The organism is Lachnoclostridium sp. An76, from assembly GCF_002161355.1.
Taxonomy (GTDB): domain Bacteria; phylum Bacillota; class Clostridia; order Lachnospirales; family Lachnospiraceae; genus Mediterraneibacter; species Mediterraneibacter caccavium.
This window is the reverse complement of the sequence record NZ_NFHL01000002.1, coordinates 460,141-575,483: the sequence shown is the minus strand read 5'-3', so window position 1 is coordinate 575,483 and position 115,343 is coordinate 460,141. Positions and strand designations below refer to the sequence as shown.

Below are 115,343 nucleotides of genomic sequence, written 5' to 3'. Positions count from 1 at the left end.
CTGCTGATCGATTATAAGGGAGGCGGGATGGCAAACCTGTTTGCGCATCTGCCCCATCTGTTAGGGACGATCACAAACCTGGACAAGTCAGAGAGCATGAGGGCCATGGTTTCCATCAAAGCAGAGCTGGCCCGCAGGCAGCGGATCTTCGGTGAATATGGCGTGAACCATATTAATGATTACCAGAAATTATTCCGTCTGGGGAAAGCGGAAGAACCGCTTCCGCATCTGTTTATCATAAGCGATGAGTTTGCCGAGCTGAAAAAAGAGCAGCCGGAATTTATGGCGGAGCTTGATTCGGCATCCCGCATCGGGAGAAGCCTCGGCGTGCATCTGATCCTGGCGACACAGAAGCCGTCCGGTGTGGTAGACGATCAGATCTGGAGTAATTCCAGATTCCGCCTCTGCCTGAAGGTACAGAGCGCGTCAGACAGCAAGGAGATGCTCCACACAGCGGATGCGGCCAACATTACCCAGACCGGGCGGGGATATCTGCAGGTGGGAAATAATGAAATCTATGAGCTGTTCCAGTCAGCATGGAGCGGCGCCGCTTTCGGCACGAAGGAAGAACAGAAGGAAGAAGATGACAGAGTCTATCTCCTGAACGAGCTGGGGCAGGGAGAGGCGCTGAATAAGGACTTCAGCGGAAATGCGGAGAGCAGGCAGATAAAGAAAACCCAGCTGGATGTGACCGTGGAATATCTGGCGGAACTATATGCGCGGGAGCAGTGTGTGCCGGTGAAGAAAACCTGGCTGCCTTCTCTGCCATACCAGATCGTTTCCCCGCATCTGAAGTCAGTTGGGGACAGCGCGGCATTTGAAAAACTGGACCTGAAGCTTGGAGTAGGATTTATGGACGTTCCGGAGGAACAGGCGCAGAGGGAGTATCTTCTGGATCTGGAGAAAAACGGGCATCTCCTGTACCTTTCTTCCAGCGGCTGCGGCAAAACCATGTTCCTGACCCAGGTCATTTTGGGATTGTCTGCTAAAAATGCAGTGAAGAACCTGAATTTTTATATCCTTGATCTCGGGAACAGCGGAATGATACCTCTGAGGCAGCTCCCTCATGTGGCGGATTATATGAATTTTGACCATGCAGAGAAGATCACAAAATTTCAGAAGCTGATCCTGGATGAGATGCAGGAGAGAAAGAGAAAGCTGGCACGGGCCATGGTGCAGAATTTTTCGGTATACAATGAGACGCAGCCAGACACATTGAAGGCGATCGTGATCGCTGTGGACCAGTATGAAGTGATCAAAGAGCTGGAAGACAGTGTGGAAACCTTTCTCCAGAAAATCTCAAGAGACGGGGCGGGCTTAGGAATCTATCTCCTTGTCACTACTTCCCGGGACAGCGCGATGCGCAATGCGACGAGGAATAACTTTAAGGTGAGGATCGGTGGATTTAATTTTGATGAGAGCGAGCTGTCATCATTCATTGGACGAAGCCAGTACAAACTGCCGGAAGAGCACAAAGGCAGGGCGCTGGTAAAAACAGATGGGATCCATGTGATGCAGCTGTATACTCCTGTAGATTTTGAGTCAGAGAAGGAGTATGATCAGAAGCTGAAAGAGCTGATCTCACGGATCTGTGAGCTTTCTACAGAAGAAAAGGCAAAAGAGATCCCCGTTATGCCGGAAGAACTTACGTTGGATATGCTGAGCTCTTATCCGGGGTACGAGAGTACCAGGACTAAGGTGCCGGTGGGAATTGATACATCCAGTCTGCAGGCTTATTATCTCCCGATGGAAACCTCTCCTGCGTTTGTTATCGGTGGGGTGAAAACCGGGAAAACAAATGTGATCAGGAATATGCTGGAGCTGATTCGCGGAGAAGTCACTTATCTTTTTGACAGTAAGAATCATGACCTTGCCTCTTATCAGTCAAGGGATAAGCTTGTATATGCCGGAGATAAAGCGTCTGCTGCCGAGGCACTTGGAAAGATAAGCGAAGAAGTTTCCAGAAGAAAAGAAGGATATGAGGAGGCAAAATTAGACCAGATGGATCTTACGGCGGCAGAATTTATGAAGTCACTTCCCCCGGTGTATGTGATGATCGATATGCTGCAGGACCTCTACGAAAATATAGGCGAAGACAACAGCCTGATCGATATCCTGGAAGAGGCAGTGCGGTATGGGATCTATATACTGGTGACATCAGAGATGAAAGTCAAGAAGATGACCAGAAGCAAATTTATCGATATGCTGATCGCAAGCAGGGAAGCACTGATCCTTGGGAATATCAGAGAACAGCTTTTATTCAGTTACACGGGGATCCGGGAGGAGAACAGGAAGGTGGAGTTTGGTTATTACCACAATGCAGGCGTAAGCAGAAAAGTAAAGCTGATCATGCATAAGGGAAAGCAAAATTATTGTAGATTGCCTGTTCCTTAAAAGTCAAGAACAGGAAGAGGGGAGAGCGCAGAAACTGAGGATAGTGACATGTTTTCAGGAAAAGTATCATTCAAAGGTTGGGAATCGGACGACTATAATAATGATTCCAGAAAGAAGAATGAAATACAATAAAAATCTGAAAATCTGCAATAGAGATGGGACAGTTTATTGCATATGAAAGAATATATAGCAGATCAAAAAACAGGAAAAGCACTATACAAACGGACTAAGAAACTGTACAAGCGATACAAATATGGAATGCTCGTTATGGCGCTCATCTTGCTCATTATGATCGTATCTAATGTAGACAAATGAGGCTGTTTTAATGCCAGTAAATCAGGGGAACGGATTGTTGGTATTTAAATTTGTGTTTGGATTATAGTTGCGCTGATTATTTTAGGTTCTATAGTTTTTCAGGATAATTTATTTTTAGAATTATCTTGGACTTCAAGATTTTACCTGTTCATCTTAGTGATAGGTGTCACACTTTATGGCGGACAAAATATGAATACTCAAAATGTACAAAATGGAGCCCTAAATGTAGTCGAGATTAACAATGATACTCATGAACGTTAAGGTCGCCCGGATGCAAAGGTATCTCTGTTTGTAGGAATCTTATGTTATTTTAGAGGAGCCGGATTGGCAGTCTAGGCGATTATGACACACGGAATTCAAACGGAGATGTCATCCATATAGGAGACGAAGATTTTACAGTCAGCATCGGATAACGGATCTGAGAATACGATGGGAAAAAGGAGAAAAATGAAGAACTGTCGGAAAAAACATGGTACAATATAAATAATTTACAGAATCATGGAGGAAAAAACTATGAAAACAAGGACAAAAAAACTGGCGGCAATGGGAATGGCAGCAGTGATGGCTGCGGCACTGTTATCAGGGTGCGGCGGGCGGACAAAGGCAACGCCGGAGAATCTGCTCAGAGACATGACAGAGAAGGCGGAGAAAGTGGAGTCGACTGTGATGAATTTAAAATTCAATATCAATCTGAGCGCCGGGGGAGAAGAGCTCGCTGTGACCATGGATATGGATATGGAGGCAACTACGGAACCGGAGGCTTCCCATGGAAAAGGAGAGGTCAGCTTTGATATAGCCGGGAGCAGCATGAGTACAGAAATGGAAATATATTCTGTAAAAGAAGACGATCAGTATGTGACCTATACGATGATGGAAGGCGAGTGGACAAAGGAAGCGGCTGGCGAAGAGGAAACTCTGGGCGATATCGAAGGGATGACCGGGGATATCGAGGACTATGCAGATAAGTTCAAGCTGGAAGAAGACCTGGCAGAGATCAACGGAGAGGATTGTTTTGAACTGACCGGTGAGCTTGACGGGGATATCTTCTCAGAGATGATCCAGTCTGATATGTTGGATTCATTCTCAGGCTACGGGCTCGATGAGGAAACTATATCCGAAATGGTGTTCCCATGTACGATCGATATTTATAAGGATACGATCCTGCCGGCGCGGATCATGTTTGACCTGACAGATACATTTGAGTCTATGATGGAAGATGCCGGTGTTGCAGCATCTGACTGTTATATGGAGATGACGTTCATGGAATACGACAGCGTGGATGACATCGTTGTTCCTGATGAGGCACTCGAAGCAGAAGAGGGCTCCGGCCTTCTGGATGATTTCAGCGATGACGGCGATTCTGTGAAACCGGCGGAACCGGCAGAGCAGAGCGCTGACCTCGGATCCGACTGGGAGAGCTATACCGTGCAGATCAATGACACAGTAGTCACGCTGCCATGTACGTTAGCTGACCTTGAGGCAACGGGGGTAACTCTGGACCGGGAGTATACTCCGGAAGATTACGTGGTAAATGCAGGCGAGTATGAGCTGGCATGGTTTATGGATGCCAACGGCAATGAGCTCATGATAGATATGATCAACAATACAGACGGACCTATTGAACTGAAGGACTGTCTGGTGGGAGGCATTACAGTGTATTCCTATGATGTTGAAGACGGCAGCCTGACAGTGATCTTCCCGGGCGGTATCCAGATCGGGACTGCGCAGGAAGACGTCCTTGCCGCATACGGAGAGCCGGATGACACTTATGAGGATGCAGAGTACGGAAACAGCTATTACTGGTATGCGGAGGACAGCTTCTATAACGGCTGTACGATCGATACGGAAGCTGGCACAGGACTTGTGGAGTCTATGAGCCTTAACTGCATGGAGTAGATCACAGGAGGGAAAAAATGTTTTGCAGATTTTGTGGCAAAGAGATACCGGAAGGGGGAAGGTTCTGCCCGGGCTGCGGGAAAGAAGCTGATACAGCGGCAGAATTCCAGGCACAAACCACCGCGGAAAGAATGCCGGCAGCGGTTCCTGTGGATCCTGCGAAGAATTACCGTATGGCATGGTTTAAGTTTATTATTTATTTCCAGCTGTTTGCAAATGCTGTGGTCATGGTCTTCAATGCCGCGTCAGGCATATTCGGGCTGGCATATGGTGACGATGCAGGACTTATCTACGGGTTCTGCCCGATGCTGAAAGCAGTGGATGTCATATATGGCATCATATGTCTTGCTTTTGCCGTGACAGCGGTGCTGATCCGCCAGAGACTGGCACATTACAGAAAAAATGCTCCTGTGCTGTATCTTGGATATGTTGGCATAGTAATGGCGTCAGGACTGATCTATACTTTTGCCGGGCTGGCAGCTCTCGGGGCAGTCTCTGCGTCTGTAATGGATGCAGGCGCCTCAGGAATAGTGGGGAATGTCCTTGGGACAGTGATCGGAGCGGCTGTATTTTTCCCGCTGAATTACATTTATTTTAACAAAAGGAAAGAACTGTTCATAAATTAAACAGTTTTTTGATGATGAGGTCATCGGACCTGGCCCGCCGGCTGTTGATTTATAACAGCCGGCGCTTTTTATGGATCCGCCGGAGATTTTGTTATCAGAAGCGATCCAGAAGAAATCCAGAAGCGATCCAGAAGTAATGGATGAAATGAATGAAAGATAAGGAGAGGATCCCATGATTGTGAAAAAGTTATTGAATAGTTCGAAGTTATTGAATAGTTCGATAACAGCGTTTGCAGTGTCCGCTGCCGTGATACTTGCGTGCAGCGCCTGCGCGTACATTCCGGCACCAGATCCGGCCGAAGACCCGGATGCCGGAAAAACACTGCCGGAAACAACAGAAGAGATCGTCATACCGGCCTCTATATTCCGGTTTACCAATACGGATATCGAGGACAACATGGATGATTTCAGAGATTACTGTACCGGCGTAAGGCGGGACGGGGACGATCTGATCCTGGAAGTGACTCCGTCTCAGAAAGATGACCTTATAGAGATGTACGCCGGCTCTATTGATGATGTGCTGGAAGATCTGGCGGAAGAAGAGCAGGGATATTATGTGGAGGCAGACAAAGACCACAGCCGGTTCGTATATCATTATGATGAGGATATCGACGGGATCCTGGAGGCAAAGATGCTTTTGGCGATCACAGCCTCAGACGTCCTGACCGGGATCGTGGAAACCGGCGATCCTGACTGGAATGTCCGGGCAAAGATCGTGAACTGCCATACAGGCCTGACTGTCGGCGAAGGGACATTACCGGACGGGAGCATTGCCTTCGGGACGGATGAATGGCAGGCAAGCTATGACGACGGCGCATGGCTCAAAGCCAGGCAGGAAGAGGTTATGGCTATGACAGGTCTTACCGGGCCTTATGAGAGACTGACCGATACCCAGAAAGGTGTTGTTGCCGCTGTCGGGCAGATGTTGGACTGGATCGAAGGGAAATATGAGCAGCAATTCCACTATATATCCTACGCGCCGGGGGACGCCATCGAGCAGGAGCACCTGAAGGTGTATCCCGAGCAGGGCAGTGAAGCGGATGTTGTGACAGTGTACCGCACTTATGAAAATGGCATGTACAGGTATGAAGACGATTACGGGGCGATCCTGATGCGCCCCGCCTATGAAGAGCAGGTCCGCACATTCGCGGAGCAGTATCTTCCTTCCGATGGGATAAAGATCTACACGGAGATAAAGAACAGCGGCAGCGGCGGCACGGCAGAGGGAGAGCCGGCCCTGAACGAGGTTTCCGCCGTAACGTATATTTTTATGGACGACGGCCTGTGTTCAGGACAGTATGAGGCATTTCTGGAGGCAGTGCCGGACTGGCTTACAGAGAACTGTCAGGGCGTGCCGGCAGGGATCTATCTGCGGATGGCAGAGCCCGGAGCATGGCAGCAGATCGACAGATCCGATTATGAAGATAAGCTCAGGGAAGATATCTATACAAGGGAGGCGGAGTGCGCGATCTCCGGGAGCGGGAAAGTGACAGTGTACTGAAATACCGGGAAAAAAGATGTGGTGGCAGATAGCGAAATGTGGTAAAATAGCCCTGTTGAGTATATGTGCCCGTGCTGGATGGTATGTTCATCCTGCATGGCACGCTCATCCTGCATGAAGTATATGATTCTGATTCAAGAAGGAGGATTACATGATCAAATTATATGACAATGGTGTCTATCTCTTAAACGGCACCGAGATTGTGGAAGATACAGGAAACGTACAGGTTCCTCTCTCAAAGGAAGAGGCAGCGCAGAACACGATGGCATACGGCATCTTAAATGCGCACAATACTTCCGGCAACATGGAGAACCTGCAGATCAAGTTCGACAAGCTGACATCCCACGACATCACATTTGTCGGCATCATCCAGACAGCACGTGCTTCAGGGCTTCAGAAATTTCCGATCCCCTATGTGCTGACAAACTGCCACAACAGTCTCTGCGCGGTCGGCGGTACGATCAATGAGGATGACCACATGTTCGGACTGACCTGCGCGAAGAAGTACGGCGGCGTCTATGTACCGCCTCATCAGGCAGTCATCCACCAGTTCGCCCGCGAGATGCTGGCAGGCGGCGGAAAGATGATCCTCGGATCAGACAGCCATACGCGTTACGGCGCGCTCGGGACCATGGCAATGGGCGAGGGCGGACCGGAGCTTGTAAAGCAGCTTCTTAACAAGACATATGACATCAAGATGCCGGGCGTGATCGCCATCTATCTGGACGGCGAGCCGATGAAGGGCGTAGGTCCTCAGGATGTTGCGCTTGCGATCATCGGAGCGGTATTTAAAAATGGCTATGTAAACAATAAAGTGATGGAATTCGTCGGACCGGGCGTGAAGAAGCTGAGCGCTGACTTCCGTATCGGCGTTGACGTTATGACCACAGAGACGACCTGCCTGTCCTCCATCTGGACGACGGACGAGAAGATCGAGGAGTTCTATGAGATCCACGGCAGAAAGGACGACTACAAAGAGCTGAACCCGGGCGCATGTACATACTATGACGGATGCGTATACGTGAACTTAAGCGAGATCAAGCCCATGATCGCAATGCCGTTCCATCCGAGCAATGTGTACACCATCGATGAACTGAACGCGAACCTGAAAGATATTCTCCACGATGTAGAGCAGAAAGCGCTCGTCAGCCTGGACGGCGCGGTAGAGTATTCTCTCCAGGACAAGATCCGCGACGGAAAGCTCTATGTAGAGCAGGGCATCATCGCAGGATGCGCGGGCGGCGGATTTGAAAATATCTGCGCGGCAGCAGACATCATCAAAGGACATAACATCGGCTCCGACGCATTTACATTCAGCGTATATCCGGCAAGTATGCCGATCTATATGGAACTGGTGAAGAACGGCGCGGTGGCTGACCTTATGGAAGCGGGAACTGTCGTGAAGACTGCATTCTGCGGACCGTGCTTCGGCGCGGGCGACACACCGGCGAACAACGCGTTCTCCATCCGCCACACGACGAGAAACTTCCCGAACCGCGAGGGCAGCAAGCTCCAGAGCGGACAGATCTCTTCCGTGGCGCTCATGGACGCGCGTTCTATCGCAGCTACGGCGGCGAACAAAGGTTACCTCACACCGGCGACAGCCATGGATGTGGAATACAAAGGACAGAAATATCACTTTGACAGCAATATTTACGCGAACCGCGTATTTGACAGCCACGGCGTGGCAGACCCGAGTGTGGAGATCCAGTTCGGCCCGAACATCAAAGACTGGCCGGAGATGTCCGCGCTGCCGGAAAACCTGATCGTGAAAGTCGTATCCGAGATCCACGATCCGGTGACGACAACGGACGAGCTCATCCCGTCAGGAGAGACATCCTCCTACCGTTCCAACCCGCTGGGACTTGCAGAGTTCGCACTCTCCAGAAAAGACCCGGCATACGTGGGACGCGCAAAAGAAGTGCAGAAAGCACAGAAAGCCATTGAGGCAGGCACATGTCCGCTGGACGCGTTGGAAGAACTGAAACCGGTCATGGCTGTGATCCAGAAGACCTATCCGGAAGTCGGCAAAGGCAACATCGGAGTGGGCAGCACGATCTTCGCCGTAAAACCAGGCGACGGCTCCGCCCGCGAGCAGGCAGCTTCCTGCCAGAAGGTCCTCGGCGGCTGGGCGAACATCGCTATCGAGTACGCGACAAAGCGCTACCGCTCCAACCTCATCAACTGGGGAATGCTCCCGTTCCTCACAGACGCTGACCACGAGCATCTGCCGTTCAAGAACGGGGACTACATCTTCGTGCCGGATGTGAGAAAGGCAGTTGAAGAAAAAGCAGACGTGATCAAGGCTTACGTAGTCGGGGATGACCTCAAAGAGATCGACCTCAGACTGGGCGACCTGACAGACGCAGAGAGACAGATCATACTGGACGGATGCCTCATCAATTACTACAAATCAACGATGTAAAATCTGTATTTGCGGGGGGAACCCAATGATTGGCTAAACGTCCGAAAACCACTGGCTTGTTGCAGGGCGTTTTCGCGGCGGGCGGGGATATGGCTCTGGTTCCGGTTCCGTAATCCGGGAAAGACGTAAAAGGGAGAAAGCATGGCTAAAAGCAATTGTCCGGCGGAAGATTCGGCTCCGCCTCAGGCATCCGCCGGACAATTAACGCCACGCTTTCTCCCTTTAAGTCTTTCCGGCAGATTACTCCAAGTCACCGTCGCCATATCCCCGTCCGCCGCGAAAGACGCATCAAAGGGGGAACGGTTTTCTGCGCGCATCCGATCGGAAAGCCCCCCACAAATCCAGATTTTCTTCTTCCTTTTATCAGAGTAACGTGCTATAATGGCATAGACTGCGTTAAGAAGTCGTTAAATTTACAAAAAGTAAGAAAGGAATGAAAGAACATCATGGACAACAAGAATGAGTTCAAACCGTATATCCCGGCCGATAAGATCGTTCCGGAGTTTACGGTCACATCCATCGTGATTGGTATCATCCTTGCGGTTGTATTCGGCGCAGCGAATGCATATCTGGGTCTTCTCGTTGGTATGACGATCTCCGCCTCTATCCCGGCGGCCGTTATCTCAATGGGAATCATCCGTGTGATCCTCCGCAGGGATTCCATTCTCGAAAACAACCTGGTGCAGACGATCGGTTCTGCCGGTGAGTCTCTGGCAGCAGGTGCGATCTTTACACTGCCGGCTCTGTTCCTCTGGGCAGAGGAAGGCAAGATCGAGTTCCCGAGCCTTGTGACTCTTTTCCTGATCACACTGTTCGGCGGTCTCCTCGGAGTCTGCTTTATGGTGCCGCTCCGTCAGGCGCTGATCGTTGAGGAGCACGGGACACTTCCGTTCCCGGAAGGAACTGCATGCGCAGAGGTCCTTCTCGCGGGAGAGGAAGGCGGAAGCAAAGCAGGATCTGTATTTACAGGACTTGGCCTTGCAGCAGCGTACAAATTTATTGCAGACGGACTGAAATTATTCCCGAGTGAGATCGGATATGCGTTTAAGAGCTACGCAGGATCCCAGATCGGTATCCAGGTCCTCCCGTCGCTTGCAGGTGTGGGATTCATCTGCGGACCGAAGATCTCCAGCTACATGCTGGCAGGCGGTACCCTGAGCTGGTTCGTGCTCATGCCGGCGATCGCGCTGTTCGGCGGTGACGCGACGATCTATCCTGGGACAGAGTCCATCTCAGCGATGCTTGCAGGAGACGGTCCGTCCGCTCTGTGGAGCAACTATATTAAATACATCGGCGCCGGCGCCGTTGCTGCCGGCGGTATGATCAGCCTGATCAAGACATTCCCGCTGATCATCCGCACATTTAAGCAGGCAATGGCGAGCATGAGCAAGAAGCACGCGCAGAAGAATGCCCTGCGTACACAGCAGGATCTTCCGATGCCGATCCTTCTCGTGATCATCCTGGCGATCGTAATCCTGATCTGGCTGATCCCGACATTCCCGGTGAACCCGGTAGGATCTCTGATCATCGTGATCTTCGGATTCTTCTTTGCATCCGTATCCTCACGTATGGTCGGACTGATCGGATCTTCCAATAACCCGGTATCCGGTATGGCGATCGCAACACTGATCATTGCCACACTGCTCCTGAAACTTACAGGGACAGACGGCACGACAGGCATGGTCGGCGCGATCGCGATCGGCGGCGTGATCTGCGTTATCGCAGCGATCGCAGGCGATACTTCCCAGGACCTGAAGACTGGTTTCATTGTCGGAGCGACTCCGAAGAAACAGCAGATCGGTGAGATGATCGGTGTCGTAGTTTCCGCAGCAGCAGTTGGCTTTGTACTTTATCTCCTGAACGAGGCATGGGGATACGGTACGACAGAGCTTCCGGCAGCACAGGCTACGATGATGAAAATGCTCGTCGAGGGTATCATGAATGCTGAGCTTCCGTGGGCGCTGATCTTCATCGGCGTGTTTATCGCGATCGTTGCCGAGATCCTGAAGGTTCCGGTAATGCCGTTCGCAGTTGGTATGTACCTGCCGTTCAGCTTAAGCGCCGGTATCATGGCAGGCGGTATCGTCCGTTACATTGTTGAGAAGATCAAAGGTACGGACGCAGAGAAGAAAGAGCGCGCAGACCGCGGTGTGCTTTTCACATCAGGTCTGATCGCCGGAGAAGGTATCATGGGTATTGTGCTCGCAGTGCTCGCGGTTGCGAAAGTGGATTCCGTGATCAATCTGAGCGAAAGATTCGGTTTCACTACTCCGCAGGTTGTAAGCCTGATCGTCTTTGTGCTGCTTCTGGTATACCTGTTCAGAAAGTGCATGAAGAAAGCAAAATAATCAAGAGATCATTGAATGGTCACCGGTATGCGGCGCGGCCGCAGCCGGAGAAGGAACAGCCTGCATCTTGCGGGCTGTTTCTTTCTGTGTTATGATGCTTTTTAGCCAGATCATGGCGTCCCGCGGAAGCAGCCTGCGGGAACGGTTTGTTGAAACAGGTTATTTGTACAGTTAGCTATTTGTGCGGTAAATGAGAGGAAACCTCGAACTATGAGCAAGAAAAATTCAAAAAATTATCTGGATTACATTCCGGTAAGAAATCCGGATGTGGAGTATGAGACAGCGGACGACGGCCGGGTGACTGTGTTTGTCGAGTGGAAAGGATTCTACCACCGTATCGCCCAGAAGTTTTTCCACCGTCCCAGGGTCAGCGATATCAAGATGGATGAGCTGGGAAGTTTCGTATGGCTCATCATTGACGATGAGAAAGATGTGCATCAGCTTTCCAAAGAACTTGACGCGAAATTCCCGAAAATGGAAAAGTCTCTGGCAAGGCTGATCAAATTTCTGGAGATCCTTCACGATAATCACCTGATCTACTGGAAGGGGGAGAAGAGAAAATAATGCTTCACTATATTCCGTATATCCTTCTTTTTGCCCTTGCCACAGCGGTCATCTACGGATGGGGATTATGGCGCAGTGTCCGCCAGCAGCAGGATCTCTCCAACATGCTGAGCGCAAAAGGTATCTCAAAGATCAAAAAGGCATTGAAAAAAGGGCCGCTGTCCAGAAAGGACCTGGAGCCTGTGGTGAGCACACTGACAGCGCGCCAGCCGTTCAGCAGCGAGCAGATCGGTGTGACAGATCCCGGGAAATTCCTTGATTCCATCCTGCCGTATATGATCCGGCAGAAAATGATCCGGGAGAGCCGGGAAGGCGGGCAGACGCTTTATGAGCTCAATAAAAGGGGCTGTCGGGAAATAGATAGTCCAAAACAGGGGCAGTTGTGACTCGCATGAGTCACAACTGCCCCTGAAATTTATCCTGTAAAAAGAGAAAAAGATGGCTAACGACAACCATCTTTCTCTCCGTTCCATGTTATAATGGAACTATGCAAAAACAAGATTATTATAACGACTTTTTTGAAATTGGGCAACAGAAAATTAACTTCAGTTTCTTCGAATTGAGTCTACCCGATGACGATCCAGTCTATACCCTGAAAAAAGTGATGGAGGAATTAGATTTTTCAGGCCTGCTGGCCTGTTATCCAAACAAGGGAAGAACCGGGTTTAACCCAATCATGCTGTATGCTGTCGTTACCTACGCAAACATGCGCGGAGTCCGGGCCGTTGACCGGATTGTTGATCTGTGCCAGAGAGACCTTGCTTTTATCTGGCTGACGAAAGGGCAGAAGCCTCAAAGGGATGTTTTTTACGATTTTAAAGGCAAAAAGCTCACAGGGGAAGTCCTGGATGAATTGAATTACCAGTTCATGCGCCGCCTGGAAAAAGAAGGGTTTCTTACACTGAAAGAACTTTATATCGATGGAACGAAACTGGAGGCAAATGCCAACAGATATACCTTTGTCTGGCGGGGCAGCCTGAATTACCATCTTGCAGGCCTGCTGGATACGATTGATGCCCTTTATACAAAGTACAACGCTTTCCTGCTGGACAATGGGTATGGCCCGAAATATGACCTTGGGGATGCACATATGTTTGTGATTGAGGGGATGGACAAAGTCAGGAAGATCATCCAAAAGAACAGGGAGCGGAAACTGACAAAGCATAAGAAGATCCCTAATAATACCATAATCGAGATCGATCATTGTTCCCCGCTTGAAATCCGGAAACTGCAGAAGAACCTGATGCGGATTGCAGAGGGAGAAGGGATTGAGTTTGTTTTCGGGAAGGGAATGCGTAAGCCGGAGATCCAGAAACTTTATGAGGGACTGGAAGAATGCGGAAAGCGCCTGATGGAGTATAAAGAATGCTTTAAGATCATGGGGAAAGACCGCAACAGCTATTCTAAGACAGATCTGGAAGCGACATTCATGCGGATGAAAGAGGACCATATGATGAACGGGCAGTTAAAACCTGCCTATAACGTCCAGATCGCAGTAGAAAATTACTTTATTGTCCACGGATATGTAAGCAATGACCGGACAGACTACAACACGCTGATCCCAGTTCTGGAAAAACACAGGAAAGCGTTTGGGGATAAGCTGGAGGCAGTCACTGCCGACAGCGGCTACTGCAGTGAAAAGAACCTGCTGTATCTGAAAGAGAACAGGATCCGCAGCTTCATCAAGCTGCAGGACCATGAGAAGAGGAAGACACGGGCATACAAAGAAGACATCGGGAAGTATTACAACATGACATACGCCGTTTTTGAGAATGAGCACTATTATATCTGCCATGACGGAAGAGAACTGCACCATATCCGGACAGAAAGCAAAGAACAGGACGGCTACACACAGACAGTAGAGGTATACGGCTGTGCGGACTGCAGTGAATGTGAATATAAATCGAAATGTCTTTATAAATACAATCCCGAAAAGAATCCGGACCAGAACAAGGTCATGAAGATCAATGAACGCTGGGAAGAACTGAGGGAGGAGTCCAACACGAATATCCAGAGTGAAGAAGGGATCCTGAAACGTCAGACACGGTCGATCCAGACAGAGGGTCACTTTGGAGATATCAAAGAGAACGAAAACTTCCGTCGTTTTAACTACCGTTCGAAAGAGAAAGTATATAAAGAGTTCATGCTGTATGCCATAGGGCGGAACATCATGAAATATCATCGGTTTTTACATCAGGAAATCGAAAAATTTGAAGGGAAAAAGGAGCAGGAAGCGGCTTAACCAAAGGAGTGCTCTGAAAAATCCAGCCAAGGGGTTATTGCGCCCTAAAATAGCGCTTGCAAAAAGACGGAGGCAATCTCCGACAGAATTATGGATTAAAAAATGTCCATATTCTTCGGGATTGTCTCCGTCTTGTTTGTCAGGAGTCAAAAATCGGTATTAACCGACAGCCCCTTTTATGTCCTATGAATGATAGTACAGCTCGATCGGGTCGATGGGGTCGAACGGATGCTCTTCCACCATTTTTTTATTTCTCCCCCGCCGTTTTACGAGTTCCCCGCTCTTATTGTATACCCAGAAGGAGTACACGAGGAGCTTGTTGATCTTGCCGATCCGCTCTTTTGTCGTCTTCTCGTAGAGAGTACCGCCTGCCTTGAAGGCGGTCTTTTTGTGGATCAGGGAGATGAGCTCGGTCTCACAAGTGACCGGCTCCGGCAGGATCGTATATCCCCGCCCGACGCATCCGGGCTTGTGGGAATCGCTGCCCCCGGTCATGACCTTCCCGTATTTTTTCGCCAGCTTCTCCGCGCCTGCGTTGGACTGCACGGACTCGCAGCTGTTGAATGCCTCCACAAAATCAAACCGCTTTACGATCTCAGGAGACTGGTAAAATTTCCTCGCATTGGTGAAGCTCATATATTTTTCACCGCACGGATGCGCAGGCCCGAGCACACCGCCGTTGCGGTGCACCAGGTCGATCAGTACGGCGAGCGGCATCCCGCGCATTTCCAGCACCCTCATCTTCACGCCCTCAGGCATGATCACAAGGATATGCCCCGCATCCCTGGTGTCGTATTCGATGCCTTTGAGCACGACAAAATCCGTATGCTTTTTCCCTTTGATGTTTTCTTTCCAATAGCGGTAGCCATTGTACGTATCATGGTCCGTGATGACCATTCCCTGAAACCCATGCTGTTTCAATATCGTGATATATTCGTCCAGGCCCACTTTGCTGTCGATCGAGCCTTCTTTCACATGGCAATGCATATCGATCTTCATATACATGACCTCTTTTCCGGTGTATCCACCTGATAGGATTGTCTGTCGATTCCACCACTATTATACATCATTCCGTCTGCAGATGACAACAGAAGGACACGGACTTTTCACCTTCGCGCTGTGCTTACCGATATATCCTGGAAGCCCCGCGCAGCATCGCATAGAGGCACCCGATCCATGCCGCCGCGTACACGATGGTCGGGAGCTGTGTCTCCGTAAAACAAAAAAGCACCGTCAATACAGCGAGCGCTGTCATTCCCGCCGCTGCTGTAAGTCCCCCGAGTAAAGATTTTCTGATATACATAATAAAACACACCCTTCTCTTGTATGATTTTTTGCTCTGAAAGTATCATACCAGAGTGGGTGTGTCATAAAACGGACTTTACTTTGCCTCTGCTGATTTTTTTATTTAGAGATCGTCCAGTTCCTCATCCGGGTCGTCGATATCCTCTATGTCGTCCAGACTGACCGTTTCCAGACCGCTTCCGTCATCCGTGCCGGGGAGAGCCGTGTTCCCGGCTGCGTCCCCGCTGTTTCCTCCAAGGTCATCCATGACGGCCCTTGCCCGCTCGACCTCGTTTGCAGTGGATGCTTCCTGACGGATCTGCGCCGCGCGCTTCAGGCTTTGTTTTTTGCGCTTCTTTGACAGGAGCAGGAGCTGTACCAGTACCCCCAGAGCTCCGAATACTGCGCACAGTGCGATGCGGATCAGGCTGTCCATGCCGGTGTCAGGCAGGAGATAGCTTACTGCCGGTCCCGCGGTGACTGCGCCCAGGAGAACCGTCGCCAGTATCGTGATGATCTCCAGGAATTTCATGGCAAGGATCGCGGCGATGAGCCCGATCACCTGACAGATGCCTGCGAGGATCCAGTTCTCAGGATTGACCAGATGGAAGCAGAACAGGCTGACAGAGAGGAAGACGGTCACAAAGATGCCGACCCTGTATAAAACGGATCCCAGGACTGCCAGCAGGATCCCCGCGGCGAGCCCGGCGCCCACACAGACGGCTGCACCTGCCCCAGCTGCTTCCCCTGCGGCAAAACCGACAAAAAATCCTGCCCCAAGTCCCAGCACTGCTGCCCAGAACCGTACGATCTTCAGACCGAAGAGACAGAGCAGCAGCCCGGCCGCGGCTGCCGCAGCAAGCCAGATCAGTTCTGTCTGCGTCAGTGCGTGCCCGCTTTCGTCCAGCCTGGACAGAGCCGCACTGATATCAGAGAGGCTGATCCCCTGTAATGTTTCGTAGATTTCATTCATGTTCATGATACTCACCCTTACCTTTTATTTATTTTTTGTACATCTCCCCCGGATCTTTAAGAAGATCCCTGTATTCCTTTACAACCGCTTCCGGTGAAAGGAGCTGCGCATCCAGCCGTTTTCCTGACCATTCTATCAACTTTTCCATCCCTTGGCAAGACGGCGGGATGTGAAAGAAAGGCTGCGGCTGCTTTTTTGGACAATGAAAATGGATGCCAATCAGCTTTCTGATCAACATCCATCTTCATCCTGATATTTCTATCATATTCCTTTTTCCTTTCTCTATCTTTATTGATCGGATAGATTTAACTTATGTTCCCGATGGTCCGTACCTCCTTTACTTAGATTCCTGCTGGACTTTGGTTCCCCGATGATCTTCTCCTGATATAAATTTTACTTCTCTCATAACTTTCTCGTCATTATGATATTTCTTTATATCTTCACCCGTTTCCCAATCACGATATCCGGCAGGTGAATAAAACTTCTGTGAATTTTCTTTCAAATAAAAGTAATTAATTACTTTTTTCTGATTGATTGTTCATTCAGTTTTATTTGTTGACATTATAATAACACTCATATCTGGATGTGTCAATAATAAATTTAGTTATTTTAATAAAAATATTTAAATTATCTGTTAATTTAAGATCCGAATGTTGCCGGTTGACTTCCGGGCGCTCGGATATTAGAATAAAATGTAAATTTTTATTTTCAAACTAATCAGAAGGGAGCCTTTATTAATGGAACAGTTAAGAATACCCGAAGGCTATCATTCTCCCCTTACGATCCGTGAGACGGAGGTTGCCATCAAAGAAGTGAAAGATCATTTTGAGCGGGCGCTTGCCAAAGCGCTTCATCTGACGCGCGTGTCAGCTCCGCTGTTCGTGCGCCCGGAATCCGGGCTGAACGATAACTTAAACGGTGTGGAGCGCCCGGTATCTTTTGGGATCAGGGAGCAGGAAGAAGCGCCGGCTGAGATCGTACATTCTCTTGCAAAATGGAAGAGATACGCCCTGAAAAATTATGGGTTCCATTCCGGAGAAGGGCTCTATACAGATATGAGCGCGATCCGCAGGGATGAGGATACGGACAATATCCATTCGATCTATGTGGACCAGTGGGACTGGGAAAAGGTCATCTCAAAAGAGGAGCGCAATATGGAGACGCTCCAGTATACTGTGCGCAAGGTATACAGCGCGCTGAAAGACACGGAAGATTATATTTCCAGGAGATATAATTATATCGAGCCGCTTCTTCCGGATGATATCTTCTTCATTACTTCCCAGGAGCTGGAAGATCTGTACCCGGGATGCACGCCGAAGGAGAGGGAGAACCGGATCGCGAAAGAGAAGGGCGCTGTCTTTGTATCCCAGATCGGCAAGGTGCTGGCATCCGGTGAGAGGCATGACGGACGCGCGCCGGATTATGACGACTGGGAATTAAACGGTGATATCATCGTCTATTATCCTGTCCTGGATATGGCTCTGGAGCTGTCTTCCATGGGGATCCGCGTGGATGAGGATGCTCTGAGAAGCCAGCTTAAGGCCGCGGGCTGCGAAGAGCGCGCGGAGCTGCCGTTCCAGAAATCCCTGCTGAACGGAGAGCTGCCTTATACAGTCGGCGGCGGGATCGGCCAGTCGCGTATCTGTATGTATTATCTGAGAAAGGCTCATATCGGTGAGGTGCAGTCTTCCCTCTGGCCGGACGAGATCGCTGCCAGGGCAAAGGAAAACGGGATCAACTTATTATAAGAGCCGGCTGCACTGTGTGCAGAGGATGAGATATGTGATGAGAGGAATGATTCCATGAAATATAAAAATGTAGTCTTTGATTTCGGAAATGTGATCGGCAGATTCGACGGAAGATATATGCTGGAGCAGTTCTGCCAGTCTCCAAAGGACTGTGACCTGCTGCTGCCTGTAGTCTATGCCCGTTGGCCGGAGCTCGATAAAGGCACGATCGGGTATGAGGAATATGTGGAGCATACAGTGTCCGCGGTACCTGCGCGCCTGGAAGAAACCGTGAGAAGTTTTTTCCGCGGCTGGCCGGATCTGGTCAGCCCGATCCCGGATACAGCGGAGCTGATCGGGGAACTCTGCGGCAGGAATGTGCCGGTGTACCTGTTGTCAAATGCGCCCACATATTTTGCGGACTGGGCGTCAGGCTGCGAGATGCTCAGAAAATTCAGCGGGACTGTATTTTCAGCCCCGCTGAAGATGGCAAAGCCTGACCCGCAGATCTACCGCTATCTGTTCGAGACGTTTTCCCTGAAACCTGAGGAATGCTTTTTCATCGATGATCTGGAGGAGAATGTCCGGGCGGGCAGGGCGCTCGGGATGGACGGCATTGTATTTAAAGGAAATATCCGGGAAGTAAAAACCGCCCTCGGCATGAAGTGACTGTGACCGGTGTGATACCGGACATCAGCTGTGCATCATACCGCTGGGGCGGTTTTTGCATGTTTTCGTCTGACTTATTCTTTTCCTCCGTTCGTGAATGACAGCGCGGATAAGAGAAGAGCCCCGGCAGCGAGAAAGAAATCTGCCAGGTTGTAAGTGATGGAGGACAGTTTTTTACTGCCTGTTTTAAAACCGATATAGTCTGTGACATGGCCTCTGGCAAAGCGGTCGAAAGTATTGCTCCACGCGCCTGCTGTCATCATGGAGAGAGCCGCTTTTTTCCAGGCGCCTTTTTTGCGGAACAGAGCCAGTGTATAGAGAAGACTGACAAATCCTGCCGCGGCAAGGGAAAAAGCTCTCACGATCTTCGGGCTGCCGGAGAGAAGGTTCAGGCACATGCCTGTATTGGCGACCCGCCGCAGCACGACGGGCCCTGCCAGCTCTTTTTCTTCGTTTTTGTCCAGATTCTGTTCGGTATAAGATTTTAAGATCTGATCTGCCGTGAACAGGACTCCTGTCCCGCACAGGAACCAGCGTTTTTTCATAGGATCACCTGCCTGTATTTTGCTGTCCGGCTTTATTTCTGCCTGGCTTTATTTCTGATTGGCTTTATTCAGCTGCTTCCTCTGTTTTTTCAGCCGTAGTTTCTGCTGTGTCCCCATCTTTTTCTTTTACACTGTCAGCCTGGTCGTCGGTGTCTGTGTCATCCTGGACTTCCTCGGCGTCCGCATCGCAGACCGTTACCTTTTCACCGCAGTAAGGGCAGTAAGACATCTCTTTTGAAACCATCCTGCCGCAGCGTGCACACTCGGAAGTGCCGCGGATCTTCGCAATCTTTTTCTCATAGTCTTCGATCGCAGCTTCTCTGTCCCTGACTGCATCGCAGAGTGCCTTTGCGGATTCTTCGACTTCGCCGCCTTCTTTATACCTGTCGTAGATGGTACGTCCCAGTTCCATGAGATCTACGGCATTTCCCCTGGCAAGCCCGCGGATCTGTCCTTTGATCCGCTGGATCTCGATCGCGTCTCCGGCTTTGCTGGTGACCGTTTCTGCTGTTTCTCCAAGGCGTTTCCCAAGATCTTCAAAAAAATCTCTCATCGTTATCAATCTCCCTTCTTCTTTCGTCCGTCCCGGACCTGTGGAACACCGGGGCTTTCCCGGCGTTTTGACCTATCACCATTATACCCTATTAAGCGGCGACTTCAACATACCGGGCAGGATTTTATACTTTTTTAACCGACAGCGGTCAGGTGAGGACAGTAACACAGCCGGTTTCCGGCGGACTACGCCGGGGGCCGCGCCGCATATTCCGGTGGAGGCACTCATATCATGGTTATAAATCCTTTCCAGGAGTTTCTCTATGCCTGATACAGATACATGCCGGGAACAGATCCTGTCCGAAGATTACAGGGACTTCATCGGGAACCATGTGCGCACCCCTTTTTTCGACAGTATGCTGAGGGAAGAGCGGTGTGAACAGGACGCCGGCTTTGATTACAAGTGTATTTATCTGCCGTCGGATCTGGCGGACCCGATCAGCCTTGCGAGATATTCTTACAATTCCATACCGAAATGCTATGCGCCGCTTGCCATGGAGACGCTGAATCAGGCGGGCATCCTGCCGGTGCAGAATTACCCGACCCTTCAGTTAAAAGGGCAGGGGGTGCTGATCGGGATCATGGACAGCGGGATCGATTATACAAGCGGGGTGTTCCGCCGGATCGACGGTGCCACGAGGATCCTGTCTGTCTGGGATCAGACGGTGCAGACCGGCACGCCGCCGGATGGCTTTGCCTATGGCAGTGAATTTACGGAAGAGAGGATCAATGAAGCATTGCAGTCGGAAAATCCGTTCGAGATCGTCCCGACTGTGGATGAGACCGGGCATGGGACCTACGCGGCAAGTCTCGCGGCCGGATCGGCAGATCCGGGGCAGCAGTTCCTGGGGGCCGCGCCGGAGGCAGGCATCGCTGTGGTAAAGCTGAAGCAGGCGAAACAATATCTCCGGGATTACTACTTCATCCCGGGAGACGCCGTGTGCTATCAGGAGACAGATCTTATGCTCGGCCTGAAATACCTGAATGACGTGGCGGACACGCTGGGGCTTCCCCTGGTCGTGTGCGTCACGGTCGGTTCCAGTATGGGCGGGCACATCGGCACGCTGCCGCTTCCTTTCCTTATCGACGGCTACAGTACAAGGGCAAACCGGATCACCGTGGTCGGCGTGGGGAACGAGGCGGATAAGCGCCATCACTATTACAATGAGATCACAGACGAAGAGGACACGAAGACCGTCGAACTGCGGGTGGGAGAGGGCGTCCCGGGATTTTCTCTGGAGCTTTGGACGGACATTCCCAATATCCTCTCGATCTCGATCATATCGCCCTCCGGTGAAAATACCTCCCGGATCCCGTTCCGCGTGGGGGCCAGCGCTGAGCTGGATTTCCTGTTCGAGCGGACAAAGGTTACCGTAGATTACCGGCTTCTGGTGGAAAAGAGTACGTCAGAGCTGGTCTTTTTCCGCTTCAATGCCCCGGCGCCCGGTATCTGGAAGATCGTGGTGGAGCCGCTGTCTGTAAATGACGGCCAGTTCCATATGTGGCTTCCTCTGACAGAATTTCTGGAGGGCGAAGTCTTTTTCCTGGAGTCAGACCCTTATTATACGCTGACAAATCCGGCGAATACAGACAGCCCGGTCGTTGTGGCGTATTATGAGGGGGTCAGCGGGGCAGTGGCTCAGGCTTCCGGCAGGGGGTATACACGGCTCCAGCGCCGCCGGCCGGACATCGCCGCTCCCGGCGTCAACGTCCCGGGAGCCGTGCCCGGCGGGCGGTTTTCCACGCGCACAGGGTCCTGCGCCGCGGCCGCTGTCACTGCCGGGGCGGTGGCGCTGATGCTGGAGTGGCTCGTGTATATCCAGGAGGTGCCGGGGGTGGATTCCTTTCAGTTAAAGAGCCTGCTCATCATCGGCGCGTCGCGGCCCCGGACGATGGAGTACCCGAACCGGGAGTGGGGATACGGACAGCTAAATCTGTATAATACATTTGAGACGATGCGGCAGCTCTGAGAGGGCTGCCGCAGAGCTTATATACAGTTGACAGGATGCGGGATCTCGGGCAGAATGTGTGTGCGGAGGAGACATCCTGGGCCAGGGGAACAGATTTTGGAAAAAAGCACGATCCGTGCAACAATCTGCCGCCCGGATGACTCTTATAGATAACGAGCCGGAAAGGGAGAACTGTCGGACAGTTTTGTCTGTGGCACATAAAGGAGAGGAGGGGCGCGGATGTACGATTATGAGAACAGCCCGGAACCGGATCTGATCCGGCGGGCGAAGCGGGGAGATATTAAGGCATTTTCCCAATTGTACGCGCGGATCTACAAGGATCTGTACAGATTTGCCCTGTATATGACAAGGCACACGCAGGATGCAGAGGATGCGGTCAGTGAGGCAGTACTGTCTGCCTACGAGAATCTGGCCGGTCTGCGGAAGGAGGACTCGTTCAGGAGCTGGATGTTTACGATCCTGAATAACTGCTGTAAGAAGATGCTGCGCAGAGGGCGGAGGGAAGCGGCCCTGCCGGAAGGCGGCGCTCATGACCGGATCGGGGAGAATGCCCATGAGCCGGATTATGCCCAGTGGCATGACGTGCGCAGAGCGTTCGGCGAGCTGGATGAGGAGGAGAGGATGATCGTGGCGTTTTCCGTGTTCGGGGGATACCGCAGCGAGGAGATCGCTCAGATGCTGGACAGGAATGCAGCGACCGTGAGGTCGCGCAAGAGCCGGGCGCTGGAGAAGATGAGGAGCGCCCTGAGCTGAATCAGGAACATGGACCAGAAAGGGATATAAGGCCGCAGGAGGTGGACAAGTTATGGAAGATAATAAAAGAACAAACACAGGGGGAAATGATCCCATGGAAGACAAACTGCGAGAGCTCACGGAGGATACGCAGGTACCGGCTTCTTTAGAGCCGGAGCAGATAGAAAAGATGCTGCTGAAAAAGAAAAAGGAAAAAACAGTAAAATACCGCAGGAAATATGCGGGGATCGCAGCAGCGGCGTGTCTCTGCCTGGCGGTGGGGGTGACGGCGGCGATCACCGGACAAAGAGGAGACGACAGCAGTTCCGGGGCCGGAGCCGGTGCGGAAATTGCGTCAGAGGCAGGAAATGCCGGAGAGACAGCGGAAGGTGAAACAACAGAGTCAGAAACAAAGATCGCATCCGCCGCGGATTATGACCAGATCTATGATTACATCCAGGCGGAGCTGAAGTATCAGGAAAAGCAGGCGAAAAAGCAGGCCAGGATGTACAGCGACGGGACAGCTTCCGGCGTCGAAGAGATCGCTTCAGCGGACAGCGCGGTGATGGACAGCGGGGCAGCGCAAAATGCGGCGGCGTACAGCGGAGCAGGCGGCGGCAGTACGCCAGGCGGAGGATATTCGGATACCAATGTCAGGGAAGAGAGCGTCGGCGAGGCGGACGTAGTGAAGACGGACGGAAGCTGCCTGTATGTCATGAGCGGGAACCGGGTGGAGATCGTAGATATCGCATCGGAGGAGATGGAAGAGATCGCCGCGGTAACTGTGGACCCTGACAGCTATATCAGGGAACTGTATGTGGAAGGCAGCCGGATGGCAGTATTTTACACGCAGAGCAAATATACGCAGGAGGATGGGATCGAGGTGCGCTCCAGGGAATTTGCATGTACGGATGTATATGATATCAGTGACCCGTCCGCGCCTGTGAAGCTGAATACATTCTCTCAGAGCGGAGCCTATAATACGATGCGGGTGAAGGACGGATACGCTTATGTGATCAGTAGTTTTTACCCGGATACAGCGTCGCCCCGGTCTGATGTGGGCGCTTATGTGCCGTCAGTACAGAGCGGTACTCTGGAAGCAGACCGGATCCTCATGCCGGAGCAGGAGATGGGAAGCGAGTACACAGTGATCACGGCATTTTCCCTCGCGGATCCGCAGGAGCAGACGGACAGTAAGGCAGTGTTCGGCAGCGCCGGGCTGTGCTATGTCAGCGGAGAAAACATTTATGTGACAGAAACTTGTTATGATACGGATGACACGGGCATGTCCAGGACCGCGGTACGGAAGGTAGCCTACCATGACGGGCAGCTGGAGGGGGCGGCCCAGGCAAAGGTGGACGGGATGCTGAACGATTCTTTCAGCATTGACGAATACAACGGGTACCTCAGGCTCGTGACCACGATCACATCGGACAATGGCGTGATGCCCATCAGCGGAGATTCCTCTGCTGCGGAGCCTGACAGCAGCAATGCACTGTATGTGCTGGACGGGGAGCTTCAGATCACCGGTGAGATCCGGGACCTGGCTCCGGGCGAGACAGTGTATTCCGCGCGGTTTATGGGAGATACCGGATACTTTGTCACATTCCGCCAGGTGGATCCGCTGTTCTCCGTGGACCTCTCAGACCCGGCGTCCCCGCAGATCATCGGGGAGCTGAAGATACCGGGATTTTCGGAATACCTTCACCCTTATGGGGAGGGGCTTCTGCTCGGGATCGGGATGGCTGTGGATGAGGAAGGTGTGACCACGGAAGGAGTCAAGTTGTCCATGTTCGATATTTCCGACCCTGGGAATGTCACAGAAGCGTCTGTCTATGTCATGGAAGACATGTACGGAACGGATGCGGCGTATGATTATAAAGCGGTCTTCGCGGACGTGGAGAAAAACCTGTTCGGATTCCGCGCCTACGGCGGAAACGGAGATGTATATGCTGTATTTTCCTATGACGCGTCAGAGGGATTCCGGGAAGTGTTCTCCAGGGAACTGACATATGGCGGCGATGCGCGCGGCCTGTACGCGGGCGAAAGATTTTATCTGGTTGTCGGAAATACAGTGGAATCATATACACTCTCCGGATTTGAAAAGATCGATGATATCGTGCTGGGGAGCATAGAGCCTCTGGCAGCAGATTAGCCGTTCTTTTCAGAACCCGCCCTTTTTCTTTACGATATAGATGGGCCGCCGTTTGCTCTCCATGTATTCTTTTGACATATACTGGCCGAGGATGGAGAGGAAGAGCATCTGCACGCCGTTGAGTGCGAGGATCAGGCAGATGACCAGCGGTATCCCGCTCAGCCCCTGCCCTGATAGCAGGAAGAAGATCCCCGCGGCCAGTGCTGTAAAGAGCAGGAGCATTCCTGCCGCACCGGCCGCCGTTGAGGGCGCGGTGGAGAAGGAGAGGATACCGTCCATGGCGTAACGGAACAGGGAGCGCAGGCTCCACTTTGTCTCCCCTGCGGTACGCTCTACATTGTGGAAGGGGATCCATTTCGTCTCAAAACCGACAAAGGAGAAGATCCCTTTCATGTACCTGTTGTATTCTTTCAGCTCCAGGATGGAGTCGGCCATCGCGCGGCTCATCATGCGGAAATCTCCTTTGCCGTCCCCCATATCCAGACGGCACGCCTTTCCGATGATATGGTAGAAGGAGCGGGACAGGAAGGTGCGCAGAGGACTTTCACCGGAGCGGTCTTCCCGGAGACCGGCGCAGCAGTCATAGTCCTCGGTCTTTAAGACGCGGTACATTTCTTTTAACAGCTCCGGCGGGTGCTGGAGGTCCGCGTCCATGAATACGCAGTAGTCTCCGGAAGCGTTCTGGAGACCTGCGTACATGGCTGCTTCTTTTCCGAAATTGCGGGAAAAGGAAAGGTACCGGCACCTGGGATCCATAGCGGAGAAATGTTCCAGGATCTCAGGGGTATTGTCCCTGCTCCCGTCGTCCACGAAAATGAATTCACAGTCCGCGCCGCGGATATCTTTTACCGCGTCTGCGGCTGCCCGGTAAAATGCAGGCAGAGCTTTTTCTTCGTTATAGCAGGGGACGATGATGCTGATCAGGTCCCTGTCTGGTTTTTTTTCAGTTATGTTTTCTGCGTAATCACTCATGACAGACAGCCTCCTTTTTGAAAATCCCATATTTGCAGAGAATGTAATTCCCCAGAACTGTTATAATGCTGACGGACAGCTTCGCGGGAACTGGCGCGGCGTCCAGTATATCTATAGACAGCCAGAGAAGGGCGTTTTCCGCGAGCAAAGTGAGAAAGCGCGCGCCCACAAAGGATGCCAGTTCTTTCTGCAGTTTCATTTCATATCCCTTCCTTTCGTATGTGCCCTCGGCAGTTTGTTATTTTCGTTATTCCACAGCAGTTTCTTATTCCACAACAGTTTCTTATTCCGCGGCGGCTTCTTATTCGGTAGTCGTTTTACTGTGCCTGCCGCGAGAAATACTGCATATCCGGCCGCGGCTGCCAGGCTGATGAAGATGCCGGCGCTTTTTCCGGGCGGCGAGAATCGGATCTCGATATGATGTTCTCCCTCGGGCAGGAAGGCTCCGGCAAAGGCTTCGTTTACGGTAAGGATCTCCGCTGGACGTCCGTCAATCAGGATCTCCAGGCCGTTCTGCGCAGGGATGGATGTGGCAAGGTATCCATCCTCGTCTGCGGCGGTGCCGGACAAGACGGTGAACGGATGCCCGATGCCTGTGCTGCTGTCAGTGCTGTCATCAGAAAGAGTGACCGGCGTGAAGCTTTTTTCATCCAGCAGGTCCTGGTCATAGAGATGCCACTGGATGTCAGATATTTCATACTTTCCTTTTGAGAGGGTGACGGACAGATCCGCGATCCCTTCTCCGGCATCGGAAGAAAACTGGTAGTGGAAGCAGCGGTTCCCGTTGGGGTATGGGGCAAAAGCGCCGGACAGTTTATTGCGTATCCCGTTGATATCAATGACAATGGGATCCCATGTCTGGTTCTTCACCCGGAAGCTGAGCAGCAGGATCCTGCCGGGCTGCGGGTTGTCGATGTGCAGGTCCAGGGTGCAGGATTTCTCTGCGGAGATATCATAAGTATTTCCGCTTTTGACGGCGGTAAGTCCGTCTGGCAGCGGACCTGCGGTGAGCTCCGGGATATATGGTTCCATGCGGCTCTCAAATGTATCCGCTTCTCCGGGGCAGCCCGCCCAGGAGAAGTCTGACCCGGAGCGGTCTGCCGCAGAGTGGACTGATCCAGAGCGGCCTGCCCCTGGCACATTCGCCTTGGAGAAATCCACCACGGTCTTTCTGGCGAGCATATCCAGCTTTCCCAGGGGGTCTGCCTTTTCAAAAAGGTCCTGCGTGATGATGTCCGATGTGAAATAAGCTCGGGGGAGGACGTTGTCATTTTCCGCCAGGACCGTATCCCCGGACTGCTGTATGACCTTATATCCCGTGGGGACGGCATCTGCCGATGTCTCCAGATAGCGGACGCCGAGCAGGTGCAGCATGAATGGATTGTCAGAGGTCAGGATCGCCACGCGGTTATTGATCCGTACAGGGGTCATCAGCGTATCATAGTACAGGCTGGAATATGCCTGCGAGGTCACTGAAGAATACATCGTACTCCGGGACATTCCCGCCTTTGTGAGCCTGTTTGCATTTATAAGCGGGCTGAGCAGGCTGTCAAAGTGATAGAGCGGATCCATATCAGCTGCCTCTGATTCTTCTGATGTTAACCCAGGGGAAGCGTCTGAGCGTTTGACCCAGTCCTCTGTGCCGGCCGTGGTCAGGTACATCCCGATAGGAGACAGGAGGAGCAGGGGTACAGCGCAAAAGAGTATGACCGGTTTTCCGGCAATATGCCGCCATGCCATGCGGATTTTGCATGTCTTTTCCGCGCATCCTCTCTGGCTGCGGGGCCTGGATATGCAGGCTCTGGATAAAAGTACGATCAGAAAAAGGATCGCAGCTTCGGCCAGGATCCAGGGGAATTGTTTCTGGCTGAACCAGAGCAGCCCCACCGGGAGGATCACTGCAAAAGGATAGAGCGGAAGCGGGCGGGCTTTCTGCAGAGCCGGGAGAGCGGCATCCTTCAGGTATCTGACACAGAGCAGGATGACAAAGGGCAGGAACGGGATCAGGATCTTCGGGCGCGCGTAGAGGGTACCGTTTAGCAGCCACGAAAATACACCGAAGACTCCGAACAGCAGGAAAAGGATGCTGTCTATGCGGAATTTCTTCAGGGAAAGTCCTGCCAGTATGGCATAAAGGCAGAGGAAGGTCACACCCATCCCGTATTCGTTGAACAACAGGTTATTCAGCACCGGGTTAGGAGCGAACAGTTCCAAAAGGGTCAGCAGGGACATCTTACTCCCGCTCCGGCCGTGTTCCAGGAGAACAAGCGCGGTAGGGAGCAGCAGGGCGGCGGACAGCGCGGCGCCGGTCAGTGCACAGGGAATATATTTTTTCAAAAAAGAATCTTTCCAGAACGAGTTCCCTTCCTGGCGGTACCAGTACCAGCCCACAGCGGCAAAGGCAGAGATCGCAAAGTAAAAGCTGCTGAGGCAGAGCAGGCACAGGCAGAGAGGCAGCCACCGTATCTTTTTCTTTCTCACGCACAGGAATGCGCAGAGCAGAAACGGCAGATAATTGACAAACATAACCTGCCGGTGCATGTGGAACATACATCCCGCTGTCATAAAAAGAACGCTCCCTGTAAATGAAAGGAGTGGAGGTATATTTTCACTGCGCAGCCAGACATAGCACAGAAGGACAGAGACCAGGTATACGGCCAGCATGTAACAGGTGAGGATATGGATCGCAGGCACCTGCGGCAGCAGGCAGCTGATCAGGATATCCGGGCGCAGGAAGCCATAGTAGGAAAACTGAAAACCATTGCTGCCCCCGCCGAGCTCGATCCAGGACGGGAGGAGGGTATGCTGTTCCAGGCAGGCATCCCGTATCGTCCCGGCAAGGGCCGCGTGCTGGCTGAGCCAGTCTGTATGGGAGCCGAAGACAGCGCCCTCCGGCACGGTCAGGATGATCAATATAAAAAAGAGAATGATAAGGGATAAAGGGTATATCCATTTCTTCATGAAAATCTGCTCCTTTCGACGGATATTAGGATAGTGCAGATTCCTTAAAAAATACCCGAAGAGAATCTAAAGATTTCTTAAGAGATACCGATGTGCGTGTGATTATGTCAGAATAGTCAGGCAATATAAAAATACTTCCATAAATATAGTGTTTTTCCCATGTGAGCTCTACAATAAAGCGGTTGAGTTATCAGAAAATTCATGTAATTATAAAAAGTAATAAATTTATTTGAAATAAAATTGAAAAATGCGTTGACAAATATGAACTCGAGTGATATTATAAAACCATCCAAAAGAGATACAGAAAATAAAATCTCAAAAGGATATTTATCTAAGAGAACATTGATTGAAATCTCAGTCAGATGTTCGATTAGGTTAAAAATAAAAGCAGCAGGAGGTAAGTCCCATGGACAGTATAGTTTCAGTTGATCATCAATATGTCAGTGGTACGGCAAATGTAAGTTCCTGTGATGTAAGAGACCTTTGCTGGAGAGAAGATCAATAATCCGGAAAAAGTCAGAATGGAAAAACAGATCGGAGAGTTCGTAAATCCGGATGAAAATCTACCAAGATTTGGCATTTGCAGACGTATTGAATATAGATACCACATATAACAGGATTTCGAAAGATGTGTAAAGAAACATTGAGTAGAATATCATTTATATGATAAAGGATTACAGTTATAGAAGTAATAACCCGGCAGGCGGATGGAATATCGGTAAACGGTACTGCACCGCAGGAGGTTATAGGAAGAATAACTCAGAAGACTTTATAAATATAAATTGATACCCGGGGCGTAAGCGGAAGCGATAAGCAGAAGGGATGCTGTTATGAACCTCAGATTGTTATTGAAGGAGGGCGGATTTAGTAAGCAGGTCTTAATAAATCGACCGAAGATCAAATAACAGATGGCAGAGGTCTCACAGGAACGAAATCTACTCAATGCCTCCGATTTAAAATAGAAAAGAAAATGAAAAAATTAAATAAAAATTAAAATGCATCGTCAATGTCAATTGAGGATGCATTTTTTTGACATTGGGGGATGCTTATGATAAACTATTGAAAGAATATCGGCCTGTGACCGGAAGGGCAGGAAGATGATGGCTGACCGATGAAATATATTTTCGACGAGGTGAATGCGGTGGATAAGTATGATTATAAAGTAAAGACCGAAGAGATGCTCGAACTTATGGAGGACGGTGCATACAGGCAGGCGGCGGAGATCGCGGATGAGATCGACTGGAAGAGAGTCCGCAATACCGGAATGCTGGCAGATGTCAGTGAGATTTATGAAAAGAACAAAGAGTATCAGAAGGCTTATGAAGTGCTGAACCTTGCTTACCGCCGTGCGGAGGGGAGCAGGAAGATCATCAGCCGCCTCTGTACCCTGGCGGTCAAGACAGAGAATGTGGACGAAGCTATTGATTATTATGACGACTTTGTTCAGATCGCGCCGAAAGACCCGAATCAGTATATACTGAAATACCAGATCCTCCGCGCGCAGAGAGCTCCTGTCGAGCAGCAGATCGAGGCTCTTGAGGAGTATAAGAAGTCTGAGTATATTGAAGAGTGGGCGTATGAGCTGGCGAAACTGTACCAGGAGGCCGGTATGACGGCAGAGTGCCTGGAGGAGTGCGATGATCTTATCCTCTGGTTCAGTGAAGGGCAGTATGTGTATAAGGCGATGGAACTGAAGATGCAGTACAAGCCGCTGACTCCTTCCCAGCAGGAAAAGTATGACCGGCGGTATGAGAAGCTTTCCGAAGAGACGGAAGAGATGCCGGATATCCTGGCATATGCAGAGGCGAAAGGTGAGGATGAGGCTCCTGATGAGGGGAGCGATATCCCCAATTCTGAAGGAAGTGAGAAGGCCGGAGATATCGGAGAGGAAAGTATTCCCGAGACTGGAGAAGCGATTGAAGAAGAGCCTGCCCGCGGGGAAGATGGAGACAGCAGCGAAAATATTGTTGAGATGGAGCCGAAGAGAAAGAAGATCGGAGATACAATGCCTCTTGGAGAGGCTCTGAAAAAGCTCCTTCACCCGGGAAATGAACCACAGCCTGAAGAGGAAGAAGAACCAGTGCTGGACGATCTGGCTGAAGAGATCGGAGAGATCGAGTCTGTGGCTGATATGGAGATCGTTGCTCAGATCGCGGAAGAAAAGAAAAGAAAAGCTGTCACAGCGGCCAGTGGGATGACTGAGATCCTGCCGGATGAGATCGATGCAGAGGAGACGGAAGAAATCACACTTGAAGATGCGGAAGAACTTCTTCCGGAAGATGCGGCGGAGTTTGAGGATGAAGATGCGGAGATCATAGATGAGGACGCAGAGATCATAGACGAGGACGCAGAGATCATAGACGAGGATGCGGAGATCATCGATGAGGATGCAGAAATCATCGATGAGGACGCAGAGATCATAGATGAGGACTCGGAGCTTATAGACGAGGATGCGGAAATCGCAGAGGATCCCAGAAAGGATGATGACCAGATAACAGGACAGATGAGTCTGGAAGATATCCTTTCCGGCTGGGAGGGAGCGCCGGAGAAGGATCTGGAAGCCGGGGAACTCGATGAAGATACAGTAGAGCTGGAAGAGGCAACAGCTGGAGAGGAAGCGGAAGATCTGGCAGATGAGATCGCCGGAGAGGAAGCGGAAGATCTGACGGATGAGATCGCCGGAGAGGAAGCGGAAGATCTGACGGATGAGATCGCTGAAGAAGATGCAGAAGATCTGGATGTGGAAGAAGTAATGGAAGAAGATCCTGAGATCCAGACACATGCAAAGCAGGCTGTGGCTGATACAGATACTGACAGTTTAGAAGGGGAAGTGACAGGGGATATGGAGACTAAGAAAACAGCAGAGCCGATCCTGCCGCCGGATATCCAGCGGCTGATCGATGAGATCGAAGGCGTGATCCCGCCAGAGGAAGAAAAACCGGAGAAACCGGCAAAGAGGACACTGGAGAGGAAAAAAGAAGAACCGCATGAAAATATGGGGAAAGTTGCAGAGTCTCTCCGCATAGATGATGATTTTGACGGAGAGGACGATTCTGGCATGGACGAACTCCGGGAAGAGGAATTCTTTGATGAGGGAGAAGCGTTCGATGAGGGAGACGAGTACCTTGGCGAGGGAGAAGAATTCGACGAGGAAGACGAGTATCTTGGCGAAGGCGAAGAATTCGACGAAGAAGACGAGTACTTTGGCGAGGGAGAAGAATTCGACGAGGAAGACGAGTACCTTGGCGAAGGCGAAGAATTCGATGACGAAGATGAGTATCTTGGCGAAGGCGAAGAATTCGACGAAGAGGATGAGTACCCTGGCGAAGCGGAAGAAGCCGATGACGAGATACCGGATATCAATGAGGAGTTCCGGGTCGATCCGGCACATGCGGAGCAGGAGGATGACAGGGAAATCCCGGACGATGATGATGACGGTATGGATATCCTCTCAGCTACAACGCCTCTGAGCAGGAAAGAGACTGCAAAGATGATCGCAACAGGAAAGACCGCGCCGCTTCCGCTGGATGAGATCTCGGACGCGCTTTCCATGTCTGATACGGGATTCATCGTGCATGGCCGTTATGACCTGGAGATGCAGAGCGGCATCGGTACCAGGGCGGGACTTACGGAAGAGCAGAAGAAACTGTTTTCCTATTTTGTCCCGGTGCGCGGCATGAGCGAGCAGCTGGTAGATGTGCTGGAACAGGATAAAAACTGTACGAACCGGAATGGCACGTCAAAGTCAGGGAATCTCCTGATCATTGGAAATAAAGGAAACGGAAAGACTGTGCTTGCCGTGGATGTGGTCAAGGCGATCCAGAAGCAGCGGGAGATCAAACAGGGCAAGGTCGCTATCGTTACAGGCGATTCTCTGAATAAAAAGAAGATCAGCGATATCTTTGACAAGCTTTACGGAGGGGCGTTGATCATCGAAAAAGCAGGAAAGATGAATGAAAAGACGGTTGCCCGGCTTAATAAAGCGATGGAGAAAGACACAGGGGAACTGCTGATCGTCCTTGAGGAACAGAGGAAGCCGCTTGACAGGCTCCTGTCTTCGAACCGTGAGTTCAGAAGGAAGTTTACATCCCGTCTGGAGATCCCAATCTTCATTAATGATGAGCTGGTGACATTCGGGCAGACTTATGCACAGGAGAATGGATACCGGATAGATGAGATGGGTATCCTGGCGCTGTACAGTAAGATCGATTCCCTGCAGAGGGAGGATCATGCGGTAACAGTTGCGGAAGTGAAGGAGATCATGGACGAGGCGATCCAGCATTCCCAGAAGGCATCAGCGAAAAAACTGATGAAGAGGGTATTCGGAAAGAATACGGATGAGGCGGACAGGATCATCCTTTCAGAGAAGGATTTTAATATCTGATCTTGGACCTAAAGAGAAAGACAGTGTTTTGTCAGAAAAGATGTAAGACATTCTGACGAAATGCTGTCTATCTTTTTTGTCTATTTTTGCTAATGAGAAGCTTTTCTCTTTCTTTTTTTGTAGTGATAAAGTATAATATGGATAGACAAAAATCGAGCGGTGAGGTGGCTTTCATGAAAAAGGGAAAAAGCACAAAGAAAAAATTACAGCCTTATGAGATCGGTGAACTTGACCAGTATCTTTTCGGTCAGGGAAATCACTATGAGATCTATCAGAAAATGGGTGCACATAAAGTGACTTGCAAAGGGAAAGAAGGGGTCTATTTTGCAGTTTGGGCGCCCCATGCGCGCCGGGTCGCAGTGATCGGTGATTTCAATGACTGGGACTTTGAGGCGGATTACATGGAGAGGCAGGAGCCTCTGGGGATTTACACTCTCTTTGTCCCGGGAGTAAAAGAGGGGGATCTCTATAAGTTCTGCATTGAGACAGAGCAGGGGAAGAGGATCTTTAAGGCGGATCCGTTTGCGAACTATGCAGAGCTGAGACCGGGAACGGCATCGAGAGTGACAGATATCTCTCATCTGAAATGGACGGATGATGCGTGGATGAAGGCGCGTGAGACATGGGACCATAAAGTAAATCCGATGTCCATCTATGAGGTCCATATGGGATCATGGATGCGCCATCCGGGAAGAGAAGATGAAGGATTCTACACGTACAGGGAATTCGCGGAAGCTATCACAAAGTATGTGAAAGATATGGGGTATACTCATGTGGAGCTGATGGGGATGGCTGAGTATCCGTTTGACGGTTCCTGGGGATACCAGGTGACCGGCTATTATGCGCCGACTTCCAGGTACGGCACGCCGGAAGATTTTGCTTATATGATCAATTATCTGCATCGGAATAATATCGGGGTGATCCTTGACTGGGTACCGGCGCATTTCCCGAGAGACGCGCACGGCCTGGCGGATTTCGACGGTACGCCTACATTTGAGTATGCTGACCCGCGGAAGGGCGAACATCCGGACTGGGGGACAAAGATCTTTGACTATGGTAAGGCTGAGGTGAAGAATTTCCTCATAGCCAATGCTCTGTTCTGGATCGAGCATTTCCACGTGGACGGGCTCCGGGTGGATGCGGTGGCATCAATGCTCTATCTGGACTACGGAAAGCAGGATGGGCAGTGGGTCGCAAATAAGTACGGCGGCAATGAAAATCTCGAGGCGATCGAGTTTTTTAAGCATCTGAATTCTGTCGTCCTGGGAAGGAATAAGGGCGCTGTCATGATCGCGGAAGAGTCTACGGCATGGCCGAAGGTGACCGGGGCGCCGGAGGACGGCGGGCTCGGATTCAGCCTGAAATGGAATATGGGCTGGATGCATGACTTCACAGAGTACATGAAGCTGGATCCGTATTTCAGGAAGAACGCCCACAATATGATGACATTTGCCATGTCGTATGCGTACAGCGAGAACTATATCCTTGTATTGTCCCATGACGAAGTGGTGCATCTGAAGTGCTCCATGCTCAATAAAATGCCGGGACTGGGATTTGACAAATATGCGAACCTGAAGGTTGGATATGCTTTTATGACAGGACACCCCGGCAAGAAACTGCTCTTTATGGGGCAGGAATTCGCGCAGCTCAGAGAGTGGAGCGAGGAGAGAGAGCTCGACTGGTTCCTGCTGGCAGAGCCGGAGCATCAGGCGATCCAGAACTGGTACAGAGACCTGCTCCATCTCTATAAAAAGAATAAGGCAATGTACGAGATGGATTCAGATCCGTCGGGATTCCAGTGGATCAATGCGGATGACTGCTTCCGCAGCATTTACAGCTTTATGAGACATTCCAAAGACGGGAAGAAGAACCTGCTCTTTGTGTGCAACTTCACTCCGATGGAGCGCCCGGATTACCGGGTAGGCGTGCCGAGGAGAAAACAGCTGAAACTGATCCTCAACAGTGACGACAAGAAATATGGCGGGAAAGGCGAGGAGAGGCCGCTGATCTACAAACCTGTAAAACAGGAGTGCGACGGACAGAAGTATTCGTTTGCATATCCGCTTCCGGCTTATGGGGTCGCGGTGTTTGAGTGTTGACCGTAAAAAGTGCAAATTAATTTGTACAAGGGGTCAGGCTCCTTTTAAAAGGGGTCTGACCCCTTTTGGGTAAGCTGTATAAAAATATCACAAATTTCAAAAATATAATCGGAAAATTATATGAAAATATACATATTAATGATATAATAAACCCCGTACTGATAAATTTTATATTTTTAGTCCAAAAGGAATGGAGGAGTGATTGGAATGGACAATCAATTGGCACTACTGACACTATTTGGCTCCATCATTGCGCTTTTGTTTGTGGCAAGCAGGGCGCAGAAGGTACTCCGTTTCCCGGAGGGGAACGAGACCATGAAGAAGATTTCCGGATCCATCCACAAGGGGGCGATGGCGTACCTGCGCCGTCAGTATAAGATCCTGATCGGCTTTTTTGCCGTGATGTTTGTAATCCTGTTTGTGATGGCGGCTCTGGACCTTCTTACCTGGTTCGTCCCATTTGCCTTTGTGACGGGCGGATTTTTTTCAGGCCTGTCGGGATTTGTGGGGATGCAGATCGCTACAAGGGCAAATGCGAGGACTGCGGCTGCATGTCAGAAAAGTCTGAACAAGGGCCTGAATGTGGCGTTTTCCGCAGGCTCTGTCATGGGATTTACCGTGGTAGGCCTGGGGCTTCTGGATATCTCGATCTGGTACCTGCTTTTAAGGCTTGTATTTAAGCTTCCGATCGAGGATATCACGAGCACGATGCTGACTTTCGGAATGGGCGCGTCTTCCATGGCGCTGTTCGCCCGTGTGGGAGGCGGTATTTATACGAAAGCAGCGGATGTTGGAGCTGACCTGGTAGGAAAGGTTGAAGCTGGCATTCCGGAAGATGACCCGAGGAATCCTGCCGTTATCGCGGATAATGTGGGCGATAATGTAGGAGATGTGGCAGGAATGGGAGCGGATCTGTACGAATCTTATGTTGGATCGATCCTGTCTGCGTGCGCACTCGGCGTCATTGCTTTTAATAAGATAGAGGCAGTTGACCGTGTGAATGCGGTTGTGATCCCCATGGTCCTGGCGGCAGTAGGAGTGCTGGCATCCATTATCGGATCACTGCTCGTTAAGACGGGCGAGAGCACGGATCAGAGTACACTGCTGAAAGCACTGAGAAGGGGAACAAACACAAGTGCGATCATTATCGCAGTGGTCGCGTTCCCGCTCGTATGGTTTATCCTGGGCAAAGATTTCATCGGATTTTATTTTGCGATCCTGGGCGGTCTGCTGGCAGGTGTGCTGATCGGATTCTTTACGGAATATTTTACGTCAGATACGTACAAGCCGACGCAGAAGCTTGCGAATAAATCCGAGACGGGATCAGCGACGATCATCATCGGCGGACTGAGCCTTGGCATGCTCTCTACGGCAGTGCCGATCATTATCATCGCGATCTGTGTTATGGCGGCATACGCCCTGTCCGGCGGGTTCATCGAGTCAACAAGAGGACTCTACGGGATTGCCCTGGCGGCAGTCGGCATGCTGTCTACTCTCGGTATCACACTGGCGACAGACGCGTACGGACCGATCGCGGATAATGCGGGCGGTATCGCGGAGATGGCCGGTCTGGACGCAGAGGTGAGGAAGCGTACGGATGCCCTGGATTCTCTTGGAAATACAACGGCAGCTACAGGAAAGGGATTTGCCATCGGTTCAGCCGCGCTGACAGCTCTTGCACTGATCGCTTCTTATGTTGAGAAAGTCCAGGAAGTCGGAGGACCGGATATTGTTCTTGATATGAGTGTTATGAACCCGACAGTACTGGTTGGTATCTTTATCGGAGCATGTCTGCCGTTCGTGTTCGCTGCCCTGACAATGGATTCTGTCGGACGCGCCGCGCAGAGTATTGTTGTAGAAGTGCGCCGGCAGTTCAGGGAGATCAGAGGCCTGATGGAAGGGAAAGCTGAGGCGGATTATGAGACCTGTGTGGATATCTGTACGAAGGCATCCCTGCATGAAATGATCCTGCCGACACTGCTCGCGATCATTACTCCAGTCGTGACAGGCCTGATCCTCGGGTACAATGGTGTGATCGGACTTCTCACGGGCTCTACTGCAACAGGATTCCTGATGGCGATCTTCATGGCGAATGCAGGCGGTGCGTGGGATAACGCGAAGAAGTATATCGAGGGCGGCGCCCACGGAGGAAAGGGCAGTGACTGCCATAAGGCGGCTGTCGTGGGCGATACGGTCGGAGATCCGTTCAAGGATACATCAGGACCGTCCATCAACATCCTGATCAAGCTGCTGTCCATGGTTTCCATCGTGTTCGCGGCACTGGTCGTGAATTACCATATTTTCTAAAACGGATAAATAGAGATCATCGGATAAATATCAGTAAAAAAAGAAGCCCTGCGGCGATATGGGACTGTCCATATGAGCCGCAGGGCTTTTCTGTGTACGTGTATCTGATGTATGATGCGTGATGTTCGGTGTCAGCATTTCTCTTCTCCGACCATGAGGCGGATGATCTCGTTGTTCGTCTCCCGCATGCCGTCCTTCCCGAGCAGGCCGATGCCGCGGATAGTGCTCTCGATGTCTTTCATGACGATCCCGTCTCCGCTCTTGAACTCCTGGCCGTTCTGGTACATGTGGAATCCCAGGATGCCGGCGTCTACGGAGAATGCGATCTTAGCTGCGCAGGATGCCTTGGCGCCGTCGCAGACAATGCCGGAAGTGATGGCAAGCGCATTGACCACAGTGTGGATGACCGCCTGGTAATCCCCGCCGCAGAGGTAAGCGATACCCGCGCCTGCGCCTGCTCCGGCGCTGACAGCTCCGCAGTAGGCGGAGAGGGTGCCGATGCCGGTCTTCTCGTGGATGGCCACCAGATTGGAGAGGGCAAGGGCGCGGCAGAGAGTTTCGTGATCGGAGTTCAGCTCCCGGGCATATTCGATCAGCGGTACGGAACAGGTGATCCCCTGGTTGCCGCTGCCGGAATTGATGATGACCGGGAGCTCGCAGCCGTTCATACGGGCGTCGGAGCCTGCCGCTGCCCAGGCTTTTGCGCGGGTGGCAATGTCATTGCCGGAGGAGCGCAGGAGAACTGTGCCGATGTTGGCGCCGTAATCGCCTCGGAGTCCTTCCTCTGCGATGGCGGAATTATATCGGATCTGCCGGTCCAGGATGTCGGAAATGTCAGCGACATCGACCGTGGTGATAAAATCCCAGATGCCTTCCATATTGAGGAGACTGCGGTCCGAGCTGCTGGTGGTTTCAGCTTTGGCTTCCGGCGTATGACCGGCGGACTTTTCGTACAGGACTTTGTTGTCTTTCTCAATCCATACGATGTTAGTGTGTGTATCCAGGATCCGCACCCGGGCGCTGCTGTCTCCTTTATATTCTGTGACAATGATGTCAAATACATGGCCGTTGTCAATGTGTTCCACATCGATCCGGACATTTCCCAGAAATTCCCGGATCTCTTTTATCTTCTCTTCGGGAACCTGGGAGATCACTTCCAGTTCCCTGTCCGGATCCCCGGCGATGATGCCTGCGGCCGCGGCGGCCGGCATACCCTTGAGATGGCCGGTGTTGGGGACGATCACGCTCTTTACATTTTTGATAATGCTGCCGCTCACCTGCAGGAGAACCCGGTTCGGAAGTGCGCCGAGCGTCTGGCGGGCTTTGGCCGCGGCGTACGCAAGGGCGATGGGCTCGGTACAGCCGAAAGCGGGGACCAGTTCTTCTTTCAGGATATTTACGTAAGTCTGGTAGCGGATGTCATTTTTATCCATGTCATTAGTACTCCTTCTAAACTTTTCTGCCAGAAGAGGCTGCTTAAATAGCATATAGTATCAGGGGGAGAAGTGCAACCGGATTCTTGCGGCTGGACTGCTGCTGGATGACAGATAAAATGACAAATAAAATTGTCATTTTTGTTGACGGATATAGTTGTAAATATTACAATAAGTTTGACAATTATATTTGTCAAAAATGAAGAGGGTGAGGAGATGCATTATGGCATTGCTCAATCGTTTGAAAGAATACCGGGCCAGGCTCGGGATCAACCAGACCGAGCTGGGGAAACTGGCCGGCGTGTCCAGGCAGACGATCAGCCTTATCGAGAGGGGAGATTACTCGCCGTCGGTGACGCTGGCGCTGAAACTGGCGATGATCTGTCAGGTGAAGGTGGAGGATATCTTTGAATATGAGGAAGAGAGATCATGAATATGAAGAAGATGAAGAATATGAAGAAGACGGGGATTGGTGTGAAGATCCGGAGAGAGAAGCTGGGATAATGACGCGATGATCTTCAGATTAATGAAGCCGGATGAATTTGAAGTTTGTCAGGCAGAGGAAGGAGAGGAAAGACTGACATGCCGAAGGGAACGAATCAGAAATTTAAGCTGTACCGTCTGGCGCAGATCATGCTGGAGCAGACGGATGATGAACATTATATTACCATGCCGGAGATCAAAGAAGAACTCGCCCGGTATGATATCACGGCGGACCGGAAGAGCATTTACGCGGATCTGAGGGATCTGGAAGTGCTGGGGATCGAAGTCGAGGGAGAGCAGGATGGAAAGGGCTATCACTACCATGTGGTCAGCCGGCCTTTTGAACTGCCGGAGCTGAAACTTCTGGTGGATGCGATCCAGTCTTCGAAATTCATTACCGAGAAAAAGACGAACGCCCTGATCCGGAAGCTGGAAAAGCAGGTCAGCAGGTACGAGGCCATGAAACTGCAGAGACAGGTCTTTGTCTCCGGGCGGATCAAGACGATGAACGAGAGCATTTACTATACGGTGGATGCGATCCACAACGCCATTTCCGAAAACAGGAAGATCTGTTTCCAGTATTTCCAGTGGAATGTAAAGAAAGAAATGGAACTGCGGCGGGACGGCGCCTGGTATCATATCAGTCCGTGGGGACTGTCCTGGGATGATGAGAATTACTATCTGGTAGGATATGATCCCGACGCCGGGGAGATCCGGCATTACCGGGTGGACAAGATGCTCCATATCCGGATGAGCGATGAGCCGAGGGAGGGAAAAGAGTATTTCAGGAAGCTGGATATGGCGGACTATGCAAAGAAGAGCTTCGGCATGTTCGGCGGAAAGGAGCAGACAGTGAAGCTGCTGGTGGACAACAGTCTGGCAGGGGTGATCATCGACCGGTTCGGAAAAGAAGTGATGATGATCCCCGCGGATCAGGAGCATTTCACAGTCAATGTGACTGTCATGGTGAGCAGTGTATTCCTCGGATGGGTATTCTCGCTGGGAGAGCGGGTGAAGATCCTGGGACCGGAGGAAGTCGCGGAGAAGATGCGGAAAGAAGGAGAACGGCTGTTGAGACAGTATCAGCGGCGGCAGCAGCAATGACAGACAGGGATTGCGCGCAGGAGACCGCGCACAGAAAATACAACAGAATAGGGAATGTGGGGATGCCACGGGAGCGAACGTGCTTTCGTGGTATTTTTATTGCCCATCTGGGCGGGTAAGGTAAGGGCAGAAACAAAAAAGATTCGGGATTACCGGGAAGGAGAAGAGGAAAATGGCAAAGACATATTTTACATTAACAGGGACAAGGCTGAGGGGAAAGTTGTACTGGTGACAGAACGGGGCGTGCTGTGCAAGGTGTGCAAGAAAAGCCTTGCAAAACAAAACGGTCAGCCAGCAGACTGAACGGGGATTGAGCTGAACAGGGATTGAGCTGAACAGGGATTGAGCTGAACAGGAATCAGGCTGAACGGGAACCGGGCTGGATTGGTATCGGGCTTGTGGATTGAAGCCCTGCATGCTAACATAGAAGCATAGATGTTTGGAAGGGATGAAAGCCATGAGACTGTTTGTTGCTATCCAGTTATCGGATGAGATGAAAAAGGCGCTGGTCGCCTGTATGCATGATCTGAAGAAGCAGGGTGTGGAAGGAAATTATGTGCCGGCGCAGAACCTGCACCTGACGCTGGCGTTTATCGGGGAATATGAGGATCCGGCGAAGGTGAAGCGGGTCATCGAAAACGTGCCGCTACCGCAGTTCCGGCTAAGCCTGTCGGAGAAAGGGAACTTCGGGAATCTCCTCTGGGCGGGAGTAAAAGGGAACCAGAAGCTGAAGATGTATGTGAAAGATCTGAGGGATGCGCTGAGGGCGGCGGGCATCCCTTTTGATGATGATAAGTTCATTCCGCATATCACGCTGATCCGGAAAGCGGCGGCGAAGAAGGCGTATCAGGTGCGTCTGCCCAAGGCGGAGATGACGGTGAGGAAGGTGTCGCTGATGAGGTCGGAGATGAAGAATGGGAAAACGGTGTATCGGGAGATGTGAGACGAAAGCAGATTATATTAGGAGATAATCGGAGGAGTACAGATGAAAGCATATCAGATCAAGATTATTTTGAAAAACTCAAAACCGCCGGTATGGAGACGGTGCCTGATTCCGGCGGGGATCACATTTTCGCAGCTGGCGCTGATCCTGGAAGATATCGTAGAATCGGAAAGGTGCGACGGGTATGAGTATGAGTTTTACCAGGCGGGGATCCGTGTGCGGGAATGGAAAGAGGGAGAACGTCAGGCAGCGACATATTACTACGATTTTCAGTGTGCTTCCGATACGTTTATCGACAGCCTGGCGGACAAGGAGGCATGGTTTACCTTCCGGCCGGGAGATGGAAGCGAGTACAGAGCCGAGATTGAGAAACGTCTTTCTGAGGCTGTCGGCTATCCAGCTATTATTAAGGAAAAAACAGGCCTGCAGGCATGCGGTTGGAGAGATGCTGATACTGTAAACCGGGAGCTGGAGCAACGGTATCCGATCCAGTACGGCGAGCCGGATTACCGGACTTTTGAAGAGCTGCGGGAGGATGTAGAGCATTCTAACAGGGGACTTACCGGAGCTTGCAGCCCGAGAGATAAGACGGATAGAAATAATCCGTCCGGCAAAACGGTGATGCAGGCGTTTGCAGATATAATTATGCAGCGCTGTACCAATGAGCTGAAAGAGAAATTAATGGAAGAGACAGAGCGCAGAGAGGAAGGAGGCGATGCGGATCTGAATCTTCTGCGGAGCATGCTGGAAGATGCGGCGTGGCAGATGAAACGGGATATCATGGAGGAAATCCTCGGGCGCGATGTGCAGAAAGAGGAGTCCCGGCATCCGGATATCAAAGGATTCCTTCTTGAAGAGACAAAAGATACGCTGCGGGAGATGGCGGAGGACCTGCATCTGACCCGTTATAAATCTCTTGATAAGAACAGTCTGGCAGAGAAGATCAGAGACGAGATACTGAAACCGGAGGTCATGGCAAAGCGGATGCTGCTTCTCAGTGATGCTGAGATCCGGGAGTTTGAAAAGGCGATAACAAAGGAAAACGGTTATTATCCGGACCGGAAGGAAATGGAGAATCTGGAGAAGCTGTATGACCTTACTTATGTGATGCTTTACAGCGATGATTATGCAGAGGTCCCGCGCGAGGCTGCTGAGATATATAAGACGATCAATACGCCGGCATATCAGGAAGAGCGGCGCGGAACATACTGGCTGTATCACTGTCTGATGATGGTGGATCTGCTCTATGCGTGCTGCGGGGCGACAGGGTGATTGTGAAAGAGACACTGAGGGACAAGCTGTATCTGAGCATTGAAGCGTCGCAGGGAGAGAAAAAATTTTATATTCCGGATCCGGATGAGATTGTGGAGTACACAGAAAACGGGTATCCGGTATCTGACCCTTATTACAGCAGGTTGAAAACATTCTTTGTCGAAGAGCTGGATATGGATCTGGATGAAGTGGAAGAATATATGCCGGTAATCTGGAACCGTGTGAGCATGGGGAATCCCCTGGCGGATATCATGGAGATGCTTGACGGACAGGGGATCGTATTTCCATCGGAAAAGGCAATGAGGAAATTCGTTTCACTTATGACGGACATCAATAATCATACAAGGATGCTGTCAAACCGGGGATGGACGCCGAATGAAATGCTCCGCCAGATGCCGACAGCGCCTGGCGGGCGAAAGCCTACAATCGTGCCTATGAGCAGCGAGGCTGCCAGAATGCTCGGTGAGGCGGCGGATGAACTGAAAAAAAGAGGCTTCGGCGTGGATCTCGACAATCATGCGGATGAGATAACGACAATGTCCATGCCGGATGGGATATCAGGTAAGACAGTAGTCGGAAAGAAGAAGGTCTACCCGAATGATCCGTGTCCGTGCGGAAGCGGAAAGAAATATAAAAAGTGCTGCGGGAGAAAAAATTGACCGCGCGGTCTGGTTTTGGCGTGGGTTCATAATCGGACCAATGGTATCGAAATATATAAAAGTAACGGAGCATCGCTGAGCGACAGGTGATCAGATTGAGAGAAGAAATATTTCAGTATGTAAAGAAAAAATATAAAACAGTACCGGACTATCCGTTCCGTACCGCTCCGACATATCCCGTCCTGCGACACGCGGACACCCGGAAATGGTTCGCGCTGATCATGGACGTCCCGCGGGAGAAGCTGGGCTTAAAGGGAACGGAATATGTGGATATCATTAATGTGAAGCTGGGAGATCCGATGCTGGCGGATATGCTTGTCCGGCAGCCGGGATATTTCTACGGTTATCACATCACCCGCAGCAGCTGGATCTCCATCCTGCTGGACGGGACGGTTCCTTTTGCAGAAATCTGCCAGTGGATCGACGAGAGCTATGCAGTGACGGCTTCGAGAAAGAAGAAGCAGAAAATCCGGCCGCCGAAGGAATGGATCGTGCCAGCGAATCCGAAGTATTATGACATCGTGCATGCTTTTGACGATGTTCGGGAAATCGACTGGAAGCAGGGCAGGGGAATCAAAGCCGGAGATACGGTGTTCATCTATGCGGGGGCGCCGGTGTCGGCAATCCTGTATAAATGCAGGGTAACGGAGACAGATATCCCATATGAGTACAGCGACCGGGATCTGACGATCACGGCGGTGATGAAGATCAGGCTGCAGAAGAGATATGAGCCGGATGAGTTTACGTTTGGAAAACTGAAGGAAGAATATGGGATTTATGCGGTCAGAGGGCCGAGAGGGATACCGGAGGAGCTGAGTAAGGCGCTGAGATAACAGGAGGCAGGAAATGAAAGTGCTTGTGATACCGGACATTCATCTGAAACCATGGATGTTCCGGCAGGCGGGAGAAATTATGGAAAAAGGAACCGTGGAACGGGCGGTATGCCTTATGGATATTCCGGATGACTGGAATCAGGAATATAATCTGGAACTGTATAATGAGACATTCGACGCTGCGATCGCATTTGCAAAGAAATATCCGGATACGCTCTGGGTATATGGAAACCATGACCTGTGTTACTTGTGGGATGAGCGGGAGAGCGGGTACAGCCCGGCTGCGGCGTACACAGTTGTGAAGAAGCTTGAAGAGCTGAAATCCGCGCTGCCGGAAGGAAATGAGATTCGATATGTCCAGAAGATAGATAATGTGCTTTTCTGCCACGGAGGGATTACAGATTATTTTGTGAAGAAAGTGGTGCCGGTGTCAAAATATGATGATGTGGATGAAGTGGTGAGGATCATTAATGGGCTGACTCGGGAGTATATGTGGAGTAATGTATCGCCGATCTGGTACAGGCCGCAGTATACGTCGGGGAAGATGTACGGGGAGGATAAGATCCTGCAGGTGGTGGGACATACGCCGGTGGAGGAGATATACAGAGAGGGGAATGTGATATCGTGCGATGTGTTCTCGACGTATAGAGATGGGAGAGCGATTGGGACGGAAGAGTTTGTGGTGGTGGAGACGGAGGAAGCATATTTCTGTTATATTGAAAGCTACAAAAAAATATGCCGGTAATATTGTTTTAAGAAAGTTAGAATCTGTGACTCCGGAAGTGGGGATAGATATTGTAGAAAAATATCAGAGACAAGGTATTGCATATGATACACTCCAATTATTTATGAGAAAGGTTAAAAGCATCTGTAAAATAGATTATTTTTTTGTCCGCATTTGTTCGGATAATGAACCTGGTAAAAAATTGTTTCGTAAGCTGGGAGCAGTAGAGATTGGAAGTGAACCAAGTGAATACCAAGTGTTCTTAAATCATATGAAGGAACGAATGACAGAGGAAGAATATGAAGAAATAAAAAGAAAAAATCCTGATATGGAAAGAATAGCAGGGCAAAGATGGATTGGACATTATAAAATTGAGCTTAAATAGTGTTTTACAAAGAGAGAACAATATTATAGAGCACATCGGAATCTCCTTGATTTTAAAGGGAATTATACCTATGATATAAAATATATGACTTATATCAGGATTAAGAAATATGCCATCCCTGAGAAATTTAAGAAATAGTACCATTTAAGTATAGTAAAAATAGTATGAAATTATAGATTATTTGGAAAACAGAGAAAATCGAAATGAACAAATTTACAGTAATTGAATCCTCCACAATTAAACTCTTATATGGCAATATCATAGAAGCCAAAAGGATTATAGTTCAAGAATATCCTTTCCAAAGAGTTGTACCAAAGGGCAGAAATTACACAGATAAGGAGAAAATGCAGCAGTTTGTGAAAGATGGATTTATTGACCGATACAGCGGAAAAAAGCTGATCAATCCCGGTTTGCTAAAAGTGCTCTCTTACTATATGCCTGAAGAATTTCCTTACCATCCACACTGGAAAATGGATGCGTGTCACAATGCTTACTGGGAGTTTGTGCCAACTGTGGATCACATTGTCCCTGTGACATTAGGCGGTGCAGATGCGGAAGAAAACTGGGCGACTACATCTATGCTCCATAATGCTGTCAAAAGCGGTTGGACATTAGAGCAGCTTAATTGGTCACTCTGTGATCCGGGAGATTTTAAAGAATTTGATGGTCTTACTAAGATGTTCGTGCAGCTGGTCCAAAAGGATGAGGATTTGCTGAAAGACAGCTATATTAAGAGATGGTATAACCTCTCAATTACATACGTACAAGGAGAATAACTACGGTGACTACTTTCCACGACAATCTGCTACGAGAAGGCTTCACAACTGCATACTTAGACAGAACATACCAGTCTAACCTTGCCTACAAGCCCCAGTTTATTTCCAACAATTATAAAGAAGGGCGAAAGGTTCTCTCATCCATTGAGGATGAGCTCTTGTCATGCGATGAATTCTTTATCAGTGTTGCGTTTATTACTATGGGTGGGATTACGCCGCTGCTTCAGACATTGAAAGAGCTGGAAAGGCGTGGCATACCGGGGAAGATTCTTACGACGGATTATCAGAATTTCAGTGAGCCGAGGGCACTGCGGAAACTGGCGGGGCTGAATAATATTACGCTGAAAATGTACCGGACAGATGAGGCGCAGGAAGGTTTCCATACGAAAGGATACATTTTCAAAAATGAAGAGCTCTATCGGATTATTGTCGGCAGTTCGAATCTGACTTTAAGTGCGTTAACAAAGAACCGGGAATGGAATACCAAGGTGGTTTCTACCGATCAGGGAGAGTATGCTGCGGATTTGATGACAGAATTTACAGATCTGTGGAATTCAGAGTATGCAGTTGCATTTGAGGATTTTATTGAAGAATATGCGCTCAACTATCGGATTATCCGGAAGCAGAGAAAGATTGCGAAGGAAGCGCAGATTCCGTCTCTGGAACAGTATAAGTTGCAGCCTAATTCTATGCAGTTAGGCTTTATTTCCAATCTTGAAAAGATCCGGGCCGCAGGCGAAATGAAAGCCTTGCTGATTTCAGCGACCGGAACGGGAAAGACGTATGCCTCTGCATTTGCGCTTCGAGAGGAAGATACAAAGAAAGTGCTGTTTCTGGTACACAGGGAGCAGATTGCGAAACAGGCGATCGCCAGCTATAAGAAGGTATTTGGAAATACCAGGACTTTTGGCCTGCTTTCCGGCAATTCGAAGGATTACGATGTGGATTATCTCTTTTCTACTATGCAGATGATGGCCAAACAGGAGATCCTTACGAGATTTCGGCGGGATGAGTTTGACACGATTATTATTGATGAGGCTCATCGGACCGGGGCTGCGAGCTACCAGAATATTATGCAGTATTTTACACCGAGGTTCTGGCTGGGGATGACGGCTTCACCGGAGCGTACCGATGCATTTGATGTGTACGCGGCTTTTGACCATAATATTGCTTATGAGATCCGTCTTCAGCAGGCATTGGAAGAAAATCTGCTCTGTCCGTTTCACTATTTTGGCATCACAGATTTGCAGATCGGTGGAGAGACAGTGGATGAAGAGACTGGGCTGAAGGATTTTAATAAACTTACCAGTGATGAACGTGTCCGCTATGTGATCGAGCAGATGGAGTATTACGGTTATTGCGGAAAGCGGCCGAAGGGGCTGATCTTCTGTAGTTCCAAGAAAGAAGCTGCTGTGCTGAGCGAGAAGTTTAATGAGCGCGGATACCGGACTATGGCGCTGACAGGGGATGACAGTCAGGAGAAACGTGAGCAGGCAGTGGAGCGCCTTGTGTTGGAGGAAGGTGAGGACAAGCTGGATTATATTTTCACGGTAGATATTTTTAATGAAGGTGTGGATATCCCGGAAGTAAATCAGGTTATCATGCTGCGCCCGACGGAATCACCGATTGTCTTTGTGCAGCAGTTGGGACGCGGGCTGCGAAAGGCGGATGACAAGGAATATGTGGTGATTCTGGATTTCATTGGAAATTATAAGAATAACTTTATGATACCGATCGCGTTGTCCGGGGATCGAAGCTACAACAAAGACAATATTCGGCGCTATGTGCTGGAAGGGGAGCGGATTATCCCGGGTTCTTCCACGATCCATTTTGATGAAATATCGAGAAAACGGATTTTTGCGGCCATTGACAGCGCGAATTTCAGCGACATTAAGCTGATCAAAGAGAATTATAAGAATCTGAAAAATAAACTGGGACGGATTCCGGCGCTGAAGGATTTTGACAATTACGGAGAAATGGACGTTCTGCGGATTTTTGACAACAACAGTTTGGGTTCTTATTATAAATTTCTGGTCAAATACGAGAAGGATTATACGGTCAGACTGTCCGCAGCAGAAGAAAAGGTGATTGAATTCATTTCCAGAAAGCTGGCCAGCGGGAAGCGGATCCATGAGCTTGCTATGCTGAACCGTATGCTGAGTTATCAGCACGGTTTCTTCCAGTTGTGGGAGAAGGATCTGGCGCAAAGTTATGGAATCGAGCTGCAGGACAAAACGATCCGAAATGTTGTCAATGTAATGACAAATGAATTTCCAACCGGATCAGGCAGGAAGACTTATTCGGACTGTGTTTTTATAGAGAAGACAGGGAACGGAGAGTATGAGCTGTCAGAAGAATTTGGGGAAATGTTGAAGAACCCGGAATTTTACAAGATCCTGAAGGAGCTGGTTGAGTTCGGGGTGTCCCGGTATGAGGAAAATTACAGCCGCAGATATCAGGATACGAATTTTGTGCTTTACCAGAAATATACATACGAAGATGTGTGTCGGCTTCTGGAATGGGAGAACAACGAAGTCCCGTTGAACCTGGGCGGATATAAATATGACCGGAAGACGAAGACATTTCCGGTGTTCATCAATTATGACAAGGATGAGGATATTCAGGATACCATTAAATACGAGGATCATTTTGAAAGCCCGAACAGACTGATTGCTATATCGAAGCAGAGCCGGACGAAAGATTCCGAGGATGTGCAGAATTTTCTGCATGCCAGAGAGCGCGGTATTGATGTGGAGCTGTTTGTCCGCAAGAATAAGGATGATAAGATTTCTAAGGAATTTTATTATCTTGGACGGATGACAGCCACTGGAAAAGCAGAGGAATTTATCATGGCGAATACGGACAAGACGGCGGTGGAGATCGAGTGGGATCTGGACACGCCGGTCCGGGAAGATATTTACGAATACATTGTAAACAACTGACGGAGGAATGGTATGAAGACAGTAAGAGTAGTGGCAGCAATCATCATACACGAGGATAAAATATTTGCGACCCAGCGTGGATACGGAGAGTTCAAGGACGGCTGGGAGTTCCCGGGCGGGAAGATTGAGCCCGGTGAGACGCCGCAGGAAGCGCTTGTGCGGGAGATAAAGGAAGAGCTGGATATCGAGATTGAAGTGAAGGATTTCCTGGAGACCGTGGAGTATGATTATCCGGAGTTCCATCTGTCCATGGATTGCTTCTTCTGTACGATCAGATCAGGAGAGCTGGTGCTGAAAGAACATGAGGCAGCGAAATGGCTGACAGCGGAGACGCTGGAGAGTGTGGAGTGGCTGCCGGCGGATAAAGGGCTGATAGAGGGGATAAGGGAATATCTGGTAAATCAGATAAATGCGAGGTGATATGTTATGAACAGATTTTCAGAGAAAGACTGGAAGTTATTCCGCAGTAAGATCTCTGGCTGGCAGGAAGCGTATATGGAAAAACTAAACCAGGAATACATTGAGTTGTTGTCAGGTGGGGGTAATGCGTCGGATCGATTCTGGGCGCTGGAGAAGCGGATACGGGAGGATAAGAAAGACTGCGGCGTACAGTGCCGGATGAGCAGAGCGAATTTGCTTTTCATTCTGGTATCATTGCTGAATGAGGGGGCGATCACATTTGATGATCTGGAAGGATTCAGCGACGATCTGAAAGATACGCTGAGGCATTTAGCAGGAAAATGATGACAACTGTTCCCCACAACTGCCTGTTATGATTGAGTATAGAAAAATACAGGTAAATATTAAGGGAATATCAGAGAAAAGGCCGCAGAAATGCTACCTTTTCTATTTTATAAGCGGTATGATATCAAAGAAAAATCTTATATCGGTACGCCGGTAAAATATTATTTCATGGATCTGGGGCTTCAGAATGCAAGGATTAACTACCGGCAGATGGAAGTGACGCATTCCATGGAAAATGTGATCTACAATGAGATGCGGATGAGAGGTTTCAGTGTAGATGTCGGAAATCTCAATATTGTGGAGAAGGGCAAGGATGGAAAGTATGTAAAAAAACAGCTGGAGATAGATTTTATCTGTAATAAAGGTTCTAAAAAATACTATATTCAGTCCGCCTATCTGCTTGAAACAGAAGAAAAGACCACTCAGGAGATCAGTCCGTTTCTGAAAATCCATGATTCCTTTAAAAAGATCGTGATCACATCGAATACGCCGAAGCCGTTTTATAATGAGGATGGAATATTATTCATGAATGTCTTTGACTTTCTGCTGAAACCGGAATTGCCGGACTTTTGAGAGTGTGATTTATCAGGATGAGTAAAAGCGTCAAAAATATTCAATAAGAAAAAAGAGAAAAATGTTATGAACTATTGGAAAGATTTGTTTCGAGAGCATATCCTCGCCCGGGGGGAAATGTACTATTACGACGGTGCAGTTCAGGATCTTGAGAAAACAGAACACGGCTATCATGCCGTAGTGGAGGGCACGGAGGACTACGAAGTAGATATCGAAATAGAAGACGGGCGGATCTGTGAAATGTACTGCACCTGTCCCTATGCGGACGACGGGAACAACTGCAAACATATGGCGGCTGTGCTCTATGAGATCGAGGAACAGGAAGGCTCAGATAGCCTGGTAGAAGGTTCATCTGGTTCAGAGCAGGCGGAAGAAGATCTGGAGGAAATTATTGAAAAGATTCCGGAAACGGAACTGCGCTCTTTTGTCAAGCAGCTGGCCGGGCGGGACGATGAGATCCGCAATACATTTATGACCAGATACGCGGTGAAGATAGATGAAAAGCAGATGTGCCGGTTAAAGGAGGGCGTCGACCAGATCGTATGGGAGCACGGCGACAGGAGCGGGTTTATCGATTACCGGAATGCGTGGGATTTTACCCGTGAGATGGACAGCTATCTGGAAGACAAAGCGGATACATTGATGGAACGGAACTGCTGGCGGCAGGCGTTTGAACTGACCAATTATGTTTTCAAGACGATTGGGAATGTAGATATCGATGATTCGGACGGTGGCATATCGCAGGTTGCGAATACATGTTATGATAAGTGGAAAGAAATACTGGAGAACTGTACCGAAGAAGTCAGAGATGAAATGTTTACATGGTTTACAAGCCATCTGGCATGCGATTATGTCATAGATTACATGGAAGAATATATGGAAGATTTCCTGGCCCATGAGTTCCGGAGCCGTGAAATGCTGGAGAAAAAGCTGGAGTATCTGGATGAAAGGATCGAAAGGCAGACATCTTCCACGGATTGCGGAAATACGTGGAGCGCCCGTTACGGCTATGAGAATAATATCCTGAAGCGGCTGGAAATTATGGATCAGCTGGGGTATCCGGAGGAAGAGATCAGGGAATACCGAAGGCAGCACTGGAGATTTTCTGCGGTAAGAGGGCTGGAAATTCAGGAGAATATTGAGCACGGTGAACTGGACGAGGCGGTTCGGATCCTGAAGGAGAGTAAAGAGCTGGACAGCGGATATCCGGGGCTGGTCGCACAGTACAGCAGGCAGCTGATTTCCATATATGAAACACAGGCGGATGAAAAGGCTTACAAAGAAGAACTGCAGTACTATGTTCTTGAGTGCCCGCAGCATGATCTGGCACACATCCAGAAGATGAAAGCAGTCTGTACAGAGCAGGAGTGGGAGCAGTACCGGGAACAGATCCTGCAAAGCCGGAACAGCTGCACTATCCTGTATCCTTTCATGGAAGCGGAAGGGATGTATGAACGCATGCTGGAGTGCGTGCAGAAAGAACCGTTTATCTTCAATGTGGACAAATATGAAAACGTGCTGAAAAAGAAATTCCCGGAGCAGATGCGGGACATATACATATCATATGTACATAAACAGGCAGAGAGAACCGGAGACAGAAAACGGTACAGGGAGCTGATACAGTACCTTAAGAAGATCCGGCGGTATCCCGGCGGGAAAGAAAAGGCGGCTGAGATCGCGGAGAACTGGCGGGCGCTGTATTCCCGCAGGAGCGCTATGATGGATGAACTGCAGAAAGCAGGATTTTAAGGAGAGGAAAGGAAAAATAAAATGGCTGAATGGAAGAATGTTACGGATACTTTTTCGGAGGAGCAGAGACATTATAATGGAAAATATCTGGAAATTGATGAAGTGTATAATGATGAAGTTGAGGTCAGTGTGTTTTCGGCTGATGATGAACCGTATGAAATTTATTTCAGTTATGATAAGTACTATGGAATCGTTTATGCTGAAAAAGAGAAGGTCTATGAAATCCGGGACGAGATGAAACAGGAACTACAGGCTGAATACGACAAAAGCAGAAAAGTGTCAAATGAATTTATTCGGAAGTTTTCTAAAAAATATGACGTATGCATGCCGAATGATATTTACTTTAATTTTGATATTATGGATTTCTTCTAAGGGAATACCGTACAGTACAAGGATAAACGGCACAGGGACAGGCGGGAAAGTCTGTACAGTATTGGTGCTGATAGCGTTCCCGCTTTGGGTAAAATAATAAGAAGAATGCGGAGTATGGGACGTGCTGTATGGACAAGGCTTTTTGGATGCGGTGCGCCTATCAAGAGAATAAAATGACTTTATAAAGTGAAAGTGCGTAAATAAAATCAATAATAGCTTTAGAAACAACAGGGAGAGGAATAAGATGGGCGTTATTATTGAGTTCCAAAGTACTATTTCGGTTGAGGAATTTTGTAGACTGCGAGAGGCTGTTGGATTTCAAAAATTAACAATAAAACAGGCGGAAAAAGTTTTGTCAAATACATCTTTTATAGTAAATGCAGTTTGTGAAGGGAAAAGTGTCGGTGTTGTTCGTGTACTGACAGATAAGGTTACGGATGCATATATAACAGACGTGATCATCAGTCCGGATTTTCAAGGGCTAGGATTAGGAAGGAAGATCATGGATAGAGTATTAGAACAGTTGAATGAATATTCGGTAAGCAGTGTAAAACTGGCGTGCAGCCTGTATGCTAATCCGGGAAAAGAATTGTTTTATGAAAAATTTGGTTTTCAAACACTGCCCAATAATAAGTATGGATGTGGAATGCTGCTTGAATTGAAACAACCATGATATAGACGAGGACTTGAAAGGTCACAGCCTTGCAAGTCATATATGTATCATGTGTGTATAAACAAGCGTAGAGAATCGGTGGCAGAAAACGGTACAGTGAACTTAGGCGGAGATACTGGCACTAAAGTAGTGCGAAATGAGCATGACTTTTTTCTCCCCTGCATACATTGTAAAAACGATGTTTGCAGGGGGATTTTTTTGAAAGATTACATTGAGGAAAGAGCCGTGGAGATTGCTGATTATATCATAGAGAATAACGCGACTGTGAGGCAGACGGCGAAGCGGTTCCGGATCAGTAAGAGTACGGTACATAAAGACGTCACGGAACGCCTTCTCCAGATCAATCCGTCTCTTGCTCGCGAGACCCGCAAAGTGCTGGACACGAACAAGTCCGAGCGGCATATCCGGGGCGGGATGGCGACACGGGAAAAGTATCTGCATCAGCATACTTAGATATTGGGCTAAGTGAATATTGTTTAAAATCACTTGATGCAAATTTGTATCAGGTGATTTTTTGGTAAAGAGAAATTTTATTGAATGCAAATTATAGACTGAAATATGAGAAAATCTCTCAAATATTGTTTACAAAAATGAAAAAACGAATATAATAGAAGGTGAGAGAGAATAAAAACTTGTGGTGTTGAAACAAAATGGAGGTAGACACAGATGTTATGCCAGTTTACAGTAAAAAACTTTAAAAGCATTCGTGACGAGATGACATTTGACATGCAGGCAGCCGCCATTTCTGAACATGAGGACAGGATAATCAAAGATAAAGATGGAGAAGTATTTCTTCCAGTATCGGCTGTGTACGGACCGAACGGCGGGGGAAAATCCAATGTGCTGGAGGCGCTGCACAATCTGGTGTTCAAGGTGTTGAGACCATTATATGCGACCAGCGATAATGAAAATGCAGCGATCCGGATCAAGAGAATATTGATCGAGCCGTTTGCATTTTCCGCAGAAACCGCAAATGCACCAACGGAGTTTGAATTATTTTTCAGAACTGAACTGGCAGAATACCGATATAAACTGACTGTCAGGAAAGACCTGATCGAATATGAAAGACTGGACCGGGTAAAGCTGGAAACTGGACGCAGATCAGCGCTCTTTGAAAGAGACGAAAATGAAATTACTCTGAAAGGCGTGTTTTCCAAATTAAAGATCAGTGAAGATTTGTCCGAAACACTCCCGCTGCTTTCCTACTTGGGCATTACTTACGCAAAAAATGAAGTGGTTCAGGATGTATTGAGTTGGTTTGACGATGGAATTGATTTCCTGAATTACGGAAATCCACGTCAGGAACTGCGCATGGCGATTTCAAATTCAGAGCATGTGAAGAAACTGATGCTGGATATGATACAGGAAATGGATCTGGATATTGTAGACTTTCGGGTAGAAGAGAGAGAACATGACCGGATTGAAGTATTCACAAAACATGTTGTTGACGATTACGAGGCGGAGTTGAATCTGTTTGATGAGTCTAGCGGAACAAAGAAGCTGTTCGGCCTTCTTCCGTTTATTGCGAAAAGCCTTTCGGTGGGAACAACACTTGTCATTGATGAGCTAGATGCGAAGATCCATCCGGTTCTTCTGAAATACATCATTATGATGTTTAATGATATGAAGATCAACCAGCATGGCGCACAGCTGATTTTCACATCACATGATCTGTCTACAATGAACAGTGAGGTGTTCCGGAGAGATGAAATCTGGTTTGTGGCAAAAGGAAACAAAGAGAACTCTAAATTGTATTCACTGGTGGAGTTTAAAAATGACAAGGGTGAGTCGGTGCGGAAGGATGCAAAATTTGACAAGCAGTACCTGGAAGGGAAGTATGGGGCGGATCCATACCTCAGGAAGATTATAGATTGGGGGAAGGTCAATGCCTAAAAAAGCCGGGATGGAGGCGTGGAAGAAAAAGCGCCGCAAGGAATATCTGGAAAAGAAACAATTCCGATATTATATATTTTGCGAAGGACAGCAGACAGAACCGTTATATTTTGAAGGATTTAAAAGACATATCGAGGAAAATCCGATTTACCGGGACATGGTTCTGATCGAAATAGAACCTTGTCAGGCGGAAACCATGCGGGTAATCGGCATGGCCGAACGATATGTGAAAAAGAACAAAATTCAAAAGGGGCAGATCTGGTGCGTATATGACAAAGACAGTTTTCCGCCGGAACATTTTAATGGTGTCGAACAGCGGGCAAGGCAGTTGAGTCAGGATAATCCAGATCTGCAGTATCATGCTGCGTGGAGTAGTGAGTGTATCGAATTCTGGTTTTTGCTGCATTTCGCCTATTATACTTCCAATAATCATCGGGCGGAATATATATCATTTCTGAATGATAGGTTCCAGGAACTGGGGATTGGAAAGTATCAGAAGAATATGAAAGATATTTTTGAAATATTGATGGAAAAGGGGGATCCGAAACTGGCGATCCGATATGCGAAACGGATCATAAAAGATGGACAAGGGAAGACGTCGGCAGAGATAGCACCGGGAACGAAGGTGTATGAGTTGGTGGAGGAACTGGCGAAGTATTTGCCGGATATAATGCGGACCAGAATTGTACTGTAGAAAGGAGAATGAATAATAGCGAAAGAAAAGTTTAAATATATTGTGGCAACGGCCCAAAATCCTAAGTGGGGACAACTGATATCACGTCAATCAGAGCTGTATTCATGAGATGATGAAATATCTAGTCTATTTGTATGAGGGTATGTTTATATATTACATTCACTAACGTAGATACAGTTGAATAATAAGAGTAAATGATATTTGTTTAGCAAGATACAAAGGAGATTATATGGAAAATCAAGATATTTTTAATAGTATTCTTAGGGGAAATGCAGTTTTAATTACAGGATCCGGAGCACATTTGAATGTAAAGACACCCCATGGAGAGAGGTTCCCTTCAGGAGTGAATTTGGCTAGTCAATTATATAATCTATGTGGTATTGATCATCCAGAGAATCCATGGGATTTGCAGGATGCAGCAGAAACATACCAAGAAATGTTTTCATCAGCTGATTTAATACAAGAAATTAAAAATCAATTACGCGTAGGAAAAATTGAAAAGGAGCATAAGGGACTTTATTCCTTTAAATGGCAAAGAGTTTATACAACAAATTATGACGAAGTCCCTTTAATTGCTACAAGCAAAATGGATCATGCTTTATCTTTGATACCTATTACTTTAAAGACTCATCGTTCAGAGCACGATTTAGAAAAAAATCTATGTATATACATTAATGGGTATATAGGAAAACTTACTGAACAAAGTCTCAATGATGAGTTTAAACTTACTGGTAGAAGCTATTTGGCAGCAGAAGGTTTGAAGGATAGTGAATGGGGGGCAGTATTTGGTGAGGATCTAGAAACTGCAGATTGTATTGTTGTTGTAGGACTTTCACTAGATTACGACTTAGATATTAAACGATTTATTTTTAATAAAAATGTCATTAATAAAACAGTATTTATAGAGTCGTCCCAAATTACGTTAGATAAAAAAAGAAAACTGGAAAGATTAGGGTGTGTTAAGTCGGTTGGAATGAAGGCGTTTGTTCAGGAATTATCGGAATATGCAAGTAAACATCCCATTCGTATAGATAACGGTCTTCATTATTATAAGGCGTTTGAAGCCTTTAAACCGAAGAATCCGATTAAAAGTGCGACAACTTTTGAAGTACACGATTTGTTTATGATCGGTCAGATTAATGACTCCTTATGGTATAGAAAAGCTGGAAAGTATAATAATTTAATATTCCGAAAAAAAATACATGATGTTATTAAATGCATAAATGATGGAATAAAAGTTATTTATTTACATGCAAATTTGGGAAATGGAAAGACTATTTTTATTGAGTCATTAAAACATCAACTTCAAAATAAAGGGATTAAATTTTTTACGCTTAAAGAAGATTACGAAGGAGTTAAAGGGAAAGATCTTAAAAATATTATTAAAGAAAATGGACGGAAAATAGTAATTATTGAAAATTATTATAATTTTTTATCCGTTTTAGGACAGTTTGCTCTATATAGTTTATCAGATGTTCAATTTGTTTTATCGGCGAGAACAGTGCTTTATGATACACGTATTCTTGAGGTAAATGATATACTTAAAATCGGTGAAGGAGAAAGTGCAATTTTTGATTTGAATAAACTGGATAGAGGAGAAATAGCGCAAATACAAACGATTATAAATGATAATGGATTGTGGGGAGAAAAAAGTAATTTGTCACCGACTATGAAGCGCCGATTATTAACAGGAAAAGGACAAGGAAATTGTGAACTACAGGGAATTATGTTGCTTTTGGTAAATTCTACAGATATGAAAGAAAGGATTAACAATGTCGTAAAAAATATAAAAGAGATGCCGGGTAATTATTTTGATGTTTTAATTCTAGCATTATTAATAAAGACAATGAGTTTAAATATCAGTGCTAATGATATGAGTAAAATTTTAGATGTAAAAATTGCATTGGATACAAATTTTACTGAGGATCCTAATGTGCAAGAGATATTAGAGTTTTCTTCAGGAACGGCGGGATTTAAACTTAGATCTGCAGTAACTGCAAAAGCAATTTTAGAAGAATTAGAATGCAATGAAACCATAATTAAGGTGCTCTCTAAGACAGCGCACTATGCCGATCATTATTCATCTACAGAAAAGTATGAAAATATATTAAAAAATATTATATCATACTCGCATGTGAAGACATTTTTGATAAATTCTGGACAGAAAGAAGCTTTTCTTATCAATTATTATAATGAGTTAAAGGATCTAACGTATTATAAAGAAAATTCATTCTTTTGGTTACAGTTCTCTATTGCATGTACGAATGTAGGAAGATATGAATTGGCACAGACATATTTAGATAATGCATATAGTTGGTTTAGAGAATCGGATAATGTTGTTCCATTTCAGATGGATACACAACAAGCTAAGTTGAATTTACTATTGATTGAAAAGAGAAAAACTTTGGACATAAAAGAAAAATTCTTACAAGCTCATGAACTTTTGATGAAACCAGTTATATCTATTAAAGATAATCCGGTTAAACAAATTATAAGTTTTTGGTCTTATACTAAAAAAATAATAAAAAATCAAATGATAAGTAATGGATATGAAAAAGAGTATAGCCTATGCTGTTCTGAAGCGTATAATAAAGTTCAAGATTATTTGAAGCATTCTAGAGACAAATGTGATAAGGACAACTTGACTAAACTTTCACAATCACTACTAAAATGTTCACTTGAAAATATATATTCAAAACGGAGTAAATAAAAATTATTTTACCTTGACATTGCTAGACGTCACGGAACGCCTTCTCCAGATCAACCCTACCCTTGCCCGCGAGGCCCGCAAAGTCCTCGACACCAACAAATCCGAGCGTCACATCCGGGGCGGGATGGCGACAAGAGAAAAATATCTTCATCAACACGGTTAAAACGTCCTGAACATCCGATACAGAGTGATATATCGGGAATATAAATTTGACGCCTGCCGCCGGAGGAGATGTGCTATACTGGCTATATCCAGGAACTGATCTGGCGGGGAGGCATCAAATGAAGATCGTAATCGTAGAGAGCGAGCAGCAGACAAGAGAGACAATTGAAAAGACTGTGAAGACTGCGCTCCCGGACGCTGTTCTGGCGGGGAATGCAGAGAACGGCAGGGACGGATGCAATCTGATCCGCGCGGAAAAGCCGGACCTTGTTATCATGGATATCCGGCTTCCGGGAATGGGCGGCCTGTCTATGCTGCGGAAGCTCCGTGCAGAGAAAAATAATGCACGTGTGCTCATTGTCACTGCGGATACAGATTTCGGGCACGCCAGACAGGCGATCACCCTGGGTGTGGATGATTATATCCTTAAGCCGTTCGGCACCGCACAGCTGAGGACAGCCATTCTTCGGATCCGGGATAAAGTCAGGGAAGAGCAGGTGATGGGGAAGGCATTTAATCTGCAAAATATTTTTACTGGATGTCTCAACGGACAATTGACCCCAGACCGTCAGTTCCATCAGATGACACAGGAAAAGTTCGGGTTTACATTGGAGGATCCGGGCGCCCTGTTTGTGGTATGGCTTGGATCCGGGTACACGGAACAGAGGGAACAGGTCTGCGGCATGTTGGAGAAAGCAGGCGCGGGACAGGGATTTTCTGTCTGTCCGGTGCCTGTTGACACATGGCATCTGGTGGCGGCAGCGGTGTACCGTACTGACCAGAGTGCGGCGGCTCTGTCTTCTGACAAGGGCTTTGCCGTTTTCAGGGAACAGGTTGTCCCTGTGCTGAGCGGCAGTATCCGGGGCGAGGTCGTATGCCTGTGGGAAGAGACAGAGCATATGTGTGATTTCCCGGAAGCGCTGAGAAATCTCCGGCAGATCCGGGAGTGGAACCTGCTCTTTGACCGGGGCAGCCTGATCCGCCGCAGGGATGTGGAGAAAATGGAGATCGTGCCTCTGAAATATCCGGCTGCGCTGGAGGCGCAGGTCCGACGCGCGGTGCTGGATGAGAACGGCGAGGAGATCAAAAAGTGTTATTACCGGCTGTATGACCTCTTCCGGGCGGAGCCGCACAGTCCGCGGGAGATCAAAGAATGTCTGATACGGTTCGATCTGTCGGTATTGGGTGCGTATAAGACAAGATATGAGGTGAAGTCTGAGCTGAGTGTACAGCACAGCATGCACCTGATCGCAGAAGCCATCAGCTGGAGACAGATCAGGACAGCGATGCAGGCTTTTTTCGATGTGATGGATTTCAATGCCTTTGAGGAGGCTGGGGATGCAGAGCTGAGCGATCTGGTACGCAAGGCGGTGCAGATGGTCAGGAAACATTATGACCAGGGGATCCGTCTGGAGGAGATCGCATCCCGGCTTTTCGTCTCGGAAGAATATCTGAGCGCGCAGTTTAAGAAAGAGACAGGAATGGGATTTGCGGAGACAGTGAGGATGCTCAGGATCGAGCGGATCAAGAGCCTGCTGGCGGGTACCCGGCTGAAGCTGAACCAGATCGCAGAGCTGACAGGATATACGGACCCCAAATATATGAGCAGGGTATTTAAGGAGGAAGTGGGCATGCTCCCCACGGAATTCCGCAAGTCGATCCATTAAAAAAATTCACCTTTTTTAAAAAATTCCCCCTTTTCAGGCAGGGAAATTGTGGTAGTATGAATGGCGGTAACCGGAAAGCCCGGAATTGCCGCTGTTTTATCACAGCATGGCAGCAGAGGGCGTTTATGAAAAAAGAGGTGAGATGAATAATGAACGAAATGAAACTTACGTTCAAAACTCCGGATGAGATCGTTGAGTTTGTAAGGACAGTGTCCAAATATGAATTCGATGTAGACGTCAGGAGAGGCAGAGTCGTAGTTGATGCAAAATCGTTGCTTGGTATTATGCATCTTGGACTCAACAGTGTGCTGGAACTGAAGATGCATACAGGTGACGGAAGAGAGTTGGAGACAGAACTTCTGAAGTATGCGGCATAGGCGATGAGACGGTCCGAGCCGGATAAATGAAAATGATAAAAATGTGAAAAGATCCCGGTATAGATGATATGCCGGGCTTTTTTGCGCGGTGCGCCTGGCAGACAGCTGTCAGCATCAGCAGTGCTGCAGGCTGGAAAAGGAAATGAATGCAGTAAAAATATATAGTAAATATCGGTAAAGTCCGCCATGTAAACAGTAAATATCGTTCCTTGAGTATCCGGACGCCGGGACGTATAATGTGTGCAGGATAAGGAAGAACAAAGAATACAGAAAGAACAATGCAGCAGGCTGAGCAGCGGAACAGGAAGAAGGGGGACCAGTATGGGGAAAAAACAGATCAAAGAAAAAGAAAGGCTTCTTTTTACGAACCGGGCGCTGGCGGCGCTGATCCTGCCGCTGATCGTGGAGCAGTTCCTGGCTGTCCTCGTAGGCATGGCGGACTCGGTGATGGTGGCGAGCGTGGGTGAGGCGGCCGTGTCCGGAGTCTCGCTGGTAGACAATATCATGGTCCTGTTTACCAATCTTTTCGCAGCCCTCGCCACCGGAGGCGCGGTCATAGCCGGACAGTATCTCGGGCAGAAAAACGGAAAACTTGCTTCCCGCGCGGCGACACAGCTGATCTGGTTCACTACGATCCTGGCTGTGGTGATCATGGCAGTCATATACTGCGGGAAATGGTTCGTCCTGCATGTGGTGTTCGGCCAGATCGATGCGGATGTCATGGGACACGCGGATACGTATCTGATGATCGTCACGGCTTCCATCCCGTTTATCGCGCTGTACAATGCGGGCGCGGCCATATTCCGCGCGATGGGGAACTCGAAAGTCTCCATGCAGGTGGCTGTGATCATGAATGTGGTGAATGTTGCGGGAAATGCCATCCTGATCTATGGATTCCGCAGAGGGACAGAAGGCGTGGCCATCCCTACGCTGGTATCCCGCATTACGGCGGCTGTACTGATCATCTTTATGCTCAGCAGGAAAGAAAATGTGATCCATATAGAAAAAACATTCCGTTTCCGGCCGGACTGGACGATGGTGAAACGGATTCTGGGGATCGGGATCCCCAATGGCCTTGAGAATTCCATGTTCCAACTGGGGAAGATCATCGTGCTCAGCCTGGTGTCCACTTTCGGTACATATGCGATCGCGGCGAATGCGGTCTGCAATGCAGTGGCGAATTTCCAGGTGCTTCCGGGCATGGCGATCAACCTGGCGGTCACAGCGGTCATCGCCCGGTGCGTGGGCGCGGGAGATTATGAGCAGGCAGAGTATTTTACTAAAAAACTGATCCGCCTGGTTTACCTGTGCATGTGGGGAGTCAATCTCATCGTACTGTGCGTGATGCCGCTTGTGCTCTGGGCGTACAACCTGTCAGACATTACTGCGCAGACAGCGCGCAGCGTCCTGTATTTCCACAGTGTGAGCGCATGTCTCATATGGCCGGTGTCTTTCACTGTTCCCTCAGCCCTCCGGGCAGCCGGAGACGCGAAGGTGACGATGGTCATATCCCTGGCTTCCATGTGGATCTTCCGTATTATTTTCAGCTATGTGCTCGGCGGCTGGCTCGGACTGGGCGTGCTCGGCGTGTGGATTGCCATGGTCATTGACTGGTGCGTGAGGGCGGTATGCATGACTCTGAGATACAAGGCGGGCAAGTGGAAGCAGATCCACTCCATATAAGATCAGGCAGATCTGGGTGGAGATTGCTCCATCGCGCTCCATACAGGGCGGGAGAAATGCCGCGGAGAAGTGCTGTGCGCAGATGCTGGGAGTAAATGCTGAGAGTAAATGCTGAGAGTAAATGCCGTGGTACAAGAAATGCTTGTAAAACCAAGGACGCTCCACTATAATGGATACAGAAGAACAAGCGGTCCGGCGTTTCAAGAGCAGCAGGGCCGTATTTTACAGGAGGAAGACGTTGAAGAATGAATTAGTGATCGTGCTCGATTTCGGCGGGCAGTATAATCAGCTTGTCGCGAGACGCGTGAGAGAATGTAATGTGTACTGTGAGATTTATTCTTACAAGACAGATATCCAGAAGATCAAAGAGATGAACCCTAAGGGGATCATCCTGACCGGCGGGCCGAACAGCTGCTATCTGCCGGATTCTCCGACCTATACGGATGAGTTGTTCAAACTGGGGATCCCGGTGCTCGGCCTGTGCTACGGCGCCCAGCTCATGATGCATGTGCTCGGCGGCGAAGTGAAAAAGGCGGATGTCCGCGAGTATGGAAAAACGGAAGTCCTGATCGACAAGACTTCCTCAAAAGTATTTACGGATGTGTCTACGCCGACGATCTGCTGGATGAGCCATTTTGACTATATCGCGCAGGTGGCTCCGGGGTTTGAGATTTCCGCCCACACAGCGGACTGCCCGGTGGCGGCAGCGGAGAATGAGGCAGAGAAGCTTTATGCGATCCAGTTCCATCCTGAGGTGCTCCACACTGCAGAAGGCACAAAGATGATCAATAATTTCGTGAAGAATGTGTGCGGCTGCGCGGGAGACTGGCGGATGGATGCATTCGTGGAGAGCTCGATCGCGGCGATCCGTGAGAAAGTGGGAGACGGCAAAGTGCTGCTGGCATTATCCGGCGGCGTGGATTCCTCTGTGGCAGCAGGTCTTCTGTCCCGAGCCATCGGCAAACAGCTTACATGCGTATTTGTAGACCATGGCCTTCTCCGTAAAAATGAGGGAGATGAAGTGGAAGCCGTATTCGGGCCGGACGGAGACTTCGACCTGAACTTTGTCCGCGTGAACGCGCAGGAGAGATATTACAGCAAGCTGGCCGGCGTGACTGAACCGGAGCAGAAGCGCAAGATCATCGGTGAAGAATTCATTCGTGTGTTTGAGGAAGAGGCGAAGAAGATCGGGGCTGTGGACTTCCTTGCACAGGGAACGATCTATCCGGATGTGGTAGAGAGCGGCCTGGGCGGAGAATCCGCAGTGATCAAGTCCCACCACAATGTGGGCGGTCTTCCGGATTATGTTGATTTCAAAGAGATCATAGAGCCACTGCGCGATCTGTTCAAGGACGAAGTGCGCAAGGCCGGTCTGGAACTGGGGATCCCGAAAGAGCTGGTGTTCCGTCAGCCGTTCCCGGGACCGGGACTGGGGATCCGCATTATCGGCGAGGTGACTGCGGAGAAAGTAAAGATCGTGCAGGATGCGGATGCAATATACAGAGAAGAGATCGCAAATGCAGGGCTGGATCAGGATATCAATCAGTATTTCGCAGCGTTGACAAATATGCGTTCCGTCGGAGTCATGGGGGACGAGAGGACTTATGACTATGCAGTGGCGCTCAGGGCGGTGAAAACGGTTGATTTTATGACAGCCGAGGCGGCGGAAATCCCGTATGAAGTGCTCAATAAGGTGATGAGCAGGATCATTAATGAGGTGCGGGGGGTAAACAGGGTATTTTATGATCTGACGAGTAAACCGCCGGGGACGATAGAGTTCGAATAGACACCACATCTCTGGAAAGCCTTATTTTGCAGGCTTTCCAGAGATTTTTCTCTTTTGTTGGCTACAAATTGGCTACACCTGCCATTTGGCTACCATTCGGAACTGTCGTTCCGTTTATCACATTTTCAAGCTGGGCAGCTACTTCTGCCTGTTTATTCGGATACAGATGACTGTAAGTATTTAAGGTCGTCTGTATTTTTTCATGTCCGAGCCGGTCTGCAATCAGGAGAGGCTGGCATCCCATTTCGATCAGAACATATAATTATGCGAGGTCGCCGCTATACAGCCCCGCCACTCACCTCCACATGTTCTGTAGTGTGTCAGTCTTATAGGAAAATAATTATGTATGAAAAAGAAATCGGACAGCTGCTATAAGACCGCGGGAAACATAACATTTTTAACTTTGATCATAAGAAAAGATAAAAAAGTGTAAGAAATAAATAAGGCGGTCAAAAGAGTGTAGAAAAAAGATAAATAATCTGATGGGATGGAAAAACGGATGATGTAAAATAATTCTATACGAATGTACTGGAAGAAGGGAGAGAAAAAAGTGAGGAAAACAAAATGTACAATACTGTCATCATTGCTGATCGGCAGTATGGTCGCGGGCGTATTATCACCGATGGCAACATCGGCAGCAGAAGTGACAAATGTGGCTAAGGGAAAATCCGCTGTGGTTGGATTTGCTGAAGAAGTGTCTGATATTTCACCGGAAAACACTATGTCACCGGCAGCTCTGGCAGTGGACGGACAGCATGGCGATTACAGATATTATGCAGCCTGGAATGATAAATATGAGGGTATTGCAGAAGATGAACGGCCATCGGTTTACTTTGAAGTGGATCTGGGCAAATCTTATGAGCTGTCTTCTGTAAAAATGTGGCGTTACTGGGAAGACGGCAGATCATATCAGAATACAATGATCGTTGCATCCGAAGATGAAACTTTTGATGACAATGATGCTGTAATCTATAGTTCTGTAACAGAGGAAAAATATACATATGGACTTAATACAGACTTAAATAATCCTGATGAAACATATGCAGAAACAGCAGAAGGCAAAGAGTTTAGCGTGAATGACGGGATTTCCGGAAGATATATTCGTGTGTATATGCGTGGAAGTAAAAAAATAAATGGTGACTATCATGCGGGTAATCATTTGGTAGAACTGGAAGTATATGCATCGAAAGGAAGCGGAGAAACTGACCCAGAACAAACAAAAACAGCATTTAAAAATGCAGAAGTTTATCAGAGTTTCCCGACACATTATCAGGACAAACAGAGTAATTATCAGAATGGGACACAGCTGCATATTGCGGGACAGGTTACACATCCTGATATAGTAAAGGTTGACGGTGGATGGAATGGATATGAATACTGGATGGTATACACGCCGAATGTGTCTGTAACTTCACAGTATGAAAATCCGTATATTGCAGCTTCAAATGATGGGGAAAACTGGATTGAGCCGGAAGGAATAAAGAATCCGATTGAACCGGAACCGATTTCCACACGTTTCCATAACTGCGATGTAGATATGGTATATAACAAAAAAATGAATGCTATGATGGCATACTGGAATTGGGCAGATGACAATGGAGACCAGGGTGCAGAAGTTCGAATGAGAGTTTCCTACGACGGGATTCACTGGGGAGTTCCGGTTACTTATGATGAAGAAACAGGCATCTGGGCAAAACCTAAAGATGAATCGGAAAGAACATTGAAAGACGCGACAGTGGATCAAGATGGAATTGATAATTCCTTTATTACGGTCATTGCGTCAAAAGACAGATATGATATGCTGTCCCCTACATTTACATATGATGAAACGAGAGATATTTTTGTGATGTGGGCAAATAACACGGGTGACGTAGGGTATAATAACGGACAGAATAATTTTGTGGAGACAAGATGGTCAGAAGACGGGATCAACTGGTCAAAACCAGAAAGAGTAGAAAATTTTCTTGCTGTGACAACAGAGGGAGAAAAACTTGCACCGTGGCATCAGGATGTCTCATATATACCCGAGTTGAAAGAGTACTGGGCTTTTTCACAGTGCTTTACAGGGGGAAATCCGGACGGATCGATGTTGTATCTGACAACTTCAAAAGACGGCATCCACTGGGAACAGGTCGGAACTGAACCGATTCTTTCTCCGGGAAAAGGGGATGCGTGGGACAGTTTTCAGATTTATCGCTCCACCTTTTTATACGAAGACGGTGTTGTAAAAGTATGGTATAGCGCTTTGCAGGACGGAACTGCGAATAAAGAAGTGATGGATCCGGAGGGGAATCTCACTATTAAAGCCGGCCCGCATGATAACCGGGTTTGGAGGATCGGCTATACGCAAAGCAGCTATCTTGATATTATGAAAATACAGACCGGTGACGAAAATTTTACACAACCGGAAATTGTAACAGGGGAAAAGCTTGTCTTGAAAAGCCCCAGCGAACAAATTGAAGTCGGAGAAAGCATACAGCTTACAGTTGGATTTGAGCCGGAAGATACGTCAGACCAGCTTGTGATTTACAATTCATCCGATGAATCAGTGGCAAAGGTGTCGCCGTTTGGAATTGTGAGTGCGCTGAAACCGGGAACCGCTGAAATCAAAGCAGAAACAAAAGACGGTATCAGTGCCACAATAGAAATTAAGGTAAGTGAGCCAGAGCAGCAGACTGGGTCAGACATTCTTGTATATTTATCGGATATGGAATGGGAAAGCGATTTATGCGGAGAGACAAAACTGGATACTTCAATCGACGACAGGTATGAATTAAAACTGTTAGTAAACGGCCGGGAAAAGACGTTTGCTAAAGGTTTGGGGACACAGGCAGACTCTGAAATTGTTTATGACATTGAGGACAAAGGGGTTAAGAAGTTTCAGGCGTATGCAGGTGTAAACAGAGCCAAACTTAATGATTATAATGCGGATCAGCAGAAAAATGCAGTCGTTGAAGCTTTTGAAGTTGAAGTGGACGGGAAAGTTTTGGAAAAGACCGGCGAAATGAATCCGTCAATGGATGCCTACAGATTTGATGTGGAGATTCCGAAGAATGCCAAAAAACTTACTTTGAGAGTAAAATCCGGAGAAGTAACATATTATGACTGGTCGGACTGGGCAGATGCAAAAGTTGTGATTGATTCAGAAAATCTGGAAAATCTGGCGCTCGGCAAAGAGGTCAGCATAAAAAAAACATCTGATGATTCAGATGAAAATGTAAACAGCGAGAAACCGAAAGAAATGGTAACGGACGGAGTAATCGACAACTCAAGTTATTGTGATTTCGGAATAGATGACGAACGCCGATCTGCATATTTGCAGGTTGATTTGGGAGCAAACAATCTTATTTCAAAGATCAATATGTGGAGATATTGGAAAGACGGAAGAACTTATGACGCCACTGTGATCGCAGTGTCAGATAATAAAAACTTTACGAATCCGACAGTTGTTTATAACTCAGACCGTGATAATGTCCATGGATTTGGCGCAGGGCAGGATGAACTTTATGCGGAGACGGAAGCTGGAAAAGAGTTTAAATTCAGTTCGCCGGTAAAAGCAAGATATATAAGAGTTTACACATATGGAGTGAAAGACGGAGGTACAACAAATCACGTTGTTGAATTGCAGGCGCTTGGGGTAAACTTAAATTCTGATGACGAAGAGCCGGTAGAACCGGGACCGGAGAAACGAATTACAGTTGATAATGAGAATCCTTTGTTGATAATGCCGCTGTATGGCAAATCATATGATGCGAGTACAGACACGGCGGTCCTCGACTGGGGCGACACTTTAGTCGGACGTTGGAATTCCGTGCCTGATGATCTAAAGGATAATGCGGTTATCGAACTGCATCTTGGAGGTAAAATCGGACTAAACGAAGGCGATGGACACACGGCGGCGGCATTTTATGAAAACCAGTTAAAAATTGCTGAAAAAAATAATATACCGATTGTCCTGGTAGTAGCAACGGCAGGACAGCAGCCATATTATACCGGAGTGGCAAATTTGCCGTCGGAATGGATTGACCAGATGTTCAAAGAGTACACATGCCTTAAGGGAATCATGTCTACGGAAAATTATTGGACAGATTATCAGAAAGTTGCCACCATGGGAGAAGAGTATCTCAAAATCGCACATGAGAACGGCGGATATTTTATCTGGAGTGAACACCAGGAAGGCGTTATAGAACAGGTGATTGCAAATCCTAAATTTAACAAGGCGCTGAAGAAATATTCTGACAGCTTTATTTTTACGTGGAAAAATACACCGGCAGGAACAAACTCAAATGCCGGAACTGCAAGTTATATGCAGGGGCTGTGGCTGACCGGAGTAGTTGAACAGTGGGGAGGTCTTGCAGATACATGGAAATGGTATGAAAAGCGTTTTGGGAAATTATTTGGCGGTAATCAGCAATATATGGCCGGTGGCGAAGAGGCAAGACCGGTAGCTACTGAGCCGGAAGCGCTGCTTGGAATTGAAATGATGAGTATTTATACCAACGGCGGATGTGTGTATAATTTTGAGCATCCGGCATATGTATATGGCTCCTATGATCAGGTTTCACCGGCGTATGAAAATGTAATTGCAGAATTTATGCGCTATGCCATTGAGAATCCTGCGCCAAGCAAAGAGGAAATCCTTGCGGATACAGAAGTTGCATTTTATGGGAAACTAAGTGTGCTGAAAGAACAGGGAAATATGCTGCAGCAGGGAATTAACTGGGATGACGCGACTCTTCCGACACAGACCACCGGACGGTACGGACTGATTCCCGCAGTTCCGGAAGCTGTTGATGAGTCAGTAGTGGAAGAAACATTTAAAGGAAAAACAATCCTGAATCAGAATTCTCCGGAATTAGCGAAAGACCGAAAGTCTGAATTCTTTGCCGATGAATATGAGGAAATGTATGAAGGAGACGGATTCGCACAGTTAGTCAATGATGTATGGTATTTATATAACAGCAATGTGAACATTAACGAAGATCAAAATGTGAAAATCCAAGTGGATAAAAATACCTCAATGAATGTGACCATGACACCACATACTTATGCGATCGTTGAAGATACAGAACAGGGAATATCGGTTTATCTTAATAATTATCGTGTAGACAAAGATTCTATTTGGGAGAATTATGGATCCGCGCCTAATAATGAAAGATGGGATACGGATCATAATACATATTTGCAGGACTGGATAAGAGACACTTATATTCCAAATCCTGATGATGATGAATTCCGAACAACAACATTTGTAGTATCAGGTGTTGAAAAAGCTCCGACTATCGAAGTGATAAGAGGTTTAGATGATCAGTATGTGAAACCAAGCGTAGAGTTCGATCCGGCGGAAAATACAGCTACGGTTATACTGGAATCCAATGGATATGTTGACTTTGTGATTTGTACTGAAGACGAAAAAGAGCCGGAGCCATCAGTAGACAAAGCAGAACTGAAGGAACTGATCGGAAAAGTAGAAAGCATGGATCTGAGCAAATACACAGAAAAAAGCTCCGCGGCAGTCCGAAATGCACTTGAAGCGGCAAAAACTGTGATGGACAGTGCGAGCGCCACACAGAAGGATGTGGATGATGCATTGGCCCTGCTTCAAGAAAGTATAGACAAATTGGAAGAAGCAGCAGTAAAACCAGATGCGTATGAGGATGACAAAGATGGTAATAGCGGCAGCAATAACGGAAGTGATCCTGATGCTGGGAAGAATACTGGCAGAGAAACCGATGCAAATGCCCTGAATACAGGAGATAACACAGATTTTTCCATATGGTTTATTCTGGCAGTGATGAGTTCAATGGCGGTTATGACAATTAGAAGAAAACGCAGCAGATGGAATTAGTTCATTCTATTATCAGAAAAATAAGGTGATTACAATCAATAACGCCGGTGCGGGATTTTGATAATCCAGTACCGGCGTTGTTGATTTCACAGGGGCTTGGGAGTATAGCCTTCATACACAAAATGCGATCGCAAGAAAAAAGCAAGAATCTAAGCATGGAGTTTTTTTCAGATGATGTTAAAATAATAATATCTGTTTTGCGAAAGGAGGCAAGATTACATGCCCAAAACGACCCTGATCGATTGCCGTATTAAAAAATATGCCTATCGAGAAGTATCACAAATATATCAGGAACTAGATGTATCACAGGATGGTCTGTCACAAGCACAGGTTGATGTGATGCGGGAAAGATATGGTGCAAATAGTTTTTCGCAGCGAAAAAATGATACCATGCTACGACGACTGAGGCGGGCATTTATCAATCCATTTAATATCATTCTTTTTGTTCTGGGAATGATTTCATTGGCTACGGATGTGGTTCTTGCATCTGATTTTACAAGAAATGCAACTACTGCCATTATTATTTTTTCTATGATCCTGATCAGTGGCGCAATCCGTCTGATCCAGGAAATTCGTGCAAAGAACGCATCGAAACAGTTAAACCGGCTGATACACGAAAGTATCACGGTAAGGCGGGATGGAGAGGTCAAAGAAATACCGGCAGAGGAACTGGTAGTTGGAGACATTGTTCTTCTTTCAGCAGGTGACCGTGTTCCGGCAGACCTCAGGCTGACAAAGGTCAGTGATCTTTTTCTCTCACAGGCAGCTATTACAGGGGAAAGTGCAATTCTGGAAAAAAATGTTCAGGCGTTTAGTTACAGTAATTCGGAATCATTGACACAGCTGGAGAATCTTGCGTTTATGGCAACAACCGTCATCAGTGGAAAAGGTGAGGGTATTGTGCTGGCAGTGGGAAAAGACACTCTTTATGGCAGTTTTGCGAAAGAAGATTCCGATGAAAAACAGTCTTTTCAAAAAGGAGCGAATTCTATTGCCTGGGTTATGCTTCGTTTTATTGCGGTGTTGATTCCAATTGTATTTATTCTTTTGAAGATTACAGGCGGTAAATGGTTGGAGTCCTTTGCATTTGCACTGTCTGTTGCCGTTGGATTGATGCCGGAGATGCTGCCAATGGTGATTACAGCCTGCCTTGCAAGGGGTAGTCTGAACATGAGCCGAAAACAGACGATCATTAAAGATATTAATGCCATGCAGGGATTTGGCAGCATGGATGTACTCTGTATGGATAAGACGGGAACACTGACCAATGAAAGTATCCTTTTGGAATATTATATGGATGTGTTGGGAAACGAAAGTGATAAGGTATTAGATCTTGCTTTTTTAAACAGTGCCTATCATTCAGGTGTATGCAATCCCATTGATAATGCGATTCTTGCCTGTCAGACGATGCCTGGACATGAGCAGCATTTGGGCCGTCTGTGCTGCTGTTTCTAACTGAGCAATGATGTCTTTTTCCTCTTCTTTTCGATTTGTATTAAAAGGTTCATACTCAAAAATAAGAAAAAACCGTCGCGAGACGGCCTCCCTTGAACTCAATTTTTTTACAAACTGAATGTAATCTTTCTGCAGTTCCCGACAGTGAGGATCGGTTTCACGATCCAGTTCCAGTGCAGCCTGCTCCAGATGTTTGTTGATATCTGCCTTTTTAGAGATCATCTTGATCTGCAGCTTCACAGGGCTGATCTTCAGATATGAGATAAAGCTGTAAATAATTCCCTGTTGTTCCCGAGCGCTTCTAAGAAGAAAGTTAATCGGATCAATCTCCAGAATTTTTATATAACGGTGATCTGTCGTATAAACGATACCGTTCATGATCTTTTCGATAGGAAGATAATCCTCAAGTGTCTGATCCTTCCGTTTTTTATCGGCGGACTTCTGTTTCTGGACAGAGGCCGTTTTCTGTTCAGCATATCGCGCATTCCGTTTCGCCTGCTTATCCGCTTTTTTCGCATCCCGCGCATCCTGTCGCTCCTTGCGGGCTGCCTGTTTCTGCGCGGACCGGGCTGCTTTCTGAGCCTGAATTTTCTGATGTTTTTCCTGTCTTTTTTCATATTTTAAAATTCGGATATCCTCCCGGGCCTGTCTGCGGATTCCATGCTTGGTTGATGTATCAAACTGACGACGCTCTTTTTTTTTAACGAGTGTCTCTTTCTCCTTAGCAGCTTTCTCGGTCTGATTGTCATTGCCATCACGTGCAGAACGACGTTTCTTTTTTGTTTTCTTCGACTTCGGCTCCTTACTGCGGGATTTCACTCTCTGCTTTGGAGCGGGAGCATCCGGAATCTTGTCCGACCGATAAATGATCCGCCGATCCTTTATAAAAAGAAGAGCGCTGCCAAGAAAAGCAGTGATGCTCATTCCTCCGATACCGATCAGTGAGATCATAAAAAGAGGAAGCGCAGTCATACAGAGAATGATGATCCGTACAGTTACCGAGAATGGAAGCTGCAGAACCGGATAAGTGATTAAAGCTGCAATAACGCCGCCTTCAATCGCGTTGCGAATGTCAAACATGCCACCTAAGATCTTACCTTTTTCAATAAAATTCGGCGGGATGAGAGTGGGTTTCTGGTTTTCCTGTTCGCTCATTGGCTCACCTCCGATCCTGCAGACTGCGTTGAGGTGATATCGTCATAGCCGCCTTCCTGCCTGGTTTCCACTTGATCGGTTGTAACCGTAGGCAGCGAGTCATCCGTCTGTTTTTCGTAACTCCGCTGTTCTGTCGAAAACTCAGCCTCTTCGTCTCCGAATAAAAGAACACCCAGATCACCGATATATTGAACCGGCAGCCGGGTGCTGTCAGAGAGCTGGAAGAAAAGTCTGGTTGTATTGTTATCCGGATATGTGGTTTCATCCGGAAGGAAAGTAACGGATTTGATTTCGTCCCGTCCTGAATTCTTCAGATAAACAGGAAATAGGGCCTTTAAATCTGCAGTTACGCTGTCGGGGAAAAAAGAGGACAGCTTTTCAAATCCGGTATATTCTAAATCTGAACTCTCTTCATTGGGCGTTAAGTCATCCCTGTTAGAGCTTGCCAGATCTGTTTGTTTTTCTGAAGTGTTTTTGCTTGATCTCCAGAGGCTGGGAAGTACGATTCCGATGACCACCAGAATGATCAACAGCAAAATGGCAAGAATTACCCTAAGTTTGCTCATTGTATAAAAACTCCTTTATTTCGCAGGGAAAATCCAATACTGACGGGAGGTTGCGTGAATCTCCGTCATCATATCGAACTCCCGGTTTACATAGTTTTTTTGGTCACTGTCATTCGGATCATTGACCAGGACTTTCCCGTTTGCAGTAACTCCCTGCAGCACGATGAAGTGTCCGCCGGAAGTAAACAATCCCGGCATCTGGGAAGAGATTACCGGACAGCCCTGGGAAAGAGCCTGCAGTACGGTATTCGCATCCGTAGTTGTTGTAACAGTTCCGCATCCGAAGTGATCGGAGGCGGCCTGAAAATAGGACCACTTTGTTCCATATCCAAATGAATAGTAAGCGTTTCCACACCATGCGACGGCATCTGCAGGAGTAATCGTCGAGTCGGTCAGATAGCTTGCAATCATGGCGAAAGCCGTAGGCCCGCATCCACAGTCGGCAATAGAACCGGAACCGTAAGGGATATTGGAATATTCGGTCTGGATATAAAGTGGGATCTGCATTCCGTTTGCCGGATAATTCCCACCGGTTGACGTGATCACATAATATCTCAGAACGTGATCCACGTAGTCCTTATCACCGTATACAGAATAGTTCCAGCCTGGGCGGGAACACATCATTTCAGAATAGGCGGCAGCGTTCTCTTTGGTATATCCGCCATCGCGTTCCATTGCCCAGTCAATGTAGGCGGAACCGAAATTATAACCCTGAAGGGCCAATTTAATCCGGTCCAGGTCGGTTGGTCCGGTACATCCTGCTTTTGTGAGGACGGATCTGAGTGCCTGTATCCCGCATTCGATAGAATATTCCGGATCTGTAATCCCTCCGGGCGTTCTTGGGTAGCGTGTGTTATAACCGCTCTCAGATGCCTGCATGGGATCACTTCCCTGTCCGCCGGATTCCTGCATCATCACGGCCAGAACAAGTTCCACGTAATCGCTCATGCCATATTGAGCCGCAATCCGCTGTACAGTGCTTCGGTAAGCCTCGACTTCTGCAGAGACGTTGGCAACGGCCACACCAGAGGCGCTTCCTCCGAAAAATGTGGTCAGGTTTTCCGCATAGTCAGAAGCAAGCTCTTTCTGTTCATCATCCAGATGAAACACATGGTCTGAAAAATAAGTATCCCCGGCATATTGAATGTAATAGGTATGCCGGATAAAAGTTACTGGCTCGGAACCTTCTTCTGCTTCTACAGTTGCCTCCTCAGAAGAAACAGTATAAGAAAAAAGCCCCTCTTTGTTTTCCCGGATTAGCGCCTTTAGTTGGTTTGTGTTGATATTTTTGTAATCCTCCTGACTTGCACAGAACTGGGCAATCAACTGATTGGCATTGACAGCAATCATATTGGCATAGGGATCTGTGATTACAGCAGTATCCCCTTCTGGAAGAGCTTCAATGGCTGCATTAACCTCAGCCAGAATTTCATCATGGCACTCTTCCAGCACCTTGACGATTGCCTGGTTTGCGCTCTGCAGGTTCTTCTGGATCAGGTCGTTATCATTGAGTGCGCCGGTATCATCTGTTAAGGAACCGAAGATCAGACCGGGAAGCATAAGAATAAAAAAACTGCCAGAATCGGGATTGCAAGGAGCGCTGCCAGGATCTTCAGGATGGTATGCTGGTTCGCGATTGCAAGACCGAGGGCAGCTCCCAGGGGGCCTGCGACAGCAGCACCTTTTGCACTCTTGGCAAACAGGGAGAAGGTTCGAAGCGACCGGATATGGGAAACAGCGGATGTGCCTACCTGAACTGCTTCATCCAATCCACTCTGTTGTTCTGCCATATTTAGATGCGATCCTTACGCGCAGGAGCAGGCGGGACTTTCTGGACAATGGATTCCTGGTAGGCAACGGCTCCGTTGTCATCCTGATAAGGTTTCTTTTCTACTGTGTCCTGTGCGTATTGTTTATACCAGGTGGCTCCGTCTACAGATTGAACGGTTTCATAGTCGCCGTTTGTGGGAGCCATATACTGATCCGATAGATACATGGCAAAATCCCGGGATTCTCCATCTAAAGTTTCTGTACCGGTAATGCGGCCACCGCCAATTTCCATATTGGAGTACTGCGGGAGCGGTTCGGAGGTTGATGTGTTTTCTGCATCGCCAGAGCGTAATCCCATATAGGAAGCGTAGGCTTTCGCAGCATCATCACCGGTAATGGAGCCGACCTGTCCGTAGCTGCCTTTGGCAATATCACCGATAACCCGGTTGGCGAAATCTCCGCCTTTCTGCAGAGAAGACTGATACATGGAATTTCCGATGCTGCCGCCTTCGGAATAACCGGTCGCTGCATTGACAGCACTGCGTTCCATCTGCCGTCCGACTGCACCGGCGAGTCCGCCGGAGAGAAAACTTCCGCCAACTGCGGCGCTTCCGGGCGACGATACTTTGCGGTATCCTCCGCCGCCACCATGACCACGGAGTGCGCCTGAAAGACCGCGGCCGGCAATTAAAAGTTCTGCCATCATATTCCCGCCGGTGTTGCCGACATTAATTCCTAGGGAAGCCATAAAGCTGTCAATCTTCTGTGAAACCTTCAGGAAAGCAATGGCGCATAGAAACCAGATAAATATATTTCCGGTTACGGTTTCTTTACCCTGATCCGCCACAGCCTGTTCAACTTCTGCTTCTGTCAGCTCTGCTGCAAAAGCGGTACTGGAGAAACAGAACAGGATGCAGACTGTAAGGATCAGGAGAATAAGAGTTTTCTTATGATTCATGAATTCCTCCCTATTTAGTCAAGTGTTTTTTCCCTTAAAATCAAGGGATTTCTAAGTTTCTATCTCAGATGAATGAGCCTCGATCATGAGCATTTTTCTGTATCTGGTACGAAAATAGATGGTTATAGGTATACGAAATAAAACGTCTCTATTTTTCCGTTTTACATGGCCTTGTATATACCCATCCATCTATGGCGGCGCACCTCCCGTGTCTACCAGGATCTCTGTACATTTCTGTACTGGTCCTCACTTCCTTCGTTCCGCCTGCCCATAACCAGGGTGTCAGCTTAGCTCCTTGCCTGGGTCTTGCCCTATGGAAAATATTCCTGCCGACTACTAGCTCCTTCTTTGTAATCATAACATTTACTGACTTGCTTCCCGTGACAGCGCTGTTCCCAGCGGACGTTTCCCTCCCACGTTCTGCCTTTTCTTCTGCTTCTCAACAGTTCTTTCAGTCATCCGTTTTCTTCCCGGCGTGGCTGAGGTCAGCAGACAGTTCTCTTTATATCTGACTGCTCACTTCAACCACGTCAGTCTTCCTTCGGTCAGCTTATCTTCTTATGCAGCCTGGACACTCACCGCGGGTCTCCTGATATCTCCCAGCATCTTTTCTCCATCGTAATCTACACCTTTTGTCAGTATGGCATAGAAGACTCGAAGAACTTTACATGCTACCGCTATCACCGACTGCATCTTCTTCAGGGGGTTTTTCTCTCTTGTTTGATAATACCGATGGATCTCCCTGAATTCGCCATTTTTCCCTATTACAGATATCGCTGCTTCATACAGCACATATCTCAGTCTCTTCCGTCCACGGTAACTGATATGGCTTTCCCCCGCATGCTTCCCGGAGCTGTTCTTTACGATCGCATATCCTGCCAGTTTCTGCAGCTGCTTTGGATCATCAAACCTGCTCAGATCGCCGACCTCTGCGATAAATCCGCATACCGTTTTCAGTCCGATCCCTTTGATCTCAAGAAGTTTATCTACATAGGGGACTTCTTTGATCTTTGCTTCTATTTTAGCCATCAGGTCATCCATGCGGCTGCTGTACTTCTCATAGTCCTCCAACAGGTTCCGGATCTCCATACTTGCCGCTTCTGGTGCTTCCTGGCTCCCAACGCTGTGCTCCGCTGCCGATAACAGGGTCTTTGCCCTCTTCATCCCGGCGCCCCTCAGCTTTGCGTTCCGCCAGATCTGATTGATTCCTTCTGCTCCCAGTTCTTTTATCTGCACCGGAAGCGGAGCCTCCTTAAGCACCATCATCCCGCTTACTGCATCCAGTTTCCCATAAACGTCTTTATATTCAGGAAAATAGATGCTGATCCATCGTGCGATCCGGTTCCGGATCCTTGTAATCTCTTCCTGTGTCTGAAAGCGCAGATTGGAAAGGCTTCGGATTTCTGCGTAAACCCCTGTTGGAATATAGGGATAGGAAAAGCGTCCTTCATTTACCAATGCAGCGATAGTCTTTGGATCTTTACGGTCATTCTTGTCGGGATTATTGTCGTCCATCTCCTTCGATTTTTTTACATGGTGCGGATTCACATGAACCGGTCTCATTCCGCTGTCCTGCAGGAACTTCCCAAGATTGAACCAGTAATGTCCTGTTGGTTCCATTCCGGGGATTACAGCAGTTTTACCGGCTTTCTCCTTGATATCCTCAACCCATGCCATGAATGTCAGGAATCCGGCTTCATCATTACTGAACGCCAACGGTGTATCAGAAAATTCATAATTACGCCAGTCGAATGCCCTTACGTAATGAGTTTCACTTCCGACATCAATCCCAAGGACTAAAGTTTCTTCCGTAATAGATGCAATTTTTGCGTTTTGTGTGTTATACTTCATTTCAGATACCTCTCTGTTTTATAAGATTTTACTAACCGCTCAAAGTCAGCAAATCTTATTTTACTCTGAGGTATCTTTTTTTCTCAACCACCTTTCATGGGATTCCCTATATTTGAATTATACAGGAAGCTCCTTTATAGAGAAAGTGGGTTGGCGAGAAAGGTTCCGACCATTGTTGTAAACAGCCGCAGGCACCAGGCGTTCATCAGCAATAAAAAAAACTGGCCGCCGAGCATCCGGCACCAGCTTTTGAAAATATTGGATGTTGCCTTTGAAGCACCGGTCGCAAAGGCGACAGGCGCAGTATAAACGAGCACTCCGAGAAGAATGTACCGCTCTGCAGCTTCAAACAGCAATTTGATATAGTTCCATGCAAGGATCAGAACCAGAATCAGCGCGATAATAGCCACAGCTCCGTTTGCACAGACTCCTAAGATGACTGTGATAACGGAGTTAAAACTGCCGAACTCAAGCGGTGGAAGATCTTCGGAAAGAATCCAGCTATACGGAGTACCTGCAAGATCGAGAAGCAGATTTACAATATCGTTGGCATAGAAAATCAGGAAAATAAATATAAACGTCATAATAGACAGTTTGATCGGATCTTCCGCTTCCACCCCGATACCTGCGAAATAGTTTTTGAACAGTTGCCAGATCCAGTTTAAGAGGACCAGGCCCAGTGCAAGGGCAACAAAGATCTCATACATATCTTCCGCCGCTGGAAAATAACGAAGGAAGGTGTCCATAGAGCAGCCCAGCGCACCAAGTACGGATGTAGTAATCAGATCCAGCGCATTCATTACCTGCTCTGCGATCCATTCCACGATCCCGTCTAAAATGCCCAAAAGAACGCCCCCTTTCTTTTAACCGTTCCACTGTCCGCCAGCGAAGAAGGGGGTGATGTAGGCCATGATAAAACCTAAGCCGTTTAAGATGGCCCAGGTAATAATGATTCGTTTCAGCCATGCTCTGGACTCATCCACAGTCTTTCCGGATTTGGAAAAATTCATCAGAAGTAGAGCCACAGAAGCTGTAACGACAGCGGCAATCGTGGAGATCAGAACAATCTGGTTATAGACATCCTGCATGATCTCTTTCGCTTTATCCCACATGTTTGCGGCGAGGACCGGCTGTACGTTCCCGATCAGTAGCGTTGTAAGAAGAAAGGCTGCATAGAGGACGGCGCCACGGTTGATCCTGCGGTGTTTCTGGTTTGGGTTAATCACGTAAGTACCTCCTTTAGTTGCACCGGAATCTCAGAGGAGACTCCGGTGGTGCTTATAGTTTCCAGCCTCCTTTGCGGTCTATGCCGCAAGCATAAAAGAAAGCAGCCTGGCCAATCAGACTGCTTTCCGAATCAATATGAAGTTGTAGTTTGCTCTCACCTCCTGAAATACCACACTGTCCGGGAACAGAGGCGCGTCCCGTGTGCTGTATTCCGTCTGCATATAATTTTGACAATACCAATCTTAGCATATGGGATTTACCGTTACAATCGCATGAATGTGCCATTTAAGGACATTTCTGTGACAGAAGAAAGTCAATCAAATAGATTGAGGCTATATAACGAATAGATACTGTTTTGACGAGAAGGAAATACATATACTAGAGGTACACGATTTTAACTAATAGATAGAGAAAACGGAGGTGGTGCGATGAAAGGGATAGGAACAAGAATAAAGGCGGGGAGAGTCGCCGCAGGGCTGACGCAGGAGCGTCTGGCAGAAAAAGTCGGAATCAGCAGTACCTATCTTAGCGCCATCGAATGTAATGTGAAAGATCCGAAACTTGCAACATTTATCAAGATTGCTAATGCAATCGGCGCATCTGCAGATGATCTGCTGGCGGATGTCCTGAACGTAAAACAATATGAGCAGTATATTGAACGTGAGGAGCGGATCAGGAAACTGCCGTTGAAAGAACAAAATAAAATATATCGTATTCTGGACGTGATGATCGAGGAAGCGGAGAAAGAGTAAAGAGCCTGTGGGAAACCACAGGTTTTTCTATTGGAAAGAATTGGCAGAATATGAAGAAAAAAGCAATGAAATACGCACTATATGATGAATTTGTATCTGGATTTTGTTATAGTAACTCTAATAGAATTAGTTTATACAGCTAAAAGAATGATAAGGTGAGTGGATGAAACGATATCGGATTACAATAATTATTGGCGGTCTGATGTTCCTTTCCGGTCTTGCAATTGGTTTGGGACTTCCGGCAATACGTGCTTCGATGCTACAGGTGGATTCTCAGGAAAGTGAACAATGCCAAGTCCCGCAGGAAGCGGTAAAGAGTGCTTTGGACAATAAAGAAGAATGCTGTCTGTGTGGCAGCAACAGCCGGAGCCTGATGGGAATGTATCGGGGGAAAGATGATCTGGGAATTATTTCTTTGAATAATTGGTATGTTCTGGATATGGGCGTTGGAAAAGATGCTGACGAAACTATAAGTGGTCAGAACTCCTCAAGGATTACAGCGACTGGAGAAGACGGCTGTATTTTTCATGTGGATCTAAACCATGCTCGAAGGATCTCAGAGGTACGGATAGAATACGGTGAGGAAAATTACTTTGATGCAGATAAGGTGCGAGGATATCTCTGCTAGACGTGTTTGGATAAACTGCTTGATGTAATAGATGGATATGGAGATGCGGAATGTCCGATAGGCTTGTGTATGATTGATTTTCAGACACAGGAATTGTACTCCCTGCAGGAACAATATGTCACTTATTATATTCGGGATTATTATGTGCGGTTGGATCAGACGGAGGACGGGGTGGAAATTGAAGTGGTGTATGCGCCGGAACAAAAGTAAGAGGGAGCTACAGTAAGGAATTACGATTCTATTATCAGTAAATAACCTTTTAATAGGATAAGATAATCCCCGAAAGAATAGCGTTCTATACTGATAATAGTGTGGATTGTTATTGCAATCTTAAACGTAACGGAAGACTAATCCCTGACTATTAGAAAAGAATTATGCACTTATACTAGAAAGGAATGTCTCCTAATGTAGATTGCTCAGGCGATTAATGAATACATCAGTATGTATGGATTGTGATTGGCTTAGTTTTCGATATGGTAATATAAAAACGAAACTTTGTTAGAGATGTAAAATAATCCGTCCAAATGAATACTAATATGTTATAATATATACGTGGTGAAGGGTTCTTAAGTATTGGTGATTAAAGGACCTTTTTTATATTTAAAGGAGCAGACTGTTTTTGTTCGCTTGAAGAACAAGGGCTAATTTACCTTAAGAAGGAGTACGAGTGTTGAAAGAATACAATGAGATAAGATGGCTACATATATCAGATTTGCATATTGGAAACCCTGATAGTTTGTGGCTTGATCCGACTTTACGTGACAGACTGAAGGGATTATTGAGGATTATTGGATCGATTGATTTTGTCCTAATTACCGGTGATGTGATACATCAAGGGAAATATCAGGATAGAGATATGGTTCAACAGGCTGAAAAATTAATTAGTGAAATAAAGAAATTCTGCCCACATATTATATTTTGTATAGGAAATCACGATTATGTGCGTGATGATGCAAGGTTTACTCTGTTGAAGGATTGGGAGCAAAAATCTTTAGATGAAAAAATAAAACAGCAAGAGAATTATGCGTCTAAATTACGGCCTGATTTTGAAAAATTTGAAAAATTTTGTAAAGGTGTTGCAGGGCAAGATAATTCGATCACAACAAAATCTTATATATATGATAAAGTGTCGGGGATAAATATTGTTGTTTTAAATACTAGTACTTTTGCTGGACAACCGGTTTTGGATGAGAAAGGTAATATTATTAAGAACGATGGAATAGTTGAGGTAAATGATCAGGGGAAAATGTGGATGTGTGTACATGATTTCCCTGATGTTTCGAATCTTGATAGTAGGAATCCAACAATCGTAATTGGCCATCATCCATTGCAGATGTTTGAAAAATATTCCCGAGAGAAGACATTAGAATTTTTGAAAAATTTACCGGCTAAGTATTACTTCTGTGGCCATATACATAAAAAAGAAGATAGAGAGATAGAAGGTATCACGCAATTAGCAAGTGCAGGATTATTTAAAGATGGTTACAATATCCCTACGGTTACTTTGTATCAGATAAAGAAAAATCAAAATGAACATATCGATATAGTAGACATATATAGTTTCAGTGATGGAGAATGGAACAAAAATACCAATAAAGATTCCGGAGCAAAAAATGAGAGAAATCAGAGTGAGTTGTATCAAAAGGAGAAAGAAACTGATGTGGATGATACTAAAGGTCAGATTGTATTCCCGGTTACTGACACATCTATAAGCGATGGAGCTGTTCGGATTCCATATAATGGGGGCATTTTTAATCTTTATCTTTCTAAATCGGCAGGGATGGATATGGTTGTACCTCATATGCATAAGGATATGGATGAAGTGACATATGTTGTAAAAGGAAATATATATGGTTATATAGGTAAACAATACATTGAAGCTTCTGCAGGAGCGGTTATACTGATGCCTAAAGGGGAATTTCATTCCTTTATCCCAAATGAGTATCCGTGTGAGCTTATTACAATGGGAGTGGAAACAGGTAACTATAGAAAATATGAAGCTCAGTGGAACGAAGAAATCGAACAGATTGAGCGGTTGAATCAAGAACTGGCGGACGGTGAAGGGGAAAAAGCTGGAGCAATCTATGACGAGCTAGTTAAGTATTTAGAGTCAACTATACTTGAGGTACGGTGGAAAGCGATAGATGTATTGAAGAAGCACCGTTCTCGAGAAGATGAAGACGGATATATAGAGGCTATCGTAAAAAGAATAGTTATTGAGTCATTGAAGAGTTCAAATACTGAAAGGAAATTATTCGGTATTAATATGGCTTATGAATTCAGGATTAGTATTGTTGCAAAAGTAATACATAGCCTTATGACAGATTTGAATCATTTTATGTATGCATGGAACTGTGCATATTACCTTATCGGCGTTAGACCGAATATTGACTACGATAATCTATATAACAAATTATTGGAGCTGGACTCAAAAGAGTTGTCTGAACATCAGAAAATAAGCCTTTATTACGATAAAATAATTATTGTGCTGATGCAATTGATAATAAAACACAATAGCAGACATTTCGATGCAGTATATGAACAAGAAAAGAACAGATTACAATCTGGCGTGATTCCGATTGATGACATTATAATTCATTTTGTTCTATGGTATACATCGTTTAACAAGCTTGGGGGTGACGTGTTGAATTATGAAGAGGCGGTTAGGCAGTTACCGGAAATTGAAGGACTAAAAAAAGATGATATTTTACGTGGAATGTTGAGCTTCAATAATTCAAAAGAGAGATTTAAAGTTTTAAAAGCATGTAAAGAAAAAGGTGTGCTTGCCGAAATAGTTAAAGCATATTTTGGTTCTATGAGGATAGAACAGGAAAATAAGCCGGAGGAAAACTCAACTAAGGAAAATGTAAAAAAATACCTACGCATTATTATATCTGAAAAATGTAATTTGAATTGCCTTTACTGCCATCACGAAGGACGTATTGATTCGCTTATCGGTTCTTCTATTAAATCTAATCCGGAGTTTAAATTAGAAGAATTTCTTGAGCAAGCTAGGAAAAACGGGTTTTCAAAAATAAAAATAAGCGGTGGAGAACCTTTGCTTTATCCAAATATCATTGAGATATGCAATAAATTCCAGAAAGATTTTGAAGACATTGGATTTACAACAAATGGAACTCAAATTACCAGACTAAAGTCGGAATTGGATAAAATCAAAGGTAGCAGTTTGTCATTTAATGTTACATTAAATACATGTAACAGCGAGAAATATAAGGTTATCACTGGAGGGGGAGAGTGCCTAGAAGATGTAAAAGCAGGGATAGAGTATCTTGTCAGCAATAAATTTCAGGTAAAATTAAATTCCGTTATCACAAAATACAATATCGAAGATATAGAGCATCTTGTAGCATACGCTGCAAGGCTGAAAATAAATATAAAGTTTTTGGATTTGTTTCCGGTAGGAAAACTGCCAAATGAGTTTCAGCATGTATCTATAGTTGAGATTAAGAATCGGTTAAAGCAGCTTTACGGAGTTAATGATGATGACTTTTATCTGCAAAAAGATTATCTGTGCATGAAAGCAATGGGAATAGAGATTATGATTCCTAAAAGAATATATTCTTCGGACTGCATATATAATTGCGAAATGTATCCCTGTGCAGAGGGAATTTTCGGTATGCGTGTATATGAAGATTATTCCTGTGCGCGTTGTTTTAATGGAGAGGTATTCGGGGGTGGATTAGAAAAATTCTCTGAAAATGTTGATAAAATACGAAGAGAACTTGATTTGATGAAGTTTTCATTTTAAAAAATGTTAAATAGAAAGTGGAATAAATGGAAGTTCAAAAATATATAGTTCTTTTATCATGTATTTTACGTAATCGGCATCCAGACCGGAGAAACAGAGGACTTGAAAAATTCAAGCCCTCAGTGTATAATCTGGGTAGAAAGGTAATCAGATGCAAGATCTGATGCCCTCAGTTATATCTATCAAAAAAGCGATAGCATCTCGAACTTTAGGCGGTTATGGGATGCTATTTCTTTTTGTCGTTATGATGATCTATGTAAGATAAAGCCGCAAAGATTACAAGCACTAATGTCATTACTTCCATAGCGTTCATTGGCATCACCCTCCTTTGTATCTTAGAGGGCTGACAGAAATCGCATCCGTTTTTTTCTCCCAGATTATACCAGACAAATATACCATGGCCGGCTTCTGTTAGCAATAAGATCGGGGTCTAAGACGATACCTTATTCTGCCAACTTATTCATAGGGAAATATTGAAAAACTGAGCTTTCTAAGCGGATGCCAGCTACATTTTGCAAAGATAAAATAAGGTGGCACAGTGAAATGTTGAGTGCTATAATTTTTGTAAAAACGGTGTAGATAAAGGGGTTAAGATGACAAGAATAAAATATGGTTATTTGCATTGGAATGATACAGATATATTTATACAGAAGATAGAAAATATTAGTCAAAAGGTTACACAAGATAATGTAAACGATTTTTCTATTAATGATGTCCTTGAAATATATAATATACTTTGTTGGATGAAATCTGATAAAAAGATATATCAGAAACAAGAGGTATTAAGTCAGCTTTCGTTACAATATGAAAAAATATTAGAAAAGTACCTTGGCAGATATATGAATCATATCATTGATGAGAATCTTCAAAACTTATATGATGAAATAGAATGGGAGTATAAAGAAGATTTTTGGACACTATTTGAAAGATATAAAATATATAAAAAAGTAAGCAGTGGCACATTCAAAAAAGTTATATATAAGTCTGGAGTGTCGATAACACAGATATTGGAGCATTCCCAGATAGTAAAATTTTATACTGAAGTTTTAAGAGAATGGTTTTTAAACACTCCCGACGCAGCGAAAATACTATTAGATAAATATGAAATTCATCCTTTAAATACGAAACACTCTATCTGCTTACCAGAGCTCTCAGAGGATGATATTAATGAGATATTTATGAATTATATTAATTCACCTTTAGCTCATATCAATTATTTGGAAATTATATATGGTGTACGCAGTAATGCTCAACTGCCAATTAGTGATAAGGTGAAACTGAATGCTGCAAGAAAACGAAAAGAACTTATTACTGACATGGAGAGAGAAAACAAGGGAGTAAAAATAGATCATGAGATTTGTGTATCTTTTCGTGACTGTACAATCCCATTAGAGGAGGAACAGGAGAGCCAATGCCAGTATTATATATATGATCGCAAGTGGATTGCCAATAATAAAGATTATCCCACATTACTAAATAATTTTATTTATTTGTTCGGGTTTGCCGATCGTGAGATGCGGATACCGCTCGTAAGTAAGAAATCTGAGATACCAATCTTAATGGAAAAAATAATTATTAGATCTCAAAATGATTATTTAGCTGGAAGTACATTTTATATGAAAATGGCATTGGCGTTACTTCAGGTAAAAGGGTATTATCAGGAGTTAGCAAGGCAAGGTGTATTATTAGAAGATGTCATACAGTGGTTCTTTAACGAGTATCTTAGAGATGAATTTGGTATCTCTGGATTTACGATTAAATTGCCATCGGCAAGTAGTTCATATTTAGAAAAATGTAGGCATATGTTACCAGAAATGGAGTCCGTGTTAAAGCAATTTAAATTATATGTTGAAGATGGTGAGATAGATCATGAATTATTGCAAATGACATCAGGTACAGTGGGGGTATCACAAATCCCCAGTCTACTTAAAAATAAATATATTTATGGTACAGGTTCAGAATTTGAACATATACAGTATTTGCTTTTTTCAGATCAATGTTTGTTACACGGGGTTTCCCGGATAAATAAAAACTATAAAAGTTTTTCCGAGTTAATAACACATGAAAATGTTAAAAAGGAAGATTTTAGCGAGGCGTCTTTAGATGATTTAGAATGGCTCGCGAAAAATGGTTGGATTCTGTATGACAAAGATGGATATGTGAAAATAAAAGATTGGTATCTGTTTTCTATTATGTTGGATTTGCATAAAAATGAAGTGATAAATTCCTATTATTATTCCCCAGAGTTTAGGAGATTATTTGACTTACTTTATGATAAAAGAATAATTAAGATGGAAAGCACACTTTTTTCACTTCCAGAGCAGAATTGGATAGACTATTTACTCAATAAATCAAAATATAATAATGGGCTTGATATCCGAAATAAATATATGCATGGTACACAATCAGACAGTAATGATGAAGGAGTACATTATCAATACTATTTTTACATATTGCTTTTACTCATCGAGTATATGATAAAAATAAATGATGAGTTTTGTACATTTTTTGATAATAATAATGAATCAAAATAGGAAAGGGGGCAAAGTTGCCCCCTAGATTGTTAGTTATAGATTTTGCCGGATAATCCTCGTAATAATCCTGTTGCTGATTTCATGAGCTGTCACCAGACTGCTCTCATGAGTTGTCTTTAAACTGCTAAGTTTACTGTCACCGTGATGGTTGATGTATGGGCCGTCCGGAATCCGGACGGCACCTTCCCTATCCGGTTACGGTTCCAAGCATTTCGTGTTCCACTACATACTTGATCATGTAATCATCGATCAGCCGTTTTTGCTGTTGGAACGCATACATAAGCGATTTTTCGCACACCCGGTTGACCATTCTCGGAATCCCGGCCGAAGCTTTATGGATCTCGTCCATTGCTTTGGTTGTAAAGATCTCCTGGCTGCATTCCGCATAATCCATATGGCTTTTGACATACTGTTCTGTCTCTGCCCGGTCCAGATGCGGGAGTGTACAGTACATATCGATCCGCTGGCGGATCGCCGCGTACCGTTGAAGTTTCAGCTTGTTGTCCCACAGTTCTGTCTGCCCTACGAGCACGACAGCCATGGGACTTACAGAATTGAACCTGTAGTTTAGAAGGAAACGGAATTCTTCCAGTGTTTCTTTCTCCAGCAGGTGTGCCTCATCCAAAACGCATACCACTTTTTTATGCTGGACACCATGGATGATCTCGATCTGCTGTTGGAGCTGACGTTTGGAATCGCCGCGGTAGAACCGTGCTTCCAGCCCCAGCTGGTCCAGCATCCCCTTATAAAACCACCGCGGAGTCAGCTTGGAATCGGAAAGATACAGGATGATATATTCTTCCCTCGGAAGTTCCGAATAAAACCTGCGGATCAGCGTGGATTTTCCACAGCCGGGATCTGCTGTTACGACCGCAAACATCTGCCGGTCTGCTACATAGCAGAGCCTGCCGAGCGTTTCCCGGAATGCATCAGACTCATAGAGTTTCTCAGCTGGGATATCACGGACAAAGGGTGTATGCTCCATTCCAAAGAAGGATTCATACATGATCATCCACCTCCTTCCGATAGGAAGCAAAGGAGATTGCATCGGCCATCTGGCGGGTCGATTCCGAATGTTTCTTTTCCAGCGCATCAAGGAAGCGCGAGGTTGTCGGAGTCTGTTCCTGCATCGCAGCAGGAAGTGTTGGGTTCTTATCACAGAACTCGCCAATCCTGACCGGCTGTGCGGTAAACGGCTCGTATCCCGGATAACTTACCGTAATGGTTTCGGGAGCTGCAGGATCATAGGAGATCTCAACCTTATATCCGATCAGAGCCGGTTTCGTTTCATACTTTCTGCCCCTGACACTGATACAGGCGCCCTTGTCCACTTTACGTGTCTCATGGTGCAGAAATGCTTCGGATACAACAGAGACATCCAGATAGGTCAGGGGACGGCTGTCACGGTTCCATTCCTGAAGGGGAGTGATCCCTGATTCCGGGACTGCCGCACCAAGGCTTTCGTAGTATTCGCTGATCCCTTCATGGGGTTTTTGGTGATAGTACGCATCAAGGAACACGGCCCACAGCCGGTTCAGCTCTTCCAGGGTTTTGATGTTTTTTAGTTTTGCCTCCCGGTTAAACATATCCACTACCTGCTGGAACTTTTCAATCTTCTGGTGATGGAAATCAATTATTATATTCAGGAGACTATTATGGAAGCTTACAAAGACAAAAACGGAACATAGTTTGCTTCTGCCCGCTATAAAAACTGGGCGGGCGAAATTCTCATTTGGACGAAAGAGGAATATCGGCAGTTTTCTGCCGTAATTAAAGATCGGCCTGCATCATTTATCGCATTTGAAATACTTTATTGGTGCGGTCTGCGTTTGGGCGAATTGTTGGCGTTGACTCCAATAGATTTTGATTTTGAGAAAAGCATTTTGGTAATAACGAAACGAAGGCGGAACGCAGAATCTTTCAGGAGCGCAGTTTGAGATTTACGCGAAAGACGGAGACTATACGATCAATTCTGTAACCGTAAATGCTTCCGTAAATGGAGACGCCAATGAAAAGGCCGGAGCGGTGATCTACGTTCAGAAGAGCCCTGAAGAAAAAGAGGCGGGTACATGGACTGAATTAAAGAACTTTGAAGATATTTCAACCGACCATACGGTAGATTTTGACGGTCAGGTTGTAGGCGTAAAAGTAGTTTATGCAAATACGCTGGAGTATTTTACAAGCGGAGAAATCGTACTTAATGTGACCTTCGCGAACCGCAGCGAAACTTCTACGGAAAACGACCATGAAGTAAGACGTATCATTAACCAGGCTGACATTTCATGAGCTGACACGTATAAGGACAGAGACGGAAACGAGCAGGAAAGAAACTACAATTTAAGTTCAAACGAGGTTATGGCGGAAATTCCTACTTACGAAGCTCAGCTTCCGGGAACGAATACAGGTGACAATACGGCAGTTATGCCATATATCATCCTTGGCGCTGTCGGCGCAGGAGGATGCATCGCGCCAGGAATCGCTTATAGAAGAAAGCGTAAAGTTTTTTAGAAAAAGTTTAATAAAATCGCTTTTTGAATTATTGTGGCGCTTGTGTGACCATTCTCTATTAACACTGGAAACAGGGCGTGGGAGAATATTGTAAATGAGTGGGAATAACTTTTAATTTCCGGGCTTCTGGAAAACAGAAGATCCCGGATTTTTTATGCCCTGAGATGTAAAAATGTGATAATGACGGCATACGGATCCGCAATCCAGCTGTACAGAAGAAGTTTTTGGCATAAAATAAGTCGCATTTTGGTAGATTTTGTTTTTTCAGATTTTTTTCGGGGGGGGGGTGAAAATATGTGAATTTCTGGCGATTTATCAAGAAGTAAGATAATAGGCAGAAGAGGGGAAAAATGTCGTTTATTGGTATAGTAGTGCCTGTTAATATATGATACAATTTTTCGGAGCCCTCAGAGCGGCATATTCTGCCGCAGGGAACAGCAGGAGGGACGAAATTATGATCGACATACATACACATATCCTGCCGGGAGCCGACGATGGCGCCCCGGATCTTGAAACCTCACTGCAGCTGCTGAAGGAGGCCGCTGCGGATGGAACTGACGAGATTATCGTGACTCCCCACTGTGCGCCGGCTTATGGCTTTTTTAATTTTGACAGAGATGAACTGGACCGAAGGCTGGAAATGCTTCGGAAAGCTGCGTGGGAGAGAGAAATCCGTATTCCGATCCATCCGGGGATGGAAGTGCTCTATGAAGGGCGCCGGGAGATGCTGTACCATGCAGAGGATTACTTTACGCTGTGCGGCAGCCGGTATCTGCTGATGGAATACTTCTTTGACGCGGAGCCCCGCGATCTTATGGAAGGGATCAGCACGGCCAGGGAATGCGGATATCTTCCCGTTATCGCACATCCTGAGCGCTACGGGTGCATCCGGAAGCATACGCATCTCGCGGCTCAGGCCAGACGGGAGGGAGCGCTCTTCCAGATCAATAAGGGGAGCCTGGCGGGACGGCACGGCAAAGCGGCGCTTATGTCTGCGGTGCGGCTGCTGGAACGGGATGAGGCAGACTTCATCGCGAGCGATGCCCACCACCCGGTGAGACGGGACAGCAGGCTGGGAGGCGTATACGCCTATGTGCGCGATACATTCGGCAGACGCCGGGCGGAAAGGCTCTTTGCAGAAAATCCGCGCAGAATCATTGAAGACCGGGATATTCAGGGGACACTGGGAGCATGAAGAGAAAGATCCTGTGCGCCGCGGCAGCGGCGGTTATATTGATAGCCTATTTCATATTTTTATTTCTATATACAAAGAAAGACTACAACGGAGCGCCGTCGATATCATTTGATACCGGCCATATTGAACTCAGTGTGCAGGATGACGCCGGTGCATTGCTCGAAGGCGTCACAGCCTCAGACCCGGAGGACGGCGACCTGACGGACCAGGTCCTGATCGACTCCATATCGGTCTTTGACGACCAGGGGAGGCGGACGGTGCGCTACGTAGTATTCGACAGCGAGAATACGCCCGCTCAGGCGGAGCGGACGCTGAGCTATACAGATTATACCCCGCCGGTGATCGGGCTGACAGGTTCCCTGGTGGTGGACAACCTGTCGGATGTGGAATTGAACCGCCTGGGCAGCGCCACAAGCTGTGTGGACGGGGACATCTCCAACAGGTTGAACGTAAAGATCGGGACATTGCAGGAAGATTCTGTACGGCTGGACTTCTCCGTTACTGACAGTACGGGGACAGAGGCGTACCTCAGCGTGAGCTGCGATTATGACCGCAGCGTCTATCTGGCCGACATCGTACTCGGGAACTATCTGCTCTATCTTCCGGCCGGGGAGACATATGATCTCAGATCCAATATCCGCGATATCATCATAAGCAAGCAGTCCCGCATGGAGCTGCTGGATGAGGTGGAGATCCAGTCCGGTGTAGATTTCAGCAAGCCGGGAACCTACGAAGTATATTATTATCTCGCCAGCGATACCGGGAGCAGCGGACGCGCCAAAGGGATCGTTGTGATACAATAGGGAGAAAACCGCAGATGGAAAAGAAAGAGACAGGGAGTCAGGACTGGAAACAGCAGGTCTATAATATCGTCCGCAGCGTGGCGCTGCGATGGCATCTGATCTGCCTGGCCGCCGCTGCCGCTGCTGCTGCGGGGGATCTGTTCCTTACGCTGTTCTATGTGCCGCAGTACAGGACGGAAGCATCCTTTGCCATGCACATGCCGGAATACGGCGCGGATGGGAGCGAGGAGTCGGAGATCGCGGAGGCATTCCAGTACATTCTTAACAGTAATGTATTCCTTGATAAGATACGTGAAGATCTGGATATAAATGAACTGCGCGGGACATACAGCGCAGAGGAAACGCCGGGGACAAATATCGTGACCATCGCGGCATCGGCGGAATCTCCGCGCACATCGTACCTGATGATGTATGCCATGATGGACCGCTACCGCGAGATGACGGATCTGGTCATCGGCAGCATGAGGATGGACATCCTGGAGAAGATGAGCGTGCCCCTGCAGCCTTCCAACCAGGTACGGCATGGCCGGAATATGCTGCTCTTCGGCGCTGCGGGCGCCTGCGCGGTCATCGTCCTGCTGGCTGCCAACGTATGGCTGCGGGATACAGTGAAGGACAGGAATACTGTGAAAAGCCGGCTGCAGATCCGGCTGCTGGGTAGCATCCCAAGCGAATCAAAAGTGATCCTGCGGAGCAGCGGGGTTCATATTAAAAAGGCGCTGCTGATCACACAGATCACATCCAGCCTGAATTTTGTAGAGACATTCCGAAGGCTCCGGGACCGGTTCGAGGCGTCGGCCCGGAAGCATAATTATAAGGTGATCACTGTGAACAGTACGATGGAGAACGAGGGCAAGACCTCCGTGGCAGTGAACCTGGCCATCGCGCTGGCGCAGCGGAAGCAGAAGGTCCTGGTGATCGACGGCGATATGGGGAAGCCGGCCGTGGGGAAGATCATGGACCTGGAGACGGCGGAAGGCCTGGAGGAGGTCCTCCGGGACAAAGCGGACCTTAAGAGCGCCGTGCACACCCACAGCAGGTCCGGCGTGGACTTCCTCATAACCTGCAGGGCCCTGGAGAACAGCAGCGAACTGCTGGAGCAGGACCGGATGCGGGAGCTGGTCGCGGAATGCCGTGAACGCTATGATTACGTCTTCATCGATACCCCGCCGGCGGGGCTGATGGGCGATGCGCTGATCATTGCCGGATACTCCGACGCAGTGCTGCTGGTGATCCGGCAGGACTATACGCCGGTGCCTCTGCTCAGCCGCACCATCGACCGTTATCTGGCTCAGGACACCCCGGTGATGGGCTGCGTGCTCAACCGCACTATGCCGGAACTGAGGAGACGGACACAGGCGGACCGAACAGGGGAGGTGCGGTATGGAACATAACTATGATACTATCGACCTCTACGACCTGGTCCGTAAGATCTTCCAGTTCCTGCTCCGGACCTGGAAGGCCGCGCTGCCGGTGCTGCTCCTTACCGCGTGCGGGACAGCGGCATTTATCCGGCTGTCCTATACACCGCTGTACGAATCCAGGGCCACCTTCGCGGTGACGAAAGAGATGAACGGAGAAGAAAACTATCTGTATAATAAGGACGCGGCAGACGAACTGTCCGTATCCTTCGAATCCATCCTGTACAGCGATGTGATGCAGGATGCCATGAAGGCGGACCTGGGGACAGAGACACTGCCTGCCAGTATCGTGGCGAGCCGGGTGGGGACGACGAACCTCTTCACCGTGGCGGCACAGAGTGAAGATCCGGAAGCGGCGGAAAAGGTCGTGCAGGTATTCCTGGATAATTACGCCCGGGTATTCCGGGCGGCGCTGATGGAGATCAGCCTGGAAATGATCGAGAGCCCGGAGGCGGCGTCTGTCTGCAATACGCCGGATTACCTGAGAGCGGAAACCTGGGCGTGCGGGGGCGTGCTTATGGCCTATGCCGTACTGGCCGGCGCGTATGCGTTCTTCCGACGGACCATTACCGAAGAAGAAGAGATCAGGGAATCCCTCAGGACCGGGTGCCTGGGCACCCTGCCGTACGTAAAAGCGGCAGAGCGGAAGAAAGGTACAGCCACGCCGATGATCACCAGGGACAGTTCCCGCAACTTCGAGATGAAGGAAGCGGTGGCGGCGGTCCGGCGGAGACTGGAGAAAGAAAAAGAACGGTCCGGCACATGCACCTATCTGCTGGCCGGCGCGTCAGAGGGAGAGGGCGTGTCCACTGCGGCGGCGAATCTGGCGCTGTCCCTGGCATACCGGGGATGGAAGACCGCACTGGTCGACCTGAACCTGCGGAAGCCCGCCCAGCTGAAGAGGATCCCAATCAAAAAGGATACAGAACTGCAGAATGTCATGCAGGTGGAAGGCACTGCGTTCCTCGCAGAGCGGACCGCACTGTCCGGACGGCTGACTGTATACGGGATACAGGAGCCTGCCGACAGGGCGGCGAAGATACTGGGAAGCCCCATGATCCGGCGTTTCCTGGAAGGTATGAAGGAACGGTATGATTTCCTGGTCATCGACAGCCCGCCGCTTTTGTCCTACGCAGACGGACAGACCCTGGCAAAGCTTGTGGACGCTGCCATATTCGTCCTGAGGGAGGACCATCTCTCTGTGGGAAAACTGGTAGACGCCATGGAAATGCTGAATGAGTCCGCACCCGCTGTGCTGGGCGGCGTCATGAACGGGAGCAAGATCCATGTATCCCGGTACGGTTATGGTTACGGTTACGGATACAGCTACGGATATAAGTACAGATATGGATACGGCTACCGAAAACGCTACGGTTACGGCAGCCGGGGAGAAAAATCCAAAGACAGAGATTCAGATAAAGTAAAAAAAAGGAAGGGAGAAAAAAGTGATGAGACTGAAAAGAATCTGTAAACACGCCTGGAAACGGCTGGTAGCAATGGCTCTCGTTATAGCGATGCTCAATACCAGCGTCGGTCCGGTCAGTGTGCAGGCAGAAGACATCGGGGAAACCGGCGTGGACGATCCGCAGACCGTGACGCTGTATACAGATGACGCAAACGGAAACACCGGAAATACCGATGGGAACGAGGAACCCGGAGAAGAATCCGGAGACGCTGCGGACACATCAGGCAGCGCCGGAGATACGGAAACCAAAGAGCAGGAGAATGTGCCTGCGGAGCAGAATGTATACGACAGCGGCCTGATCCGCATCTACAACCTTGAGCAGCTGGAAGCTGTAGGAACCGGGGCGCAGGTGTACTCCGGGGATGACTCCGCCGATACATTCGGAACCGGAGACGCTGTCACAGACGAAAACGGCAGCGCGGTCGTATACGGGAACGATGCGGCTTATATGCTGATGAATGAGATCAGCCTGGACAGCAGCGATCTCTGGCAGCTGCCGGCGGGATTCGCGGGAAGCTTCACCGGAACCGGCGGGAACGCGGGATCTCCGCTGTATGACGCAGAGACGGATACGATCTATATCTACAATAATTACCAGCTGGGAACAGCCAACGATCCGGAAGCGCTGAAGACCGTCATGTCCAACGATATGATCGCGGAAGAATTCGGCATGGGGCAGATCGTGTTCGCGGATGAGGCAGAGGAGACACAGCTGGAGTATACGGATGCGCATAATTATGTGCTGACAACCGATTTTACGTCGGAGATGCCGGAGCTGAAGGCGGCAGAGGTGCTGGATACAGAGAATGACGGACGTAAATTCCAGGGGCAGGTTATTTTTACTGCAGATGACGGGACAGAGTATATCCTGATTGGAAATGAGGATCAGCTGAGAGCAATTGGAACAGGAAAGCATGTGTATTCTGCAGTCTATCAAGCTTATTTGGGTGTTGGATGGCATATGGATACTCATAATGGCGAATATATTATGCTATATGGAGGTGATGCCGATCTTACACAGGAACAAAATGGTAATAAAACATATGATTTTCAAGCAATAGAGAAAGCGAGTTCTCAACTGAGTGATCACAAAGGAAATGCGCATGGGCGCTGTGGAGTAAATCAGAAAACAGGTGAGCCAGATCCAAATCTTGATATTGAAAATTCTGGTCATACATATGACAATGATGAAAATTATATTATTTTCCGCAATATAGATTTGTTAGCGACTGGAGAAAATTCTGATGGCGAAGACACTCCCTGGGAACCGCTCATGTTCTCCGGTAATATGATCGGCTCTGTAAATATGGCCGGAATCGATGTGGAAACAGGAGTGATTGACAAGTCGGCTATCGATCCCGTTGAGATTTCTAATATTACAGTGAATAAATCAGGAGAAATCGATCTGGAAAAAGATCCACAGGGCGCAGGATTTTTTGGTACGATCGGAAGCTTGCCGGGAGAAGATGGTAATATTCTCATGAGTAAGGGACTGGTAACGGTTACGGGGCTTGATCTGAAGAATGTTATTATTAAAAATGAAAGTACGGAAGTTAAACATGATGTCGGACTTCTCGATGGGATTGTGGGTGGCCTCGCATGGGTTTTGGATTTGATTTTAGGTTTATTTGGTATTGATTCCGTAGGGGATCTTTCAGATATGCTTTTGAATGGAATGGATGCGAATCCGTCTATGTTTGCGGCAGGGAGTTTCGCAGGCGCTATATCAGGTCAGGTAGAAATTTCGAAATGTTCTGTAGAAAATGCCACAGTTAATAATGTGGCGGACAGAACCGGCGGCTTTGTAGGAGATGTTCAGGGGAAGACGCTGTATACATTGACAGGAGTAGGAGAGCTTACAGATCTTCTGGCAAAAATTTTAAATGGTCTTCCGTTTTTAGGGCTTGGTAATATAGTTGATGTGTTACTCAATGGTGGGATTTTAGATTTAGATCAGTTAATCCCGGTTGGATTTGCTGCGCCTGTTATAAAGGATTGTCATTTAACAAATGTTAAACAGGATATTGGTTCAGCCAACACAAGTTTTAACGGTGGGTTTGCCGGAAGAATTGAAGGCGGTTTTATCCAGAATGTTACAATGACTCAGAATACTGACTTAACAGTAACGGGAAATAAATTTGCAGGCGGATTTGCAGGCAGTATCGCGAATACGGAAGTGAAGGGGCTGCTTGATCAACTCGATATTGATTTATTTGAAGCTGTTTTCAGTCAGTCGATAGTTTCTGATGTAAAAGTGAGCGGAACGGGAAAGATTACCGTTTCTGGTTCTGACAAAGAACAGACAACAGCAGCATATACAGGAGGATTTTCAGGATACATTGCAAGTAGTTATGTGATTCGCTGTGCAATTGAAAATCTGGGAAAAGTTTCTTCATCGGGCAACTATGTGGGAGGTTTTACGGGGTATACGTCACCCGGAGCTTCAATAACTTTGAACGAGGAATATACCGGAGTTACAAAAGTCAGTATATTGGACGATGTCCTTGAATTACTGAAAGATGTGCTGGCCGGTGTAGAATCTGGAAAAGATGATCTTCTCTCGCTTGTTGGTGTCAGCCCGGCACATATTTATGGATGTGAGGCATCCGGTCTTACAGGGGCAGAAATAACAGGAAAAGATTATGTGGGTGGCTTTGCAGGAAGAGCAGATGGTGCGAAGTTTGGCACCTCCAGTCAGGATACTTTGTCGAAACTTGATCCTGTTAAAGATAATAAAGTGTCATATAATGGAGAGGATATCCCATGCAGTGCAACAAATATCAGTGTTGTTAGAGGCAAGGAGGGGTATGCCGGCGGTTTCATCGGATATGCAGCTACGGCGAGCATGGCCGGAATCCTTGATTCTACATTGGTAGGCGCTGCAAATGTTGTTCCGGTTGAAGCGGATGGGGTTGTCATCCGTGGAAATTCTGCAGGAATGACTGTTCAGAATGAAAAAGGGGTGGCTGCAGGAGCAGTTGGCGCGGCTATAGGCACGAATTTAAAGAATGTTAAAGTTGAAAATGTAAAAGAGATCACATCTCCTAATGATGCGGCAGGATTTGTAAGTAAAGCCGGAGTCGGCAATCTTGTCAGTGCCGGCGGTCTGAATATCCTGGGATTGATTAAAATTAATTCTCTTTTATCAGTTGCAGGTGTAATTCAGGTAAATATATCAGATTCTTCTGTCTCCGGAATGGATGGCGGATTTACCGTTTCGTCCACAGGTGAAACTGACGGCAATATGATTCACAGAGCCGGCGGCTTTGTTGCTGATGGCGGAAGTGCGATTATATCAGGATCAACAGTTAACGGTCTGAAAAAAGTGTCAACAAAGGACGAAGAAAACGGGTATGCCGGCGGCTTTGTCGGTATTTCACAGACAGATGGGCTGGCAGATCTTGCTGATGACAATAATGAAGAAACGGTTCTGCCGGAAACAACATTAATTAGTATTACTGACCTGCTTACAGCTGTACCGTACCTTATACCGAAATATACAGACTGCGATGTCGTTTACGCGGAAGATACAGAGAATTATCAGGTAGAAGCGGCATGCGCCGGTGGTTTTGCGGGCAAGCTTGAAAGTGGAACGATCGATAATTCTCAAAAAGATAATATAGCGGTACAGAAGATATGTAATGTGCGCGGAAAATATTATGCCGGCGGCTTTGCCGGAATAGCAACATCCGGAGGTCTGGCGGCTTCCCGAGGTGGAATTGATCTGTTGGGAGCAAACGTTAATGTTGGAGATCTTGTATCTGTTCTTAATGTGTATATTCCGGTCATTAAGAATGCGGGGGTTTCTTCGGATAAAGGTTTAACCGTTGTATCTGACGGGAAAATAGAAACTGCGGGCGAGGAGACTGCTGCCGACACAGAAAGCAGCCTGAAGCAGTTTGAATCTAATTCGGGAAGCGCGGGCGGTTATCTCGGATTTGGCAGTGGAGTACAGATCAGCGGGTGCGATGTGAATAAACTTCGCCACACGAATGTACAGGAGCCGGAAGATCTGCAGCAGCAGGATGGAAGCGCGTATTTTGCTGAGGATTCCAAGTATGCGGTTAAGGCGCCTCAATATGCCGGCGGTTTTGTCGGAAAACTTGACATTGGTAACGCGGCAGCGGTTGGAAATGGACTCGGGGTTCTTGATAAAGTCCTGAATCTGCAGGAAGCGCTGGATGTATTGGATGTAGTTTCGAGCAACATAACAGATTCTGATGTGACCGGGGATGCGGGCGGATTTTCAGTGCTGGCTGACGGCAAAGAATCCGGAAAAGCAATCGGACATGCGGGCGGTTATGCCGGATCCGTGGACGGCTCATTAATTGAAAATAGTAATTCGCATAACTTTGCGTATATTATCGGTCAGGAAACGGCCGGCGGTTTTGTCGGGAACATGGAGCCGGGCAGTGTCGCGGAAGTGATCGGTGATGTAAATGTCCTTGGCGGAATTGCAAGCGTCGAGAATCTTGCAAGTATATTGAACTCCTTTATCCCGAGGATCCATTCATCCAGTACGGATGCAGTGCCTTGTGGCGGCGTAGTCCGTGCGGAAGCGGAGTCCGAAGAAAATGATGCCGGAGGGATTGATCTCAAGGGAGTTGCCGGCGGTTATGTCGGTTACAACAATGGCGGAGAGATTGAAGGTCAGAATGGTATTATCGCATCAGCTGACCGTATCCGTTCTGTATACGGATATGAGTATGCAGGCGGATATACCGGATATCTTCAGAATGCCAACCTTGTAGATACCGGATCAATCAGTCTCTTGTTCGGATTGATCAAACTTGATAATCCGCTGCAGGGGCTGCAGGCTGTATACGCTACACAGACGGATACAAGTGTAACAGGGCCGCTGAGAAATCTTTCTTATGACAGGTTCAGATCCTGGTATGAGAGCGTTGGAAAGAACGGCGCATACGGCAGCCAGTTTAAAGATCTGTATGACGGCGGAGCAACACTGTATGATCAGAATATTGAAAAATATATTTATGGTTATGAAGTGACTGCCGGAAGAGCTGATCTTGAAAGCAATGCAGATAAGAGAGCCGGTGTTGCCGGCGGTTATGTCGGAAAAATGACCGGAAGTATTGTTACAAACGGTCAGGCATATGATCTGAAACGCGTTGAGGCGATGAGAAGCGCCGGCGGCTATGCAGGCGAAATGACCATCGGAAGTCTTGCCGGCGTCGGAGGACTTGAGGTGGCAGGAGTACCAATTACTCAGGGATTAGATGTATTGCAAACGTTTGTTCCGGTGATCAACAATTCATCGGTAAGAGGCTATGCTTCAGGTATTGAGATCGAGGCGACAGGATATTCTGATCAGGAAAATGATCATCAGGGAAATGCCGGTGGTTATGCAGGTTATGTTCAGGGCGGAACCATTATGGGAACCGCGGATGCAAAGTGTGCTGTTAATGGAATAAAATCTGTAAAAGCCAGGGAATATGCCGGCGGTTATGCAGGACAGATTGTTCCGGGAAGCCTCGCAACGGTGGATACTTCTTCACAGAATGGCCTGCTTGAGCAATTATTAGGGGCAATCATCGGTACACCGGGCGATCTTGCAAGTTTATTAAATGCTACGATTTCAAGAGTTGAATATTCAGAAGTCACAGCATACAGTGATGCAGGATATGTTGTAGACGGGACATACAAGTCGGAAGGTACAGTTGAGGGAATCTTGTCTAAGGTTGACGGCTCAGAGAAATATGCTAAAGCAGTCGGTGGATATGCCGGAATGCTTCAGGGCGCAGTCATTGGTGACAGCGACATTGATACTCCGGGAATTGAGGGAAATCATGATTCTGCTGCCGGAGCAATTGTTAAAGGTGTCAGAAGAGTAACCGGAGGGGAATATGCCGGCGGATTTGTCGGACTTGGCGATGTGTCTGCAGTTGCAGAGGTGTCCGCTGGCGGAACAAGCATACTGGGAAAACTTCTGGGGCTTGGCGCACTGGACGTGCTGGATGCATTCAGGACATATATCTATGATTCCAGTGTGACAGGTTCAACAGCCTATGGACTGATAGTAAATGCAAAGGAAGGCATACAAAAAGAAAACCAGGAGGAAGGAGATTATACTGTTTACAGCGGAAGTGCCGGCGGATTTGCAGGAACTCTTCTGAACGGAACAATCCTGAATTCCAGTGTGGATGAACTGAAAGCGGTTGAGGCAGTAAACTACAGCGGCGGATTTATCGGACATAGTGGAAAGAGCGGTCTGGTAGATCTGGATGATGTAGGATTAGTAGAGGGTGCACTTGGAAATCTGCTCGGTGCAAACGCCGGAATCGCAGATGTCTGCGGCTCTACGATCAAAGACTCGACCGTGACCGGAATGAAAGGCGGTTATACTGTTAAGAGCAGTAATGGTGACGATGAGATTGCCGGAGGCTTCATAGGTAATGGCGATCTGGCGAGGATGGAAAACAATCATGCATCTGAACTGAAACAGGTCGCAAGTGATAAGACAGCCGGAGGTTTCATCGGCAAGACAAGTTTTGCTTATCTTATCCAGGTAGGCGTAAACAGCGGTCTGCTTCAGCCGTTAGTAGATCTTCTGCTTGCATTGGTAAATGGATTACTGCAGCCCGATAAGCTGCCGGATGATGGGATTATACATATAAGTCTTGGAGAAGAAGTACTTGATATTAAAGTGCTGAATGAGAACGGTGTATTATCGGCAACAATTCTTGGTCTTAAAGTTTCTGTGGAGCTTATAGATGAGAAGAGAAATGTAATTCAGGTTAATATTGGTGATTCTTCAATTACAATCCAGGCAAGTGGTGATTCGGTTACAGCTGAGGAAATTAAAGATGTTATCAATATTTCCTTAATAAAAGCCAACCGTACTCGTGTCGTTGATTCTACAGTGACAGGTACTTCTATTGGTTACGATGTTTTCGGAGCCGGCGCAACGAATGATGAGAAGGGCAGCGGTGATGGCTATGCTGGTGGTTTTGTCGGATATAATAATGAAGGACTGTTGGAAAACAATATCATGGATCTGGCAGATACCATTAAAGGGGCAGATGGAAAGATCGGTGAGTTCTCAGGAACAAGCAGTCTGAAGTCAAATTACACTGAGTTGAAAGATATCGAGGGAACCAATAACACTTACCACGTATACCGCAAATGGGACGATGGAAAGCTGACGCACATTTATAATAATAGCAACGTACTCAGCAGTAACGGCGCCAAAAAAGAAATCGGCGGAATTTCGTACTATGATTATTCTGTACAGCATATGCAGTATGAGAATATGTATAAGCATAATGATGTATGGAATGGCGCTTACCAGACAACTGCAAAGAATATAGCCAGATTCCCGGTTAATGTTTATGTATCCGGGGATCAGGCGGATCTGATGCTCGGAACGCCGACCTATGCAAATGAATCTGACATTGAGGATATCGAAAGCGAGATGCAGGATCCCTGCGCCGCAGAAGGCGATCATACATTCCAGAAAGTCTGGGTGGATGATGGAAACAGCGGAAATACCAGACCGTCTGAGCCGTCTGAGATTAATGTGACATTAAAAGCAGCGAAAGAGGATGGAACTGAGGATCAGGAAGCATCAGAATCATTTAAGATGGATGCTTCCATGGCGGGCTCTGATAAAGATGTGTGGACGACCTCCGTGGATGCGCCGATCAATTATGCGGATGCTGATGGAACAATTCACAAGTACGACTATACAGTAACGGAAGTGCCGATTAAAAACAGCAGTGGTGATCAGACCTACGCTACCATCTACAAAGATGTGGATGATTACACGCACCAGATCATCAACTACCTTCCGACTGAACTGATCCGGGAAGATACGGTTGTTATTGACTACGGCCTGTCAGTGGACATTGACGTGCTGACGAATGATAAGGCGCTTGAGAACGGCGGAAAGCTTGTTGCGGTGGCTGCAGAAAGACAGCCGGGAGCAATTAACGAAGATACGAAGCCGGAAGAAGGACAGCCGCAGGAGGATCCGGGGGTAATTCTGGATGAAACACTACTTGGCAAGGTGACAGACAAACTGGCATCGGGATTTGAAACTAAAGGTGAGGCAGCAGGCACTTACGGAACTGCTTACATCAAAGCCGGTGAAAACGGCGCGGCAGACGAAATCCGTTTCACACCAGATACGATGGAGATGGATTCCTGTCAGCAGATCATGTATGCGGTACAGCTGCCGGATAACAACGGACAGTCTCAGTACGTGTACGGTATGGTAACAGTCGTACCGGCGACGATTATCTACTATGAGGACAACTCAGGAGCTATTCATTATAAAGATGGTGGATATAGTACAGAGAAGCTGGAAGAAGATGAACTTGCGAACTTAACGGATGATAAGGATAACTGGAAAACTCATGGCAAATGGTCAATTGTAACTGATGGCAAGGTTCCGGGCTCTGACGTTCAGGATACGGACCGCCCGGGTGAAGCTGAGATCAAAGAAGTGATCGATAATGTTTACGGAAACGACACGCACTACAGGGACTGCAATACCTACAGCAACGGAAGTTCCCACTATGTACGTGTCAGCGCGGTAAATACCTACCAGAACGGCGGAACCTCTCCGATGGCGACTTTCACGTTCAAGGGAACAGGATTTGACCTGATCAGTCTGACGTCCAGAGATACGGGAGCCGTGACGATCCGCGTATATAAAGGTACCAATAATGAAGGCGAGAGGATCCTGAACCACACGGTAGATACTTATTACGGATACACATGCACTCGAGATAAGGAAACTGGAAGGCTGATATGGACGCCGGATGAGAGCTCTACTGACATTTTATATCAGATCCCGATCCTGAAAGAGGAGATGGAAGAATACGGTCAGTATTACGTGGAAGTTGTTCCAATGTATTACGACATGTATGACAAATATGATGATAAGTATTATGATATCTATGTAGACGCAGTCAGGATTTATGATCCGGCGGATCCGAAAGGTAATGATTACAAAGTTATAGAAGATGTGTATCAGACAGATGGTGAGAACCATCCGGATTACACGGAACTGCGGCAGATCCTTCTGAATGCAGATAATGTCGGCGGACAGATCCCGAATGGCGCTGTGTTTGTCGATGGAAACGGTGAGTTGGGTAACATTTCCGCATATGAGTCATTCGGACCGAAAAATGAGGTATATCTGGCGCCCGGACAGGCGATATCGTTCTATCTCTGGACGAATGAGAAGCCGGATAAAGTTCAGCTTGGTGCGAAACTCGCACTGGGAACGGATACAAAACTGGCTATCGCTACTGCGGTCCAGGAAGGTGATCCTGAAGCGGCAAAGAGCTGGAGCTTCTACAAGGTGAAGAACTGGGATATTAATACGTCCTACGATATGTATTACGAGTTCACGGACAACTGCGTCTGGGAAGAGGCAGATGGGGAAAATCCATATATGGCATACCGGACAGCGTACCCGATCGTAATCGCCAACCCTAAAACGCTTTATGGGGATGGTAAACTTGCTGAAAACGAAGATACAGCGATCCTTTCTCTTACCAATCTGCAGTGGACCGGAAGAACTTCCGGAGCTACGGAAGATGTTGAAGATCAGCCAGGTACTGAGGAAGGAACCATGCCGGGGCAGGATGATGTTCAGGCCCGGATGGCAAAAGCCGGCGCCAGAACCATGCAGGTGATGGCGGCAGAGGATACGCAGGACTCTATTACGTTGATGGCATCGGTTGCACCGGAAAATATACCGGCGGCATACTACTTCATCAATCAGTCTGACAGCAGTGAAGAAGATGGCGGCCAGACGACTCCTGGAGAGGGAGAAGAAGGCGGCGGCCAGACGACTCCTGGAGAAGGAGAAGAAGGCGGCAGCCAGACGACTCCTGGAGAGGGAGAAGAAGGCGGCGGCCAGACGACCCCGGGAGAGGGAGAAGAAGGCGGCAGCCAGACGACCCCGGAAACAGGAGATAACAACGCTCAGCAGAAGCCGGCTGGCCAGGCGCCCGGAAATAATGAAGATAGCGCCGGAGATCCTGCGGATAAGACGCCGGACAAGAGCGGATATAGTGCGGTACAGACCGGAGATATGGTTGCAGCAGCAGGATTTGCAGTTCTGTTTGCTATGATGGCATTGTCGGCCATCGCAGCTTCCGCGGCTGTGTATTACCGCAGAAAACGCAGATAAGAAAAAGAAATAAGAGCAGATCAGTAAACCGCTGCGCAGATCGGCATTCTGCGCAGCAGTTTACAAAGAACACACAGTATGAAGAACAGTAAGAAACCGAATAACAGAAAACTACAGTCAAAAAAGAAAAGAATAATAAATAGCCGTCTGACGGCAGGTATTATGATCGGTATTGCCATACTTGCCGCAGTGATCATAATCGCAGTATTTATGATGCAGCAGGGCAGACGGTCAGACGAGGATAACAGAGAAAGCAGTCTCGGGAACGGGATTTATATAGTATCTTCCGAACCATATACAGGTCCCTTCTGGGAGGATGGAAGCGATGCGGCGGTGGAAGATATATGGAGCCTGAAAATCGTGAATTCCTCAGATGAAGATATTGAGTATCTGAAGATACATGCGGCGACAGCGGAAGCGGAAGGAAACTTCGAGGTTACGGTCCTTCCTGCCGGCGGGGAGCTGATAGTGCTGGAAAGCTCGGCGGCAGCGTACCCGCAGGATGCGGAGGACGCAAGGTACGATGCGGAGAATCTGGCATTCTTTCAGGAAGAACGCTCTATTCTGCCGGAACAGCTGACTCTTTACGGACAGGATAACTGGATCAAAGCCGAGAATATCAGTGGGGAAGATATCGCCGGTGATATCTGTGTATATTACAAAAATCTGGAAGACGGAATTTTCCAGGGCGGGATCACATACCGGGCGGTGTTCCCGGGCGGCATGGCAGCAGGAGAGGCTGAGGAACAGGAAGTTTTGCACTACATGAAGGATACAAGTCAGATCATGTATGTGACTTATGATCAGGAGTAAGAGCATGAAGATATCAGAAAACTATATCCTGCGAGAGATCGCAGGCGAGTATATCGTCGTTCCTACAGGCAGCGCGGCGATGGATTTTAAAGGACTGATCACGCTGAATGACACAGGCGTATTTCTGTGGAAGCTGCTGCAGGAGGATGATCAGACAAAGGAGAGTCTGCTGGATGCGCTATGTGAAGAATATGAGGCGGTCCGGGAAGAAGCAAAAGCTGACATTGAAGAATTCCTTCAGCGGATAAGAAGCGAAGGGATGCTGATTGAATAGAAAAGGGCAGGAGGAAGGAAAATGAAGAAGCCATATCAGAAACCGAGGATACTGTTTGAACATCTGGAATTAGACAGCACGATCAGTTCGTGCGAGTACACGTTGACAACCGACGGGTGTGAGGACCCGAGGCCAGGCGATGGTTATTGGGATGCAGCTATTACAATGCCGAATCCTGAGGGACCGGGAACTATAATTCAGTTTTCTTTAAATAATGAAGTATGCAAGGCAAACAGTACATTTGAATGCTACAATGTACCGGCAAGCAATTATCCGTTATCATCGTTGTCGTAACAAAACTCTGGGGACCGAGAAATGATGTTCCAATCTCTATACCTAAAATGTGCAGAGTTGAATGTTTGTCTGCAGTTTCCTGAGAACTGGTATATTACAGATACTAAAATTGCCAGCTTATTTCAGGCATGCTCAGGTAATATAAATGTAAAGATACAGTTTTTTGAAACAGACAGTATTCCTGAAATTATCGGGAAACTTATTTTTAAAGATGAAGTACAATGTGTTTTTCAATCGTTAAAAAACATATGCTGCTATTGTGGGAATTATACAATAGCAGAAAGTGTTGATGAGATTAGAAAGAAGACGTTATACTGCAGACAAATTCGATTGTCTGAAAAACAAAATCACATAGCAGAGGTGTTATGCAGCTCAAATGTAGGAAAAAAACATACGGTTCGCTCCCTGTTGGTCTGGGGTGGCCTTCCCCATATCCTCGCGGATTTCAGGAGAGTGATCCTTCACTCTTCTTTGCTTGCATATAAAGGGAAGGCCATTCTTTTCACTGCGCCGTCCGGTACGGGCAAGTCCACTCAGGCGGAGCTGTGGCGTGTCCATCGGCCCGGCGCGGAGATAGTCAACGGCGACCGCAGCGTCCTTTCCTGTGACGGCGGGCAGCCATATGCCCACGGTATCCCGCTCTGCGGGACGTCGGGGATCACGAAGAACCGGAGTATGCCTGTCCGGGCGATTATCGTCCTGCGGCAGGGACCGGAAAACAGGATCCGGAGGCTCGGCGCCCGGGAGGCATTTACCATGCTGTTTTCCGAGTGCAGTGTGGCTCTGTGGTCCCGGGAAGACACGGGGACAGTGACAGATCTGCTCATCGGGATCATATCGTCAGTGCCGGTGTATCTGTACGCCTGCCGCCCGGATGCGTCTGCCGTGGACGATCTGGAAGCAGCGCTGGATCTGGCGCAATGAGCGAGGAGGTTGAAGATGAAATATATGGAGCAGGGGGAGTTCCCTGTCAGCAGATATCTGACAGCGAAGGCTGCCGCGCAGAAAATACCGGTCACCGGGACATTCGAGCTGACGTCCCGGTGCAACTTTAACTGTAAGATGTGTTATATTCACGGTATGGAAGATATGGACAGCCTGCGGAAGGGCGAACTGAGTGTGAAGGAGTGGCTGTCCATTGCAGAGGAGGCAAAGAAGGGGGGACTCCTCTTCCTGCTCCTGACCGGAGGAGAGGCCATGATCAGGGATGATTTTATGGAACTCTACGAGGCGCTGGCGCAGATGGGCTTCCGGCTTGTGATCAATACTAACGGTTCTCTGGTGACGGATGAGATCCTGGATCTGTTCCGCCGGTATCCGCCGGGGCGGATCAATGTATCCATGTACGGGGCTTCCGAGGAGACTTACGGCCGGCTCTGCGGAGTCCGGAGACGGGATCGGGTGGCAAAGGCCATACAGGATCTGAAAGCTCTGGGCATTTCTGTGCGTACGACGATGACGATTACGCCGTATAACTGTGAGGATATGCAGGCGGTTTACGAGTTCAGCAGGCGGGAGGGGACGCTCCTCGAGATGACGTCCTATATGTTCCCGCCGGTCCGCCGTGATGAAGGGATGCAGGGGGAGAATGCGGCGCGTTTTTCAGCGGCGGAGGCCGGCAGATACATGGTGGAGAAGGAGTGTATCGCTCTGACTCCGGAGCAGCGTCATGAGCGTGCGGTAAAGGTGACAGAGCATGTGAAGCGCATGGAAGAGATCCTGTCTGACCCGCAGAGGGAGAAGCCGGAATGCGGAAAAGGGATCATCTGTCAGGCAGGGCGGAGTTCCTTCTGGATCACCTGGGACGGCAGGATGAAGATCTGCGGGCTGACTTCGGAGCCGGAGGCGGACGTCCGGGAGCTGGGATTCGCTGCGGCGTGGGAGGCGACCCACCGGGCAGCGTCTCAGATCCGCCTGCCGGTGGAGTGCAGCTCGTGTGCCCGGGCAGAGCTTTGCCGTGCCTGTGCAGCTATGTGCCAGACCGAGACCGGGCATTATGACCACAGGCCGCAGTATGTGTGTGACCTGTCTGCGTCTATGCTGGAGATTTACCGCAGGGAAGCGGAGCGCGGGAGTGAGGTGTGACGGATGAGGAACGCACATCAGGTGGATACGGAAGAGTATCTGAAAGCTGTCAGTGCGCTTATCGCGGAGGGACGTGAGGTGACGGTTCCTGTCCGGGGCGGCAGTATGAATCCGTTTCTCGCGGACAACCGGGACTGTGTGCTGCTGGTTCCGGTGCCGGAGCGGCTGCGGAGAGGGGATATCGTTCTTTTCCGGAGGTCGTCCGGGCAGTATGTGCTTCATCGTATCGTGGCGGTGAGGCGGAGCCGGCCCGGGGGCCACGAACCTGTGTATTTCATGCGGGGTGATGCCCAGGAGATGACGGAGGGACCGGTGGCGCGTGCTCAGGTCCGCGCCCTTGCAGCGAGGGTCATGCGGCAGGGAAGATGGCTCACGGACCGTGATCTGCGGGTGCTTTTCTTCAGGCATCTGTGGTGCCGGAGATATTTCCCCCGCAGAGCGGCGCTGGCAGTATACCGGCTTGTGCGCAGGATCACTGCGGACAGGACAGCGGATAATTTACAGGACAGCAGATAATTTCTAAAGGAGACTCCGTGCCTGCCGGTTTCTTTCTATTTTTACACACAATAAAATCCACTGTACCTTTCCTTCTGTACAGTGGATTTTCAGCTTATTCCATCCATTGGCCTACCCTCCTTATTAAATTGATATCTATCTGAAACTATTTTTTCAAATAGTGTTTTCCGTTTGTAAATTAATATCCCATTGGACTATACCTCTTTTCTTCTATATTTTCAGGATTAAAATTAAGTTTTTGGTGGTCCGTCCTCCTTTTCTTTTGATGTATTTATAATACCTCGGGAAGCTGAAAATGTCAAGCTAAAATCAGATAAAAATATATAAAAATTGTAAAAAACTGAAAATTAAATTGTTGTAACATGAATAATTAAAAAACAGAAACGCTGGATAAATGGTTAACAGCAGGCAGCGCGGCGGTGCGGAAAATCTTTATCAGCTTATAAATAGCTTATAAACAGGATAGGTGCAGGTAGGGGATAGGTGCAGGGTAGGGGCTTTAGGAAAGGGGATATACAAATCCTGTGTATAAAGTTATACTGAATGAGACGGAGAAAATATGCAGAGGGATGAATGTGAGAAGAAAAGTTTTTTTGGTACTGACGATTTTATGGATGGTTTTGATATTTGCATTTTCCGCGCGTCCGGCAGAGGTATCATCAGAGGACAGCAGAAGCATAGGGCTCCTGATCGGAGAGCTTTTTATACCAGGTTTTGAGGAGCAGTCTGCAGAGGCGCAGGATCGATTTGCGGAAAAAGTGGATTACCCCATAAGAAAGGCAGCCCATGCATCGGAGTATGCGCTGCTGGGACTGCTGACAGCGGGCGCTTATATCGCAGGGGGAGCCGCTGATACGGGGAATGGGAATGAGAAAAAGAAAGCGGATACCAGCAGCAAAAAGAGGACGCCCATCAGCAGAGGGATATTGATCCCCTGGGTGATAACCACGGCGTATGCAGCGACAGACGAGATGCATCAGCTGTTTGTACCGGGGCGCAGCGGGCAGGTCTCAGACGTGCTGCTGGACAGCGCGGGGGCGATAGCCGGACTGGCGTTACTGGGAGGGATCCGGTTTTTGGTACAGAGGAGATGGGACAATGACGGTAAATGAACTGAATGAGAAATTTGAATTCCGGGATATCCGGCCAGAAGAGGCGGGGCAGGCGGCAGAGATCGAACAGGTCTGCTTCCCGCCGAATGAGGCGTGCACGGAGAAGATGATGCATGAAAGAGTAGCAGCAGTATCGGATCTGTTCCTTGTGGCAGAAGACAGAGAGACAGGGAGGATCGCCGGATTTTTAAATGGCCTTGCCACGGATGAGCAGGTGTTCCGAGATGAGTTTTTTACGGATGCAGGGCTGCATGAACCTCAGGGGGAGAACGTTATGCTTCTTGGCCTGGATGTGCGGCCGGAGTACCGCGGGCAGGGACTGGCAAGTGAGATCATGCGGCAGTATAAACAGCGGGAAGCCCGGCGCGGCAGGAAGAGGCTGATCCTGACCTGTCTGGGAAACAAGGTGGGGATGTATGAGAAGATGGGGTTTCGGGATCACGGCATCTCCGGATCCGGCTGGGGCGGAGAAGAGTGGCATGAGATGAGCTGTGTATTGGATATGAGCAATAGTTAATTTTATATACTGCCAACATAATGCCTGCTCAATTGTGAAAAGTGTCCCGGTCTGTTATGCTGAGATCAGCAAAGGCCGATGCGTGATCTTTAAAAGAGGAGGCGCTGTATATGCAGATTGGAGAAACAATACGGAAATACAGAAAAGAAAGGAACATGACGCAGGAGGAAATGGCAAAGCGGCTGGGCGTGACACCGCCGGCTGTCAATAAATGGGAGAACGGGAATTCTTACCCCGACATCATGCTTCTGGCGCCCATCGCAAGGCTGCTGGATATTTCGGTGGATACGCTGCTGTCTTTTCAGGGAGAGCTGACCGATGAAGAGATCAGGCAGATTATGAGTGAAGCTGATGAAAAATTTAAAAATCATTCTTATGAAGAAGCATTTGCATTTATCAGAAAAATGCTGGAGAAATACCCGAATTCCGAGCAGTTGGCATGGCAGCTGGCATTGATGCTGGATGCACACCGTATTTTCGGGGGAGTGAAGGATCCGGAGCAATATGACCTGTTTATTACGGAGTGCTATACCAGGGCGCTGGAAAGCAAAAACGAAGATATCCGGTATAAAGCTGCTGAGTCGTTATATAATCTCTGGCTGAGAAAAGAGCAGTACGAAGAGGCGGAAAAGTGTCTGGAATATATGTCCCGGCAGAATCCGGAAAGAAAACGGATGCAGGCGCTTGTTTTCGGGAAAACAGGGCGTGTGCAGGAGGCATACAGAGCATACGAAGAGCTTTTGCTTGCTGATTATCAGATGATCAGCATGATCTTCAACAGCATGTATATGCTTGCGGTCCGGGATGAAGACATGGAAAAAGCGCGCTATTACGTGGAAAAGCAGGCTGGGCTGGCGAGGCTTTTCGAGATGGGAGAATATTATGAGATTTCGGGAAGACTTGACCTTGCCATCGTGGAAAAAGATGAAAAGACAGTAGCGGATACGGCGGAAAAGATGAAGCAGAACCTGCTCCGGTGTTTTAAAGATGAAGACACATTCGGGTTTATGAAGGAGAATGTCCGCTGGAAGAAGCTGATGGAGGATCTTTAAATTTGCGGGCGCTTTTTGCGAGAAAGATGCTTCGGATCATGAGAAAAGGATCAGATGTACAGGATAGGACCAGAGGCACAGGATAGAACAGAAGCTTTCCTGTGCCTCGCCTGCATATGGGAAAAACAGAAATATTGAAAGTGTAAAAGCATTATGTTTTAAAACCGGATCCCTGTCTGGCGTCTTACTTCATCCAGCACCCGGATCGTGCCCAGGGAATATTTCAGATATTTGTGATCCACTTCTTTCTTTTCAATCAGTTTTAAAAATTCCTGAATTTCAAAAATCATATTGTTTTTCGCAGGTGTATAGGGCAGCTTTTCGATAGCCCCGCCTGTCAGCGTGTCGCGTGCACTTTCTCTGAGGCGGAGGCTCACTGACTCCGGCTTACTGATGTAGTCGATCATGATCGAACCGGCCTCTCCCTGAAGGACACTGGGGGTTACGGAGACAGCGATTTTTGAGTATACGGCTTCTGCTGTCATATCCTCATATTCCATGAGTACAATGCCGCTCCCATCGAAACCGTTTGATAATTTTGTGGAAAATGCTTTTACATTTTTCGGGGCTCCGAAAAGGCGCACCAGCGAATGGATACAATAGACACCGATATCCATGACCGCAGCGTTTCCGAGCTCCGGATTGAAAGCGTTTTGGATGATGCCTTCCCGGAAGCTGTCGTAGCGGCTGGAATACTGGCAGAATTCAAAAGTGGCGCGGCGGAGTTTCCCGATCCGCGGGAGGTTCTGTTCGATCAGGTCATAGGCGGGATCAAAGTCCGGGCGCATTGCCTCCAACAGGACTACGTTATTTTGGCGGGCGCAGTCGATCATGGAACGGACTTCCTGCTCATTGACCGCCATGACCTTTTCGCACAGCACATGTTTTTTGTGGTTCAGAGCCTTGAGCGTCTGAGCGCAGTGCGCGAAATTAGGGGATGCAACATACACCGCGTCCAGGCCGGAGTCCAGGAACTCATCGTAGTCTGTATATACCTGGGGAATGCCATGCCTGGCGGCGAAAGCATCCCCGGTTTCCTGCTTCCGGGAATAGACTGCGGAGAGCTCTGCGCCGGGTACCTGGGCTGCTGCTGCGCAGAAGTCATCGCTGATAAAGTTTGTCCCGATCATTCCGATTTTCAATGCCATAAAAATGTCCTCCTTTACGGGTAGAGTCTTACCCCTGAGCTTATTTTGCCAGATAGAAAAAGGCTTATATCAGAGCTTCGTATCAGCCGCGAGCCCTGTGCGTCAGCAATAGAATGCCTGTGCTGCACGGATCAGATAACCTGTGTCCTCTACGCCTGCTGTCTCGTATGGCGAGTGCATGGCGAGCTGAGGCAGCCCGATGTCCACGGTGTTAAGGGCGACCTGTGTGTTGGAAATGTTACCAAGCGTGGAACCTCCTGCCATGTCCGAGCGGTTGGCAAATGTCTGGACCGGCACGCCCGCTGTGTTACAGAGGTCCCGGAACATTGCGGCTGATATGCCGTCCGTGCAGTATTTCTGATTTGCATTAAATTTGAGTACAATGCCGCCGTTCAAATAAGGTCGGTTGGATGGGTCCGCCTTGTCCGGATGGTTGGGATGGACTGCATGGGCATTGTCCGCGGAGAGCATAAAGCTGTCTGCCAGATGGATCAGATAATCCTCCCGTGTGTAACCGAGACTGCTGTGTATCCGCGTGAGCGTATCGTAAAGGAAGGTGGATGCGGCGCCCTGTTTGGTCGTGCTGCCCACTTCCTCACTGTCCAGTATGCAGTATACGGCAAGATGGGAGGTTTTCTTTCCTCCAAGAAAGCCCTTCAGAGAGGCAAAGGCACACTGGAGATCATCCAGGCGCCCGCAGGAGATGAACTCCTCCGAAGCTCCCCAAATGCTTGCCTTCTGTCTGTTATAGAGAAAGAGGTCATGGCCCAGGATTTCATCTTTCTCAACTCCGGCGGCTTCGGCGATCATCTGCATAAAGGTCCCTTTTGCCGTGAGGCTGCCGTAGAGAGGGAGCATATCTTTCTGGGCATTGTATTTATAGCCGTTGTTAGCCTCCCGGTTCATATGGATGGCAAGATTCGGGATCAGCAGGAGATCCCGGTCTATATTGACCAGCCGGGAGCAGAGACTGCCCTGGCGGTCTTTGATGATGATCCGGCCAGCCACAGAGAGAGGGCGGTCCAGCCAGGGAGCGCAGAGCATTCCCCCGTAGCGCTCCACGTTCAGCCGGATATAATGTCCGTCGGTTTCCAGCTCCGGGTTTTCCTTGACCTTAAAAGCAGGAGAATCACTGTGGCTGGCGATGATGCGCATACTGTGGAATCCAGCCGTCGGAATCGTGAACGCGATCAGCGAAGCGTCACTGCGCGTGACAAAATAACCGCAGCCGGGGCGGAGCGTCCATTTTTGATTCTCGTGTAATTGTATGAATTGTTTTCCCGAAAGGATATTTTTTATATTGTTTATGGCATGGAAACAACAGGGGCTGGTTTCCAGAAATTGAGTGAGTTCAGGTAAAAATGAATGCGGCATAAGAGAAAAACACTCCTTTGTGAGATGATTTTGCGGAAAGGGGTCAGACCCCTCTTCAGAGGGGTCTGACCCCTTTCGTTACTGTTTTCAGAATATAATCTACATACTCCTCTGTCAAGATGAATTTTCTGTATCTTTACTTTCAATCCGCGGATGCGTATACTGGACATCAGAAGGAGCTGATCGTATGAGAGTGTTGATCGCGGAAGATGAGAAAGATTTAAATAAGATTTTGACGGACCGCCTGAAGGCGGAGCACTACAGTGTGGATTCCTGCTATGATGGGCAGGAGACTTTGGATTATCTGGCGAGCGCGGAGTATGATGCCGTGATCCTGGATATTATGATGCCTGTGCTGGACGGGCTGAGTGTCCTGAGGACGATGAGGAGGAAGGATGACAGTACGCCGGTGCTGCTCCTGACGGCTAAAGACAGTATTGAGGACCGTGTGCAGGGGCTGGACGCGGGGGCGAATGATTATCTGGTGAAGCCTTTTGCCGTGGAGGAGCTGCTGGCGCGGATCCGGGTGCTCCTGCGCAGGCCGGCGGAGACGCCGAAGACCTGCTACAGGGCTGCTGACCTGGAGGTGCACATGGATACCCGGAAGGTCCTGCGCGGAGGGCAGGAGGTGAAGCTTTCGGGGAAGGAGTTTGCGCTTCTCAGATACATGATACAGAATAAGGGGATCGTGCTGTCCAGGGACCGGCTGGAAGAGCACCTCTGGAACTTTGACTATGCGGGCGGATCGAATGTGATCGATGTGTATATCCGCTATCTGAGAAAGAAGATCGATGAGGGGCATGAGCCGAAGCTGATCCATACGGTGCGCGGAGCAGGATATGTGCTGAGGGATGAAAGCTGAGAATAGAAAAACAGGCGGAATAGAAAAGGAAAAGTGAGAATGGAAAATCGCAGCTGGAGAACAGACGGTAACACAGATGGGAGCTGGCAGGGGACATGAAACGGATATCTCTGAAATTAAAACTGACATTATTATATACATTTTTTATGGCAATGCTCACATGTGCGGCGCTGGCGATCCTGTTTTCCCTGAGCAGCAGGGAAATTTTATCTTCTGCGCAGTCGCGGCTGGAGCACAGGGTGCAGGAAAGTGTGGATGATCTGGATTATGATGACGGGGAACTGGAAGTGGGATCGGATTTCTATTCCGTCACCAGGGATGTATATCTGTCGCTGTATGACAGCGAGATGTATTTCCTGTACGGGAAGATCCCCCAGGGCTTCGATCAGCAGCCGGAACTGGCGGAGGGCGTGACCCGGACGGTAAGAGACGGGGCCCGGTCGTGGTATGTGTATGACCTGTCCTTCCGACTGACATCTGATTATACAGTGTATGTCCGCGGGATAACGTCTGTGGCAGATGCGGAGGAGAGTTTTACGGTCACGCTGCGTTTCGCAGTGATCCTTCTGCCGCTGATGGTGCTGGCGACGGCGGTGATCGGATACCGTTTTACAAGACGGACGCTGCTCCCGGTGCGCAGGATCACATCCACTGTGCGTGAGATCCGGGCGGATGCGGACCTGTCCAGGCGGATCGGTCTGGCTGGTCAGGACGGGGGAGCGGATAAAAAGAGGGCGAGCAGGGATGAGATCTATACCCTGGCAGCTACATTTGATGATATGCTTGGCGAGCTGGAAAAAGTATTTGACAGGGAAAAACAGTTTACGTCAGATGTCTCACATGAACTGCGCACCCCGGTAGGCGTGATCCTTGCCCAGTGCGGGGAAATGCTGAGGGATCCGTCCCTTTCGGAAGAGCATCAGGCGGAGGTCAGGCTGATCCAGAGAA

Annotated in this window: 85 protein-coding genes and 5 pseudogenes (2 of these 90 only partly in view); 67 read left to right on the top strand and 23 right to left on the bottom strand. The window is 47.9% G+C overall.

The window, feature by feature from the left end; translation table 11 throughout:
- From essC to B5G27_RS06685, 5 genes are all read left to right on the top strand, one after another.
- A protein-coding gene (gene essC, locus B5G27_RS06705) for a type VII secretion protein EssC (RefSeq protein WP_087178125.1) crosses the window boundary here: on the top strand, positions 1-2,394 show its 3' portion. It extends 1,842 nt beyond the left edge of the window; the window shows 2,394 of its 4,236 coding nt (coding positions 1,843-4,236); the start codon falls outside the window, past its left edge; its stop codon occupies positions 2,392-2,394.
- An 828-nt stretch (positions 2,395-3,222) separates the two neighbouring features.
- Positions 3,223-4,605 carry a DUF6612 family protein gene (locus B5G27_RS06700; protein WP_087178124.1) on the top strand — a complete coding sequence of 461 codons (1,383 nt, stop codon included), beginning with the start codon at positions 3,223-3,225 and terminating at the stop codon, positions 4,603-4,605.
- A 17-nt stretch (positions 4,606-4,622) separates the two neighbouring features.
- Complete coding sequence (locus B5G27_RS06695) at positions 4,623-5,231, top strand: hypothetical protein (protein WP_087178123.1); 609 nt, start codon at positions 4,623-4,625, stop codon at positions 5,229-5,231.
- Between the two features lie 172 nt (positions 5,232-5,403).
- Complete coding sequence (locus B5G27_RS06690) at positions 5,404-6,732, top strand: hypothetical protein (RefSeq protein WP_087178122.1); 1,329 nt, start codon at positions 5,404-5,406, stop codon at positions 6,730-6,732.
- A 151-nt stretch (positions 6,733-6,883) separates the two neighbouring features.
- The gene (locus B5G27_RS06685; RefSeq protein WP_087178121.1) at positions 6,884-9,157 is read left to right on the top strand and encodes a hydratase; all 2,274 of its coding nucleotides are present in this window, start codon (positions 6,884-6,886) and stop codon (positions 9,155-9,157) included.
- 182 nt (positions 9,158-9,339) lie between these two features.
- Here the strand turns inward: B5G27_RS06685 and B5G27_RS16595 are convergent, their stop codons facing one another.
- Positions 9,340-9,474, bottom strand: coding sequence for a hypothetical protein (locus tag B5G27_RS16595; RefSeq protein WP_275533031.1), 135 nt, complete (start codon positions 9,472-9,474; stop codon positions 9,340-9,342).
- A gap of 129 nt (positions 9,475-9,603) precedes the next feature.
- On the opposite strand from B5G27_RS16595, the gene B5G27_RS06680 reads away from it, so the two are divergent.
- The 4 genes from B5G27_RS06680 to B5G27_RS06665 all read left to right on the top strand — a co-directional run bounded on the left by B5G27_RS06680 (position 9,604) and on the right by B5G27_RS06665 (position 14,311).
- Positions 9,604-11,505, top strand: coding sequence for an OPT family oligopeptide transporter (locus B5G27_RS06680; RefSeq protein WP_191420526.1), 1,902 nt, complete (start codon positions 9,604-9,606; stop codon positions 11,503-11,505).
- A 210-nt stretch (positions 11,506-11,715) separates the two neighbouring features.
- Positions 11,716-12,069 carry a PqqD family protein gene (locus tag B5G27_RS06675; RefSeq protein WP_087178119.1) on the top strand — a complete coding sequence of 118 codons (354 nt, stop codon included), beginning with the start codon at positions 11,716-11,718 and terminating at the stop codon, positions 12,067-12,069.
- Complete coding sequence (locus B5G27_RS06670) at positions 12,069-12,455, top strand: hypothetical protein (protein ID WP_087178118.1); 387 nt, start codon at positions 12,069-12,071, stop codon at positions 12,453-12,455. The genes B5G27_RS06675 and B5G27_RS06670 overlap by 1 nt, the downstream gene beginning before the upstream one ends.
- 101 nt (positions 12,456-12,556) lie before the next feature.
- On the top strand, positions 12,557-14,311 hold the full coding sequence (locus B5G27_RS06665; protein WP_087177592.1) for an IS1182 family transposase: 1,755 nt from the start codon (positions 12,557-12,559) through the stop codon (positions 14,309-14,311).
- A 183-nt stretch (positions 14,312-14,494) separates the two neighbouring features.
- On the opposite strand, the gene B5G27_RS06660 is transcribed toward B5G27_RS06665, so the two are convergent.
- From B5G27_RS06660 to B5G27_RS06650, 3 genes are all read right to left on the bottom strand, one after another.
- A complete protein-coding gene (locus B5G27_RS06660) occupies positions 14,495-15,310 on the bottom strand; it encodes a PHP-associated domain-containing protein (protein ID WP_087178117.1) in 816 nt (271 codons plus the stop codon).
- A 124-nt stretch (positions 15,311-15,434) separates the two neighbouring features.
- Positions 15,435-15,614: a hypothetical protein gene (locus B5G27_RS06655; protein WP_087178116.1), complete on the bottom strand. Its 180-nt coding sequence runs from the start codon at positions 15,612-15,614 to the stop codon at positions 15,435-15,437.
- A gap of 105 nt (positions 15,615-15,719) precedes the next feature.
- Positions 15,720-16,574, bottom strand: a complete 855-nt coding sequence (locus B5G27_RS06650) for a TMEM198/TM7SF3 family protein (RefSeq protein ID WP_143449654.1) — start codon at positions 16,572-16,574, stop codon at positions 15,720-15,722.
- Positions 16,575-17,305: 731 nt separating this feature from the next.
- Here B5G27_RS06650 and asnA point away from each other — a divergent pair.
- Complete coding sequence (gene asnA, locus B5G27_RS06640) at positions 17,306-18,316, top strand: aspartate--ammonia ligase (RefSeq protein ID WP_087178113.1); 1,011 nt, start codon at positions 17,306-17,308, stop codon at positions 18,314-18,316.
- A 54-nt stretch (positions 18,317-18,370) separates the two neighbouring features.
- Positions 18,371-18,964, top strand: a complete 594-nt coding sequence (locus B5G27_RS06635) for an HAD family hydrolase (protein WP_087178112.1) — start codon at positions 18,371-18,373, stop codon at positions 18,962-18,964.
- Between the two features lie 74 nt (positions 18,965-19,038).
- Here the strand turns inward: B5G27_RS06635 and B5G27_RS06630 are convergent, their stop codons facing one another.
- Together B5G27_RS06630 and B5G27_RS06625 are read right to left on the bottom strand one after the other, a co-directional pair.
- Entirely contained in the window at positions 19,039-19,509 is a 471-nt protein-coding gene (locus tag B5G27_RS06630) for a signal peptidase II (protein ID WP_087178111.1), read from the bottom strand.
- 64 nt (positions 19,510-19,573) lie between these two features.
- Complete coding sequence (locus tag B5G27_RS06625; protein ID WP_087178110.1) at positions 19,574-20,062, bottom strand: zinc ribbon domain-containing protein; 489 nt, start codon at positions 20,060-20,062, stop codon at positions 19,574-19,576.
- A 262-nt stretch (positions 20,063-20,324) separates the two neighbouring features.
- Here B5G27_RS06625 and B5G27_RS06620 point away from each other — a divergent pair, with 262 nt between their 5' ends.
- The 3 genes from B5G27_RS06620 (at position 20,325) to B5G27_RS06610 (ending at position 24,918) form a co-directional block, all read left to right on the top strand.
- Complete coding sequence (locus B5G27_RS06620) at positions 20,325-22,031, top strand: S8 family peptidase (protein ID WP_087178109.1); 1,707 nt, start codon at positions 20,325-20,327, stop codon at positions 22,029-22,031.
- Between the two features lie 219 nt (positions 22,032-22,250).
- Positions 22,251-22,784: an RNA polymerase sigma factor gene (locus B5G27_RS06615; protein ID WP_087178108.1), complete on the top strand. Its 534-nt coding sequence runs from the start codon at positions 22,251-22,253 to the stop codon at positions 22,782-22,784.
- 52 nt (positions 22,785-22,836) lie between these two features.
- The gene (locus B5G27_RS06610) at positions 22,837-24,918 is read left to right on the top strand and encodes a beta-propeller domain-containing protein (protein WP_087178107.1); all 2,082 of its coding nucleotides are present in this window, start codon (positions 22,837-22,839) and stop codon (positions 24,916-24,918) included.
- A 9-nt stretch (positions 24,919-24,927) separates the two neighbouring features.
- Here the strand turns inward: B5G27_RS06610 and B5G27_RS06605 are convergent, their stop codons facing one another.
- The 3 genes from B5G27_RS06605 to B5G27_RS06595 are packed head-to-tail and all read right to left on the bottom strand — an operon-like array spanning position 24,928 to position 28,851.
- Complete coding sequence (locus tag B5G27_RS06605; RefSeq protein ID WP_087178106.1) at positions 24,928-25,890, bottom strand: glycosyltransferase family 2 protein; 963 nt, start codon at positions 25,888-25,890, stop codon at positions 24,928-24,930.
- On the bottom strand, positions 25,883-26,089 hold the full coding sequence (locus B5G27_RS06600; protein WP_087178105.1) for a hypothetical protein: 207 nt from the start codon (positions 26,087-26,089) through the stop codon (positions 25,883-25,885). The genes B5G27_RS06605 and B5G27_RS06600 overlap by 8 nt, the downstream gene beginning before the upstream one ends.
- Positions 26,086-28,851: a YfhO family protein gene (locus tag B5G27_RS06595; RefSeq protein WP_087178104.1), complete on the bottom strand. Its 2,766-nt coding sequence runs from the start codon at positions 28,849-28,851 to the stop codon at positions 26,086-26,088. Before B5G27_RS06595 ends, B5G27_RS06600 begins: the two co-directional genes overlap by 4 nt.
- 1,111 nt (positions 28,852-29,962) lie before the next feature.
- On the opposite strand from B5G27_RS06595, the gene B5G27_RS06590 reads away from it, so the two are divergent.
- The 3 genes from B5G27_RS06590 (at position 29,963) to B5G27_RS06580 (ending at position 37,641) form a co-directional block, all read left to right on the top strand.
- Positions 29,963-33,235 (top strand): hypothetical protein, encoded by a 3,273-nt coding sequence (locus tag B5G27_RS06590; RefSeq protein ID WP_242958253.1) that lies wholly within the window; start codon positions 29,963-29,965, stop codon positions 33,233-33,235.
- 173 nt (positions 33,236-33,408) lie between these two features.
- Positions 33,409-35,334 carry a 1,4-alpha-glucan branching protein GlgB gene (gene glgB, locus B5G27_RS06585; RefSeq protein ID WP_087178103.1) on the top strand — a complete coding sequence of 642 codons (1,926 nt, stop codon included), beginning with the start codon at positions 33,409-33,411 and terminating at the stop codon, positions 35,332-35,334.
- Positions 35,335-35,541: 207 nt separating this feature from the next.
- Positions 35,542-37,641 (top strand): sodium-translocating pyrophosphatase, encoded by a 2,100-nt coding sequence (locus B5G27_RS06580; protein WP_087178102.1) that lies wholly within the window; start codon positions 35,542-35,544, stop codon positions 37,639-37,641.
- Between the two features lie 131 nt (positions 37,642-37,772).
- Here the strand turns inward: B5G27_RS06580 and B5G27_RS06575 are convergent, their stop codons facing one another.
- Positions 37,773-39,074, bottom strand: coding sequence for an L-cysteine desulfidase family protein (locus B5G27_RS06575; protein ID WP_087178101.1), 1,302 nt, complete (start codon positions 39,072-39,074; stop codon positions 37,773-37,775).
- Between the two features lie 223 nt (positions 39,075-39,297).
- Here B5G27_RS06575 and B5G27_RS06570 point away from each other — a divergent pair, with 223 nt between their 5' ends.
- The 26 genes and pseudogenes from B5G27_RS06570 to guaA all read left to right on the top strand — a co-directional run bounded on the left by B5G27_RS06570 (position 39,298) and on the right by guaA (position 64,278).
- A complete protein-coding gene (locus B5G27_RS06570; RefSeq protein WP_087178100.1) occupies positions 39,298-39,507 on the top strand; it encodes a helix-turn-helix transcriptional regulator in 210 nt (69 codons plus the stop codon).
- A 149-nt stretch (positions 39,508-39,656) separates the two neighbouring features.
- On the top strand, positions 39,657-40,661 hold the full coding sequence (locus tag B5G27_RS06565; protein ID WP_087178099.1) for a helix-turn-helix transcriptional regulator: 1,005 nt from the start codon (positions 39,657-39,659) through the stop codon (positions 40,659-40,661).
- Between the two features lie 87 nt (positions 40,662-40,748).
- Entirely contained in the window at positions 40,749-40,964 is a 216-nt protein-coding gene (locus tag B5G27_RS15980; protein ID WP_162611208.1) for a hypothetical protein, read from the top strand.
- 154 nt (positions 40,965-41,118) lie between these two features.
- Positions 41,119-41,604: an RNA 2',3'-cyclic phosphodiesterase gene (thpR, locus tag B5G27_RS06555; protein ID WP_162611207.1), complete on the top strand. Its 486-nt coding sequence runs from the start codon at positions 41,119-41,121 to the stop codon at positions 41,602-41,604.
- A gap of 42 nt (positions 41,605-41,646) precedes the next feature.
- Positions 41,647-42,876: an IS1096 element passenger TnpR family protein gene (locus tag B5G27_RS06550; RefSeq protein ID WP_087178096.1), complete on the top strand. Its 1,230-nt coding sequence runs from the start codon at positions 41,647-41,649 to the stop codon at positions 42,874-42,876.
- Positions 42,877-42,878: 2 nt separating this feature from the next.
- Positions 42,879-43,535, top strand: coding sequence for an SEC-C metal-binding domain-containing protein (locus tag B5G27_RS16410; RefSeq protein WP_087178095.1), 657 nt, complete (start codon positions 42,879-42,881; stop codon positions 43,533-43,535).
- 95 nt (positions 43,536-43,630) lie between these two features.
- Complete coding sequence (locus tag B5G27_RS06540) at positions 43,631-44,368, top strand: MmcQ/YjbR family DNA-binding protein (protein ID WP_330399004.1); 738 nt, start codon at positions 43,631-43,633, stop codon at positions 44,366-44,368.
- Positions 44,369-44,381: 13 nt separating this feature from the next.
- Positions 44,382-45,113, top strand: a complete 732-nt coding sequence (locus B5G27_RS06535; protein ID WP_087178094.1) for a metallophosphoesterase — start codon at positions 44,382-44,384, stop codon at positions 45,111-45,113.
- Positions 45,085-45,477 (top strand): GNAT family N-acetyltransferase, encoded by a 393-nt coding sequence (locus tag B5G27_RS06530; RefSeq protein ID WP_162611206.1) that lies wholly within the window; start codon positions 45,085-45,087, stop codon positions 45,475-45,477. Before B5G27_RS06535 ends, B5G27_RS06530 begins: the two co-directional genes overlap by 29 nt.
- Before the next feature lie 203 nt (positions 45,478-45,680).
- Complete coding sequence (locus B5G27_RS06525) at positions 45,681-46,253, top strand: HNH endonuclease (protein WP_087178092.1); 573 nt, start codon at positions 45,681-45,683, stop codon at positions 46,251-46,253.
- Between the two features lie 200 nt (positions 46,254-46,453).
- The gene (locus tag B5G27_RS06520) at positions 46,454-49,195 is read left to right on the top strand and encodes a DUF3427 domain-containing protein (protein ID WP_242958260.1); all 2,742 of its coding nucleotides are present in this window, start codon (positions 46,454-46,456) and stop codon (positions 49,193-49,195) included.
- Between the two features lie 12 nt (positions 49,196-49,207).
- Entirely contained in the window at positions 49,208-49,615 is a 408-nt protein-coding gene (gene mutT / locus B5G27_RS06515) for an 8-oxo-dGTP diphosphatase MutT (RefSeq protein ID WP_087178090.1), read from the top strand.
- A 6-nt stretch (positions 49,616-49,621) separates the two neighbouring features.
- On the top strand, positions 49,622-49,939 hold the full coding sequence (locus B5G27_RS06510; RefSeq protein WP_087178089.1) for a multidrug transporter: 318 nt from the start codon (positions 49,622-49,624) through the stop codon (positions 49,937-49,939).
- 90 nt (positions 49,940-50,029) lie between these two features.
- A complete protein-coding gene (locus B5G27_RS06505) occupies positions 50,030-50,512 on the top strand; it encodes a DUF4143 domain-containing protein (RefSeq protein ID WP_087178088.1) in 483 nt (160 codons plus the stop codon).
- Between the two features lie 66 nt (positions 50,513-50,578).
- A complete protein-coding gene (locus tag B5G27_RS06500) occupies positions 50,579-52,261 on the top strand; it encodes an SWIM zinc finger family protein (protein ID WP_087178087.1) in 1,683 nt (560 codons plus the stop codon).
- A gap of 21 nt (positions 52,262-52,282) precedes the next feature.
- A complete protein-coding gene (locus B5G27_RS06495) occupies positions 52,283-52,633 on the top strand; it encodes a hypothetical protein (RefSeq protein ID WP_087178086.1) in 351 nt (116 codons plus the stop codon).
- Positions 52,634-52,877: 244 nt separating this feature from the next.
- Positions 52,878-53,306 (top strand): GNAT family N-acetyltransferase, encoded by a 429-nt coding sequence (locus B5G27_RS06490; RefSeq protein WP_087178085.1) that lies wholly within the window; start codon positions 52,878-52,880, stop codon positions 53,304-53,306.
- 198 nt (positions 53,307-53,504) lie between these two features.
- Positions 53,505-53,759 (top strand): sporulation transcriptional regulator SpoIIID, encoded by a 255-nt coding sequence (gene spoIIID, locus B5G27_RS06485; protein ID WP_087178084.1) that lies wholly within the window; start codon positions 53,505-53,507, stop codon positions 53,757-53,759.
- 213 nt (positions 53,760-53,972) lie between these two features.
- Positions 53,973-55,199: an AAA family ATPase gene (locus B5G27_RS06480; RefSeq protein ID WP_087178083.1), complete on the top strand. Its 1,227-nt coding sequence runs from the start codon at positions 53,973-53,975 to the stop codon at positions 55,197-55,199.
- The gene (locus tag B5G27_RS06475) at positions 55,192-55,893 is read left to right on the top strand and encodes an RloB family protein (protein WP_087178082.1); all 702 of its coding nucleotides are present in this window, start codon (positions 55,192-55,194) and stop codon (positions 55,891-55,893) included. The genes B5G27_RS06480 and B5G27_RS06475 overlap by 8 nt, the downstream gene beginning before the upstream one ends.
- Positions 55,894-56,122: 229 nt before the next feature.
- The gene (locus tag B5G27_RS06470) at positions 56,123-58,603 is read left to right on the top strand and encodes a hypothetical protein (protein ID WP_087178081.1); all 2,481 of its coding nucleotides are present in this window, start codon (positions 56,123-56,125) and stop codon (positions 58,601-58,603) included.
- Between the two features lie 25 nt (positions 58,604-58,628).
- Positions 58,629-58,766, top strand: a pseudogene (locus B5G27_RS06465) (sporulation transcriptional regulator SpoIIID); the annotation flags it as partial.
- Positions 58,767-58,884: 118 nt separating this feature from the next.
- A complete protein-coding gene (locus B5G27_RS06460) occupies positions 58,885-60,432 on the top strand; it encodes a response regulator (RefSeq protein ID WP_087178079.1) in 1,548 nt (515 codons plus the stop codon).
- 149 nt (positions 60,433-60,581) lie between these two features.
- Positions 60,582-60,809 (top strand): HPr family phosphocarrier protein, encoded by a 228-nt coding sequence (locus B5G27_RS06455; protein WP_087178078.1) that lies wholly within the window; start codon positions 60,582-60,584, stop codon positions 60,807-60,809.
- A 321-nt stretch (positions 60,810-61,130) separates the two neighbouring features.
- On the top strand, positions 61,131-62,492 hold the full coding sequence (locus B5G27_RS06450; RefSeq protein WP_206608981.1) for an MATE family efflux transporter: 1,362 nt from the start codon (positions 61,131-61,133) through the stop codon (positions 62,490-62,492).
- A 238-nt stretch (positions 62,493-62,730) separates the two neighbouring features.
- On the top strand, positions 62,731-64,278 hold the full coding sequence (gene guaA, locus B5G27_RS06445) for a glutamine-hydrolyzing GMP synthase (RefSeq protein ID WP_087178178.1): 1,548 nt from the start codon (positions 62,731-62,733) through the stop codon (positions 64,276-64,278).
- A 61-nt stretch (positions 64,279-64,339) separates the two neighbouring features.
- Here guaA and B5G27_RS16405 read toward each other — a convergent pair.
- Positions 64,340-64,534: pseudogene (locus B5G27_RS16405) on the bottom strand (site-specific integrase); the annotation flags it as partial.
- A gap of 294 nt (positions 64,535-64,828) precedes the next feature.
- Between B5G27_RS16405 and B5G27_RS06435 the strand changes: the two are divergent.
- The gene (locus B5G27_RS06435) at positions 64,829-70,126 is read left to right on the top strand and encodes a glycoside hydrolase family 98 domain-containing protein (RefSeq protein ID WP_162611205.1); all 5,298 of its coding nucleotides are present in this window, start codon (positions 64,829-64,831) and stop codon (positions 70,124-70,126) included.
- Between the two features lie 219 nt (positions 70,127-70,345).
- A pseudogene (locus B5G27_RS06430) lies at positions 70,346-71,566 on the top strand (HAD-IC family P-type ATPase); the annotation flags it as partial.
- Here the strand turns inward: B5G27_RS06430 and B5G27_RS16400 are convergent.
- The 8 genes and pseudogenes from B5G27_RS16400 to B5G27_RS06390 all read right to left on the bottom strand — a co-directional run.
- Positions 71,546-72,736: pseudogene (locus B5G27_RS16400) on the bottom strand (PrgI family protein); the annotation flags it as partial. The pseudogenes B5G27_RS06430 and B5G27_RS16400 sit on opposite strands and share 21 nt — an antisense overlap.
- Positions 72,733-73,302: a DUF5038 domain-containing protein gene (locus tag B5G27_RS06415; protein WP_087178076.1), complete on the bottom strand. Its 570-nt coding sequence runs from the start codon at positions 73,300-73,302 to the stop codon at positions 72,733-72,735. The gene B5G27_RS06415 and the pseudogene B5G27_RS16400, both read right to left, overlap by 4 nt.
- 15 nt (positions 73,303-73,317) lie before the next feature.
- On the bottom strand, positions 73,318-74,862 hold the full coding sequence (locus tag B5G27_RS17040; RefSeq protein WP_330399001.1) for a lysozyme family protein: 1,545 nt from the start codon (positions 74,860-74,862) through the stop codon (positions 73,318-73,320).
- A complete protein-coding gene (locus B5G27_RS16390) occupies positions 74,847-75,092 on the bottom strand; it encodes a hypothetical protein (RefSeq protein ID WP_242958250.1) in 246 nt (81 codons plus the stop codon). The genes B5G27_RS17040 and B5G27_RS16390 overlap by 16 nt, the downstream gene beginning before the upstream one ends.
- A 2-nt stretch (positions 75,093-75,094) precedes the next feature.
- The gene (locus B5G27_RS06405; protein ID WP_087178075.1) at positions 75,095-76,030 is read right to left on the bottom strand and encodes a hypothetical protein; all 936 of its coding nucleotides are present in this window, start codon (positions 76,028-76,030) and stop codon (positions 75,095-75,097) included.
- A gap of 558 nt (positions 76,031-76,588) precedes the next feature.
- Positions 76,589-77,881, bottom strand: a complete 1,293-nt coding sequence (locus tag B5G27_RS06400) for an IS110 family transposase (protein ID WP_087178074.1) — start codon at positions 77,879-77,881, stop codon at positions 76,589-76,591.
- A 134-nt stretch (positions 77,882-78,015) separates the two neighbouring features.
- Positions 78,016-78,726 (bottom strand): hypothetical protein, encoded by a 711-nt coding sequence (locus B5G27_RS06395; protein ID WP_087150775.1) that lies wholly within the window; start codon positions 78,724-78,726, stop codon positions 78,016-78,018.
- Positions 78,727-78,744: 18 nt separating this feature from the next.
- Positions 78,745-79,107 (bottom strand): fimbrial protein, encoded by a 363-nt coding sequence (locus B5G27_RS06390; RefSeq protein WP_206414018.1) that lies wholly within the window; start codon positions 79,105-79,107, stop codon positions 78,745-78,747.
- Between the two features lie 429 nt (positions 79,108-79,536).
- Between B5G27_RS06390 and B5G27_RS06385 the strand changes: the two genes are divergently transcribed.
- From B5G27_RS06385 to B5G27_RS06370, 4 genes are all read left to right on the top strand, one after another.
- The gene (locus B5G27_RS06385; RefSeq protein WP_087150776.1) at positions 79,537-79,860 is read left to right on the top strand and encodes a helix-turn-helix domain-containing protein; all 324 of its coding nucleotides are present in this window, start codon (positions 79,537-79,539) and stop codon (positions 79,858-79,860) included.
- Positions 79,861-80,023: 163 nt separating this feature from the next.
- Complete coding sequence (locus B5G27_RS06380; RefSeq protein ID WP_087178073.1) at positions 80,024-80,488, top strand: hypothetical protein; 465 nt, start codon at positions 80,024-80,026, stop codon at positions 80,486-80,488.
- A gap of 670 nt (positions 80,489-81,158) precedes the next feature.
- On the top strand, positions 81,159-84,257 hold the full coding sequence (locus B5G27_RS06375) for a radical SAM protein (protein WP_162611204.1): 3,099 nt from the start codon (positions 81,159-81,161) through the stop codon (positions 84,255-84,257).
- 593 nt (positions 84,258-84,850) lie between these two features.
- Positions 84,851-86,791, top strand: a complete 1,941-nt coding sequence (locus tag B5G27_RS06370; RefSeq protein ID WP_087178071.1) for a hypothetical protein — start codon at positions 84,851-84,853, stop codon at positions 86,789-86,791.
- Between the two features lie 187 nt (positions 86,792-86,978).
- Here B5G27_RS06370 and B5G27_RS06365 read toward each other — a convergent pair whose 3' ends face one another.
- Together B5G27_RS06365 and B5G27_RS06360 are read right to left on the bottom strand one after the other, a co-directional pair.
- Positions 86,979-87,803, bottom strand: a complete 825-nt coding sequence (locus tag B5G27_RS06365) for an ExeA family protein (protein WP_330399000.1) — start codon at positions 87,801-87,803, stop codon at positions 86,979-86,981.
- On the bottom strand, positions 87,790-88,377 hold the full coding sequence (locus B5G27_RS06360) for a Mu transposase C-terminal domain-containing protein (protein WP_242958249.1): 588 nt from the start codon (positions 88,375-88,377) through the stop codon (positions 87,790-87,792). The genes B5G27_RS06365 and B5G27_RS06360 overlap by 14 nt, the downstream gene beginning before the upstream one ends.
- Before the next feature lie 135 nt (positions 88,378-88,512).
- Here B5G27_RS06360 and B5G27_RS16865 point away from each other — a divergent pair.
- The 16 genes and pseudogenes from B5G27_RS16865 to B5G27_RS06280 all read left to right on the top strand — a co-directional run.
- Positions 88,513-88,689, top strand: a pseudogene (locus B5G27_RS16865) (site-specific integrase); the annotation flags it as partial.
- A 127-nt stretch (positions 88,690-88,816) separates the two neighbouring features.
- Complete coding sequence (locus B5G27_RS06350) at positions 88,817-89,077, top strand: hypothetical protein (RefSeq protein ID WP_087178069.1); 261 nt, start codon at positions 88,817-88,819, stop codon at positions 89,075-89,077.
- Between the two features lie 676 nt (positions 89,078-89,753).
- The gene (locus B5G27_RS06345; protein ID WP_087178068.1) at positions 89,754-90,494 is read left to right on the top strand and encodes a tyrosine-protein phosphatase; all 741 of its coding nucleotides are present in this window, start codon (positions 89,754-89,756) and stop codon (positions 90,492-90,494) included.
- The gene (locus B5G27_RS06340; RefSeq protein ID WP_087178067.1) at positions 90,491-91,297 is read left to right on the top strand and encodes a hypothetical protein; all 807 of its coding nucleotides are present in this window, start codon (positions 90,491-90,493) and stop codon (positions 91,295-91,297) included. Before B5G27_RS06345 ends, B5G27_RS06340 begins: the two co-directional genes overlap by 4 nt.
- Positions 91,298-91,311: 14 nt before the next feature.
- Positions 91,312-92,691 (top strand): polysaccharide biosynthesis tyrosine autokinase, encoded by a 1,380-nt coding sequence (locus B5G27_RS06335; RefSeq protein WP_087178066.1) that lies wholly within the window; start codon positions 91,312-91,314, stop codon positions 92,689-92,691.
- On the top strand, positions 92,681-94,189 hold the full coding sequence (locus B5G27_RS06330) for a P-loop NTPase (RefSeq protein WP_087178065.1): 1,509 nt from the start codon (positions 92,681-92,683) through the stop codon (positions 94,187-94,189). Before B5G27_RS06335 ends, B5G27_RS06330 begins: the two co-directional genes overlap by 11 nt.
- A complete protein-coding gene (locus tag B5G27_RS06325) occupies positions 94,167-104,348 on the top strand; it encodes a hypothetical protein (RefSeq protein ID WP_087178064.1) in 10,182 nt (3,393 codons plus the stop codon). The genes B5G27_RS06330 and B5G27_RS06325 overlap by 23 nt, the downstream gene beginning before the upstream one ends.
- A gap of 78 nt (positions 104,349-104,426) precedes the next feature.
- Complete coding sequence (locus tag B5G27_RS06320) at positions 104,427-105,161, top strand: hypothetical protein (protein WP_143449653.1); 735 nt, start codon at positions 104,427-104,429, stop codon at positions 105,159-105,161.
- A gap of 4 nt (positions 105,162-105,165) precedes the next feature.
- Positions 105,166-105,435 (top strand): PqqD family protein, encoded by a 270-nt coding sequence (locus B5G27_RS06315; RefSeq protein ID WP_087178062.1) that lies wholly within the window; start codon positions 105,166-105,168, stop codon positions 105,433-105,435.
- Positions 105,436-105,456: 21 nt separating this feature from the next.
- Entirely contained in the window at positions 105,457-105,729 is a 273-nt protein-coding gene (locus tag B5G27_RS06310) for a hypothetical protein (RefSeq protein WP_087178061.1), read from the top strand.
- A gap of 408 nt (positions 105,730-106,137) precedes the next feature.
- Complete coding sequence (locus tag B5G27_RS06305) at positions 106,138-106,653, top strand: hypothetical protein (RefSeq protein WP_143449652.1); 516 nt, start codon at positions 106,138-106,140, stop codon at positions 106,651-106,653.
- A 15-nt stretch (positions 106,654-106,668) separates the two neighbouring features.
- Positions 106,669-107,814: a radical SAM protein gene (locus tag B5G27_RS06300; protein WP_087178059.1), complete on the top strand. Its 1,146-nt coding sequence runs from the start codon at positions 106,669-106,671 to the stop codon at positions 107,812-107,814.
- Between the two features lie 3 nt (positions 107,815-107,817).
- A complete protein-coding gene (locus B5G27_RS06295) occupies positions 107,818-108,330 on the top strand; it encodes a S24/S26 family peptidase (RefSeq protein WP_087178058.1) in 513 nt (170 codons plus the stop codon).
- Positions 108,331-108,905: 575 nt separating this feature from the next.
- Positions 108,906-109,442 carry a VanZ family protein gene (locus B5G27_RS06290; protein ID WP_162611203.1) on the top strand — a complete coding sequence of 179 codons (537 nt, stop codon included), beginning with the start codon at positions 108,906-108,908 and terminating at the stop codon, positions 109,440-109,442.
- Complete coding sequence (locus B5G27_RS06285; protein ID WP_087178056.1) at positions 109,429-109,959, top strand: GNAT family N-acetyltransferase; 531 nt, start codon at positions 109,429-109,431, stop codon at positions 109,957-109,959. The genes B5G27_RS06290 and B5G27_RS06285 overlap by 14 nt, the downstream gene beginning before the upstream one ends.
- Positions 109,960-110,069: 110 nt before the next feature.
- Positions 110,070-111,011, top strand: a complete 942-nt coding sequence (locus B5G27_RS06280; RefSeq protein ID WP_087178055.1) for a helix-turn-helix domain-containing protein — start codon at positions 110,070-110,072, stop codon at positions 111,009-111,011.
- A 158-nt stretch (positions 111,012-111,169) separates the two neighbouring features.
- On the opposite strand, the gene B5G27_RS06275 is transcribed toward B5G27_RS06280, so the two are convergent.
- Both B5G27_RS06275 and B5G27_RS06270 read right to left on the bottom strand, forming a co-directional pair.
- Entirely contained in the window at positions 111,170-112,159 is a 990-nt protein-coding gene (locus B5G27_RS06275) for a Gfo/Idh/MocA family protein (RefSeq protein ID WP_087178054.1), read from the bottom strand.
- A 102-nt stretch (positions 112,160-112,261) separates the two neighbouring features.
- On the bottom strand, positions 112,262-113,533 hold the full coding sequence (locus B5G27_RS06270; RefSeq protein WP_087178053.1) for a M18 family aminopeptidase: 1,272 nt from the start codon (positions 113,531-113,533) through the stop codon (positions 112,262-112,264).
- A gap of 187 nt (positions 113,534-113,720) precedes the next feature.
- On the opposite strand from B5G27_RS06270, the gene B5G27_RS06265 reads away from it, so the two are divergent.
- Positions 113,721-114,395: a response regulator transcription factor gene (locus tag B5G27_RS06265; protein ID WP_087178052.1), complete on the top strand. Its 675-nt coding sequence runs from the start codon at positions 113,721-113,723 to the stop codon at positions 114,393-114,395.
- Positions 114,396-114,490: 95 nt separating this feature from the next.
- A protein-coding gene (locus B5G27_RS06260) for a sensor histidine kinase (protein WP_087178051.1) crosses the window boundary here: on the top strand, positions 114,491-115,343 show its 5' portion. Its footprint extends 551 nt past the window's final position; 853 of the gene's 1,404 nt are visible here — the first part of the coding sequence; it begins with the start codon at positions 114,491-114,493; its stop codon lies beyond the right edge, outside the window.

What these genes read in the sequence shown, in the direction of transcription:
- B5G27_RS06700 (WP_087178124.1), top strand. Translation starts at nt 3,223, where the DNA reads ATGAAAACAAGGACAAAAAAACTGGCGGCAATGGGAATGGCAGCAGTG.
- B5G27_RS06695 (WP_087178123.1), top strand. Translation starts at nt 4,623, where the DNA reads ATGTTTTGCAGATTTTGTGGCAAAGAGATACCGGAAGGGGGAAGGTTC.
- B5G27_RS06690 (WP_087178122.1), top strand. Translation starts at nt 5,404, where the DNA reads ATGATTGTGAAAAAGTTATTGAATAGTTCGAAGTTATTGAATAGTTCG.
- B5G27_RS06685 (WP_087178121.1), top strand. Translation starts at nt 6,884, where the DNA reads ATGATCAAATTATATGACAATGGTGTCTATCTCTTAAACGGCACCGAG.
- B5G27_RS16595 (WP_275533031.1), bottom strand. Translation starts at nt 9,474, where the DNA reads ATGCGCGCAGAAAACCGTTCCCCCTTTGATGCGTCTTTCGCGGCGGAC.
- B5G27_RS06680 (WP_191420526.1), top strand. Translation starts at nt 9,604, where the DNA reads ATGGACAACAAGAATGAGTTCAAACCGTATATCCCGGCCGATAAGATC.
- B5G27_RS06675 (WP_087178119.1), top strand. Translation starts at nt 11,716, where the DNA reads ATGAGCAAGAAAAATTCAAAAAATTATCTGGATTACATTCCGGTAAGA.
- B5G27_RS06670 (WP_087178118.1), top strand. Translation starts at nt 12,069, where the DNA reads ATGCTTCACTATATTCCGTATATCCTTCTTTTTGCCCTTGCCACAGCG.
- B5G27_RS06665 (WP_087177592.1), top strand. Translation starts at nt 12,557, where the DNA reads ATGCAAAAACAAGATTATTATAACGACTTTTTTGAAATTGGGCAACAG.
- B5G27_RS06660 (WP_087178117.1), bottom strand. Translation starts at nt 15,310, where the DNA reads ATGAAGATCGATATGCATTGCCATGTGAAAGAAGGCTCGATCGACAGC.
- B5G27_RS06655 (WP_087178116.1), bottom strand. Translation starts at nt 15,614, where the DNA reads ATGTATATCAGAAAATCTTTACTCGGGGGACTTACAGCAGCGGCGGGA.
- B5G27_RS06650 (WP_143449654.1), bottom strand. Translation starts at nt 16,574, where the DNA reads ATGAACATGAATGAAATCTACGAAACATTACAGGGGATCAGCCTCTCT.
- asnA (WP_087178113.1), top strand. Translation starts at nt 17,306, where the DNA reads ATGGAACAGTTAAGAATACCCGAAGGCTATCATTCTCCCCTTACGATC.
- B5G27_RS06635 (WP_087178112.1), top strand. Translation starts at nt 18,371, where the DNA reads ATGAAATATAAAAATGTAGTCTTTGATTTCGGAAATGTGATCGGCAGA.
- B5G27_RS06630 (WP_087178111.1), bottom strand. Translation starts at nt 19,509, where the DNA reads ATGAAAAAACGCTGGTTCCTGTGCGGGACAGGAGTCCTGTTCACGGCA.
- B5G27_RS06625 (WP_087178110.1), bottom strand. Translation starts at nt 20,062, where the DNA reads ATGAGAGATTTTTTTGAAGATCTTGGGAAACGCCTTGGAGAAACAGCA.
- B5G27_RS06620 (WP_087178109.1), top strand. Translation starts at nt 20,325, where the DNA reads ATGCCTGATACAGATACATGCCGGGAACAGATCCTGTCCGAAGATTAC.
- B5G27_RS06615 (WP_087178108.1), top strand. Translation starts at nt 22,251, where the DNA reads ATGTACGATTATGAGAACAGCCCGGAACCGGATCTGATCCGGCGGGCG.
- B5G27_RS06610 (WP_087178107.1), top strand. Translation starts at nt 22,837, where the DNA reads ATGGAAGATAATAAAAGAACAAACACAGGGGGAAATGATCCCATGGAA.
- B5G27_RS06605 (WP_087178106.1), bottom strand. Translation starts at nt 25,890, where the DNA reads ATGAGTGATTACGCAGAAAACATAACTGAAAAAAAACCAGACAGGGAC.
- B5G27_RS06600 (WP_087178105.1), bottom strand. Translation starts at nt 26,089, where the DNA reads ATGAAACTGCAGAAAGAACTGGCATCCTTTGTGGGCGCGCGCTTTCTC.
- B5G27_RS06595 (WP_087178104.1), bottom strand. Translation starts at nt 28,851, where the DNA reads ATGAAGAAATGGATATACCCTTTATCCCTTATCATTCTCTTTTTTATA.
- B5G27_RS06590 (WP_242958253.1), top strand. Translation starts at nt 29,963, where the DNA reads ATGAAATATATTTTCGACGAGGTGAATGCGGTGGATAAGTATGATTAT.
- glgB (WP_087178103.1), top strand. Translation starts at nt 33,409, where the DNA reads ATGAAAAAGGGAAAAAGCACAAAGAAAAAATTACAGCCTTATGAGATC.
- B5G27_RS06580 (WP_087178102.1), top strand. Translation starts at nt 35,542, where the DNA reads ATGGACAATCAATTGGCACTACTGACACTATTTGGCTCCATCATTGCG.
- B5G27_RS06575 (WP_087178101.1), bottom strand. Translation starts at nt 39,074, where the DNA reads ATGGATAAAAATGACATCCGCTACCAGACTTACGTAAATATCCTGAAA.
- B5G27_RS06570 (WP_087178100.1), top strand. Translation starts at nt 39,298, where the DNA reads ATGGCATTGCTCAATCGTTTGAAAGAATACCGGGCCAGGCTCGGGATC.
- B5G27_RS06565 (WP_087178099.1), top strand. Translation starts at nt 39,657, where the DNA reads ATGCCGAAGGGAACGAATCAGAAATTTAAGCTGTACCGTCTGGCGCAG.
- thpR (WP_162611207.1), top strand. Translation starts at nt 41,119, where the DNA reads ATGAGACTGTTTGTTGCTATCCAGTTATCGGATGAGATGAAAAAGGCG.
- B5G27_RS06550 (WP_087178096.1), top strand. Translation starts at nt 41,647, where the DNA reads ATGAAAGCATATCAGATCAAGATTATTTTGAAAAACTCAAAACCGCCG.
- B5G27_RS06535 (WP_087178094.1), top strand. Translation starts at nt 44,382, where the DNA reads ATGAAAGTGCTTGTGATACCGGACATTCATCTGAAACCATGGATGTTC.
- B5G27_RS06525 (WP_087178092.1), top strand. Translation starts at nt 45,681, where the DNA reads ATGAACAAATTTACAGTAATTGAATCCTCCACAATTAAACTCTTATAT.
- B5G27_RS06520 (WP_242958260.1), top strand. Translation starts at nt 46,454, where the DNA reads ATGGGTGGGATTACGCCGCTGCTTCAGACATTGAAAGAGCTGGAAAGG.
- mutT (WP_087178090.1), top strand. Translation starts at nt 49,208, where the DNA reads ATGAAGACAGTAAGAGTAGTGGCAGCAATCATCATACACGAGGATAAA.
- B5G27_RS06510 (WP_087178089.1), top strand. Translation starts at nt 49,622, where the DNA reads ATGAACAGATTTTCAGAGAAAGACTGGAAGTTATTCCGCAGTAAGATC.
- B5G27_RS06505 (WP_087178088.1), top strand. Translation starts at nt 50,030, where the DNA reads ATGCTACCTTTTCTATTTTATAAGCGGTATGATATCAAAGAAAAATCT.
- B5G27_RS06500 (WP_087178087.1), top strand. Translation starts at nt 50,579, where the DNA reads ATGAACTATTGGAAAGATTTGTTTCGAGAGCATATCCTCGCCCGGGGG.
- B5G27_RS06495 (WP_087178086.1), top strand. Translation starts at nt 52,283, where the DNA reads ATGGCTGAATGGAAGAATGTTACGGATACTTTTTCGGAGGAGCAGAGA.
- B5G27_RS06490 (WP_087178085.1), top strand. Translation starts at nt 52,878, where the DNA reads ATGGGCGTTATTATTGAGTTCCAAAGTACTATTTCGGTTGAGGAATTT.
- B5G27_RS06480 (WP_087178083.1), top strand. Translation starts at nt 53,973, where the DNA reads ATGTTATGCCAGTTTACAGTAAAAAACTTTAAAAGCATTCGTGACGAG.
- B5G27_RS06475 (WP_087178082.1), top strand. Translation starts at nt 55,192, where the DNA reads ATGCCTAAAAAAGCCGGGATGGAGGCGTGGAAGAAAAAGCGCCGCAAG.
- B5G27_RS06470 (WP_087178081.1), top strand. Translation starts at nt 56,123, where the DNA reads ATGGAAAATCAAGATATTTTTAATAGTATTCTTAGGGGAAATGCAGTT.
- B5G27_RS06460 (WP_087178079.1), top strand. Translation starts at nt 58,885, where the DNA reads ATGAAGATCGTAATCGTAGAGAGCGAGCAGCAGACAAGAGAGACAATT.
- B5G27_RS06455 (WP_087178078.1), top strand. Translation starts at nt 60,582, where the DNA reads ATGAACGAAATGAAACTTACGTTCAAAACTCCGGATGAGATCGTTGAG.
- B5G27_RS06450 (WP_206608981.1), top strand. Translation starts at nt 61,131, where the DNA reads ATGGGGAAAAAACAGATCAAAGAAAAAGAAAGGCTTCTTTTTACGAAC.
- B5G27_RS06415 (WP_087178076.1), bottom strand. Translation starts at nt 73,302, where the DNA reads ATGAGCAAACTTAGGGTAATTCTTGCCATTTTGCTGTTGATCATTCTG.
- B5G27_RS17040 (WP_330399001.1), bottom strand. Translation starts at nt 74,862, where the DNA reads ATGCTTCCCGGTCTGATCTTCGGTTCCTTAACAGATGATACCGGCGCA.
- B5G27_RS16390 (WP_242958250.1), bottom strand. Translation starts at nt 75,092, where the DNA reads ATGGCAGAACAACAGAGTGGATTGGATGAAGCAGTTCAGGTAGGCACA.
- B5G27_RS06405 (WP_087178075.1), bottom strand. Translation starts at nt 76,030, where the DNA reads ATGAATCATAAGAAAACTCTTATTCTCCTGATCCTTACAGTCTGCATC.
- B5G27_RS06400 (WP_087178074.1), bottom strand. Translation starts at nt 77,881, where the DNA reads ATGAAGTATAACACACAAAACGCAAAAATTGCATCTATTACGGAAGAA.
- B5G27_RS06385 (WP_087150776.1), top strand. Translation starts at nt 79,537, where the DNA reads ATGAAAGGGATAGGAACAAGAATAAAGGCGGGGAGAGTCGCCGCAGGG.
- B5G27_RS06380 (WP_087178073.1), top strand. Translation starts at nt 80,024, where the DNA reads ATGAAACGATATCGGATTACAATAATTATTGGCGGTCTGATGTTCCTT.
- B5G27_RS06370 (WP_087178071.1), top strand. Translation starts at nt 84,851, where the DNA reads ATGACAAGAATAAAATATGGTTATTTGCATTGGAATGATACAGATATA.
- B5G27_RS06365 (WP_330399000.1), bottom strand. Translation starts at nt 87,803, where the DNA reads ATGATCATGTATGAATCCTTCTTTGGAATGGAGCATACACCCTTTGTC.
- B5G27_RS06360 (WP_242958249.1), bottom strand. Translation starts at nt 88,377, where the DNA reads ATGTTTAACCGGGAGGCAAAACTAAAAAACATCAAAACCCTGGAAGAG.
- B5G27_RS06345 (WP_087178068.1), top strand. Translation starts at nt 89,754, where the DNA reads ATGATCGACATACATACACATATCCTGCCGGGAGCCGACGATGGCGCC.
- B5G27_RS06340 (WP_087178067.1), top strand. Translation starts at nt 90,491, where the DNA reads ATGAAGAGAAAGATCCTGTGCGCCGCGGCAGCGGCGGTTATATTGATA.
- B5G27_RS06335 (WP_087178066.1), top strand. Translation starts at nt 91,312, where the DNA reads ATGGAAAAGAAAGAGACAGGGAGTCAGGACTGGAAACAGCAGGTCTAT.
- B5G27_RS06330 (WP_087178065.1), top strand. Translation starts at nt 92,681, where the DNA reads ATGGAACATAACTATGATACTATCGACCTCTACGACCTGGTCCGTAAG.
- B5G27_RS06325 (WP_087178064.1), top strand. Translation starts at nt 94,167, where the DNA reads ATGAGACTGAAAAGAATCTGTAAACACGCCTGGAAACGGCTGGTAGCA.
- B5G27_RS06320 (WP_143449653.1), top strand. Translation starts at nt 104,427, where the DNA reads ATGAAGAACAGTAAGAAACCGAATAACAGAAAACTACAGTCAAAAAAG.
- B5G27_RS06315 (WP_087178062.1), top strand. Translation starts at nt 105,166, where the DNA reads ATGAAGATATCAGAAAACTATATCCTGCGAGAGATCGCAGGCGAGTAT.
- B5G27_RS06310 (WP_087178061.1), top strand. Translation starts at nt 105,457, where the DNA reads ATGAAGAAGCCATATCAGAAACCGAGGATACTGTTTGAACATCTGGAA.
- B5G27_RS06300 (WP_087178059.1), top strand. Translation starts at nt 106,669, where the DNA reads ATGAAATATATGGAGCAGGGGGAGTTCCCTGTCAGCAGATATCTGACA.
- B5G27_RS06295 (WP_087178058.1), top strand. Translation starts at nt 107,818, where the DNA reads ATGAGGAACGCACATCAGGTGGATACGGAAGAGTATCTGAAAGCTGTC.
- B5G27_RS06285 (WP_087178056.1), top strand. Translation starts at nt 109,429, where the DNA reads ATGACGGTAAATGAACTGAATGAGAAATTTGAATTCCGGGATATCCGG.
- B5G27_RS06280 (WP_087178055.1), top strand. Translation starts at nt 110,070, where the DNA reads ATGCAGATTGGAGAAACAATACGGAAATACAGAAAAGAAAGGAACATG.
- B5G27_RS06275 (WP_087178054.1), bottom strand. Translation starts at nt 112,159, where the DNA reads ATGGCATTGAAAATCGGAATGATCGGGACAAACTTTATCAGCGATGAC.
- B5G27_RS06270 (WP_087178053.1), bottom strand. Translation starts at nt 113,533, where the DNA reads ATGCCGCATTCATTTTTACCTGAACTCACTCAATTTCTGGAAACCAGC.
- B5G27_RS06265 (WP_087178052.1), top strand. Translation starts at nt 113,721, where the DNA reads ATGAGAGTGTTGATCGCGGAAGATGAGAAAGATTTAAATAAGATTTTG.